Consider the following 115343-nt stretch of genomic DNA (forward strand, 5'->3'; position numbering starts at 1 on the left):
TCGGTGTGGTAAAAAACAAAATGGCTTATCAACCAGATTATCAAAAAAACTTTAAAATTTTAACCTGATTAATTTGCGTATTAACATAGAACATCTGGGCTAAAACATTCTCCGTAGCTCAATATTTGACATTCAAAAATCAATCATCAGTAGATTTCAGTGCCCATGCAATCAGCGGAGCCTGCATAAAAAGCCTTCCCAATCTTTGATTGTCCGTGTTCAGTCCAAAAGAATCCCTTCTGTTTTTGTATTGGGCAATATTCCCGGGAAAAACAGCCGCGAAAAATCCCGCAACAATTCTTCCCATATTTTTTCTGTATTTTTTAGGCGTTGCGATCATTGCCGTTCCTAAAGCGATTTCGGCAACTCCCGAATAAACAACAGTATCATCTTTATCCAGAGGAACCCATTCCGGAACCTGTGCCTGAAACTCTTTCCTTGCGAAAGTAAGATGTCCTATTCCTGCGGTAATTAAAAATGCGCCGAGTGCAATTCTTGAAATATTTTTTGCTTCCATAATATAAATATTTGTGGGGTGATGATGTAGACTATCCAAATTTCAGACCATGAAAAAATCAAAAAAACCTGAACACCGGATATATGAGAAAAATTATTAAATTTAGCCAACAGAAAAATCTAATATTTCATGATAGATAAAAGAGTAAAAAATGCAAAGGAAGCCATCGAAGGCATTAAAGACGGAATGACATTAATGTTAGGCGGATTCGGACTTTGCGGAATTCCTGAAAACTCAATTAATGCTTTGGTAGAGAGTGATGTAAAAGACTTAACCTGTATTTCAAACAACGCCGGAGTAGACGATTTCGGTTTGGGATTGCTGCTTCACAAAAGACAGATCAAAAAAATGATTTCCTCTTATGTGGGAGAAAACGCAGAATTTGAAAGACAGATGCTTTCAGGAGAACTGGAAGTGGAACTTACTCCACAGGGAACTTTGGCAGAAAAATGCAGAGCGGCACAGGCTGGAATTCCCGCTTTCTACACACCGGCTGGTTTCGGAACGGAAGTAGCGGAAGGAAAAGAAGTAAAAGATTTCAAAGGAAAACCCCACATTCTGGAATATGCTTATGAAGCGGACTTCTCAATTGTAAAAGCATGGAAAGGAGATCACGCCGGAAACCTTATATTCAAAGGATCGGCAAGAAATTTTAATCATCCGATGGCGGGAGCAGGAAAAATTACCATTGCAGAAGTAGAGGAATTGGTAGAGCCGGGAGAATTGGATCCTAACCAGATTCACATTCCGGGAATCATGATTCAGAGAATTTTTCAGGGTGAGAAATTCGAAAAAAGAATCGAGCAGAGAACCGTTAGAAAAAGAGATTAATTTTAAATTTCTTCATAAAAATAATACCCCGAAATCAACATTCGGGGTAATTTATTTTAGTTATAAAAGCCTAATTGTCATTCTGAACAAAGTGAAGAATCTCACAATCATATCAACTTCCATCTCATCTACACCAAAGTTTTTCTCTCCCCGATCTGCTGTCTCCACATGGCATAATACAAACCTTTTTCTTCAATAAGATTAAGATGAGAGCCGGTTTCTACAATTTGTCCGCGTTCTAAAACGTAAATTCTGTCGGCGTGCATAATCGTGCTTAAACGGTGTGCAATAAGAACCGTAATCTGCTCTTTTTCCTTAGAAATTTCTTTAATGGTTGTGGTAATTTCCTCTTCTGTAATACTGTCCAGTGCAGAAGTAGCTTCATCAAAGATCAGTAAATGAGGTTTTCTCAGTAACGCTCTTGCAATCGCAATTCTCTGCTTTTCACCGCCGCTTAGTTTTAGTCCGCCTTCTCCGATCACGGTATTAATCCCGTTTTCAGCACGTTCCAAAAGCGCGGTACAGCTTGATTTTTTTAAAGCCAGCTGCAAATCTTCTTCCGTCGCAGACGGATTTACAAACAAAAGATTTTCTTTAATAGTTCCTGCAAAAAGCTGAGTATCCTGCGTTACAAATCCGATCTGGTTTCTCAGTTCATCAAAATCAAATTCCTTTCCGTTGATATTGTTGTATAAAATAGAGCCTTCCTGCGGTCTGTACAATCCCACCAACAGTTTTACCAGAGTACTTTTTCCCGAACCGCTTGGTCCTACAAAAGCAATGGTCTCTCCGTTTTTTACATTAAAGGAAATAGAACTTAAAGCCTTATAATGCGCAGTCTGATGCTGAAAAGAAACTTTTTCAAACTCAAGCTCCTCAATAGCTCCGATTTTCTTTGGCGTTAAAGGTTTTGGTTCCACTTCTTTTTTCATCACCCGGTCGAAATTATTCAGCGAAGCCTGAGCTTCACGGTAAGAAATGATGATGTTTCCGATTTCCTGCATCGGTCCGAAAATAAAGAATCCGTAAAACATTAATGATAAATACTGTCCCGGAGTTACAATATTTTTAAAAATTAATAACAACAACGTAAATGTGATGATCTGCTGTAAAAAATTAACCAGAGTTCCCTGTACAAAACTCAGGGAACGGATACTTTTTACCTTTCTCAGTTCCAGATTCAGAATTTTGTAGGTATTGTTGTTCAGACGTTCAACTTCCTGATTGGTCAGTCCCAGACTTTTTACGATCTCAATATTTCTGAGACTTTCCGTGGTACTTCCCGCAAGATTTGTAGTTTCGGTAACAATATTTTTCTGAATGGTTTTTATTCTCTTGCTTAATAAATTCGTTACCACTGCAATAAAAATAATTCCGACTACATAAACCGGCATAATCGACCAGTGCAGACGAATCGCGTACACAGAAACGAAAATAATACTCACCAGAATTCCAAAAAAGACATTAATGAAATTATTGATAAACTTTACAGAATCTTCACGTACTTTCGTTAAAATGGAAAGTGTTTCACCACTTCTCTGGTCTTCAAATTCCTGAAAAGGAAGCCTCATCGAATGCTTCAGACCGTCCGTGAATATTTTAGCCCCAAATTTCTGTATAATCACATTCACCACATAATCCTGAAACGCTTTGGCGATACGGCTTATCATCGCAGTACCGATTAAAAGTCCTAAAAAGTAAAAAACTCCATGATAGATATCAGTTCCGTAAAGATAGTCTTCCATATTTCGGGGAAGAGTTTTCTCTTTATCAAAAAAATTGGGATGGGTTACAAGTTTGTCTAATATGTTTCCTGTAATCGCAGGTGCAAACAAAGAAAAAACCTGATTTACAGCCGCTAAAATAAGCGATATAATAATCAGCCATTTATAAGGTTTGAGGTAATGTAATAAAATTTTCATCGTTTAAATTAAAAGATTACAAATCTACGACAATTTGCCATTCAAAATTTATCATAGGATAAGAAAGAAAATTATTTCGTAATTCTGAAAAAATGGCTAATTTGGCGGGATAAGATTAAGCTATGCTGACTAAAGAACAAATTGCACAAAGAATTTCAAGAGAAGTAAAAGACGGATATTATGTAAATTTAGGAATCGGAATTCCCACATTGGTTGCCAACTACGTTCCGGACAATCTTTCGGTAGAGTTCCAGAGTGAGAACGGAGTTTTGGGAATGGGGCCCTTTCCTTTTGAAGGAGAAGAAGATGCAGATGTCATTAATGCAGGAAAACAGACGATCACGATTTTAGACGGAGGTTCCTTCTTCGATTCGGCGTTCAGTTTCGGGATGATCAGAGCACAGAAAGTGGATCTTACCATTTTAGGAGCCATGGAAGTTGCCGAAAACGGAGATATTGCCAACTGGAAAATTCCGGGAAAAATGGTAAAAGGAATGGGAGGTGCAATGGATTTGGTAGCTTCGGCAGAAAATATTATCGTTGCGATGATGCACGTAAACAAAGCAGGAGAAAGTAAAATACTTAAAAAATGTACCCTTCCTTTAACGGGAGTAAACTGTGTAAAAAGAGTCGTTACCGAATTAGCAGTTTTAGACGTTACTCCGGATGGTTTCAAGCTTGTTGAAAGAGCTCCGGGAGTTTCTGTGGAGCACATCATACAATCTACAGAAGCCGATCTGATTATTGAAGGAGAAATTCCTGAAATGCAGTTCTGATAAAAAACAAAAGCTGTTTCAATTGTCTGAAACAGCTTTTTTGTTAAGCATCATTTATTTCATTCAAACCTATGAGCGTGTAAAGTATCTTCAGATTTCTTTAAAATAAAAATTTAAAACCGAAAGACAGTGTAGAGATGGCATTTCCGTTAGGTCCGAATACCGCCTTATTATAATCCGGTACTACAGTGGCAACATGAGCCAGGGAAAAATCCGTTGTTTTAATATCTTTTGTTGTTCCCGGATAGTTTTTAATTGTTGTATACGAAAGATTAGCCAGATTATAAGAAAATTCTACCGTAAAATGTTTGGTGAGAACATAATCTAATCCTCCGGAAACAGCCAGCCCTATCTGATTTACCTTGATATCACTATTCGGTACAAATTGTCCGTTTGCTGTCATTTTCGTTTTTCCTGAAATAATAGGAACTGCAAGTTGCCCGAAAAAGAAAAGTCCTCCGTGTATATTCCAGTATTTTCTTGCCAGAGGTTCCACCACCAGAAGATTCGTTTTTAAAGTTACATTATCCGCAACCTGATTTTGAGATTTTACACCAATATTTCCTGCTGCAATTCCTATGGCAGTGGAAGGCCCCACAAAATAACCGGCGAGAGGAAGAATCGTAGTACTGGAAGATTTACCGGTTTCCGAACCGTCATTTGTGCTTTGATAGCCAAATTGTGCAGTTGCAAACCAAGTTCCTTTTAGACCTTCTTGCTTTTCCTGTGCGTTGCATAGCCCCATTATTATCATAGAGCCAGCTAATAACATTTTTTTCATGTTCCTAATTTTATTTATTTAACACGATCAAATTTAGGGGGGTATTCATCTTTTTTTGTGATGATTTTCGCTGATATTTGTCATTTTGATATTTATCATTTTTTCTAAAAAATATAAATTTTATTTTTAAATTTACGGTATTTTAAGTATTTTTATTATTTTATTTTTAATTAATAATTGTTTATTTTAAATTTTATATATTTAAAATATGAATCGAATTTTCAATTATTATTCATAAAATCAATATTCATTTTTTTTTATTGAAGAAGCTAACTTTTATCATACTCCGGAATTCTAAAAACAACAGTTTGTTCGCTAACTTTGAGTATACAAAATGGAGTTTAGTAAGTGATTTCTTTAAAAACAATTTAAATTTTGAATATTATGAAACAAAGAATTCCTGTATCTCAGATCATGACGAAAGACTTAATAACTCTTAATGTTTCGAATACACTGTATGATGCCGAAAAATTATTTAAGAATCACAAAATAAGACACATTCCTGTTGTGGAAGATAAAAAACTGCTGGGAGTATTAAGCTATTCCGATTTATTGAAAATCAGCTATGCAGATGTGGAGGAAGCAGAGGATGTTGAAACAGATGGCGTTTCTGCCGTAGTATATGATATTTTCAGCATTTCGCAGGTGATGACGAAAAGCCCGATGATTGTAGAACCCAATACAACCATTAAAGAAGTGGTGGAAATTTTATCTGAACAGAGCTTTCATTCTATTCCTGTAGTGGAAAATGGAGAACTGAAAGGGATTGTAACTACCACAGATATTTTAAAATATTTATTGAAACAATATTAAATTACAGATAGTACTTCTGCTTTATTTTGATATCGGATATTAAGCAGACAATTAACAGATTATCATGAATTAATCCCTTCAAAACCGGACATTTTGAAGGGATTAGATTTTAAATTATTTTCCGTCCTGCGCTCCGAAAACCTTCTGCAAAATACTTGTGGTTCTCATGGCGGGAGTATTTCGGATTCCGCTTTCTTTTTCTGCCACCATTTTGAAAACTCCGTTAATGGTTTCTGTGGTTACATATTCATTAAGATCTGTAGTTACAGCCTGTCCTGTAAAAGTATTGTATTTAGAAATAATATTGCTCCAGACTTTATCGGCTCCCACTTTTCCCAGTGAAGCTTTTACTTTTGGCTGAAACGCTGTAAATAATTGCGATTGAGTTTTAGTCTGTAAATAGTTTGTCGCTGCATTATTACTTCCCAGTAAAATATTTTTAGCATCCGTGATCGTCATTGAAGTAATCGCTTTTGTAAAGATCGGGGCAGCTTCCGTTACGGCATCTTCCGCAGCTCTGTTCAGCAATTTCACGCCCTGATCGGCAAGACTTCCCAACCCGATAGAGCGTAAAGTAGTGTCGATTTTTCTCAGTTTTTCAGGCATTAAGATTTTTACAGCTTCATTTTTCAGGAAACCGTCCGTTACACCTAATTTTTTCACGCCTTCATTCACACCCAGACTTAATGCTTCCTTTAGTCCCGAAGAAATCTGCGTTGAAGTAAGACTTCCGAGGTTGATTGGAGATGTGGTTGTAGTCGTTTTTGGAGTGGTTGCTGTTCCGCTGGTTTGAGCAGGAATTTTCGGATTGTTAAGATCAATTCCTGTCTGATCTTTCACCGTAGATTTTATGACATCTAAAATCTGTGCCTGTGCAGAAACAGAAAATAAAAGTCCGCCCGCCAATAGAAATGTTTTTCTCATCGTTTATTTTTTACAAAATTAGATGTTTTCTTGTTTAATAAGTTAAATTACGTTTAAAAATTTTCAGAAAATAAGTATATTCGCTTAATCTTAAACTCACAAAATGCAGCGTTTTTTACTGGTACTTTCTGTGCTTTTTTCAAGTCTTTTTTTTACTCAAACCAGATTAAATTTAATTCCCTATCCGCAAAAGGTTGAATTAAAAACAGGGAATTTCGAAATAAGCGGGAATACACTTTTCGTGGGAGACAAAAAATCTAATGAATACAAATATTTTATGGATAATTTTAAAAAAATCTATCCAAAAAATTCATCTGAAAACATAAAAAAAACAAAACCAAATTTTATTTCGCTACTGTTAAATAAAGATTTAAAAATTGATAATAAACGAGAGTTTAATTCAAATTACATTATAAATATCAGCAACGAAATGATTATGGTTATTGGAAAGAACCCTGAAGGTCTTTTTCAAGGCATTCAAACTCTTTTACAATTAATAAAAACTTCAGAAGACGGAAAAATTCCCGCCCTCGAAATCCTGGATTCCCCAAAATTCCAATGGAGAGGAATGCATTTGGATGTTTCCAGACATTTTTTCACGGTTGATGAAGTAAAACAGTACATTGATTATCTTGCCATGTACAAACTCAATACTTTCCACTGGCATTTAACCGACGATCAGGGTTGGAGAATTGAGATCAAAAAATATCCGAAATTAACGCAGATCGGCTCTAAACGTAAAGAATCGATGATTGGAGCGTATGTTGACAATACCTTCGACGGAAAACCTTACGGACCGTATTTTTATACGCAGGATCAGATTAAAGAAGTCGTAAAATACGCTCAGGAAAGACATATTACCGTAGTTCCCGAAATTGAAATGCCGGGTCACGCTTTAGCTGCACTTTCCGCCTATCCGGATTTAGCCTGTACAAAAGGATCTTTCGAACCGGCTACAAAATGGGGTGTTTTTGATGATGTTTTCTGTCCGAAAGACGAAACTTTTACCTTTTTAGAAAATGTTTTAGATGAGGTAATTGCTCTTTTTCCTTCACAATACATTCACATCGGAGGCGATGAATGCCCGAAAACAAGATGGAAAGAATGCGCACATTGTCAGGAATTAATCAAAAAAAATAACCTGAAAGATGAACATGGTCTGCAAAGTTATTTTATCCAACGAATTGAAAAATACGTGAATTCAAAAGGCAGAAAAATTATCGGCTGGGACGAAATTCTTGAAGGCGGACTGGCTCCGAATGCTGCAGTAATGAGCTGGACAGGAATTAAAGGCGGGGTAGAAGCTGCAAAATCCGGTCATTTTGCCGTCATGACTCCCGGTTCTTACTGTTATTTCGATCATTATCAGGGAGATCCGGCGACGGAACCCAATGCTTTCGGAGGATTTACGCCTTTGGATAAAGTCTATTCTTATAATCCGATTCCCGAAGAGCTGAATGCTGAACAGGCAAAATACATTTTAGGAGTTCAGGCAAATCTGTGGACGGAATACATTCTCGATTTCAACCACGTTCAGTATATGATTTTCCCGAGATTACTGGCACTTTCGGAAGTAGGTTGGGGAACTGCTGATCCTAAAAATTACAAGGAATTTGAAGGAAGAGTAGTAAGTGAATTCAGAAATCTGGATAAAATGGGAGTGAATTATGCGAAAAGCATTTACAATGTTTCAGGTAAAGTAATTTCTTCTGAAAATGGTGTTGCCTATGAACTTTCAACCTCACAAAATCCGGATGGAATCCGATATACAGTGGACGGAACGGATCCTTCAGCTAATTCTCAGACCTATAAAAATCCTGTTCAGATTTCAAAATCAATGACGGTTAAATCTGCCTATTTCGAAAATGGGCAGCTTAAAAGCGCTGTATCTTCCCAAAGTTTTACGATATCCAAAACAACCGGAAAAAAAATTACATTAGAAGAACAGCCAAGTGAAAATTATTCTTTCGGCGGAGCTTTTACTTTAGTCGACGGAATTACTGGAAACCAAAAGCAATTGGGAAAAACATGGCTTGGTTTTAATGGAAAAGATGTGGTGGCAACCATTGATTTTGGACAGAAAATTCAGTTTTCGGAAGTCTATTTCAATACTTTAGACAACAAAGGAAGCTGGATTCATTTCGCTAAATCCGCCCAGATTTTTGTGTCTGACAATGGAGCAGATTTTAAGTTAATCAAAGAAGTCGGAAAAGAAGAAATTCTTTCAGCAAAAGGAAAAATTAAAGTGAATGTTGGAAGTCAGAATTCAAAATATATTAAGGTTAAAATAGAAAATGTGGGCATTATTCCTGCGGGAAATCCGGGTGCGGATTCTAAAGCGTGGCTTTTTGTTGACGAAATTGGCGTAAATTAGCCTTAGAAATTTAATTATGCAGGATTCAGTGCTTTCTTCAGAATTTACTTCCTCTCCGGAACTCGTTGAAAAACTCTACCAATATGGAGTAACGAAAACGTATCAGGAAGGTGATATTATTCTCGATGAAAATTCGTCCATCCGTTCCATTCCGATTGTGATGAAAGGGATGATGAAAGTCATCCGCACCGAAGAAGACGGGAGGGAAATTCTTCTGTACTACATCAAAGCAGGAGAAAGCTGCATCATGTCTTTTCTGGGCGGAATGCATAACGAAAAAAGCATAGTAAAAGCGGAAGTAGAAGAAGATACTGAAATTCTGTTTCTGCCTGTAGACAAGGTTTCATTGTTTATTAAAGAATATCCTGAATGGCTCGATTATATTTTCAGGCTGTACCATAAACGTTTTGAAGAACTCTTGGATATCATCAATGCGATCGCTTTCAAAAAAGTAGATGAAAGACTGCTGAATCTTCTCCATAAAAAATCCGAAATTCTGAATTCCAAAACCATCATAATCACCCACGAACAGCTTGCCAATGAACTTGGAACAGCCAGAGTAGTCGTTTCCCGACTCCTGAAACAACTCGAAGACTCCGGAAAACTCCAGCTCGGACGAAATAAAATTATGATTTTAGAAGATTAGACAAATCTCTTTGCGATCTTATCTAAGTGAATAGTTTATGCTTAGCTTGTCGAAGTAGCTTCGCGAACTTAAAAACATTTAGTAGTCAAAAAAATCTTCGTGAACTTCGCGATCAAAAAATCTTACAAGTTCGCAAACTTAAAAAACACGCTATAAAAAATCCTTCTGTAACAAAAGTAGCGGTACACCTTTCCCAATATCTTCAATTTTGCATCATAAAGTTGAAAACATGGAAATTTTTGGATATCTCGCTTCTGTTTTAATAGGAATTTCGTTAGGTTTAATCGGTGGTGGCGGAAGCATTCTTACCGTTCCCGTTTTGGTTTACCTTTTCGGATTAGACGCTTTTCTGGCAACAGAATATTCCCTTTTTATTGTCGGAATCAGCAGTGTGGTCGGTTCAGTTTCCTATTTTAAAAAAGGATTGGTGAATCTCAAAACCGCACTTGTTTTCGGAATACCGTCCATTATTTCCATTTTCCTGACGCGAAATTATATTGTACCCTTAATTCCCGATGAAGTTGTTACGGTCGGCAACTTTGTGGTAACGAAAGATATTTTACTGCTTTTGATTTTTGCAGGATTAATGATTTTAGCTTCCTACAAAATGATTCAGAAAACTACAGATTGTGTTACCAAAGCATCAGATTTGCAGAAAAACAGTACCCTTTTGGCAGCAGGAGAAGGATCTGTTGTCGGAATTTTAACAGGTTTAGTCGGAGCAGGAGGCGGATTTATGATCATTCCCGCTCTTGTTAATCTGCTTAAAACTCCAATGAAAGTAGCCATCGGAACTTCACTGGTAATCATTTCGCTGAATTCGCTTATCGGATTTTTCTCATCTATGGATGCTGTGAAAATCGATTGGAAATTATTAGCCACCATTTCATCAATTGCCATTGTAGGCATCATCATCGGTTCGCAGTTATCCAAAAAAATCGACGGAAAAAAGCTCAAACCAGCTTTCGGATGGTTCATTCTTGTGATGGGAATTTACATCGTAGTTAAAGAACTTTTTTTGTAGTTTTTTCTTTATTAGGGCAGCTATTTCCGCCTGTAGTTTATCCTGAGTTTATCGAAGGGCTCCCAATCTTTTTGTTTTGTAAAAAACAAAAAGAGCTCCGCTCAGGTCGGGCTGCGAAAGATTCGGGAAAAAAAGTCAAAGTTTAAATTTCTGAATGTAGAAAATAAAATATCATAAAGTCCAATCATTTAAAAGTGTTAGCATCATTGTGATATTCAAAAAAGCATAGTAGCTAAAAAATCTTTGGTACATAGTATTTTACGTGAGTTTGATGTAAAAACAGGACAAAAGTATCAATAGGAATAGGCTTCAGCCCATTTTAATAATCAAGAAAACAATCAGCTTTAGCCAAAACTTGTACTAAATTTCGGTTAAAGTTAATTTTAATTAAAAAAAACATGAAATCCAATCTCTTATAAGCGTTAGCGGCTTTGTGAAACTCAAAAAACCATAGTAGTTAAAAAACCTTTGGGTATATAGTGTTTTAATGTGAGTTTGATGTAAAAACATTACAAAAGTATCAATAGGAATAGGCTTCAGCCCATTTTAATAATCAAGAAAACAATAGGCTTTAGCCAAAACTTATACTAAATTTCGGTTAAAGTTAATTTTAATTAAAAAAACCATGAAATCCAATCTCTTATAAGCGTTAGCGGCTTTGTGAAACGCAAAATCACAATAGTTAAAAAAAACTTCGTGGTCTTTGTGTTCAAAAAATAAATCCCTTCTGTAACAAAAGTAGCGGTACAGAAAATCCCAAACCCTGAAATTTGTATCAGAAAAAATAAGTAAAATTTAAAATCATAAAAAATGAAAATAGAACAGATTTATACAGGATGTTTAGCGCAGGGCGCTTATTACATTGTTTCTAACGGTGAAGCGGCAATCATAGATCCATTAAGAGAAACGCAGCCTTATATTGAGCGTCTTGAAAAAGATAATGTTACCCTTAAATACATTTTTGAAACCCATTTTCATGCAGATTTTGTCAGCGGACATCTCGATTTAAGCAGAAAAACAAGCGCACCCATCGTTTACGGTCCCACTGCAAAACCGGAATTTGAAGCCATCATTGCAGAAGACAATCAGGTTTTTGAGGTAGGAAATATAACCATAAAAGTTCTTCACACACCCGGTCATACCATGGAAAGTTCTTCTTTTCTTCTGATGGACGAAAATGGAAAACAAACAGCACTTTTCAGCGGAGATACTTTGTTTTTAGGCGATGTAGGCCGTCCCGATCTGGCGCAGAAAGCAGCAAATATGACTCAGGAACAATTGGCTGGTTTGCTTTATGAAAGTCTTTACAGCAAAATTTTACCTTTGAATGATGATATTACCGTTTATCCGGCACACGGAGCGGGTTCTGCGTGTGGAAAAAATATGCAGAAAGAAACGGTAGATTCACTGGGAAATCAGAAGAAAACCAATTACGCACTGAATCAGAAAGATAAGGAAAGTTTCATCAAAGCGGTTACAGACGGACTTCTTCCGCCTCCTGCGTATTTTGGAATGAATGTGGCAATGAATAAAAAAGGGTACGATAGTTTCGATGAGGTCTTGTTAAAAGGTTTACAGGCATTTTCTCCTGACGAATTTGAAGAAATGGCAGAACATTCAGATGCTTTGATTTTGGATGTAAGAAACAATGAAGATTTTGCAATAGGATTTGTTCCGCAATCCATTAATATCGGACTGAACGGAGATTTTGCACCTTGGGTAGGAGCTTTGATTGTGGATGTAAAACAGCCGATTCTGCTCATAACCAATGAAAACGAAGAACAGGAAGCTGTAACCCGATTAAGCCGTGTCGGATTTGATCATGTTCTCGGATTTTTAAAAGGCAGTTTCAAAGCATGGAAAGACAGCGGTAAAGAAATAGATTCCGTTAACAGAATTTCCGCACAGCAATTCGAACAGGAAATTAAAGAAAAAGAAGCGAAAATTATTGATGTCCGAAAAGAGAGTGAATACAATGCAGAACACGTAGATGAAGCTTTCAACAAACCTTTGGCATACATCAACGAATGGATCGGTTCAATTGATCCGGCAGAACATTTCTATCTTCACTGTGCAGGAGGTTACAGAAGTATGATGGCTGCAAGTATTCTTCAGGCAAGAGGCTACCGTAATTTTAGTGAAATTGAAGGAGGTTTCAGTTCCATTTCACAGACTGAAGTTCCGGTAAGTGATTTTGTTTGCCAGAGTAAAATTTTAAAATAGATTTAACAACGAAAGAGACAAGAAACTTTTGAAGATCCAAAATCAGTCAGAATAAAAATCTTTGTGATCTTCAATAAGTGTTAACGCCTTTGCGAACTTAAAAATCAACAGAGTTATTTTAAAAAGAAAGCTTAGCGTTCCTTAGCGTTTAAATCCAAAAAGTAGGTCAATTTCTGCTGAAGTCGATTTTATTTGCAATCTTTACATCAAACTCACGTTAAAATCATTAATCAGAATATAAAACAGTTTTAATACAAATACTTAATGTTAGAAATTATAAAAGAACCTTGGCCGTGGTACATTGCAGGACCGTTAATCGGGCTTACTGTTCCTACTTTACTGATTCTTGGAAATAAATCTTTCGGGATCAGTTCATCACTCAGACATATCTGTGCGGCCTGTATTCCTGCAAATATCGGCTTTTTTAAATACGACTGGAAAAAAGAACTCTGGAATTTATTCTTTGTGTTCGGAATTTTTTTAGGCGGAATGATTGCCGCTCAATTTTTAATGAATTCACAAGAAATTACCGTTAACCAAAATCTAAAAACAGAATTAGCAACCTACGGAATTACAGATTACAGCAATCTCGTTCCGACACAACTCATGAATTTTACCAGTCTTTTTACAGTAAGAGGATTTATTATGATGGTGGTCGGTGGCTTTTTGGTAGGTTTCGGGACACGTTACGCGGGAGGATGTACCAGCGGACACGCCATCATGGGACTTTCCAATCTTCAGGGGGCTTCTTTAATTGCAACAATCTGCTTTATGGCAGGAGGCTTTTTAATGGCAAACGTTATTCTGCCCATTATTCTTTCACTTTAAAATTTAAAATTAAAAAATGACACAGGAAAAAGATAGAAGACATCAGGACAGCATTTGTACCAACGAAAGTCAGCTCAAGCACAAATGGTATCACAATTTAAAATACATGATGGTAGGAATATTGTTCGGGATCATCTTTGTAAAGGCAGAAATTATAAGCTGGTTCAGAATTCAGGAAATGTTCCGGTTGCAGTCTTTTCACATGTACGGCGTTATCGGAAGTGCTATTTTAACGGGAATGATCTCCGTATTGATCATTAAAAAATTTAATATCAAAACCATTTATGGCGAAAAAATTTCCATTGCTCCAAAGAAATTTAATAAAGGTCAAATTTACGGCGGACTGATCTTCGGATTTGGATGGGCGATTACAGGAGCCTGTCCCGGACCGCTTTTCGCACAGATCGGAACCGGAGCCTTTGCCGTAATCATTACTTTGCTGAGTGCCATTTTCGGAACTTGGGTGTATGGATATTTCAGGGAAAAATTACCTCATTAATTTTCAATAAAACCATTTGGGCGGTAGAAAATCTACCGCTTTTTTTATTTCATCTTCATGCGAAAAATCCTTAATTTGGAGCCAAATAAATCTAAGTATGCAAAGTAGAAGAAAGTTTCTGAAAAAATCTGCCGTCGCTTCACTGGCTTTAGCGGTAAATCCGTTGGATCTGTTAGCTAAAAATCAGCCTGAAAACAACAATACAATCATTAATAAACCGATCGTTCTTTCCACATGGAATTTCGGTTTAAAAGCCAATGAAGAAGCCTGGACGATTCTCGGAAAAGGAGGAAGAGCTTTGGATGCGGTCGAAAAAGGAGTACGCCTTGTGGAAAATGATCCGGAAGAGAGAAGTGTAGGTTATGGCGGTCGTCCCGACAGAGACGGAAGAGTTACTTTGGATGCCTGTATTATGGACGAAAACTACAATATCGGATCTGTTGCGTGTCTGGAGAACATTAAAAATCCAATTTCCGTAGCAAGGGCGGTAATGGAAAAAACACCTCACGTAATGCTTGTCGGGGACGGAGCTTTGCAATTTGCCGTTTCACAAGGATTCAAAAAAGAAAATATTCTCACTCCCGAATCCGAAAAAGAATGGAAAGAATGGCTGAAAGACAGCAAATATCAGCCGATTGTAAACATTGAAAATCACGATACAATCGGAATGATTGCTCTGGATGCGAACGGAAATCTTTCAGGTGCGTGTACAACGAGCGGAATGGCTTTCAAAATGCACGGAAGAGTAGGAGACTCTCCGATTATAGGGGCGGGTTTGTTTGTGGATAATGAGGTGGGTGCAGCAACAGCAACCGGTCATGGTGAAGAAGTGATCCGAACCGTAGGAACGCATTTGGTGGTAGAATTAATGAGACAGGGAAGAACGCCGCAACAGGCTTGTAAAGAAGCTGTTGAAAGAATTGTAAAAATTACACAGCGTAGAAATAAAAATCTGAAGGATATTCAGGTGGGTTTTATTGCCCTCAATAAAAAAGGGGAATATGGCTCTTACTGCATTCAGGATGGGTTTAATTTTGCGGTGTACGACCAGAAAGGAAACCGTCTGGAAAAACCAGGTTTTGCATTAAAATAGATGTAGTCATCAATAGGAACGGGCTTTAGCCCGTTTTTCAAAATAAAAAATCCATTGGCTTTAGCCAAAACTTAAATTAAAAAGATGTCAAAAATAGAAATAGCGTGCTTCAATCCGGAATCTGCATTAATCGCTTTTGAAAACGGTGCAGACCGAATAGAATTGTGCGACGGATTAAGCGAAGGCGGAACCACGCCGGATTTTGAAACCGTACAACAGCTTAGAGAAAAAATCAATATTCCAATCTTTGTGATGGTTCGTCCTCGTGGCGGAGATTTTACTTACACTGATGAAGAATTTGAGCAGATGAAATCAGATCTGGTTCAATTAAAATCTTTAAACGTAGACGGTTTCGTGTTCGGAATTTTAGATGAAAATGATGAGGTGAATATTGAACAGAATAAAACTTTGGTTGAACTGGCAAAACCTCTTCCGTGTACTTTTCACCGTGCCTTCGACCGTGCGAAAGATTTGGAAAAATCATTGGAAAAAGTCATTGAATGCGGCTTTACAACCATCCTTACTTCCGGACAGAAACCCAATGTTTCGGAAGGAAAGGAACATCTTAAAAAATTAGTAGAGTTATCCAATGGCAGAATCGAAATTCTTGTCGGTGGCGGACTTCGGTCATCCAATATCGAAGAAATCAGGGAGTTTACCAAAGCAGGATATTTTCATTCTTCAGCGATTACGGATGGAGGAGCTTTTGCGAATGCTGAAGAGATTGTTGCTTTGAAGAATAAGTAGTAATATGAAATTTTAACTAAAAATATACGTCGAGTTTGTCATTCTGAATGAAACGGAGTGGAGTGAAGAATCTAAATATAAATGTTGAGATTCTTCCTTCGTCAGAATGACAAAGCGTTTGAATTTTACTAATAATCAATCTCTTAATGAACAAAATTTTACTTTTTACTTTCCTTTTCCTACAAATCTTGACCAACGCACAATTCTCTGAGCGCAATTTATCCTCTGAAAAATGGAAATTCAAAAATTCTAAAGAGAATAATTGGTTGACTGCTTCTGTTCCGGGAACTGTTCATTTGGATTTGATGAATAACAAGATCATTCCCGATCCTTATAAAGATGAAAATGAAAAAAAAGTACAATGGATAGAAAATGAAGACTGGGATTATCAGACTTCATTTAACATTTCTTCAAAGGATTTAGAAAATCAAAATATTGAATTGATTTTTAATGGATTGGATACGTTTTCTGAAATTTATTTAAATGGAAAATTGATTCAATCGACAGACAATATGTTCAGAAAATGGACAATTCCGGTTAGACAAAGTTTAAAGAACGGTGAAAATATTTTACAGGTAAAATTCAGATCTGCGGTTAATGTCGGAAAAGAATTAGCCCAAAAAGTTCCTTTCACCACGCCGGAATCTCCGAGAAGTTTTGTGAGAAAAGCGCAGTATCAGTTCGGTTGGGATTGGGGACCGAGATTAGTGACGGCAGGAATCTGGAAAGACGTTAAGTTAAATTTCTGGAACATTGCGAGGCTTGATCATGTAAAAATCGAACAAAAAATTTTAACAAAGCAAAAAGCGGATTTAAATATTTATGCTGAAATTTTCGCTACAGAAGAAGGGAAATACAGTTTTTCAATTAACGGAAAATCTCAAAATATTTCTTTGAAATCCGGATTGAATTTAATTTCAATTCCTTACCAGATTCAAAATCCGAAATTATGGCAACCCAACGGTTGGGGCGATCCGAACTTATACGATATCAAAGTTTCTTTACAAAAAGATTCAAAAATGATTGCTGAAAAATCTGAAAAAATCGGACTGAGAACAGTGGAATTAATTCAGGAAAAAGATGAAAAAGGAAAATCATTTTATTTCAAAGTAAACGGAAAACCAATGTATGCGAAAGGAACCAATTGGATTCCGGGCGACAGCTTTTCTCCGAGAATAACGAAAGAAAAATATCAGCAGTTGATAAAAGCCTGTAAGGATGCGAATATGAATATGATCCGTGTTTGGGGAGGTGGAATTTACGAAGATGATGAATTTTATAAAGCCTGCGACGAAAATGGAATTTTGGTGTGGCAGGATTTTATGTTTGCAGGAAGCTTTTATCCGTCCGATGAAAACTTTCAGAAAAATGTAGAATTGGAAGTGAAAGACCAGATCGAAAGGATTCAGAATCATCCTTCTCTGGCTTTGTGGTGCGGAAATAACGAAATCGATGAAGCGATTGTCAATTGGGGTTATCAGAAACAATTCAAATATTCAAAAGAAGATTCTTTGCAGGTCTGGAAAGATTACAAGAAAATTTTTCATGAAGTAATTCCGGATGCTGTTAAAAAATATGCAACAAGTGATAAGCAAATCTATTGGGAAAGCTCACCGTCAATCGGATGGGGACATAAGGAAAGCCTTATGGAAGGCGATTCCCATTATTGGGGCGTTTGGTGGGGAGAACAGCCGTTTGAAATATACAATGAAAAAGTTCCGCGTTTTGCTTCGGAATATGGTTTTCAGGGAATGCCGACGTTGGAAACCACAAAATCCATGTTTTCAGGGAATCCTGAACTGGATTTGAATAATGGAACCATCAAAGCCCATGAAAAACATTCCAGAGGTTGGGAAATTATTGAAAATTACATGAAACGTGACTATATCGTTCCGACAGATTTTGTGAAATACAATTATGTTTCGCAGTTGCTTCAGTCTCGCGGAATTCAGATTGCCATTGAAGCACACCGCAGAGCAAAACCTTATAATATGGGAACTTTATACTGGCAACTCAACGATTGTTGGCCTGTCGTTTCATGGTCTTCCATAGATTATTTAGGAAACTGGAAAGCACTGCATTATCAGGTGAAAAGGAGCTTTGAAAATCAGGTGATTTTAGTGGAAGAAAAAGAGGGAATTCTAAATTTTTACGGAATTAATGACGGATCTGATACAATTAAAGACGTAAGCTTAGAGTTTGAAGTTAATAATTTTAAAGGTGAGAATATTCTTGCTGCAGTTTCAACCCCGAAACAGAATTGGGAAGGAGCTGTAAAGTTTGATTCTTCATCTATCAATGAACTAGTCGGTGAGGCTGATAAAAATGAACTGTTTTTAAATGTAATTTTAAGAGGAAAAGGTGAAAAAATAATTGCCGAAAGCAACTATTTCTTTGCAAAGCCAAAAGATTTAAAATTAATAAAACCCAACCTCAAAATCAGGAAAATATCTGCCACTGAAATTGAAATTTCTACAGATGTTTTGGCAAAAGACGTTTATCTGATAGGAGATACCCATTTCAGCGATAATTTTTTCGATTTGCTTCCAAAAACATCCAAAAGAATTATCCTTTCAAAACCATTGGAGAAAATAGAGGTGATGAGCTTATTTGATACGATGAATTGATATTAGATTTATATAAAGCTGCTATTCTGAATATATACAGAAAGTTTACAAACGGAGTTCAGAATCGTAATTAAAAATACTTTGTAGCCAATGCAATAGATTCTTCCTTTGTCAGAATGACAAAAATAAAGTTTTTTGATAATGGGAAATAAGCGATTAAAAAGAAATCAACCGTAAATTTGCACAATAATTCAAAACTATGGTAAATTTTGTTCTGATTGCAGTGTGCATTATCGCGGGAATGGTTTTCAAGGCAACAAAATCCATCCATCCCGATGCGCATAAAGGAATCAACACCTGGATTCTTTATCTTGCACTTCCGGCGGTTTCATTCAAATATTTACCGAAAGTTCACTGGTCGGCAGAAATGCTGTTTCCGGTGGTGGCGACTTTTCTCACAGCGGTTTTCTGCTTTTTCTTTATGATGTTTTACAGCAAAAGCAAAGGCTATTCACGGCGTTCCCAAAGCACTCTGGAACTCATAAGCGGCTACAGCAATACTTCCTTTATCGGTTTTCCGCTGATCTCCGCTTTTTACGGAGAAAGTTTATTGAGTATTGCCATTATCTGCGATCAGACCATGTTTTTTGCACTTTCAACATTAGGAATTATTGCGGCTTTAAAAGGAGGAAGCAAATCCGGAAAGATCAGCGCAGCATTTATTCTGAAAAGACTCGTTACCTTTCCGCCTTTAATTGGCTGTATCGCTGCATTGATTCTGTCTCAGTTCGTTGATTTCACTCCTGCAGAACCTTTTTTCGATAAATTAGCGGCTACGGTAAGTCCTTTAGCTTTATTTTCAGTCGGATTACAACTGAAATTCAATGGCTGGAAAAAACTGATTCCCCAAATGTCGGTTTCCATGTTTTACAAACTTATTCTGGCTCCGGCAATAACGCTCGGATTAGCACTTTTACTCGGAATAAAAGGAAATATTGCCAGAATTACCATCTTCGAATCGGCAATGCCTACAGTCGTTACCTCAAGCATTATTGCGGAGCAGTACCGATTAAATACAAAACTTACCAATTTAACGATCGGCTTCAGTATTATTGCAGCTTTTTTTACTTCCGCAGTCTGGTTTTACATTATCGATTACTTTTTTAGTGGGTAAAGGAAGATTATTATTTTAACGTGAGTTCGATGTAAAAACAATGCAAAAACATCAATGGGGATTTAGCCTATTTTAATGATTAAGATAACAGTTGGCTTTAGCCAAAATGTAAACTAAATTTCGGTTAAAATCAATTTTGATTATAAATTTTCACATTGGACTAAAACTTAACTCTCTTAAACTCTCAAACGCTTCAACATTTTTTTTGGAGCTTTTTCCGGCTTTCCACTGTATCTTTTGGGTTACGGGCTCCGCTTCGCTCCGCCCGCAACCCAAAAGGATGTCGTTGCAATCCGGGCTAAATAAAAACTCATGGCGACAAGCAGCGCGACGAAACAATCTCCAATTGAACCGATAAATTTTGAAACTTTTGTATGGTTTAGATTCTTTCAGAACGAAAAATTGATGTTTGTTTAAGTAAAATAGTAGAAACTCAATAGAGTTTTATCTGTGTAGACATCATATTCGGAAGATATTCAGCGTTCCGTAGGAACGCTATCTTTAGACTATTTATCGTATTATACATATCAATCCTACGAATTGATAGATTTATTCTTATTTATACACAGATTCTGCTCCCAAAGAATCAAAACTCCTTTTGATAATAAGCTTTAAATATTTCATATCATTTGCTGAGTGAAACGCCTTAGCGAACGAAAAATATACATAATCATTTAAAGAAAATCTTAGCGGTCATTGCGCTTAAAAGTATCCCATAAAACACACCATCAAAAAAATTGCAGTTCACAAAAGAAAAAATTAATTTTACACTTTAAATTTTTCCCTTGAATTACGCCCAGATTGTTTTACCGTTAAACCTAAAAGGATCTTTCACCTATAAAGTTCCCGAAGAACTGCAAACAGGAATTCAGACAGGAATGAGGGTTTTGGTTCCTTTTGGCGGAAAAAAAATCTATACGGGAATTGTTTTTGAACTTCACAACAATGCGCCCGAAACTTTTGTGGCAAAAGAAGTTATCAGTCTTCTCGACGATCAGCCGATTGTTCCGCAGGAGCAGATTAAATTCTGGAACTGGCTTTCCGACTATTACTTGTGCGGTTTGGGAGAAATTTACCGTTTTGCGTTTCCTTCGTCTTTGAAACTTGAAAGTGAAACCTACCTCAAGCTGAAACCAAATGTGAAAGTTGACTTTGAAAACCTCGATGTTAACGAAATGTATCTAATTCAGGCTTTGGAAGTACGGCAGTTGATTAATCTAACTGATATTGAAGCATTTATTCCTAAAAAAGATATCATTAAAACCGTCAATTCTTTAATTGATTTGCAGTATATTGAAATCGATGAAAAAATTGCTGAAAAATACAGAGCTAAGGAAGTTGCCTACGTAAAAATCAACGATGAGGTTTTACAGCGTCAAAATCTTACAGAAATACTTTTATCCTTAAAAAGAGCGCAAAAGCAGAAAGATCTTTTCCTCCATATTTTAGAAAAGCAGACCGAAAATCCTGATTTGCCCATCAAAAAATCAGAACTTTTTGAAGACGGATATTTCGGAAGTTCGCACTTTAAGGCTTTGGCAGATAAAAATCTGGTCGAAGAATATTATATGCAGAAAGACCGTATCGAAAGCTATGAAGGTGAAATAGAAGAGATCGAAGAACTTTCGGAAGCCCAGAAAGAGGCGAAAAATGAAGTGGATGAAGCCTTTGAAGAAGGAAAAAATGTTCTGCTTCACGGAGTAACTTCTTCCGGAAAAACACATATTTATTTAGAAAAGATCGAAGAATGCATCAGCGAAGGAAAAAATGTACTGTTTTTACTTCCCGAAATTTCTTTAACCAAACAGATCACTCAAAGATTAGAAAAAAAATACGGAAGACAACTTGGGTTTTACCATCAGAAACTTACAGATTTTGAGAGGGTGGAAGTCTGGAGAAGAATCAGGCAGAATGATATTAAAGTTTTAATCGGAACACGGAATTCTCTGTTTTTACCTTTTCAGAATGTGGGATTGGTTATTGTGGATGAAGAACATGATTCTGCGTACCGTCCGAGAGAAGTTTCTCCTTATTTCAATGCAAAAGATGCGGCGTTGGTTTTTGGGAATTTTTATGGGGCAAAAGTCATTTTAGGCTCTGCAACACCTTCTGTGGAAAGCTATTACAACGCCAGAAAAGATAAAATGAAGTACGTTTTTCTGGAAGAGCGTTTCGGAAATGTCAATCTTCCTGAGTATGAACTGATTAATTTTAAAGAAGCCCAGGAATCCAAAAAAGTATCAGGGAATTTTTCTTTGCAGTTGATTGACGAAATAAAAAAGGTGATTGAAGAAAAAAATCAGGCAATTGTTCTTCACAACCGCCGCGGTTACGCCAATGTTGTGGAATGCGAAACCTGTGGTTACGTAAACTACTGCTCCAACTGCGATGTGGTGATGACGTATCATAAAGCTGCTAATGAAATGAAATGCCATTACTGCGGACAGAGAGCATCAAAACCCAAAGTCTGCCCGAAATGTCATTCCGAAAACCTGAACGAAAGAGGAGTAGGAGTAGAGCAGATCCATGAAGAAGTATCTAAATTATTTCCCGATCAGGAAGTGGACCGAATGGATGTGGATTCCATGAGAAAGAAATTTGCCTACGAAAAATTATACGAAAAAATTGAAAACCGAGAGACAGACATTGTTGTCGGAACACAGATGATCTCAAAAGGTCTGGATTTTGATCACATCGAGCTGGTTGCCATTCCAAAAGCCGATTCCTTGTTATATGTTCAGGATTTCAGAGCAGAAGAAAGAGCTTATCAACTCATTACTCAGGTTTCCGGAAGAGCGGGAAGAGTTTCCGGAAAAGGAAAAGTGTTAATACAGACTTTTAATCCGGATCATTCTGTTTTTCAGTTAATTAAAATGAATAGCCCGGCAAAAATTTACAAATATATTTTAACGGAACGCCAGAAATTTCATTATCCGCCTTTTACAAAGCTTATTATGATAGAACTGAAGCACAGGAGAGAGGATAAAGCCAATCGCGCTTCCCAGTTTTTAGGATCAATCCTTAGAAAATATCTTCCCGAAGATTGTGTTTTGGGTCCGGAAAAAGCTCAGATTGCGCGACTTAACAATCTCTATCAGTTCCAGATCATGCTGAAACTTCCTAAAGGGAAAAAGTATGAAGAGTATAAAAAAAGAGTTTTAGCAAGTCTGAAAGAATTTGATGAAATTACAGCGTATCACAGCATCAGAAAAGACGTTTTTGTGGATTTTTAACAATTTTTAACAAACTTTATACTCTTTTTATAATAGTCTACTGAACTGCCATACAACAATATTTTCTACATTTGATCGTTGATTATATGTTTGGTGTTTTGCATTTCAATTTAACCCGTTGATTTTGAAACCATCCAAACTATAGCAAAAGAAAAATAGATGGTAAATTTCAGAAAGTATATTTCAGGTGTTGCGGTACTGGCTTCAGGATTTTTTCTTGCACAGTCTACCGTTTCTACAGTTCTGTATTCTCCGGCTTACGACAATCAGAAGAGCAGTTTAAACTTACCTTCTCCCATCACTTCCATGGTGGAAAAAACTATTTTGTCGCCGAAAGAACTTGTAGACATTAATGTAAACACTATGATGACCGATCCTGTGCTGAAAAATGCAACTTGGGGATTCGTAGTGTACGACCCGAAAACGAAGAAAGTAATTTCTTCGTATAACGAAAATACTCCTTTAGTTCCTGCTTCTACAACGAAATTATTAACTACCGAAACGGCAATGAACATGCTGGGCGAAAGTTATCGTTGGAATACCCAATTAGAATATTCAGGAACAGTGGATGAAAACGGAGTGTTAAACGGAAATCTTTACATCGTCGGAAGCGGAGATCCTTCTTTAGGAACCAATAAAGGCGGAGCTTGGGCTTACAGAGACATTATTACAGATTTCAAAGAAGGACTTTCTCGTGAGGGAATCAAAAAGGTAAATGGGGATATTATTATCCAGACAGCGCTTTTCAAAGGCAATATTTCGAAGCTTCCGGAAAATGTTGTATGGTTGGAAAACAATAATTACTATTTGCCGGTTGGTACAACGAAAGAGATCAATCCTGCCAATGAAAAACTGATTGTAAAGAAAGGAAACAACTTTTCAACCGATAAGAAGTTTTTCTATGTTTCTCCGTACAACAATCAGATGGTTTACGCAGATAAATACGAAGGCGACGGAATTTTAACAACAAAATTACCCGATGCTCCGGCTTATCTTGCCAATTCTTTCAGAACCACTCTGGTAAAAAGCGGAATTCCGGTAACAGGGAAAGTAACTCCTAAAATGACGGATGCGAATCCCGAAGCCAGAAAATTAGTTTCCGTGTATAAATCTCCTACTTTAGCGGACATTATTTATTATACAAATCAGCACAGCGATAACGGTCTTGCTGAAGCATTGTTAAAAACGGTTGGTTTTCAGAGTCTTGGAGACCAGACCACAGAATCCGGAAGAAAAGTAGTAACGGAACATCTTAAAAATGAAGGTTTCGATATGCTTGGTTTAAATTATATCGACGGAAGCGGACTTTCGAGAAGCAATAACGTAACGCCGATTGCCCAGGCAAAATTCTTAACTTCTTTAATGGATGAAAAATATTATAAAACATATTTAAATTCATTGCCGATTGGAGGACAGTCCGGAACGTTGAAAAGAATGTTCAACGGACTTGGAAACGGACAGGTTTTTGCAAAAACAGGAACGCTGAATAAAGTAAAAACATTAGCAGGATACATGAAAACGAATACAGGAAAAACGCTGGTTTTCTCTTTAATGGTGAACAATTACGCAGGTTCTGTAGACATGGTAAAGAAAAGAATGGAAAAAATTCTTGAACCTGCTTTAGATTTATAGAATTGTTAAAATTTAACGAATAATAAAACCTTTTAATCATCGATTGGAAGGTTTTTTTATATCTTTGATATATTTTTTAAATTGAATATGAAAAAGTTTTACTTTTTAGTTTTGGGTATGCTTACTTTTCAGCAACTAAGCGCTCAGAATGAAAATATCGAAAGAAAAGCGATGATGGCGAAGGAAATGAAATCTTTCGCTCACAAAATGGCGGTCGGAAACGTCAACCCGAATACCCTGAATTACGATCTCCAGTATCAGAGGCTAGATCTTACCATTAATCCGGCGGTGTATAATGTTTCGGGTTCCGTAACTTCTCATTTTAAACCCAATCAGAGTTTAAGCTCTATTTATTTTGATCTGGATAATCAGATGACGGTTTCGGGAGTGCAGTATCACGGAACGCCGCTTACTTTTCAGCAGTTGTCTACCAAAGAACTGAAAATCAACTTCCAGTCTGCTCTTGCGGCAAATGTTTTGGATTCTTTAACGGTAACGTATTCAGGAGCGCCTGCAACAACCAATAATGCCTTTTTTAACGGAACACAGGGCGGAACCGCAGTTTTATCTACTTTAAATGAACCTTACGGAGCGCAGGACTGGTTTCCTACAAAACAGAGTCTGAACGACAAAATTGAAAGAGTAGATATAAAAGTAACCACCCCTTCACAATACAGCGTTGCTTCCAACGGAAAGCCCATGTCTGAAACCATTTTAGGCAATGGTCAGAAACTGACGTTCTGGAGAACGCAGTATCCGACTGCAGCATATCTGATCGCTCTTTCCATAACCAACTTCGTAAAATTAACGGATACGATGGGAAATCCTCCTTTTCCGTTCATTAATTATATATTTCCGGCAACGTCCACGAATACGACAAGTATGAATAACATCGACTGGACAAAAACGGTTATGAATACTTTTGAAACGTACTTCGGACCTTACCCTTTCCGAAATGAAAAATACGGACATATGGAATTTCAGGCGGGTGGCGGAATGGAACATCAGACCATGTCCTCCATGGCGGGATGGAGCAGAAGTCTCATTGCCCATGAGTTGGCTCACCAGTGGTTTGGAGACAAAGTAACCTGCGGTGCGTGGAACGACATCTGGCTGAATGAAGGTTTTGCCACGTTTGGAGAACATGTTGCGAATGAAAAATTGCTGATGACGAGCACAGACTTTTTAAATTATCTGCTGACTCAGAAAAACTTTGTTACAGGTTCGCCAACAGGAAGTGTTTATGTTGCTGATGCCAATCTTAACAGTGTAGGAACCATTTTCAACAGCAGATTGTCTTATTCAAAAGGAGCGTATGTGCTGAGAATGCTGAAATGGATTTTGGGAGATGCTGTATTTTATCAGGCAATTCAGGAATACCATTCCAGACCGAATTTGGCTTATAATTATGTGAAAACTCAGGATTTTAATGCGTCTTTATTAACGTCTACCGGAAAAGATTTTACAGAATTCTTCAACGACTGGATTTACGGACAGGGTTATCCTACGTATGACATCCGTTGGAAGCAGGTAGGAAATACGCTTACTTTTAAAGCATCTCAGACGCAAAGCAGTTCAACGGTAAGTTTCTTCGAAATGCCTTTACCGATCAAAGTAAACGGAACAGGAGGACAGGTCGCTTATTTTGCTTTGAATAATACGACCAACAACCAGTATTTTACGCAGTCGGTAACATTTCCGGTGGCAAGTGTAGAATTTAATTATGAATATCAGATTCTGGACAGAAATTCTACAGTAACTCAGGATAACACATTGGGAACTGCAGATTTAGTTAAAGAAGAATTTGCTTTATATCCGAATCCTGCTAAAAATGAACTGAATTTAAAAGGCATTACAAAGCCTACAGATTTCACCATTTACTTTACAGACGGTAAATTGGTAAGACAGGGAACGTATCAGCCTAAGAAATCAATCAATATTTCAGAACTGGTTCCGGGAACGTATATTTTTAAAATTAACGATAAGAACGTGAAGTTTTTAAAGAAATAATTTTTACAGCATAAAGTAAAAACCTTCAGATTTTCTGAAGGTTTTTTGTTTAAAAATGGTTAAATGAAATTGGATAATAGGTGTATAAAGATCTTTCTGAGGAAAATATTAAATAAAGTAGTTCCATGGTAATATATTTAAAGTTAATAATTCACTAAATCTGAAAGCTTTTTTGTCTTTTAATGGCGCGATTGGCTTTTCTTCTGGCTTTTCTTACCTTAAAATCGAACCACTTTTCTTTGAATAAATTTCGCATCACATTATCAAAATTCCGGATCAGGACTAAGTTTTTAAAGACCCGCCATTTTTCCAGCCAGCTAGAAGGCAGAGCCCTTACAGAAACAGAATATCCTTCCGTTTCATACTGAATGTAATGCCACCATCCGGAAGGAATATAAAGCGTTTCGCCGGGTTGTATAACAGCTTCATAACCGTTTATGTATTTCAGTCCCGGAAATTCTTTGAAATCTGGCTCTTTAATATTGGTGATGGAATGAAAGTTATAAGGAAGTTTATACAGCAGATCCGACTGTTCCCACGGAAAAAGCCAGATTCGTTTAATGCCTTGAAACTGAGTGATGAAAACATGGGACATATCAATATCCACATGATTTCGGGTAACCGAACCTTCACCTCCGAAAAACATAAAAGGAAGCCATTTTATAATTTTTCCTTTTGTAACATCATTGTAAATAATATCATTTTTTAATTCAGGTTTAATGCTTAATAAATTGAATAAAAAAAGACGATGTTCGGTAGGAGAGGTAGTTATGAGATCCAGATATTCTGAAAAAGTGCTCTGTCCGATTGGTTTACTGGCGATTCTGTCCAGAGATTCAATTTCACTTCCATAGATATTTACTTTATGTTCTCCTGCAATTTCTTTAAAATATTCGTAATTCCATTTTTCAAAAGCAGGACTATCCGGAGCCGCAAAATCTTTTATGATTACTGGTTTTGCAGGTTTTAGATAGGTTTTGATAAAATCCTCTGATGATATATTTTCAATTTTTTGTACTGGTGATAATCGCATTTTCTGATTTTATTCAGCAAATATAGCAATTAGTCTACTAAAATTATAGACTATTAACAAAAGTATTATGATTTTGTACAGACATTTACAATAAAAAGGAGAAATCCTGTTACTTTACCGCGATTTTATTAAATTAGCGCATCTTAAAAATTATTAGAAATGATCTCTAAAAAGTATCTTGAAAATTTACAGAACGAACTTCAGAATATTGAAAACGACGGACTTTACAAAAGAGAAAGAATCATCACTTCTCAGCAGAGTGCCGAAATAGAAGCCAACGGAAAAAAGCTGCTGAACTTCTGTGCGAACAATTATCTGGGATTATCCAACCATCCGGAAGTAATGAAAGCTTCACAGGAAATGATAGAATCTCACGGTTACGGAATGTCTTCGGTTCGTTTTATCTGCGGAACTCAGGATATCCATAAACAACTGGAGCAGAAAATTGCAGACTTTTTAGGTCTTGAAGATACCATTTTGTATGCTGCCTGTTTTGATGCGAACGGAGGAGTTTTTGAACCTTTATTTACGGAAGAGGACGCGATTATTTCAGATGAACTGAACCACGCTTCCATCATCGATGGTGTTCGTTTGTGTAAAGCAGCGAGATACCGTTACAAAAACAACAATATGGAAGATCTGGAAGCTCAGTTAATTGCAGCTTCTGAAAAAAATCACCGTTTTAAAATCATTGTTACAGACGGCGTTTTCTCAATGGACGGAATCGTTGCAGATCTGAAAGGAGTTTGTGATCTTGCCGATAAATACGATGCTTTAGTAATGGTAGATGATTCTCATGCAACAGGTTTCATCGGAAAAACAGGTCGCGGAACGCACGAAGCCAACGAAGTGATGGGTAGAGTAGACATCATTACTTCTACGCTTGGAAAAGCTTTAGGAGGGGCTTTAGGCGGATTTACTTCCGGTAAAAAAGAAATCATTGATATGCTGAGACAGCGTTCAAGACCGTATTTGTTTTCAAACTCTTTGGCTCCGGGAATCGTGGGAGCAGCTTTGAAGGTTTTGTACATGATTTCTGAAGATACTTCTCTTCGCGATAAAGTAATGGAAAATGCAGAATATTTCAGAGCGGAAATGAAATCTAAAGGTTTCGATATTCCGGATGGTGATGCTGCCATTGTTCCGGTAATGCTGTACGATGCGCCTTTGGCTCAGAAAATGGCTGAAAAGTTAATGGACGAAGGAATTTATGTCATCGGATTCTTCTATCCGGTGGTTCCGAAAGGAAAAGCGAGAATCAGAGTTCAGCTTTCAGCAGCACATACAAGAGAACATCTTGATAAAGCGATTGCTGCGTTTGAAAAAGTTGGAAAAGAATTAGGCGTAATTTCTTAAAAGTAGGCATAATACTGAAAAATACAGTTGGCAAAAACAAATTTCAGTTTTTGCCAACTTAAATTTTAACTTTTTCTGTATCCTTCTACATAGAAAACTCTTTTAAAAGGGTAAAATGTACCATAAACCGTTACAGGTAAATAAAAATTTCCAATTTCATTAATAGACATATTTACAGAAATTTTTTGTTCCTTTTTCAGTTGTAAAATACTGTCGTATTCCGGCATTTGTATGCAAGAGCATGGAGGTTTTATAAATAATGATTTTAGGATTTTGTTCCCTGTATTTTTAATTGTAAAATTTATTGTCTTATGATTTCCTTCTATTGTGTCTAAATCTATATTTGAAGGAAGTTCTATCTTCGTAAGTTCACTTGTTGGAGTCTTCCAAACTTTTGTAAAGTGAAGATCCGGGATTATGTTCTTATTTTCAGAAGTTTTATTGCAGGAAACTAAATAAAATAAAAACAAAGCGATTATTTTTTTCATTTTTGTGTTATTGTAAAATTTTTAATTCATAATAATATCCATTAAGATTAAGACTTTTCCAGCCTTCATTCGGATAATATTCCAGCAGATCACTGTCTTTATTTATTTGGAAAAAAGTACTGTCTTCCAAGGATTTTTGAAAAAATACCACAAAAAAACCTTCTTTAGGATATTTTATTGTCTTGGGCAAAACAAATTCCCACCGAACGACTTTATCTTTTTTCTTTATTTTAAGATCTGATATTTTACTTTCGAAAGCTATCAGTTCTTTATTATTGTCTGGCAATCCGTTCTTGTTACCCAAAAGTTTTATTTTTACAGTAACATTATCATTATGAGTTCTTGGGATAAAATCTGTCACAGGAAAAATACTAAAAGACTTAATATAAGTTTTTTTCTTTGTATTAATTTGTACAAATGTTGCAATCTCGTTATTCGGGAAAATTACCGCATATTCATTTTTTTTAGTGCTTTTTAAAGATTTTTCTTTTTTATTAGATGAGTTTTCATAGTTAACCCTTACTTCTTCAATAGTTTTTGTATTATCAAAGAAAATCAAAGAGTCAGGATTAGAATAAAAGTCTAAAAGTTTATTATCATAGAAAATCTTATCATTTTTTTCAAATTTAAATGACTTAAGAGCATTTGATTTTAACGATGTATTTTTCCCATCTCTTGATATCGTAACAGAATCAAATTTTTTATAGTCAGAATTTCTAAGAATAATCTGTGCCTTTCCTGAAAAAAGGATAAAAAACATAACAGAGAAAAATAATTTCTCTGTCATTGCTTTTATTTTAGCAAAAATGGTTTGCTGATGTTTCATGGAATTCATGTTCTACAGTTCCTACACCTATCCAAAACACATGGTATTCATAAGTTCCTACACAATCACATTGAAAAGTACCGTCTGCTTGTTGTTGTCCTCTTGTACAGCTGTAGCTAATCAAATCTCCTGTTCCCCAAAATGGTCTTCTGTCCGTTTCAGATGAAGAATTATCTCCTGTGTTTTGCGCAAAAGCAAATACAGGTGCTAATGCCAATGCTCCGATAATCATTTTTTGTTTCATGATTTCTAAATTTAAAGTTAATAATTTTGTTTTAGAAAACATTTGTGCACTTGTGTTTTTCTGATGTAAATATGAAATGATTTTTTCAAATAGTAAAATCATATTTCGGGTTTTTTGTGAAAAAATATTTAATTGACTTTCAGTTGATTATGCATAAATGCTCTTTTTTTGAATAGAAAAACACTAATTTTGTTACAAACCACACATTTTATGAACCAGGAAATAACAGAGAAGATAAAAAAAATAAGAATTTCTAAAGGCTATAATCATCAGGAAATGGCTGATAAACTGAACATTACCAGATCTGCTTATCAAAGGTTAGAATCTGGTGAAACGTATTCTTGGGCTAAGTATTTTGAAGAAATAATGGGTATTCTGGAGACGAATCCAAAAGAGTTTTTTTCAGATATTGGAAAGAAAATTTTTAATCAGACGAATGAAAGTGGTTCTATCGGGTATGTAGAAACTTTGCATCAAGAAAATAAAGAAATTTCAGACAAATTGCTTCAAGCAAAAGATGAGCAGATTGCATTACTGAAAGAACAGGTTGAGTTCCTAAAAAATCAGCTTTTGAAGCAGTAATAAATTAGAATAAATTTCTTAAAAATAAAAAACCTCTACAATTGTAGAATAAAAACAGAATTTCTATATTTACGGAAATTCTGTTTTTTTATGCAAAAAATATCCCTCATTTTACTGATTGTTTTATTATTGGCTTCCTGCAACACCAAGATGAATCAGTACATCAAAGACGAAAAGAATGTCAGTAAACGACACGGCAAATGGAAGGAAGAATATTCTTCGGATGAAGGAACGCTGATTGCCGTCGGAAAATATAAAAACGGTGAAAAAGTCGGGATCTGGAAAACCACATTGAATAATCAGCTTTTTCAGAAAGATAAAATAAAAAAGAACATTACAAAGACCAAAATATACCATCAGAACGGGAAGCTGATGCAAAGCGGACAGTCTAAAATGGATGTCTCTAAAAATGAACGCCACTGGTATTACTTCGGAGACTGGAAATTTTACAACGAAAAAGGAAATCTCCAATACATAAAGAAGTACGAAGATGGTAAAAAAGTAGACAGTATTTCATTCGAAAAACACTAAGCCTGAAAATCCCTCAACTTTTTAATATAAAATAATGAACATAACAGAATAAAAGCAAGATTTATTCTGTTTTCTAGTAAATATTTTTGTCATTAACATTATATTTGCCATTAATTTTTCAGAATGCTTTACACCATAATAAAAGCACTTCATATTATCTTCATGGTAAGCTATTTTGCGGGAATTTTTTATCTCGTAAGAATTTTTGTGTACTATAAAGATACCGATGAATTTGCGGAAGAAAAGAAGAAAATCCTCAGAGAACAATATACGTTTATGGCCCGAAGGCTCTGGAACATCATCACCGTTCCTGCCGGAGTAATCATGACGGTTTGCGGACTGACGATGATTTTCCTGAATTCAGGATTGATGAAAATGCCATGGTTTCATTTAAAACTAACCTTCCTGATCGGTTTGGCGGTCTATCATTACTGGTGCTGGAAAAAAGTTTTAAAACTGAAAGAGCTCAACGGAAGTACTTTAGAAACCGCCAATATAAAACTGAGACAGGCAAACGAAATCGCTACTTTCATTTTGTTCCTTGTCGTTTTTACCGTGATTTTAAAAGCTCAGGTTATTGAATACTGGTGGCAATTAATCGCCGGATTTTTCGTTCTGGTATTTTTAATCATGATGACGGTGAAGCTGGTAAATAAGAATAAGAAAAAGTGAGATAATGGTGAATTGTGAATGGTAAGTTGTGAATTTTCCAACACCTAATTCCTGACACCTATTACCTAAACCCTAAATAAAACTATGATTGCAATTTTAAAAAAAGAACTTTGGAGCTACTTCGGAAACTGGAGCGCGTGGGTAATCATCGCGGCTTTCAGTCTGATCGCGACGCTGTTTCTGTTTTTTTTCGACAACGACTCCAACATTTTTGAGATCGGAATGGCTTCACTGCAAAGTTATTTCGTCCTGGTTCCTTGGTTACTGATGTTTATTATCCCCGCACTTTCCATGAAGACTTTTGCGGAAGAGCAGCAAACCGGAACCTTAAACTGGCTGTTTTCCCAACCGCTGAAAATTTCAGATCTGGTTTTCGGTAAGTTTCTTTCAGTTTGGATCGTTGGAATTTTATGCCTGATTCCATCGTTAATTTACCTTTACACGGTTTATGTTTTGGGCGTTCCTGCCGGAAATGTAGATTTGGGAATGACGTTCGGAAGTTACATCGGATTAATTATTTTAATTGCAGCATTTTCAGGAGTGGGAATTTTGGCGTCTTCGCTTTCCCAAAACCAGATTATGGCTTATCTGTTGGGCGTTTTCATGTGTTTCATCATGTATTTCGGGATCGAACAACTGGCAAGTTATAAATTGTTGGGAGGCGCAGATTTTATTTTACAGAATGTAGGGTTTTACCAGCATTTTTTAGGCTTTACAAGAGGGCTTATTGATTTTAAAGATGTTGCTTATTTTGCTTTAATTATCGGTGTTACATTAGTTTTGTCCAATCATTTCATTAATAAAAAGAAGTAGAATGATGAAGAAGATACAGTTCAAATCTCCGTTAGGAATTTTACTTTTCGTAGTGTTGCCATTGGTTATTATTCTTGCTATTTCAGGAATAAGATTGGATTTAACCAAAGAAAAAAGATATACGCTTTCCGATAATACCGTTAAGGTTCTGGAATCTGTAAATAAACCTTTGGTAGTCGATGTTTATCTGGAAGGAGACTTTCCGGCAAGTTTCAAGCAGCTTCAGAGCGAAACGAAATTTATGCTGGAAGAATTCAGAAAAATTAATCCGAAGATCGATTTTAAATTCATTGATCCTATCAAAACCAAAATGTCTAAAGATACTTTGATGGCGATGGGAATGCAGCCTTCCATGCTTCCGGACATCAAAGACGGCAAAGTTTCTCAGATCATGCTCTTTCCTTATGCGGTTGTGAAATACGACAAAAGGGGAGTTTCCATTCCTTTGGTGGTTCAGCAGACAGGAATTGATGCCGATCAGCAGCTCACGAAATCTATTGAAAATTTAGAATACAATCTGGTTTCAAACATTAAAAATATTGCGGCGCACAAAAGAAAGAAAATCGGGATTCTGGTAAATCAGGATGAGCTGAATCCAAGAGAATTTCAGGGATTTATGCAGCTGGCAACGGAAAGTTATGATGCAGGTCCTATTATTCCTAAAAATCAGACCGAACTTACCATCGCAGATATTCCGACCTTAAAACAAATGAATGCTTTGGTTATCGCAAAACCAAGAAAAGCTTTCACAGACGGTGAAAAAGTAATTCTTGACCAATACATCATGAACGGCGGAAAAACTTTGTGGATGATTGATGCCGTAAATGCGGAAATGGATACGTTGATGAGGTCTCAAAAAGTGATGCCATTTCCTGTAGACATCAACATGACCGATTTTTTCTTCAATTATGGAATCAGGATCAATCCGGCTTTGGTAAAAGATGTGAAGAAGTTTGCGCTGTTGAGATTGGTAACGGGAGAAGTGAGCGGAAATCCACAGTACACCAGTCTTCCGTGGCCGTATTTTCCTTTGGGAATCGCAGAAAGCAACAATCCGATCACTAAAAATATCAATCCTGTAAAGTTTGAATTCCCGACTTCCATCGATACATTGGGCGGAAGAAAAAACATCAAAACGAACGTTCTCTTTGAATCGAGTGAAAGAACTTTATTAAAGCAGGTTCCAAATTATGTGGATCTTAAAGAAATTTCCAGTGTCGACAGTCTCGGACAAATGGAAAAACCAAGCACACCGAAGATTTATGCAGTATCTTTAGAAGGAAAATTCAATTCTGCATATGCTTCAAGAATCGAAAGAAAATCCTATCCGAATTTTAAAAGTTCGAGCCCTGAAAATAAAATGATTGTGATCGCCGACGGAGACGTAGGAAGAAATAAAGTTCTGAAAGGCGAACCGCTTCCTTTAGGCGTAGATTTGCTTACCAACGAACAGTTTGGAAACGAACAGTTCCTGAGAAATGCATTAGATTATCTTCTGGACGACAGCAATCTTATGGATCTCAGAAACCGAAACATCGAAGAAAGGCTTCTTGACCGACAGAGAATCACGGAAGAGAAAAATAACTGGCAATGGTTTAATTTGCTGCTTCCTTTAGTCATTATCGGTATTTTGGGAGGGTTGTTCTTCTGGCTGAGAAAGAAGAAATTTGGATAAAATGATATAGAAAAAGAGAAGCAAAAACTTCTCTTTTTCTATTTATTATTTAGTCTTAAAATATTTTATTCTTCGTCATCTGCTTGTTCAAGTAAATCTCTTTGGTATTCTTCAAAAGTTTCTTCTATAAATATTATTCCTCTGTTGATGTCTCGAGCAATAAAGTTATCTTTGATAGCATTTAATAACGCTGTTTTTCTTTGATCTGGTAATTTCGAAAATTCATTCCAGTCTTCTGATATGAAAGAAAATAAGGTACTTAACTCGTATGGTGTAATATAAAATTTTCTATCATTTCTAATTAATGCGGCGAAAAGTCTTTTTGAGTATTTTCTTCTCTTATCTCTTGTTTCACTAAATTCAACTATTCCTAATTCAGTAATAAGTTGTTGCCAATCAATATTTTTGAGTGCTATTGTTTCAATATTATCAATATTTCTAAACGATAATAAAAATTCAATAATTCCTCTGAATTGAATAGCACCTTTTGCAGTTTCTTTAAGCTCATCAGATGGAATTGTAGTTAAAATTGCAGTTTTAATATCTTCAATTTGCTTTGATAAAAAATCAAGTCTCTTTTCCTCAACAACTTTATTTCTTTGTTCAAATAGTAACCTTTGTAATAATGATGAAAACTGTTTTCTTAAATAATCTTCAATATCTGAAAATTTTGAAAAATCAATGACACTATTATTCTTGGATCTTAACCTTAGAAAATTTATAAATTCAAATATATAAATAGCTGTATCTTTTTTATCAATAGATGGAAAATCAAGTTGATCAATAATTCCTTTATTCTTATTTTTTTCATAGAAATGATGGTCGTATGAAACCCGTGAGTCTACAAATGTAAATATTGGAATATCTGACTCTATAGCATTTAGAATTTCTAATTGTGTTATTGATAATTTGTCTATTGTATCAAATATTTTTGTTCCTCTTGTTTGAGATTTTAAGCCTTCAATATCTACATTTGATGTTATTTTCGGAATTGCAGTTCCTCCAAATCTAGAACCAATAATTAAAATAATAATATCAGCATTCTTTACTTCTTGAACACAACTTTCATGTGTATGTATCCGAGGGTCAAATAAGACATCATTGTAGTCACTCATTATAGGCTCATGTCCAGAGCTTGATAGAAAAGTTCTCATTTGCCCACGAATAATATTTAAATCATAGCAAGTTGAGGAAACAAATATTTTTAATGCTGCCATCTTTAGTGGTTATTAGTTTAAGATTATTTTTATAAAAAGTTTTTATAGAATCAAATATACAAATAAGTGTTTAATCTGATTAAAAAAAGTATTAATTGAAATTCTAATTAAACGCCCTCCTAAACTCCCCCGGAGACTGATTCGTCTTCTGCTTAAATAACTTACTAAACGACTGCGGATGTTCAAAACCCAGTTCAAACGCAATTTCACTTACGGATAAATTCGTTGTACTAAGACGTTCCTTTGCGAGAGCAATCAGCTTATTCTGTATGTGTTGCTGCGTGTTCTGCTGCGTATGGATGCGTAATTAACTTCCCAGATAATTCGGTGAAATATTCAGTTGTTCGGCGATGGTTTTCACAGAAGGAATACCATGTTCTAGAAGATTTCCGCTGTTAAAATACTGCGAAAGAACTTCCTCAAATTTATCCAGCAATTCGTGACTCGATTTTTTTCTGGTCAAAAACTGTCTTTCGTAAAAACGTTCAGAATAGATTAAAAATAATTCCAGTTGCGCAAAAATAAGCTCCTGCGTGAATTTATCAATATTTGTCTGGTACTCCTTTTCAATGTTTTTAAACAGATCCACAATAATTTTTTCTTCCTTATCCGACAGAAAAAGCGCTTCATTGATCTGATAACTGAAAAATTCGTAGGATTTCATTTTTTTGATGATCGAAGTTCCCCAAAGAAAATCAGGATGAATCAGCAAAAGATATCCGGTCGGTTCAAACTCAACATCTGGCTTCATCTCAATTCTTAGAAACTGCATCGGCGAAACAAAACACAACACGCCTGAATCAAAATCATATTCCTGCTGACCGTAATTAAACTTCGCGTTTACATTCCTTTTCAGCCCCACCGAATAAAAATTCTGGGTCCATTTCAGTTCCGTATCATTTACAGGATAGCGAACCTTGCTGTAATCAATCAAGCTGATCAGCGGATGATCCGGATTAGGCAGATTACAGAAAGCATGAAAATCGGAGATCGAATGAAAACGGAAGGTCTCATTCATAATAACGAAGTTAATTGTTTTTAATGATTTTTTATGAAATATATGTTCTTTTGTCTTGAAACAAAAGAACCAAAAATTCAAGACTTGGAACCTTTCACTAAAAATTTAAATTTAATCCTAAAATTCCCAAAACTCGCGCGGATTAATATTGATGTTTCGGTTCAAAATAGTACCCGCGCTCAAACAGTGGAAATTTTTTAACGGATTAAATTTAAATTTTCTTAACGCTTCAGTTTCCTATGTCGTCAGCTAAAATGAAAATAATTAAATTCCAGTAGAATTTGCTAAAACCTCCCATTTCTTCGCTTCCCCGGTAATCGCATCTACTTTATTGGTAAGAAATTCCATAGTTCCTACGCCTAAAAGGAAATGAACCGGCGGATTTTCCTCTTTGCTCAGCTGAATCAGAACATCTGCTGCTTTTACAGGATCATTCGGCTGGTTTCCGTTGATTTCGTCAAGATGTGCCTGTTCCGAACTTCTTGCCGCTTCATACGCCTGAATAGGATTTGCCGGAGTTTTTACCGAATCTTTAGCCAAAAAATCTGTACGGAAATATCCCGGATAAACTACCGTTGCATGAATTCCGAAATCTTTCGCTTCTTCAGCCAAAGCTTCCGTAAATCCTGCCACAGCAAATTTAGTAGAGCAGTAAATTCCCCAACCCGGAAAATTTCCCGAAAAACCTCCGATGGACGAAATATTGAAAATATTTCCCGATTTCTGCTCACGAAGATAAGGCATTGCATTTCTGATGACGTTTAAAGTTCCGAAAACATTCACCGCATAATTTTCCCTTGCTTCCTCATCCGTAAGTTCTTCCAGCGTTCCGATCTGTCCGTATCCTGCATTATTAACCACAACGTTAATCTGTCCGAAATGCTCTGTGGTTTTTGCAATGGCAGATTTTACATCATTATTGTCCGTAATATTTACACTTAAGGGCAGAAAGTTTTCCGAAGCCTCTCCGAAAGCAGAAATTAAAGAATTTACAGTGCGGCTTGTTGCAGCCACCTGAAATCCTTCGGATAATAATTTTTTAACCAGTTCAAATCCTAAACCTTTTGACGCTCCCGTTACGAACCATACTTTTTTTGTTTCCATTTTTAAATGTTTTATTGTTTTTAATTGATGGTACAAAGATGGAAAGTTGTGCAGTGGGAAATGTAGCCGAATCGGGAAAGAATGTATTCAGATCGTGAATGATATAAAAACAAAAAAGAGAAACGGGAAAGTTTCTCTTTAATATACTAATCTTGAGTTCAATTAAATACGGTCTCTTCCTAAGGCGCATAGATTTTATCTGCGATAAAATTAAGCATCAATCTTTATTGAAAATCTTTGATTTTCTTGCGCCTTAAAGATTTGAGATTAATAAAAATCTTGCGTCTTTGAGTTTTCCAACAAGAATATTTTATTTTTTAAAAGTTTAAACAAATTCAATTAAAAAAAACAATTAGCTTTAGCCAAAAACTTATACTAAATTTCGGTTAAAATTAATTTTCAATCTTCTAACATCAAACTTACTTTAATTAAGATAAAATCAATCTTCCAAAACAGGAATAATATGTTCCCAATTCAGTTGTCGGGCAAAGTCCAAAGCTGTTTTTCCGGATTTTGTCTTTAAATTTTTATCACCTCCTGCTGCAAGAATCACTTCCACAGAACTTAGATTTCCGGCAATCGTTTCCGCATGAAGCATAGAATAGCCGTTAATATCCTGACCTGTAATCTCATCCGGATTTTCGCTGACGAATTTTACCAGCTCTTCCTTCATATTTCTGCTCATCGGATGCTCCACAAGATTTTCAGGATGCTCTTTCTGTTCATAAACGATTTCAATATCATTAAAATCTCCGAAATCCATTTGCCATGCATTATCGTGTGCTTTTCTTTCCGCCGGAGACATATCCGAACGCATTTTCTGGATCGTAAATCCGCCATAAGCTTTCGGAGGAAGAGACTCTGAAGAAGATGAAAACAGTTTTGAAAGTCCTTTCGTTTTTTTTGCGCGTTGCGGCATGGCAAAAAGCCAGTCGCTGATTTCGTTTACAGGAATTTCCACATAATCTCCGACTTCAACATTGGTGAGTTTATTCGGTTTGTTGATGAGGTAGCCTTTGATAAGATCGCCATCGAAATGGATGTCATTGATCCACATATGTTCTACAATAGGTGAGTCTGAAGAAGGATCTTCCTGAGAAAAAGCTACTTTCACACATGAAACACTCAGTGCCGGAATAATTCTTCTGTATTCCCAAGATTGCTCTCTCCAGAAATATTTAAAGGTTTCCTGCGCTTTTTTATAAGCTTTAGACATTTCAGGATCTGCTGCGTCTGCGAAAAATATTTTATTTTCTGACATTTTGTTTTAATTATTAGTTTTTATTTTGCTGAAAATTTATTCTGTTATTTTTATTTTGACCAAAATACAGAAAAATATAAGAACAGAAGGTTGAATTTTATACAAATCTGTTTAAACTTTTTATTTAACCGCAAAAGCCGCAAAAGATGAAGTAAACGTCTATTTAAAGTTGTGATTATAAATAAGAAGATAACAACAGTTTTTAAAAATCTTTGATTTTTATTCTTTTAAGCGCTTTGATTATTCTTGAAATTCGCTTTATCATTATCTTTTGCATTTTTTGCGGTTAATTCTGAAATTAGTTTAATCACAAGTTTAAAAATATTTAAGCGGTTTCCGATCCTGATTTGAATTAAAAATTCACGATTCATCTTCTAGACACAAAATTAAACTTGAAATCTGTTTTCAAGCTTCGAACAGCAAATTTCATTTGCCTTTGCCTTCTCAAAATTGTATTGGTAAAAATAATCTTTGCGTTTAAAAAAAATCCAAATTGAGAAAAGTCCTTAAATTTTTCTTTTGTTACCGCATTTAGGACAGAATGTAGCGGTTCCCGTTCGGTAAGGTTGGTAAGGTTTTCCGCATATAAGCTAATTTTAAATTAATACGATCTGTTTTCAAGCTTCGCGCGGCAAATTCATTTGCCTTTGCCTTCTCAAAATTATACTTATGAAAATATAATCTTTGCGTTAAAAAAATCAAATTGAATAAAATCCTTAAATTTTTCTTTTGTTACCGCATTTCGGACAGAATGTAGCGGTTTCCGTCCGGTAAGGTTTTCCGCAGTTTTCACAGTCAGGACCATACATATCAATGAAATGATGCATGATGGCATTAGGATTTGTTTCTTGAAAACGGGTTAAATTATTGTAATAATCCAGCAGTTTTTTGAAATTTTCGTTTAAAGGCGTTTTTCTGGCTGTTTTAACTTCCTGAAATCCTTCAGCTAATAATTTCGAAGCGATTTTTCCCTCTTCCTCATCAAGCATGGGAACATCCATTCTGCACCTCCAGCAATATCTTATTTTCATGATATGTTTTTTTTCTTTAGGAACTATTCACTAAACATCCTTTATAAAATCCTCATATTCATAATAAAACCGCTCGAAGCCATCCATTTTTTCAACAAAAAATTCAAAAGCTTCCCGCCATGTATTTTTATTGAAAACAGAAATACCGTGCTTTTCAACCCAGATCCGGCTGATAACTTTTCCGTTTTCCAGCGTATAAAATTCTTCCTTGTGAAAATCGCCGATAAAATCCTTCAGAATATCTTCCAGTGACCATATTTTATTGTAGTACGCGTCTCTGAAAACTTCATCCTTCATTTCGATATCCAGAGAAACTTCCGCTTTTTTCTTATCCGCATAAAATTTAAACGACATATCCTTGATTTTGGTATCGTACAAAATCCATTTTCTTGGAAAAGACTTTCCGAAAGCCGTCCAAAACTCTTTCTTTAACTGCTGTGCTTCCTGTTTACTGAACATGAGGCAAATTTAGTGATTTTGGCTGGATGATGGAAGTTAGAATAAGGAAGTTATGCGGTCCCTGAAAACTTCCAGCCTCCATCTTCTAACTTTCATTCTCAATATTATACATATCAAACAATTTTCTTATTTTTGTAGTAATGCTGTCTAAAAAATCTCAATACGCTTTCAAGGCACTGTCATATCTTGTAGAAAAGAGAAATGACGGACCGATTCTTATTTCCGAAATTGCCGAACACAAGAAAATTCCTTTAAAGTTTTTGGAAAATATACTGCTTGAGCTTAAAAAAGCGGACATTCTCGATAGCAAAAAAGGAAAAGGAGGAGGCTATTTTTTCAAAGAAAATCCGGAAAATGTAAAGCTGGCGAAAATTATTCGTCTTGTGAACGGACCCATCGCACTGCTTCCTTGTGTAAGTTTAAATTTTTACGAAAAATGCGACGACTGCAGTGAAGATCATTGCGGTCTTCACGACGTTCTGATCGAGGTTCGCGACGCTTCTTTGAATATTCTGGAGAAGAGAACGTTAATGGATTTGGTGGATTAATCAGATCCTTTTTTTAAAATAATTAGTCTACTTTTTTGGTAGGATAATAATTTTATCTGATATTTGCATTACTTCAAATGAACAAAATATGATTTCAAAAGAAGATGCAGAGTTACTGAAACAGCTTTCCGCAGAAGAGGGACTGAAATTTATTTCTTCAAAAATTTCTGAAGGGGTTGTTTTTTCCACTTCGCTCGGACAGGAAGATCAGGTAATTACAGATATGATTTTCAAAAATCATCTGCCGGTAAAAGTGTTCACGCTTGATACAGGAAGACTTTTTTACGAGCACTACGAGTTGCTTTCCCAAAATAATTCCCGATACAAAACAAAAACCGAAGTCTATTTTCCAGAAAGTTCAGACGTGGAAAAATATGTGAATGAAAAAGGAATCAACGCATTTTATCATTCCATAGAAAACAGAAAAGAATGCTGTTTTATCCGTAAGGTTAAACCTTTAAACCGCGCGTTGGAAAATGCAAAAGTCTGGATTACAGGATTGCGCTCCGAACAGTCTGAAAACAGAGAAAATATGCCGGTCATCGAATGGGATGAAGATCGGAAGTTATTCAAATACAATCCCTTAATTCACTGGAATTACCAGAATGTTTTAGATTATCTGAAAGAAAATAAAGTTCAGGAATTGTCTTTACACAAAAAAGGATTCATCAGTGTAGGTTGTCAACCCTGTACAAGAGCAATCGAAGAAGGAGAAAATCCGCGTGCCGGACGATGGTGGTGGGAAAGTTCACAGAAAGAATGCGGTCTGCATTCTCATTAATTCAAAAAAATAAAAAATGACGACACATACGTTAGATTATCTGGAGCAGTTGGAAGCAGAAAGTATCTACATTATGAGGGAAATTGCCGCTCAGTTTGAAAAACCTGCGTTGCTTTTCAGTGGCGGAAAAGATTCTATCACTTTGGTTCATCTGGCAAAAAAAGCTTTTGCTCCGATGAAAATACCTTTTCCGTTGGTTCATATCGATACAGGACATAACTTCCCTGAAGCATTGCAGTTCAGAGATTATTTAGCAGAAAATATCGGCGCGGAACTGATTGTAAGAAAAGTGGAAGATACCATTAAAGCTAAAAATTTAACCGAACCGAAAGGAAAATTTGCTTCCAGAAACTGGCTGCAAATCCACACTTTATTAGATACGATTGAAGAATTCGGATTCGATGCATGCATTGGCGGAGCGAGAAGAGACGAAGAAAAAGCCAGAGCCAAAGAACGTTTTTTCTCTGTGCGGGATGAATTCGGACAATGGGATCCGAAGCTGCAGCGTCCGGAATTGTGGAACATCTACAACGGAAGAATCAACAAAGGAGAAAATGTAAGAGTTTTCCCGATTTCGAACTGGACGGAGCTTGATGTCTGGAATTATATTAAAAAAGAAAATATCCAGTTGCCATCCATTTACTTCGCACATGAACGAGAGGTGATTGAATATGACGGACAGTTAATTGCCGTATCAGATTTTATTCAGATTGATGAAAATGATACGATTGTCAGTAAAAAAGTACGTTACAGAACCGTTGGAGACATGACCTGTACCGCCGCAGTAGAAAGTGCTGCCGAAACTTTGGATGAGGTTGTGAATGAAATCACGGCATCCAGAATTTCCGAGCGTGGCGAAACCCGAATCGACGATAAAGTGACGGAAGCCGCGATGGAAGACCGGAAGAAAGGAGGTTATTTTTAGGCTGGAAGTTGGAGGCAGGAAGATTGGAGCTAGAAGCTAGAAGATGGAAGATAGAAATTGGAGGCTGGATGTTGGAAGATGGAGGCTGGAAGCTGGACGTTTTGTAATAAGTTTTCAGTCTTAGCCTTAATCTCAACCTTTATATTTAGGCAGGAAGTTGGAAGTTGGAAGATGGAAGTCAGAAGTTTTTGTAGTAATCCTTTAGTCTTAGCCTAAACCTTAACCTCACTCTCAACCTCACTCAATTACTCATAATTAATAAAACAAACGTGGACATATTAAGATTTATAACGGCAGGAAGCGTAGACGACGGGAAAAGTACCCTGATCGGAAGACTTCTGTACGACAGTAAAAATATATTGATCGATCAGCTTGAAGCACTCGAAAAACAGTCAAAAAATAAAAACGAAAACGGAGTAGACCTTGCTATTTTAACGGACGGCTTAAGAGCAGAAAGAGAGCAGGGAATTACCATCGATGTTGCGTACCGCTACTTTTCGACGCCGAAAAGAAAGTTTATTATTGCCGATGCACCGGGACACATTCAGTATACAAGAAATATGATTACGGGAGCTTCCAATTCGCAACTTATTGTTATTCTGATTGATGCAAGACAAGGCGTGATTGAGCAAACAAGAAGACACTCCATTATTGCGTCTTTATTGAAGATGAAAAATGTGGTGGTCGCCATCAATAAAATGGATCTCGTTGAGTATTCTGAACAAGTTTTTAAAGATATAAAAGCTCAGTATGAATTGGTTGCAGAAAAAATAGGGTTAAAAAATGTAAATTATTTCCCGATTTCGGCATTTCATGGCGACAATATTGTTGAAAGATCAGAAAATATGACTTGGTATGAAGGTTATACGCTGTTGGATTTCCTCGAAACGGTTGAAATCGATTCAGATCAAAACTTTCAGAGTCCGAGATTTCAGGTTCAGTATGTCATTCGTCCGCAAACGGAGGATCTGCACGATTACAGAGGTTACGCAGGAGAAGTTCTTTCGGGAATTTACAAAAAAGGTGACGAAATTACCGTGCTTCCTCAGAATATTCAGACTAAAATTTCAAAAATAGAAACAGGGGGAAAAGAAGTGGAATTCGTTTTTGCCAATCAGCCCGCAGTTCTGCATGTTGAAGATGATATTGATATCAGCAGAGGCGATTTTTTAGTAAAAACCGAAAGCCTTCCGAAAGTTGAAAATGAAATTGAAGCCGTTGTCTGCTGGCTGGATAAAAAGGAATTAAACGAAGGAAACAAATATTTCATTCAGCACAAAAGCAAACTTTTAAAAGCGATTATCAAAGAAATCGAATATAAAATAGACGTTAATACTTTAGAAAAAACGCCGGTTTCTGAAAGCATAAAATTAAACGAAGTCGTAAAAGTCCGTCTGAAAACAGCTTCACCCCTGGTTTTCGACAGTTTTGAAGAAAGCAATGCAACAGGCAACGCCATATTGATCGACGAGACAGGCAATTCAACGGTGGGAGCTGTAATGATTTTATAAATTAAACATAATCTGAACCATTGAAGAAAAATTTAAAAAGGTAAGCTGATTTAAAGTGAGTTTTCTTAGCTGTATAAATATTTCAGAGTGGTTTAAAACGATAGAAAACAGAAAAAATGGTTATTTCAAGAAAAGTTCAGTTCAGGTTAAATGTATTTTTTGTGACGATCGCACTTCTGTTGGTTGTTGTCTTTACGATGTATGAACTGGGCTATCTGGATGAACTGTTCACTGTTTTAGCCAAAGACAATTACATTTTCTACTGGATGATGTTGGTGGGAGTTTTGGCAGAAATCGTTGCAGGATCGATGGGAATGGGATACGGCGTAATTTGTACAACCACGCTTTTGTTTCTCGGAATTCCGCCTCATGCGGTGAGCGCAAGTATTCATTCTGCGGAAAGCTTTACAACGGCAGCCGGAAGCATCAGTCATATCAGACTGAAAAACGTAAGCAAAAGTCTGGTGAAAAGACTCGCCATTCCTGCGGTTTTCGGAGCAATTATCGGGGCGGTTTCGCTCACATATCTCGGAGAATATTATTCAAAGATCACCAAAACAATTATTTCTTTCTACACATTATATCTGGGAATTCAGATTTTATCCAATGCTTTTAAAAATAAGCAGGACAAAAAATTAAAACGGAAAACAAATTTAACGCGTTTGGGAGTAGTCGGAGGTTTTATCGATTCCTTTGCCGGAGGAGGATGGGGACCGTTGGTAACGGGAACTTTAATTAAAAATTCCTTTACGCCGAGATTTGCGGTGGGAAGTTCTACGGTGGCAAAATTTATTTTAACCTTAACAGCAGCCATTACTTTTATTTTCACATTGGGAATTCAGCACTGGAATATCATTCTCGGTCTTCTGATCGGAGGAATTTTTACCGCTCCTTTTTCTGCGATGTTAACGGCAAAACTTCCTGTAAAAAGTATGTTTATCATCATCGGAACTCTGGTGATCGTGATGAGCTCGATTACCATTTACAAATCTGTTTTTTAGTGATAAAATCTGTTAAATGTGGAAAAATAAAAGCATGAAATATCTTTTCGGTTTTGAAAATATTCTACATTTACACCACTAAAAAAATGACAATGAACATAAACGTAGTTGCGCTTTTCAGATTTAATGAGAATTATCTGATGGAAGCAGTTGAACTTTTCCAGATTCTGGTAAGAGAAACCAGAAAAGAAGAGGGATGTCTGCAGTATGACCTTATTGAAGACAAAGATAACAAAGGAACTTTTTTCATGGTGGAATTATGGGAAAGTGAAGAACACCTGAACCGACACAACGGACAGGATCATTTGCTGGATTTCAGAAGAAACGTTTCTAAAATGCTGGAAAGTTCTACTCAGGTATTTAAAGGATTTAAAACTTTATAAGCTGTAAGAAGGAAGTTGTAAGTTTAAAAATAACTTCAATCTTCCTGAGGGAAGCATAAAACTAAAAGGCTGTTCACTATTGCGGACAGCCTTTTATTAGAAAAAATAGAAAGTATTATCAATAAAGCTCCTGTGAACTTTTGTGATCCTGTGAAAAGTTTATTTTTTAATGAATTTTGATTTTACGATTTCTCCATCCGCCGTTTCAATCAAAATATAATAAACTCCGGTTTTAAGCGTACTGATATCAAACGATCTTCCGGATAATTTTCCTTCGGCTGTTTTCTGACCTCCCGCCGAATAAATCTGAATTTTTTTCGGTTCTTTTTTAGCAACAAACTGCAATGTGGTATTGTCGGAATTCACTGCAAACTGTACACTTTCCTTTGATTTTGCCTGATCTGAAACCGCAAGTATCGAACTTACCGCATAAGAAATATCATCCAACTGAATCGCGGTATGATTTAGACTTCCCACAATCTTAAATGCGATGTACTGCTTATTGGATGCAGGAATCGGTACGGAATACTGCGTATCTGTTGAAGTAAGCGTAATCGTATTTCCAATCTTTGTAAAACTTGCCATATCTGCTGTTGTAACGCCGTCCACAAAGCCAACTTCAATAGTTCCGGTACTTCCCGCGGAAGATCCTGCTGTAAGGGAAGACTTGAACGTAAGTGTCTGACTTCCATTGGGTGCAACAATTTGCGGAGCAATAGCGTAACCCGGTGTATTCGTTGTAAAAAAGCTGTAATACTGGATATGTTTGTCTGCTGCATTCGAATTGTCAATATATACCCACGGTCCGGAACCACTTTGTACACGGTTCCAGTTATTTTGCGGCCACGCTGCGCCTGTTCCTGCCGTGAAAGATTCAAAATTTTCATTAATCGCTGTTACTTGTGCATTTCCCGAAATCGCTGTAAGCAGTAAACCTCCAATTAGTAGTCCTAATTTCATAACATTATTTTTATTTAGAATTATTCTACAAAATTATATAATTATTTTTAATTGTTCTAAATAAAATATTATATTTGTCAAAAATTTTTTGATCCTATGAAGAAGAAATTGCTTTCTGTTCTGGCTTTAACGATGATTTTGTGGATGGACGCGCAGAAAAAAGATTCTGTAAAGCTGGAAAAAATTGAAGAAGTTGTCCTTACCGGACAGTATACTCAGCAATCCATAAATAAATCAATTTATAAAGTGGAGGTCATCGATGCGCAGCAGATCAAAAATATGGCAGCAACCAATGTGGCAGATGTTTTAAACCAAAGTCTGAACATCCTAATTACTTCAGACCGCAATTCAGGAAATTCAACGGCGAGTTTACTGGGACTGGGTGGAGAATATACCAAAATCCTGATTGACAATATTCCTGTGGTGGGAGATGTGGGACTGGGAAACAATATAGATCTCACCAAACTCAATATCAATAATGTAGAACGTATAGAAGTGGTAAGAGGTTCAATGGGAGTGGATTACGGAAGCAATGCCGTTGCCGGAGTCATCAATATCATTACCAAAAAAAGCACTCAGAAAAAATTAACGTTAAATGCTTCGGTTCAGGAAGAAACCGTAGGAAAAGAATACAATTGGTACAAAAAAGGAGAAGGAAGACATATTCAAACGCTGAATGCAGGATATAACTTAAATGAAAACTGGTATATCGGAGCCAATATCAATCATAACGATTTTCAGGGATTCAAGGGAACGCAGGAAGGATATAAATATTTTGAACAGGACGGAAAAAGAGGATATCTGTGGCAGCCGAAAGATGTTCTGAATATCGACGGAGTAATTCGCTACAGTAAAAATAAAACGTCCGTTTTCTATAAATTCGGATTCGTTAATGAAAAACTCAATTTCTACAGCCCGATTGTTTCAGAACTTTATTTAGGAGAGGGAAACAGAACTTATACTTCTGCCGACAGAGATTACCTCACCACAAGATACGTCAATCAGTTAAATGTTCAGACCAAATTAGGCAGCATCAATTATACCGGTGATTTTTCTTATCAGACTCAGGACAGAAAATACAGAGATTTTATCTATGATATTCCGAACAGGAAAGTAATGGGAACGAAAGAAGCATATCAGTCCTATAATAAAGCAGATGTCATCTATTCGCGAGGTGTTTTCAGCAATTTTCTTGATGATAAAAAAATAGATTTCCAGTTGGGTTATGAACTCGATCATACCAAAGGATACGCAGGTTTTATAGCAGGAGATTTTGCAGGAAATAATGTAGACCGAAAAATTTTCAACTACGCCAATTTTATTTCTGCAGAATGGAATCCTACAGAATGGCTTTCATTAAGACCCGGTTACCGTTTGGCGCTGAGTGATAAATTTGATACACAGCACAATTATTCCTTAACGGTAAGAGGAAAAATAGATGATTCCAGTAATATCCGACTCGTGGCAGGAAGCGCGAACCGGTTTCCCAATTTTGATGAACTCTACACCTACTTTGTAGACAGCAACCACGACATCAGAGGAAATGAAGATTTAAAACCGGAAGAAGGAATCACGATCTCTTTAAACGGAGACAAAAAATTCACCACCAATTCAGGATGGAATGTTCAGGTAGGAGCGAGCGCAACGTACATGGATCTTAAAAACAGAATAGAAGTTCTGCAGATCAATCAGAGTCCGTTGCAGTACAAATACATCAATATCAATAAATTCAGATCATTACTTTTTGAAGCCAATTTTAAAGTTCAGAAAAACCAGTTCAGTCTTGCCGCTAATGCCTCTTATTATGGCATCGGAAAAGAGCTCTTTTCGGGAACTCTGGTTTCTCCAGATGATTTCTTTTATACATTCGAAGGAAAACTGGCTGCAAACTATACCCTCCCAAAAACCGGAACCAATGTTTCGTTGTTTTACAGACACGTCGGGAAACTTCAGATGTTTGTCTTAGACAGTCAGGATATTGCCCATCCTTTTTATTATGTGGGAGAGCGCGGCAACTTTAACATGATGGATTTCGTGGTAAGTCAGCCCTTTTTCAAAAATCATTTTGAACTCAGTGCAGGAATCAAGAACATTTTTGATGTTTCATCCGTAAGAGATACCACCGTTGCCGGAACCGCACACGGAACCACCGATCCGAACTCGAACCTTTTCTACGGCAGAAGCTACTTCACCAGACTTACCTACAACTTTTAAAAAATAATCATTGAAATGAAAAAAATACTTCTTTACCTCTTCATCGGGACATCATTCATCACCCAGTCCTGCATTAATGATAATGAAGATCCCGTTGCCATATCAAAAATTGAAGGTTCCATCGTGAATCCTACCGTTGGCGGACCTACACAGCCCAATCAGGTCTGGTTTGATCTGGGAACGGATTCTGAAGTGCTGACCAAAAGAACCGATTGGGATCTCGCTTTGTATTCAGGAAGCAATTTTAAAGTCATTCTTAATTCTTCTCTGATGATGGCAGCAGGAAAAATCCCGAATGCTACAAATATCGATCTGGTCACAGAATCTCAGGTTTCCGGTTTACAGGATCTTGTACAGGTTGCGAATTTTAACCCTTCCAACACCATTTATATTGATGATGTGAAAGGAAACTTTCCTTCAGGCTATACCGCGATTGAAGAAATTAATCCCAATGAATCTGAAAATGCAGTATACCTTCTGAACATGGGAAAAGGAATTTACACAGGAAATGTTCCTGCGGGAAGCGTTACCACAGCCGGAGAAAGCAGAGGATGGATGAAAATTCAGGTTTCGAGAACTTCAAACGGAGGATATAAAATAAAATACGCCCCATTAAATTCAACCTCTCACAAGGAATTAACCATCAATAAAAACTCCGCGTACAACTATAATTTCGTCAGCCTGAAAAATGAAAAAGAACTCTTCATTCAGCCTGAAAAAAAGAAATGGGATCTTTGCTTTTCGGTCTTTACCAATACCATTACAGGAGCAGGAAGCTATGTGTATGCAGACTTTATCACCATCAATAATGTAGGTGGAGCAGGAGCTTATGAAGTAAAAGCTTCAGGAACCACAACCGGTGTTGAAGCCTACAATAATTTTAAAGTTTCGGATATCGATCAGTCGAAATTCATCTACAACGATCAGCGCGTTATCGGAGGAAACTGGCGGGAAGTCGGACCTTCCGGATATCAGGTGAAAGGTGATGTATTTTATGTCATCAAAGATCCGGACGGATATTACTTTAAGCTGAGATTCACCAGACTTACGAGCAGCAGCGGCGAAAGAGGCTATCCGCAGTTCGAATACAAACCCTTGTTTTAAAATTTTTAAATCAAATAAAAAGATATCATGAAAAAATTCATTCTTGCCGCATCTGTATTAATGGCAGTCTATTCCTGCAAAAAAGAAGGAGCTTCTACTGAAAATAAAACAGAACAAAGCTCTGAAGTTCCCAAATCTGCTCATAAAATCGTAACGCTGAACGGCGGAATCACTGAAATAGTAGCCGCTTTGGGTCACGAAAAAGAAATCGTGGGAACCGACGTGACAAGTACTTTTCCCGAATCTCTTAAATCGACAGCTAAAGATCTGGGACACGTAAGATCAATGACCATCGAGCCGATTATGGCAGTTTCTCCCACCTTAATTTTAGCTTCAGATAAAGACATCAATCCTGAACTGATGGGGAAAATTAAATCTTCCGGCATCAAAACAGAAATTTTTAAGCAGGAATTTACCGTTGACGGAACTAAAAAACTGATCGCAGAAGTGGCGAAAGCAGTCGGAAATACAGATTATCAGAAACTGAATGATAAAATTGATGCCGATCTGAAACAGATTCAGCCGATTGCCAAAAAACCGAAAGTCCTGTTCATCTACGCAAGAGGAAATATGCTTATGGTTTCAGGAAAAAATACACCGATGGCTTCTTTAATTGAAATTGCAGGCGGACAAAATGCCGTTAATGATTTTGAAGATTTCAAACCTTTAACGCCAGAAGCGGTTGTAAAAGCAAATCCCGATGTATTATTCTTCTTCACGAGCGGACTGCAGGGAGCGGGAGGAAACGAAGGAGCGTTAAAAATGCCGGGTGTTTCCCAAACCAATGCCGGAAAAAATAAAAAAATTATTGCCATGGACGGCGGTCTTGTTTCCGGTTTCGGACCAAGATTAGGACAGGCAGCAGTAGAATTAAACCAACTTCTGATTGAAAGCACCAAGTAAATTATCCGTTTACATCATCATAAGCACCGTACTGCTTTGCATTATTGCAGTAGGGTCGCTTAACACCGGAGTTTACGATTTCGGAGGTCAGTCTGCATTCACTGTTTTACAAAAAATAATGAACGGAGATCAGTCACTCACAATGAGCGATAAATATGTAGTCTGGGACGTAAGAGCAGCCAGAATTGTGATGGCGATCCTTATCGGAAGTATGTTGGCGGTTTCGGGAACCGGTTTGCAGGGATTGTTCAGAAATCCTCTGGCAACAGGAGATTTAATCGGGCTCACTTCCGGCGCAACTTTGCTTGCAGCCATTACCATCGTTTTGGGAGGATATTTCAGAGAATTTCTTCCTGAAGCCGTACAGTTTTCATTAGTGGGGATCGCTGCTTTTATCGGGTCTTTTATTTCCATGCTTCTGGTGTACAGAATTTCAACCAGCGGCGGTAAAACCAATGTCGTGATGATGTTATTATCGGGAGTTGCCATTACAGCGATCGGATTTTCCATTACAGGTTTCCTGATTTACATCTCGAAAGATGACCAGTTAAGAGATTTAACGTTCTGGAATTTAGGAAGTTTAGCCGCTGCGACATGGACGAAGAATATTATTTTGGGAATCGTTCTGGTTATTTCATACACGGTTTTACTGCCAAAAGGCAAAGCGTTGAATGCAATGATGTTAGGCGAAAAAGATGCACAGCATTTGGGAATTAATGTAGAAAGATTAAAAAAGCAGATCATCCTTATTACGGCTTTAATGGTAGGAAGTTGTGTGGCATTTTCAGGAACCATTGGTTTTGTCGGGCTTATCGTTCCATATATTTTAAGATTTTTGTTTAAATCAGACTATGCCGTTATTTTACCGTTATCAGCAGTTTGCGGAAGCATTTTACTGTTGACGGCAGATACTTTCAGCAGAAGTATTGTGGAACCTTCGGAACTTCCGATCGGGATTTTAACCGCTTTAATGGGAGGTCCTGTTTTCATTGCGATTTTAGTTAAATTTAAAAAATCACTGTTATGATAAAAGCGCATCAGATCAGTTATCAGCATAAAACCTTTCATATTCTGGATTCGGTGGACGTTCATCTGGAATATGGCGAATTTCTGGCAATTGTCGGTCCGAATGGAGCAGGAAAATCGAGCCTTCTGAGTATTCTTGCCAATGAAATTAAATCTGAACAGCAGATTGTATTTAAAAACAGGCATATCAACGACTGGAATGTGAAAGAGCTTTCAAAACACAAAGCCAAATTTTCACAGCACAACAGCAACGATATTCCGCTGGAAGTAAAAGAGGTCGTGATGATGGGGCGTTATCCGTATTTCGATGCACAGCCCAAAACAGAAGACCATGAATCGACAAACCGAATGATGAATGAAACGGATATTCTGCATTTAAAAGAAAGAGAATACAACACTTTATCGGGAGGCGAAAAACAGCGCGTTCATCTTTCGAGGGTTTTTGCGCAGCTTCAGAACGAAATTGCCCACAAACTTGTTTTTTTAGATGAACCTTTAAATAATTTAGACATTAAACATCAGTACAAAGCATTGGAAATCATTAAAAATTTTACCAAAAAAGCCAATTCTGCGATTGTTGTTCTTCATGATCTCAATCTTGCCGCACAGTATGCCGATAAAGTTTTATTAATGAAATCAGGAAAAGTTGCCGCATACGGAACTCCGGAAGAGGTTTTCACCGCTGAAAATATCCGGGAAGCCTACAATTTTCCGTGTACAATCTGCAATCATCCGGTAACTTCGCTCCCAATGATTATTTTTGGATAATATGGATACAGAAAAACTGAAAATATTAGCACAGAATCTCGCCCATCCTCAAGGAGAAAAAGGAATCGAGATCGGCGAAATGATGAATGAAACCAACATCGGAATGACGTTGGAAAGCATACAGACCCTTTTAATAGAAGACAACGAACACATTCTGGAAATCGGTCATGGAAATGCGGGGCATGTCAGAAATATTTTAAACAAAGCCATTGATTTAAAATATACCGGAATTGATATTTCGGAAACCATGCATCATGAAGCCATAAAACTGAATAAAGATTTTGAAAATCAGGCTGAATTTGTCCTGTATGAAGGAACAGAACTGCCTTTTGAAGACAAAAAATTCGATAAAATATTTACCGTAAACACCATTTATTTCTGGGAAACACCAAAAGATTTTCTCAATGAAATTTACAGAGTTCTGAAAGACAACGGAACATTTGTACTCACTTTCGGACAGCGGGATTTCATGGAAAAACTTCCTTTTACGCAGTTCGGTTTTACGTTGTACAATACCGATGAAATGGAGGAAACCGTTTCCAAAAGTTATTTTAAAAGAATGAAAATTTCCGAACGGCAGGAAGAAGTAAAAAGCAAAACCGGAGAAGAAACCATCACAAGAAATTATACAATTTTAACCATTAAAAAATAAATAAATGAGCACATTAGTAAACGATCTGAAGGAAAAATGGGAAGCTCTTAAAGCTGAAAATCCGCATATGAGAATCCGAAATGCCGCAGCAGAACTTGGAGTAAGCGAAGCGGAACTGTTGGCAACCAGCGTAGGAGAAGGCGTAACGGTTCTGAAGCCGGAGTTTCAGAATATTTTAGCAGAAGTGGAGCAGTTAGGAAAAGTAATGGCGCTTACACGCAACGAAGAGTGCGTTCACGAAAGAAAAGGAGTGTATCTGAACGGCGATTTCAGCAGTCCTCATGCACAGCTTTTCGTGGGAGAAGATATTGATTTAAGAATTTTCCTGAATCACTGGAAATTAGCTTTCGCAGTGGTGGAAGGAGATAAAAAAAGTCTTCAGTTTTTCGGAAAAGACGGTTTGGCGCTGCATAAAATTTACCTTACCAAAGACAGCAACGAAGCTGCTTTCGATGAAATGGCAGAAAAATATAAAGCAGAAGAGCAGAACGGATCTTTCGATTTTGAAAAAGCAGCTCCGAAAGCAGAAGAAAAACCGGACACCGAAATTGATGTAGAAGGCTTCCAGAAAGCATGGACAAATCTGAAAGATACCCACGATTTCTTTATGATGACCCGAAAATTCGGAGTGAGCAGAACGCAGGCGCTGAGACTGGCTCCGAAAGGTTTTGCAAAGAAAATTGAAAGCTCAAAAGTTGTAAACGTACTGGAAGATGCATCGGAAAAAGAACTTCCGATCATGATTTTTGTCGGAAACAGAGGAATCATCCAGATTCATACGGGAAATGTGAAAAAAACACTTTGGCATCAGCAATGGTTCAACGTGATGGATCCGGATTTCAATCTACATCTGGACGTTACCAAAATTGCAGAAGCATGGATTGTGAAAAAACCGACAGAAGACGGAGAAGTGACCGCCATTGAAGTTTTCAATAAAGAAGGCGATTTTATCGTTCAGTTTTTCGGAAAAAGAAAACCCGGAATCCCGGAATTACAGGAATGGAAAGACCTCGTCGCCGATCTTGAAAAATAAATTGAAATAGTTAGATAGTTTCTTTAAGCCGTTTTGTTTTTTACAGGCGGCTTTTATCTAAACACGAATTTATTGAATGGTTTCACGAATGATACAATATTTAACGCGAAGAACGCGAAGTCTTTTTGACCTAATTGAGCATATTTTTTTGTTCGCAAGGGCACTTCGTTCAGCAAATGATAGAACTAGCCATAGCTGAGTGAATAGTTTATACTGAGCTTGTCGAAGTACCTTTGCGAACGAAAAATATCCTCAATAAACTAAAAACAAAACTTAGCGATCCATGCGTTATAAAAATCAACAACATTACATTGTGTAATTTGTGAAACCATTTGTGTGATTTGTGTTTAAAAAACAACAGAAAATTAAATAAATTTTTTTCAATTGCATTCACTCTGAAAATTTTAACGCAAAGTAGATATTTTAAGGTAAATATTTTAAAGTAAGCAAAGTTATTCAGATTTCATCTGTTATTAAGCGAACGTTTTATGATTGCATTTGGCAATGTCTTAGCTGAGTGGCTCGTTCTATCATTTGCTGAACGAAGTGCCTTTGCGAACGAAAAATATCCTCAATAAGCTAAAAACTTAGCGATCCTTGCGTGATAAAAATAAACAACGTTACATTGAGTAATTCGTGAAACCATTTGTGTCATTCGTGTTTAAAAAAACAACAGAAAATTAAATAAGATTTTTTCAATTGCATTCACTCTGAAAATTTTAACGCAAAGTAGATATTTTAAGTTAAATATTTTAAAGTAAGCAAAGTTATTCAGATTACATCTGTTATTAAGCGAACGTTTTATGATTGCATTTGGCAATGTCTTAGCTGAGTGACTCGTTCTATCATTTGCTGAACGAAGTGCCTTTGCGAACGAAATATAAAGAATTAGAAATCAAAAATATTTTGCGACCATTGCGTTATAAAATAAACAACATTACATTGTGTCATTCGTGAAACCATTTGTGTGATTAGTGTTTAAAAAAAGCTTCGCGTTAAAATAAACAATAGATCATTAAAAAATTAAATTTATATCGTGATATTCGTGAAACCATTTGTGTTATTCGTGTTTAAAAAAACAACAGAAAATTAAAATTATATCATGATATTTGTAAAGCCATTCGTGTTTAAAAAACAAATTAAAATGAAAAACCTTTTCACTGCCTTTTTTCTTACTGTTTTCTGTTCATTTCAGGCACAGCAATTTAAAGCCTATCAGTTTTACGACAAAAAAGGAAAATCAGTAAAGCCCGAAAAACTCATCAGACAACTGGCTGATTACGACGTGGTTTTCTTTGGTGAAAATCATAACAACTCCATCAACCATTGGTTACAGCTTAAAGTGACGGAAGGGTTATATGGTCAGAAAAACGGACAGCTTATTTTAGGTGCTGAAATGTTCGAAAGAGATAATCAGCCGCAATTGAATCAATATCTCAACGGGAAAATAGATGCGAAAACACTGAAAGATTCCGCAAGACTCTGGAATAATTTCACGACCGATTATAAACCTTTGGTTGATTTTGCCAAAGCAAAAAAACTAAACTTCATCGCAACCAATATTCCCAGAAAATACGCTTCCCAAACCGCCAAAGAAGGTCTGGAATCTCTGAATAATTTATCTGAAAAAGAAAAATCTTATATCGCACAGCTTCCTATAAAAGTAACACTAGAAACGCCGGGTTACCCTGAAATGAAAGCGATGATGGGCGATCACGCAGACGGAACCAAAGTGATGAATTTTATTTCCGCTCAGGCAATAAAAGATGTGACTATGGCAGAATCTATTTTAAAGAATCTGCAATCCGGAAAAACATTCATTCATTACAACGGAAACTACCACAGCAAGGAATTTGGCGGGATTTACTGGTACATTAAACAAAAAAATCCGAACCTGAAAATGGCGGTCATTTCTGTTTTTGAATCGGATAATCCTGAATTAAAAGTTCCTGAGAAAGATTACATTCCCACCGATTTTAATCTGATCATTCCCAGTGATATGACGAAAACGTATTGAGAAAGAGCCAGGTAAAAAGTTAAAAGCTATGTTTTCATTTAGATTAAAAGTGTGTGAGAATTTAAACAGATTCTTCCTTCGTCAGAATGACAATGATTCGTTTAAAAGACAATAAGGTCTGCATATTTTTCATTGCTTTTCACCAAAAAATTAATTGGGTTTTAACCAAAAAATACAAAACTTAGTCTGCAATATTTATCTTTGCAAAACATTCAGAAAAATGAAAAAAATATCCCTTCTTTTCATCCTTTTCATCGGTTTGATGAACGCTCAAAAACTGACACCAAACGAAATTTCCATGATCAATCAGGGAGATAAAAATTCTGCGTTGCCGATTTATCAGACCACAGACGAAAATCAGCACAAGACGTTATTAAGCCTTTCCGCAGAAATCGATCCGCTGGATAAAAACACGGCAGTTTTGGTCAGCAGAATGAAAGAATCTTTACTTTCCACCGATGGCGGAGTGGGAATTGCCGCACCACAGGTCGGAATCAACAGAAAAGTAATTTGGGTTCAGCGTTTTGATAAAAAAGGTGAACCGTTGGAATATTTTATCAATCCTGTCATTGTCTGGAGATCAGAATTACAGAATTTAGGTCCCGAAGGCGATCTTTCGATTCCCGATTTCAGAGATCAGTTTTACAGAAGCAAAGTCATTCAGCTTGAATATGTCGATTTAAAAGGTCAGAAATATTCAGAAATTGTGGAAGGTTTTACAGCCGTTATTTTCCAGCACGAAATCGATCATCTTTTCGGAATTTTAATTTCAGACAAAAAAGAAAAAGAGAAAAACGATTCTTATCAGAAAGTGGATGCTTTTAAGAAGAGCGATTCAGGGATGAGGTAATTCAGATATTCTGTGGAGTCCACATTTTCAGAAATTTAAATTTTTTCGGATATTCCTCTCTCGGACAAAATGCCAAAGCGACTTCTCTGTTGTCTAGTGAAGATTCCGTCAGTAAAACATAATCTGTCTCATTTTTAAAACTGTTAAATTCGGTTTCGTTTACGACACAAACTACTTTTTTGAATATTCCGCTGATCCATTGAATCATATTTTCGTTGTCCTCAAATTTTTTGTAGCAGGCTAAAGAAGCGTGTGCAGTAATAACAGGAACTAATTTGTCAGGAACAGTATTAAAAACGATGATGTACATTTTCATATAGTAACTTTTTATAATTTGAAAGATACAATAAGTTGTTTCAACTTTTATTGAACCAGAAAAGATGAGAGGAATTTTTATTGTTTTGAGAACTTCGAATATCCTTATAAACACTCTAATTTTCTTTGTCTCTTTTTAGGTTAAAATCGAAATTACCTAAAAAAATACAATTAATATCTTCTGATCTGTACATTCGAAACATTTCTGATCTTAATTTTTCTTCCGGCTTTTTTCAGCAAACCGGTTTCAGGATTTCTTTTAAAAACCGTAACATTATTTGTTGCCGTATTGGTGGTGATTAAAAATTGTCCGCTTGGATCGAGATTGAATGTTCTCGGATGTTTCCCTTTTACAGACTGATAACCGATTGTTTTCAGGCTTCCATCATCCTGAATCGAAAAAATAGCAATATTATTTTCTTTTCCGCGGTTGGAAGCGTACAAAAACTTTCCGTCCGGCGAAAGATGAACATCAGAACTTTCAAAATCTCCTTTACAGGTTTCGGGATGGGTAAAAATCCTCTGAAGCGGTTTCAGGTTTCCGTTTTCGTAAGCATAAACACTGACTGCACCGCCCATTTCTTCAATACAGTACGCGAATTTTCCATTCGGATAAAAGGTAAAATGCCTCGGTCCCGCTCCCAAAGTTGTTTTTACAAACGGAATTTCAGCTTCCTGCAAAGGTGTATTTTTTTCATTGTTAAAACGATAGGCGCGAATTTTATCCGCTCCGAGATCAGGCAGAAATAGATAATCAGAATCCGGAGAAAAAACGGTGGAATGGATGTGCGCACGATCCTGTCTTTCGGGATTTATACTTCCTTCCGAAAATTGTATATTCTGCACAAAAGGTTCAAGAGTTCCGTTACCTGAAATCGGGTAAACAGAAACGCTTCCTTCCGTATAATTTCCATTAACGAGCCATTTTCCGCCTGGATGAACCGTAAGATAAACCGGATTTTCACCACCGCTGATTTGTTTACTGATGAACTGTAAAGATTTTTTATCAGCATTAAATTCAAAACTGCTTACACTTCCGCCGTTCTTTGTTTTACTTTCCGTACACGCAAAAAGATATTTTCCGTCCGGTGACAAAGTGAGAAAAGAAGGATTTGAAATCCCCGAAACAGAAGCAATTTTCGATAATTTTCCGTTTTGCGTGTTCAATTCATACACATAAATTCCCTCCGTTTCTTTTTCCCAGTTAAAAGAACCGAAAAAAACATACGTATGTTGAGCATACAACTGAAGACAGCTAAAAATTGTGATGAATAAGGTGAAAAGCTTTTTCAAATGATGATGGTTTTTAAAGAAATTCTGTTTAAACTTTTTTACCGCAAAAGATGCAAAAGATTGTAACACTTTAGTAGTTTAAGTTTACTACTCAAATGGGGAAAAAGAGCACATAAGTTTAAAAAAAATCAAAGATTTTTTCTCTTTGCAGACTTTTGAAATACCTTGAATAAATCCAATAAGTACCTTTTGCGGTTAAATTTAAAATGAGTTTACAACAAACATATAAACGTTTTTCGGATGAAACAAATTTCTGTTTAAAGTTTCTTATCCTACTAAACAAAAAAATCTGCTTCCAAAGAAACAGATTCTGATATTTATACCGTAAAACGCTGAATTAGTTATTTGTAACCGAAAGTTTTACTTCGATATTATTTCTTGTTGCATTAGAGTATGGACAGATTTGGTGCGCTTTTTCTGTTAAAGCCTGTGCTTCCTCAATAGAAACTTCCGGAATATTTACATCAAGCTGAACCGCCAATCCGAAACCGCCGTTTTCCAATTGTCCGATGCTTACTTCCGCCGTTACTGTAGTTTCTCCGGTTTTTGTTTTAGACAAAGAAATTACTCTGTTCAGTGCGCTGTCGAAACATGCAGAATATCCTGCTGCGAAAAGCATTTCGGGGTTGGTAAAATCGTCATTGGCTCCGCCTAAAGCTTTAGGCATTTTTACGTCCAGATCAAGAACTCCGTTTTCGCTTTTTACGTGTCCGTTTCTTCCTCCTGTTGCAGTTACTTTTGTTGTATACAAAGTTTTCATTTATTTTTCTATTTTCGTTAATATTTTTTGAACATTTTCTTTCAGAGCCTTCCAATCTTCAGGCGATGCTCCGATTTTCTGAAATAATTTTTCCGGAATTCCACAGGCTTTTTCCTGTAAATTTCTGCCGGATTCTGTGATGAAAACTTCCACCACACGTTCATCTTCTTTTTTCCTTTTTCTTTCGATAAATCCTTTATTTTCAAGTCTTTTAAGAAGCGGTGTAAGCGTTCCGCTGTCCAGATACAGCTTTTCGCCGATGCTGTTCACCGGAAGTCCGTCATGTTCCCAAAGCACCATCATCACAAGATACTGCGGATAAGTAATATCCAGCTCATCGAGAAAAGGACGGTAAAGCCCCGTAATTTCTTTCGCAATCACATATAAAGGAAAGCAGAGCTGGTTTTCTAATTTTAAAAATTCGGGATTTTCCATGATTTCTGAAAAATGAAGAGGTGTTATTTTTTGATGATGAATTCTTCCATCGGAATTCTTACTTTTTTCATGTGCGACAGCCAGTCGTTTTTCTCGTCTCTGTATCCTAAATACAGTAAGCTCACACTCTTTAAGCCTAAAGCTCTCAAGCCCAAAATTTCGTCCACCACTTCATTGCTGAAACCTTCTGCAGGAGTGCTGTCTACTTTAAGTTCCGCAGCCTGAGCCATGGCAAGTCCTAAAGCAATATACGTTTGTCTTGCAGTATGCGCGAAATGTTCTTCAGGAGTCTGCGCACCATAGATTTCTTTAATTTTATCGGTGTAGCTGGAAAATCTTCCTCTCGGCAAATCTCTTACATCGGTGTGATGATCGTACACTTTATCGATTTTCTCATCGGAGTAGCTGTCCCATGCCGCGAAAACCAAAACATGAGAAGAATCTCTCATCACTTCAGGATTCAACGCACCCTGAACCATTTTTTCTTTTAATTCCTGATTTTCCACTACGATCACACGGAAAGGCTGTAATCCTGAAGAAGTAGGAGCGAGTCTTGCGGCTTCTAAAATTTTATTTAAATCTTCTTCTGATACTTTTTTTGTTGGATCATATGCTTTTACAGCATGTCTCCAGTTTAAATCTTCTATTAATGACATTTTGTTAATTTTTTAATTTGAATACTATGATACAAAAATATTGCCAAATTAAATTGTGTGCAATTTAATTTTGTTAAATTTAATTTAAAAAATTTTAAAACCTTCTTAAAACATCGCAGGAATCGGATTTTTTCTGAAGACTGAACTTTCCATTTTTGCTGAAGAATTTTAAACCAAAAAACAATGCAGAGATTTAAAAACAAAACCGCTCTTATCACAGGCGGAACCAACGGAATGGGATTCGCAACAGCGCAACAGTTTATACAGGAAGGCGGAAAGGCAATCATCACCGGAAGAAGTGAAGAGAATGTAAAAAATGCCATAAATAAGCTAGGCGAAAATGCTTTCGGAATTGTTTCGGATGCCGGAAAAATAAGCGATCTGATGAATCTTAGAAATGAAGCTGAAAAATTAACGGAACATATCGATCTGGTATTTGCAAATGCAGGATACGGAAGATTTGCTTCGATTGGAAATGTGGATGAACATCATTTTGATGAGCTTTTCAATATGCTGGTAAAAGGCAGCTTTTTTACAGTTCAGCAGATGCTTCCTTTAATGAAAGAGGGGAGCTCGGTTGTGTTTAATACTTCTTTTGTCACAGAATTCGGGATGTCCAATTTTTCGGTGTATTCTGCAGCAAAAGCGGCAGTTCAGTCTTTTATTAAAACTTTCGCAACTGAATTGACGACTAAAGGAATCCGAGTGAATGGAATTAGTCCGGGACATATCAAAACCAATATTTTTAATAATACGGGCTTAAATTCAGAACAGATTGATGAAGCGGTACAGCATATTATTCCTACCATTCCTTTTAAAAGACAGGGAGAACCTTCGGAAATTGCAAAGGCGGTACTTTTTCTTGCTTCTGATGAAGCATCTTACATATACGGAGCGGAATTGAGAATTGATGCCGGAATATCTGTAATTAAATGATAATGTGATGAAAAGATTATTTTACGTCTTTGATCTGTCTGATAATATTGGTTTTATTTTCAATGCCAATATCATATTTTTTGTTTGTCTTAAGACTTAAAGTTGCCTTTTCGATAAGATGAGTATAATCCTGAGATTTTTTTGAAAGATAGAAAACCTGCGCGCTGATTCCTATGGAAACACGGGCAAATTCCTGCGGCCGATCCGGATCATCTGTAATATCACTAATCACCGAATTGTTGTACCATGTAAGGTTTTGTGAACTTTGATTGCCGGAGCAGGAAATGACCATCATTATTATGAAGAGGATATAGGTTGAGAATTTCATGAAAATATAATTTAAAAAGCTCCTGCAAAATAACAAATAATTGCAGGAGCTATATAAAAGATTTGTTAGAATCCACAGCTTGCTACACTTGGAGCCGGAACTGGAGAGCATCCGGATAATGTAGAAAATGTTGTCAGTACACAATTCGTGTTTATATAATTGTTGTCATAAAGCAGCGAACCGGACGGACTTCTGTAATATACATTTCCTGCCGTATTGGCGTAAGAAGAAGCAGAGGCGGAACCACAGCTTGTATTTACGCACGCATTTCTCCATGCAGTATCAGTTACCGGTCCGGAGGTGAAAAGAGAAGGATCTATAATTCTTTTTTCAACCACACCGGAAGCATTTTTAAAGCTTACTAAAATAGCTACGTGATATCCCCACGAAACACAGCACGTTCCTGTAGAAGCTTTCAGGTTTCCGTAGACGAATTGTTTTTCGCAGTCATAACCTGCATTCAGAAGGATCTGTCTCATTTTATGAGCTCTTGCATAACATCCGTCCACTGCATATCTGAACGTGATACATGGTGAAGAAGCTGTAGAAGTTCCGCACGACTGATTTTTGATCTGTATGAAAAGATTGTTCAGAGTCGCCAGATTCGGAATTACACTTACTGCTTTGCTCGTTTCGCTTTGAGTTTCTTTGGTGAAGATGGATTTGAAGTAAGTAACATCTTCATCTGTTGCTTTTTCAACTTTGGCAATTTCGTTGGAATTTTTTTTCAGGAAAACATGAACCGGAGTTTCATTTTCTATTGCTGATTTAATCATTGAGATGAAGGCTTCATTTTCTTTACTGTCTTTAATTTCATAGAACTGCGCAGAAATGATGAAAGAAACTTTCAGGACATTGCCTTCTTTTTGAATCCCTACCGGAATAGTGCTGCCAAAGTCTCTCATGGCATTTTCATTGTTTTCTTTTACAACAAGATTCGGATCCTGATTGGCACTGGAATCTGAACAGGCATTGGAGGAAAGTACCATCACAAATGCCATTGCGGATAGCAGAAATTTTTTCATAGTTTTAATTTTTGTGGTTAATGAGGTGCAGTTTTTATCGATAGTTCACTGCGTTGTGATTTTAAAAGTAATAAAAAATTGAATATAAATTCAAAATTTTTAAGAAATTTTATCAGGCATTCAGATTACCGATGAATACTGGAAAAATTAAATTGGGCAAATGTATTTAACGTGAGTTCGATGAAATTAATGGGTTATAAATTGATCATGTTTTATCACTCTTACCGAACTTCAGTCTGATGTGAAGATTACAGTCAAGGTTAAGTTGGGCAAAATTGATGATAAGCTTTGGCTGAAGCCTGTTTGTTTTTCTGATTAAGTTGTTTATAGTAAAAATCTTTGCTCCTTTAGGAGCAGAATCTGTGTAGAAATAATAATCAGTTCATCAATCAATCCGTAGGATTGATATCTGTAATTCTCAATGAATTTTCTAAAGATAGCGTTCCTACGGAACGCCGAACGTACGTCTAATATTGATTTTTTAATTAAAAATCCCTGCACATCGCAATATGCAGGGAAATGTTATTTAGTAAAAATTACTTAGCAATAAGTTCCGCTTCGAAAACCTCCGTAAAATGCTTTCTTATTTTAGCCTTAATATCTTCCATTTCTTCAGGAGTGAGTTCTCTTTCCAGTTCTCTTTTTAAGGAAGTTACCTGTTTGTCTTTAATGCCGCACGGAATGATGTATTCAAAATAACGCATATCCGTATTTACATTTAAGGCAAATCCGTGTAAAGTTACCCAGCGGGAAGCTTTTACGCCCATTGCACAGATCTTTCTCGCGTAAGGTTTTCCCACATCCAGCCAGACTCCGGTTTCTCCGGGAGAACGTTCGCCTTTCAATCCATATTCGGCAATGGTTCTGATTATCACTTCTTCCAGATTTCTCATATATTTATGAATATCCGTGAAGAAATTTTCAAGGTCTAAAATAGGATAGCCTACAATCTGTCCGTAACCGTGATACGTAATATCTCCTCCGCGGTTTACCTTTACGAAAGTGGCATCAATCTCTTTCAGTTTATCAATTCCGGCAAGCATATTTTCTTCATGTCCGCTTTTTCCCAGCGTATACACATGAGGATGTTCCACGAGAAGAAAATGATTGGGCGTTTTGCTGTGCTGTTCCGCAGGAAGATCGCGGTTTTTAATTTTCAGATCTATGATGTTTTTCATCAGAGATTCCTGATAATCCCACGCCGACTGATATTCCCGCGTTCCTAAGTCTTCAAATTCTACTACTTTATTCTGAATTGTATTCATATCATTTTTTGAATACACAAATTTAGTGATTTTTAGGCTTTAATGGAATGGATGAAATCTATAGCTTTGGTCTTCCAGTCTCTATTTTGAAGTAAAATGTTGACGAAAGCGGTTCCGATGATTCCGCCGTCGGCTTTTTCGGTTACATTTTCGAAGTCTTCTTTTGATTTGATTCCGAAACCGATCATCACCGGATTTTGTAAAGGAAGTGAAGCTAATCTTGAAAGATATTCTTCGTTTTTGAGAACAGCCTGATCGTTTCCGGTGGTTGAAGATGAACTTACTGCATACAAAAATCCGGAGCTTAAGGAATCGAGGTATAAAATTCTTTCGTCCGAAGTTTCGGGAGTCACCAGAAAGGTGAAATTCAGATGGTATTTTGCTAAAACTTTCTGATAATTTTTCTCAAATTCGATGGGAGGGAGATCTGGAATAATTAATCCTGAAACTCCGCTTTCCGAACATGCTGCACAGAATTCTTCAAATCCGAAACGCAGCACGGGATTGATGTAGCCCATTAAAATTAAAGGAACTTTTATTTCGTTTTTAATGGATTTCAGTTGTGAGAAAAGTTTTTCGATCGTCATTCCGTTTTTCAGGGCTAATTCATGAGCCTGCTGAATAACGGGACCGTCTGCAACAGGATCTGAATAAGGCATCCCGATTTCGATCATCTCTGCGCCGGAATCCTGAATTAATTGTATGATTTCAGCAGTATTTTCCAGCTCGGGAATTCCTGCGGTGAAGTATATATTTAGTTTTTTCATTTAAAAATGCTTTTTAATGATGTCATTTCGTAAAGATCTGCTTAAATGGTTTTTTAGTTTAGCCGCAAAAGGTGCAAAAGATATTTATAAAGATAAGGTTGATAACATTCGCTTTCAAAAGTGTAAAAATCAAAGATTTTTTGAAAGCTGTTGTGATCTTTTTATTGATAAACACTAATCATTTAGTTTATCTTTTATGACTTTTATGGTTAAATAAAGTGTAAGTTCATCAGTTCTTCGTATGACAAAAATTATTTTTGATGTAGACGATGCGATCCGGCTTGAACGGAGCTCTTTTTGTGCAGCAAAGCGGAACAAAAAAGCGGGAGTGGAAGACGGAAATTATCGCCCGAATTATTTTACAAATGTTTCAGATAGGTTTCCATGTCTTTATCTCCGCGACCGCTGAGACAAATGACTACAATATCGTCTTCGTTAAATTTCTTTTTGTCGAAAACCGCGAGCGCATGAGAACTTTCCAGAGCGGGAATAATGCCTTCGAGTTTGGTGAGCTCAAACGCTGATTTCAAAGCTTCATCGTCGTTGATGCTGAAAAATTCTGCTCTTTGTTCTCTGAATAAATTCGCGTGAAAAGGTCCGATTCCGGGGTAATCCAGCCCTGCGGAAATGGAGTGGGGCTCGATAACCTGTCCGTCATTGGTCTGCATCACAAGGCTTTTGCTTCCGTGAAGAATGCCTAAAGTTCCCAGAAAAGTCGTTGCGGCAGATTTTCCGGATTCTACACCGAAACCTCCTGCTTCAGCAGCGATAATTTTCACGTCTTTTTCGTTTACAAAATGGTAAAAAGCGCCTGCTGCATTGCTTCCGCCACCAACACAGGCAATAATATAATCAGGATTTTCTCTTCCTGTCTGTTCCAGAAGCTGTTCTTTTATCTCTTTTGAAATTACACTCTGAAATCTCGCCACAAGATCCGGAAAAGGATGCGGACCGACTACACTTCCGATCACGTAATGAGTGGTCACGGGGTTGTTGATCCAGTCTCTTAAGGCTTCATTTACAGCGTCTTTCAGGGTTTTGGAACCTGAAGTTGCAGGAACGACTTTTGCGCCGAGCATTTTCATTCTTGCGACGTTGGGAGCCTGTCTCTGGATATCGACTTCGCCCATGTAAACGATGCATTCCAGTCCCAGAAGCGCGCAGGCTGTAGCAGTGGCAACGCCGTGCTGTCCGGCTCCGGTTTCGGCAATGATTCTGTTTTTTCCGAGACGTTTTGCCAACAAAACCTGTCCTAAAGCGTTATTGATTTTGTGCGCTCCGGTGTGGTTGAGATCTTCTCTTTTTAAGTAAATTTTGGTATTGTATTTCCGGCTTAAATTTTTCGCAAAATACAGTGGCGTTGCACGTCCTACGTAATTTTTTAACAAATCCTGATATTCCTGTTGAAAATCTTCAGATTCAATAATATCAAGATAGTTTTTTTGCAGTTCCTCTACGTTCGGGTAGAGCATTTCCGGGATGAAAGCGCCTCCGAATTCTCCATAATATCCGTGTTCGTCGGGGTTTCTATAATTCATTTTGTAATGTATTTATCAGTGAAAGGTTATAATCAAACTGCTGTTTGCTGATCTGTCTGTTTTGGTGCAGCAGATGCAGTTTTGCAGTTAAATCTATTAAAATATCTAAATCTAATTTCGAGTTGTACATGGTAATCGCAATTTCAAGATTATCAACAAGATAATAAGAGTCGAATTTCTCATACAGGCAGAAAATTTTACAGTAAACGATTCCGAAATCATATTTCACACTGGCTTTTACGTTGCTGTCGAGTAATTTATCGGCAATCACCACCAAATGATAGCTGTCCCAGAAATGAATGGTTTTAAAGAAATATTCGACATCTTCTTTGTGGAAATTTTTAATGATTTCGATGAAATCACTTAATAATCCTCCGATGTACCAATATTCTGTATTGCTGTCATTTTCAGAGACAAAATCATGCAGTCTTTCTACTTTTTCATTTTCAAATTTTTGAGAAAACAGGACTCTGTGAACGGATTTTCCGATCTCTTCAAGATTTAATTTCTTAAATTTTAAAAGCTTCAGTTTTCTCGAATAATATTTTTTCAATGTTTTTTGTTTTTTTATTATTGATTATCCGTTATTGATCATAATGCTTAATTTTAACGCAAAGAATCGCTAAGATTCTTTTATATACCAACTGTTTTTAAGTTCGCAAAGGCGTTTCACTCAGCAAAGAACTCAAAGGTTTTCTAATTATGACAAATTACGGACAATCATTTTTATTGTGTTTTAATTTATGATCAGATCAGTTTTTCTTTAAATATTTTTATCCGGCTGATGTTTTTAACTCCGGGTTCTGTTTCGAACCTCGAATTGATGTCCAGAGCAAAAGGCTTTTGTTTTAAAATGCTTATGTTTTCTGTATTTTCTTCTGAAATTCCGCCACTTAAAAAATAGGGAAGAGGAATTTCAATGTCGTTTAACAGATTCCAGTCGAAGGTTTTTCCTGTTCCTCCAAATGATTTTGAATCGGTGTCGAAAAGAATATAATCGTTTGTTTGCCCATATTGATTGATTGTTTTTTGAAGTTCCTCTGAGTTTTGGTTTCCAATTCGGATTACTTTGATGATTTTGATTTCAGAATTTAATTTTTTTCTTAATTCTGTAATAAAATTTTCATCTTCATCGCCGTGAAGCTGTATGAAATTCAGTTTTGCTTTTTCTGCCGTTTCAACTATTTTTTCTAAGTTTTCATTTACGAAAACGCCGACTTTTCCAGAATGTTCAATTGCTGAAATCTGTGCCGGATTCAAATGTTTCAAAACATACCTGAGCGATTTTTCATAAAAGATAAAACCGAGAAAATCTGTCTGTAAAGATATTAACTTCTGAATCTGATCAGATTGGGTTAATCCACAAACTTTTAGCTTCGGAGCATTTTTATTCGTCAATAGATTGTTGTCTGGTGATTTCATACCTGATTTTTAAATTCCTGTATTCGAAATAAATTCAGCCAACTTTTTTCCGGGATTTTCATGTTTCATAAAATATTCGCCCATCAGAAATCCGTCGAAACCTTCATTTTTTAAATATCTGAAATCTTCTTCGTTGTAAATTCCGCTTTCGGCAACAGACAGAATGTCTTTCGGAAGCTGATTTTTCAAATTAACCGAATGTTGCAGATCCACTTTGAAATCTTTCAGGTTCCTGTTGTTAATTCCCACAAGATCAATGTTTTTATTAATATGTTTCAGCTCTTCTTCGGTATGGATTTCCAGTAAAACTTCCAATCCCAACTCGTGAGAAAGTTCTGTAAATTCTGAAACCTGCTGCGGTGAAAGACAGGCTGCAATCAATAAAATAACATCTGCACCGATGCTTTTGGCTTCATAAAACTGATATTCATCGATCATGAAATCTTTTCGCAGAATCGGAATATTTACAGAATTTCTTACATTCAGAATATCCTCAGAACTTCCTCCGAAAAAATCACGATCCGTTAAAACAGAAATTCCGCTCGCCCCGAATTTTTCATATGCGGAAACCACTTTTAAAGGTGAAACTGTATCATTAATAATTCCTTTTGAGGGAGATTGTCTTTTGAATTCGGCAATGATTCCGCTTCTCTTTTTTAAGCTTTCTTTCAGTGAAAAATTTTCTCTTCCGAAAAATTCAGATTCCTTCAATGCTGAGACTGAAGTATTCGATTTGGAGAAGGAAACCTCTTCTTTTTTTCTTTGTATGATTTTATCTAAAATATTCATAATCAATTTCATTATTCCAAAAGAAGTTCCAGACTTCTTAATGCTTTTCCTCCATGTAAACTTTCTTTCGCCATCAAAAGGCAATCTTCATAGCTTCCGAATTTATCGGTGTGATAAAGGGCAACCGCTGCATTTGCCAATACAACGGCATTCTGTTGTTCCGTTCCTTTTCCCTGAAGAATATTTCTGAAAATTTTTGCCGTTTCCTGAGGGGTTTCGCCCGCTTTTATGCTTTCATGCGTAATAGAATCAAAGCCAAGATCTTCCGTGGAATAGACTTCTTCTCCTTTTTTGGTAATAATTTTACTGTCGTGGGTAAGGCTGATCTCGTCGTAGCCGTCCATCCCATGAACAAGGATAAAATCACGGTTGTCCTTCTGCAAAAGATACTGGTAAATTCTTGCAATTTCCAGATTGTAAACGCCGATCATGGAAAACTGAGGTTTTGCAGGATTCACAAGCGGACCGAGAAGATTGAAAAAAGTTCTGAGACCTAAAGCTCTTCGCAGCGCACCAACCGATTGCAGTGCCGGATGAAAATAGGGGGCATGTAAAAAACAGATGTTGGCTTTTTCAAGATCTTCCTGAAGTTTTTCCGAACTGTTTTTGAATTCGTAGCCCAGTTCTTCCAGTACATTGGAAGATCCGGTGATGGTGGAAGCTCCGTAATTTCCGTGTTTTGTTACTTTCTGTCCCGCTCCTGCAACTACAAAACTTGATAAAGTTGAAATATTGATAGTGTTTTTTCCGTCACCGCCCGTTCCTACAATATCGATGGCATCTCCGGAATCTATGTTTACGGGAACTGCCATTTGCAGAAGGGCTTCACGAAAGCCTTCCAGCTCTTTAAGTGTGATATTTCGCATCAGGAAAACACTTATAAAAGCCGTAACTTCGGTTGCATTGAATTTATTCTGGGCAATCTCAATCATAATCGCCTTTGCCTCAGATTTGGACAAGGTATGATGATTAAAAAGGTATTGCAGGATCTCTTTCATTTGTGGAGGTTTTATGGTTGAGGGAATCTGTGTTGTTTTCAATTGAGTAGAAAATTTTTAATGATGATTTCTCCCTGCGGAGTAAGAATGCTTTCCGGATGAAACTGTACGCCATGAACATCATATTTTTTGTGCTGTAACGCCATAATCATTCCATCTTTGTCTACTGCGGTAATTTCCAGTTCTTCCGGTAAATCTTCGCGGTTAACAACCCAACTGTGGTATCTTCCGACTTCAATTCCGCTGGATAAATTTTTAAAAATTTTGGTGTCTTCTTTTACGAAATCTGCGGAAGTTGCCACTCCATGAAAAATTTCGGAAAGATTGGTTAAACTTCCTCCAAAAGCTTCTGCAATCGCCTGCTGACCGAGACATACGCCTAAAATGCTTTTGGTAGGAGCGTATTCCTTAATCAGATCCAGTAAAATTCCGGCTTCTTCCGGAATTCCGGGACCGGGTGAAAGTACTATTTTATCGTACTGATCGATTTCTTCCAGACTGATCTGGTCATTCTTTACCACATCTACTTTGGTATCCAAAACTCTCTCGATAATCTGAACCAGATTGTAGGTAAAGCTGTCGTAGTTATCGAATACAAGAACTTTAGCTGATGGCTTTTGGTTGTTTGTTGATGGTTCTGTATTATTCATTTTTATTTTTTTCTGTAATAATTAATAAATCCGTTTAGCAATTTTTTGCAAAGGATTAAAACTTCTTCTTTTAGACAATTTTAAGTTGGATCATAAATTAAATTTGATAGTTTTCTGGATTCAGTCCAGACATCTAAATTCTGTCAACTAGACTCAATCAACTATTCACTAATTTCTCCGCTTTTTCCACTGCTTTTTTCAGGGCATTCAGTTTATTGTTTACTTCCTGAAGCTCACTTTCGGGGTTGGATTTTGCTACAAGTCCGGCTCCTGCCTGATAATACAGCGTATTGTTTTTGCTTAAAAAAGTCCGGATCATAATTGCCTGATTGCAGTCTCCGTTCAGACCAATCATTCCGATGCAACCGCCATAATATCCTCTGGAATCTTTTTCATACTGGTTAATTAACTGCAACGCTCTGTGTTTCGGGGCTCCGCTTAAAGTTCCCTGCGGAAAAGTTGTTGCCACCATTTCGAAAGGATTTACATTTTCCTGCAGATCCGCTGTCACTTCGCTTACCATGTGGATAACGTGAGAGAAAAGCTGTATTTCCTTTAATTTGGTTACCGTTACATTTTTTCCGAGCTTTCCAAGATCATTCCTTGCAAGATCAACAAGCATCGTGTGTTCTGCATTTTCTTTTTCATCGTTTTTTAAATTTTCGATAGACTGGAGATCGGTTTCAAAATGTCCTGTTCTTTTGAATGTTCCGGCAATCGGATGAATAACGGCTTTGTTGTTTTTGATGATTAACTGGCTTTCAGGGCTTGAACCGAAGAGTTTGTAATTGCCATAATCGAAGAAAAATAAATAAGGGGAAGGATTGATGTTTCTTAATGCACGGTAGACATTGAATTCATCTCCTTTAAATTTCTGCTGAAATCTTCTGCTGAGTACCAATTGAAAGACATCGCCTCTCATGCAGTGTTTCTGGGCTGTTTTTACGAGTTCAATATATTCTTCATCCGTAATATTAGAAGTTTCTGCTCCTTCTTTTTCGAAAGGATAAATTACGGAATTCAGATTCTTGATTAAGCTTTCAAGAAGGTAAAATTCAGATTTTACACCTTCCATCTGATTTTCAATAATATGCATTTCATCATTGTAATGATTGATGGCAATAACATATTGATATAATCGGTAACGAAGAATCGGGATTTCAACTTCGGGACTTTGCGCTTTGAACTGAATATTTTCAAAAAACTGAACCGCCTCGAAACTGGTATATCCGAAAAGACTTTGTGCCGTCTGTTCTATAGGATCTGCCGTTTTTTCGCATTCGAAAAGATCTGAGAAATTCTGAAAAACATCTTCAATTTTATTTTCAATGATAAATTGTTTTACAGGTTCCTGTCCCGGAAGCTTTATTTCAAAATCATTTAAATTTTTAATTTCAATTCCTGCAATCGCATTGATGGCAATGAAGGAGAAGTTATTATCGATATTTTTAGAATCTGAGCTTTCCAGAAGAATAGTATCTCTGAATTTGTCGCGAATCTGCAGATAGATATTCATCGGAGTCTGAAGATCTCCGAGTGTTTTTTTGGAAACGGTTTTTATTTTTATCTTTTTACTGAACATTGCAGTTGAATTTTAAAATGGATGAAACAAAAAAAGACTTCAACGGATTACGTCAAAGTCTTTATTATTTGTTATAAATTATTTCTGTTGGTTGTTTAGCATTAACAACATGACAATAACATCAGACCCGACGAAGAGTTTGAATGCCACCACCACATATTTTTGTTGTTAACCATAGTACAAATGTATATAATTTTTTTAATATGAAAACAAAAAAATTATGAAATTAAAAAAAACTTTTATGGTTGTCCGCAATTTGTCATCATTAAAAAACCTTTGAGTTCTTTGCTGAGTGAAACGCCTTTGCGAACCCAAAAACAGTTGGCATATAAAAGAATCTTAGCGAAATCTTTGCGTTAAAAAGCAATATGATTAATAACAGATCATCAAAAAACTTAATCTGAAAACTGATGACTTTCACTAATCAGAAAAATCTTTTAGCAGAAAAAAATTAATGAAATATCTTTAAAAATGGAGGTTTATCATAAGTTTGAAACTTTATTTTTTATATTTTTGTCTAAATTTTATAGAAAAAATAATGAAAAAAGTATTAGCAATCGCGTTTATCGGTGGTTTATTGGCAGCTAGCTGCTCTAAAAAGCCAAATCATGACTTACAGGACAGCAACACGATGTTGCCAGAGCCGGATGCTCCAACTGTGGTGGATTCTACTGCCAAAAAAACTGAAGCAGCAAAAGTAAATGCCGCAGAATCTCTTCCTGCAGCTGAAGCTAAAGCAGATACTCTTACAAAAAAATAATGAAAAATCTGTTTTTGACAGGATGTCTGGCAATGCTGATGTTTTCCTGTTCCAAAAAAGAAAATACACCTGTTGATGCGGCTTCCCCTGAAGCTACATCAATGAATGAACCGGCGAAAAGTAATCTTTCCGGCGACAAAATTATTGAAACGCTGGACTGTTCCGGATGTCATGCGGTGAATGAAAGAATGATAGGACCTTCTTATCAGGAAATAGCGGATAAGTATTCTGAAAAGGATGCAGAAATGCTCGCTTCCAAGATTATAGAAGGCGGAAGCGGAGTTTGGGGAGGCGTTCCGATGTCTCCACATCCACAGGTATCGAAAGAAGATGCCAAAAAAATGGTACAGTATATTTTAAGTCTGAAAAAATAATTGATGACTGAAAAGTCTGCTTTACATCCAAGAAATTTGCATCGTGATCCTTATGATTTCGAACAGCTTATTTCCTGTGTACCGGAATTAAAACATTATGTTTTTGTGAACGCTTATCAAAGTGTAACAATAAATTTCAGTCTTCCGAAGGCTGTAAAATTGCTGAACAAAGCTTTGTTGTTACACTTTTATAAGGTTCAGGATTGGGATATTCCCGAGGGTAATCTCTGTCCTCCGATTCCCGGAAGGGCAGATTACATTCACTATATTGCCGATTTAATCGGTGAAAAAAATCCTCAGAATTCTGATATTAAAGGACTGGATATCGGGACAGGAGCAAATCTTGTCTATCCTTTAATTGCCCACCGTTCTTACGGATGGAAAATGACGGGAACTGATATTAATGACAATTCCTTGAAAAATGCAGAATATATTTTAAGTCAGAATCCGGATTTATTACCTTTTATACATCTGAAAAAACAGCCGGAACCTGAACATATTTTCAAAAATATTATTGATAAAGAAGATCGTTTTGTATTTTCGATGTGCAATCCGCCTTTTCATGATTCCGAAGAATCTGCCATGAAAGGGAATTTCAGAAAGACAAAAAATCTTAAAAAATCTACGGTTAAAAAACCATTGCTGAACTTTGGAGGACAACAGTCGGAATTATGGTGTGAAGGCGGAGAACTGGCATTCATTACAAATATGATTCGCGAAAGTGCTCTGTATTCATCTCAGGTTTTATGGTTTACCTGTCTTGTTTCCAAAAAAGAGAACCTCAGTAAATTAACATTCCTTTTAAAGAAAATAAAAGCAGTCGATTTCAGGATTATCGAAATGTCTCAGGGACAGAAAATCAGCCGTATACTGGCTTGGACCTTTGTTGATCTTAATAAGCATAAAGACTGGTTTTTGAAGTCAAAAATATAAATGTCCTACATTATATTTGTAAAGCGTTTTAATATTGTGTTTTTAGAACAAATTTCTTTACAATATCTGCGGTTGAGTATTCTGTCCATGCAAAATATCAAGCCTGTTGTTTTCGGTAGATAAACTTGGTATCGGTTTGACGCTGTCTGCTAATTTAGCAGCCGAATTGATCTGTGACTGTATATAATAATGTATTACAGTATAAAATATTTGCTTCAACTTTAAAGCAGAATTTTATAAATAATCACTAAATTTGTACGCTTTTAGAAAAATAAGAAATGCAATTATCAGAACAAGAAATCATTAGAAGAGAAAAGCTGAATAAGCTTGTTGAAATGGGGATTAATGCATTCCCGGCGGATGAATACATCATTACAGATACTACAGAGTCTATAAAACAGGATTTCGCAGAAAGTAAACAGGTGAAGATCGCGGGAAGACTGATGTCGCGAAGAATTCAGGGAAAAGCTTCTTTTGCTGAGTTGCAGGATTCTACTGGAAGAATTCAGGTGTATTTTAACAGGGATGAGATCTGTACAGGAGAAGATAAAACGTTATATAATGAAGTGTACAAACATCTTTTGGATATCGGAGACATTATCGGAATTGAAGGTGAACTGTTTACAACACAGGTAGGAGAGAAGACGGTTTTGGTGAAAAATTTCACCCTGTTAACGAAATCTCTAAGACCGCTTCCACAGGCAAAAACCGATGAAAACGGTGTTGTTCACGATGCATTTAATGATCCGGAACTAAGATACAGACAGCGTTATGTAGATTTAACCGTAAATCCTCAAATTAAGGAAGTTTTCGTAAAAAGAACAAAACTGTTCAATGCGATGAGAACATTCTTCAATGATGCAGGATATTTTGAGGTTGAAACTCCGATCTTGCAGGCAATTCCGGGAGGAGCTGCTGCAAGACCTTTCATTACGCATCACAATGCTTTGGATATTCCTTTATATTTAAGAATTGCCAACGAATTGTATCTGAAAAGATTGATCGTGGGTGGTTTTGACGGGGTTTACGAATTCTCCAAAAACTTCAGAAATGAAGGAATGGACAGAACCCATAATCCGGAATTTACCGCAATGGAAATTTATGTAGCGTACAAAGACTACAACTGGATGATGGATTTCACGGAGAAGTTATTAGAGTTCTGTGCTATTCAGGTAAACGGAACAACAAAAGCTACTTTCGGGGAATATGAAGTGGATTTCAAAGCGCCTTACCAGAGAATTTCTATGACGGATGCGATCCTGAAATTTACAGGATTCGATATCACCGGAAAAACAGAACAGGAATTATTCGATTTTGCGAAATCTATCGGAATTGATGTGAATGAAACGATGGGGAAAGGAAAATTAATTGATGAAATTTTTGGTGAAAAATGCGAAGGAAACTTTATTCAGCCAACTTTCATTACAGATTATCCGATCGAAATGTCACCGCTTACGAAAAAACACAGAAGCAAAGAAGGTTTAACCGAGCGTTTTGAACTGATGGTTTGCGGAAAAGAAATCGCCAATGCGTATTCTGAGCTTAATGATCCGATTGACCAGAGAGAGCGTTTTGAAGAGCAGTTAAAATTATCCGAAAAAGGAGATGATGAGGCAGGACAGTTTATTGATGAAGATTTCTTAAGAGCGCTGGAATACGGAATGCCGCCAACTTCCGGTTTAGGAATCGGAATGGACAGATTAATTATGTTCCTTACGAATAACGCATCCATTCAGGAAGTTTTATTCTTCCCTCAGATGAGACCTGAAAAAGCAGTTCCTCAAATTGAACTGGGTGAAGATGAAAAAGTAATTCTTGAAATCTTAAAATCAGGAGAACAGATTGCTTTGGCAGAAGTGAAAGAGCAATCTCAACTTTCAGGAAAGAAATGGGACAAAGCTTCCAAAACTTTAACGAAAAATAACCTCGTGAAAGTAGATAAAATTGATGAGGTTCTTTTGATGAAACTGGTTTAAGATTTTACCGTTTAAAATAATATAAGGTCGTCTCAGGACGATCTTTTTTATTATATTCAAAAACTTTTTAAAAAATTAAAACTAATGATTAAAAAAATTAAAGTTAATCAGACGATTCCTATATATTCTAGCCATGATGAAAACTCAAAAACCGAAAGTTTTTTGCAAGAGGGAGATATTGTTGAATTTAATCGCGAAAAAAGAAGGGACGGTATTGATTGGTTTGAGATTATTTTGAACAGAAAAAATTACTTTATAAAAAAAGATTCTTCAAAGTTTTCTTTATTAAAAAGAGTCAAACTTATTGATGATGCTTGTACCATTGTATTCTTTGAATCTAAAGCCGGAGAAAAATATACTTTTGGTGAAGTATTTACGGTTCATTCGCTTGAAGGTATGAATCAGGGGTGTATTAAAGTGAAAAGAATTTTTGATCATGCGCAACAAGAGAAATACATTAATCTGTATTATGATATAAACAAGGTTAATATTTCTAAAAGGATTTTTGCAAAAGGAGAAGAAATCATAATTACCAATAAGATAGGAATGTTTACTGAGGTTTTATATGGCAAAAAGACAGGATATATTTTGTCTGATATTGCTTATTATGAACCGAAAAATTGGTGGATGGTAGCCGTTGTTTCTGTAGTTGGTTTATTTATGATGGTTGGCTTAATATATGGTGCTATATCTTCAGGCTGGGTTGTGAAAGGGTCTTTCTTAGCCATTCCGGTAATCATTGTATCTGCAATCATTATTGTTTTTATAAAAGGGATTTTGACAATTATTAATCTTGTTGTTGAAAATATTAGAAAAAGATTGTAATTTTTTACTGTAAAAACTATTTCTGTACAATTTCCGTTATTAATAAAAACTAAATGAGATGAGAATTCTTATCGTCCTTATTTTTCTGTTCGTCAATGTGAAAGCTCAGATGCTTAGTTCTGTTTATTTCGAGTACAATAGTTCTAAACTGACGAAAGAATCGCAGAAAAAGCTTGACAGTCTGGCGCAGTTGAGAAGCAATCTGAAATTCAGAATTTTTGGAAATTGTGATATTTCCGGAACTTCGGAATACAATAAAAAGCTGTCTGAAAATCGCGCTAATGCGGTTAATCAATATTTACAGTCAAAAGTCGGAAATAATATCAAACTGGAAAGTGTAGTAGGATTGGGAAAAGAAAAACCCATCAATGACAACAGTACCGAAGAATTGCGCGGTAAAAACAGAAGGGTAGATGTATTTATTGATCGGGTGATGATTGCCGGAGAAATACATTCGGGGAAAACCTTTGAGAGCTTTTTCAGCAAAAAAGTTTCAGAAATGAAAATCGGAGAAACTTTTTCTTTGCCGAATGTTAATTTTATCGGAGGTCGCCACGTATGGCTGCCAAAAGGAAATAGTGTATTGATGCAGTTAGCGGAAATTTTAAAAAATAATCCGACAATCGAAGTAGAATTGCAGGGACATATCTGCTGTGATTATGACAATTTCGACGGTGAAGATTTAGATTTGAAAACATTTAACCTATCTTGGACGAGAGCCAATGCCATCAAAGAATTTCTGGAAAAACAGGGAATTGCTTCCACGCGCATCAAAGCAACCGGAATGGGACATCTCAATCCTGTTGTTTATCCCGAAAGAAAGGAAGAGGATTTCATGAAGAACAGGAGGGTGGAAATTGTTTTACTTAAAAAATAGATTACAAGGTTTCGGCGCAGCTTTGCTGCGCCGAAACTATTATACCTTATAAAATTATCTTCTCAGTTTACTGAATGAAGCCATCAGATAAAACAAAAACGGAAGGATGAAAACAGAGCCGAGCATTAACGCCCATCCCAAAGCGGAAATTGTTTTTGGTGCGGCAACATTGTCTAATAAAGAAAGATGCTGTCCGTTTGCAAGCAAAATAATATTCGGATTGTGCTGATAAGTAGCGGCAACCAGAATCATAATCACCTGAAATCCGGCTAAAGCTCTTACTGGCAAAAGCTTACGGCGATTCATTGCTCTCAGAATCAAAAAGAGACAAATTGTGGCAAAAACCGTTGCCATAATTCCCAAAGGTTTTGAGAAAACCCACATCAGTAAAGGAATATCGGAAAAATAAGCCGTGATGAAAACCAGAAGTCCTGCGATAACAACAAAGACCATGGTCTGTTTGGATTTTCTAATCATCATACCCAGTTCAAAACGGTCAGATGTTTCTCTCAAAGCAAAAACGGAAGCAAGATAAGCACAGATGGAAACGGTAAATAAACCCACTGCTACCCCAAACCAGTTCAGCCAACTGAAAATATACAAATCTAAAAAGTTGGTCGCCTCCGGATTAATGGAATGGGAGATCGTTGCTGCTGCCGTTAATCCCAGAAAAAAAGGAGTCAGTAAACTCGCAAAGTAAAAAATCTGTGTGTAAATGCGTTGCCAACTGTCTTCTACTGCATCATAATGTCGAAAAGTAAAGGCTGTACCGCGTGCAATAATCCCCACCAGCATTAAAACCAAAGGAATATGAAGGTACGTGGAAAGCGTAGTGTAAATCTCCGGAAAGCCAACAAAAAGAATAACAATCGCAATAATCAGCCACATATGATTGGCTTCCCAAACCGGAGCAATGGAAGTATACATCAAAGTCTGCGTTTTGGGTCTGTTCTTTTTTCTGGTGAACTGTTCCACAATTCCCGCTCCGAAATCAGCTCCGCCTAAAATAACATACAGACAGATCGATAGCCAGAGAAATCCTATAACAACGTAAATCATGACTTCTTATTTTTAGAGTTAAACTGAGGATCGGTAGGATCGTATAATTTGGGAACCATTTTAATCTGTCTTGTTAAAAGGAAAATAATAACCAAAGAGAGTGACGCGAAAATCGCAGTAAAAAAGTAAAAAGAATACTGAATTCCCGGCATTGGTGTCACGGCATCGGCTGTTTTCATAATTCCGTAGATAATCCACGGCTGTCTTCCCACTTCAGTTACCGTCCATCCCGCTTCCAGAGCAATATATCCGAAAGGAGTTGCATATAAAAATGTTTTCAGAAGCCAGTTTTTGGAAAGCCATTCTTTCCTGAAAAATGTTGCATACAGAAAAACACTTCCAATAATAATCATCACAACACCAAAGAAAATCATGATCTGAAAAGCATAATGCACAACCGCAATCGGAGGCCATTTATCTTTTGGAAAATCTTTCAGTCCTTTTACTTCCGCGTTAAAATCATTAGCCACTAAAAAACTCAGAACTTTCGGGATTTTTACGGCATATTTTATCTCTTCTTTTTTCTCATCCGGAATTCCGCCAATCACAAATGAAGCCCCTTTCTCGGTTTCAAAATGGGCTTCCATGGCAGCTAATTTTATCGGCTGTCTTTCTGCAACAGATTTTGCGGCAACATCACCACTTAAGGGAGCTCCGAATGCTCCGATCAGAGCAAATCCTGCTGCAATTCTGAAGGCTTTGGTATGAAATTCAACATTTTTTTTCTTTAGAATCAAGAAAGCATGAACTCCGGCAACGGCAAATCCGGTTGCACAAAACGCTGCAACCGTCATGTGTAAAGCCTGAGGAAACCACGCGTCATTAAACATGGCTTTAATAGGATCTATATTTAAATATTGTCCGTTCACATAATCGAATCCTGCCGGAGAATTCATCCACGCATTTGCGGCAACCACTAAAATTCCCGAAGCTAAACCGCTTAATCCTACCAAAAATCCGCAGAACCAATGAAACCATTTATTAAATCTGTCCCATCCGTAAAGAAAAAATCCGATTGCGATGGCTTCAATAAAAAATGCAGTTCCTTCCAGTGAAAAAGGCATTCCGAAGATGGGTCCTGCGTGTTTAATAAATTCAGGCCACAGAAGTCCCAGTTCAAAGGAAAGCATCGTTCCGGAAACAGCTCCGGTTGCAAAAAGGATTGCTACACCTTTGCTCCATGCTTTTGTGAGACCTTTATAAACTTCGTTTTTTGTTTTTAAGTATTTCCAGTGCGCAAAAGCCATAAGGAAAGGCATTACCATACCTACACAAGAGAAAATAATGTGAAAGCCGAGTGACATTGCCATCTGTGCACGAGCTGCAAGAAAGTCGTCCATAAACCATTCATTTTGAGTAAATAAATTTACGGATAAATTATAGATCGTCATTATGATTTACAACAGCATTTGTTTGAGAAATAGGTTTTAACTTTGGTATTTTTTAAGAGAAAATAATCTTTGCTTTTTGTGGAAAAATCAATACTTTTTTGACACTTTTTAACTTTCGTACCTCGAAAAAAATCACGATATTTGTAAGTCTTTGCATTTAGCAGGATTTTTTAATATTTATATGAGTCAGAAACAATATACAGCTAGTAGTATTCAGGCATTGGAAGGAATGGAACACGTGCGTATGCGTCCTTCAATGTACATTGGTGATGTGGGAGTAAGAGGTCTCCATCATTTGGTTTATGAAGTAGTAGATAACTCTATCGATGAAGCTTTAGCAGGGTACTGCGATACGATCTTTGTCAGCATTAAAGAAGGAAACGGGATCGAGGTTAGCGATAACGGTAGAGGTATTCCTGTGGATTTCCATGAAAAAGAACAGAAATCCGCTCTTGAGGTGGTAATGACGAAAATCGGGGCAGGAGGTAAGTTTGATAAAGATTCTTATAAAGTTTCCGGAGGTCTTCACGGAGTTGGGGTATCGTGTGTAAACGCACTTTCCAACGAAATGGTGACGACAGTTTACAGAGACGGAAACGTTTATCAGCAGATATATTCAAGAGGTAAAGCTCAGACGGGTGTTGAGGAAATCGGGCACAGTGATCAGAGAGGAACCAAGCAGTTCTTCCAGCCGGATGATTCTATCTTTACAGAACTGGTGTATAACTATGATACATTAGCAAGCCGCTTAAGAGAGCTTTCTTATTTAAATAAAGGAATTACCATTACGCTTACCGACGAAAGAGAAAAACTGGAAGACGGTTCTTTCAGATCAGAAGTTTTCCATTCTGAAGGAGGTTTAAAGGAGTTCGTTGCCTTTATTGACGGAAACCGTGAGTCGATCATGGAAAATGTAATTTTCATGGAAGGTGAAAGAGATGATATTCCTGTGGAGGTTGCGATGCGTTACAACACATCATTCAACGAAAATCTTCACTCTTACGTAAATAATATCAATACTCACGAAGGAGGAACTCACTTGGCAGGTTTCAGACGTGCTTTGACAAGAACTTTGAAGAAATATGCAGATGATTTAGGAATTCCTGCCAAAGAAAAAGTAGAAATTACAGGGGATGACTTCCGTGAAGGACTTACCGCTGTAATTTCCGTAAAAGTAATGGAACCTCAGTTTGAAGGACAGACCAAAACAAAATTAGGAAACTCCGAAGTTTCGGGTGCTGTTGATAAAATTGTTGGGGAAATGCTGACTAACTTTTTAGAAGAAAATCCCAACGAAGCAAAAATTATCGTTCAGAAAGTGGTGTTGGCTGCAAAAGCCAGACAGGCTGCGAAAAAAGCCCGTGAAATGGTTCAGAGAAAATCTCCGATGGGAGGTTCCGGACTTCCGGGGAAATTATCCGACTGTTCTTCAAAAGATCCTGCAGAATCAGAAATTTTCTTGGTTGAGGGAGATTCCGCAGGTGGAACGGCAAAACAAGGGCGTGACAGATTCTTTCAGGCAATTCTTCCGTTAAGAGGTAAAATTCTGAACGTTGAGAAATCAATGCTTCATAAAGTATATGATAATGAGGAGATCAAAAATATTTATACCGCTCTTGGGGTTTCTGTAGGTACTGAAGAAGATTCTAAAGCGTTGAATATGGCGAAATTAAGATATCACAAAATCGTAATTATGACCGATGCGGATATTGACGGGTCTCACATCTCAACCTTAATCTTAACCTTCTTCTTCAGATATATGAAAGAATTGATTGAGAACGGTTATATTTATATCGCTCAGCCTCCTTTATATTTATTAAAAAGAGGGAACAAAAAAGTTTATGCTTACAACGAAAAAGAGCGTGAAGAATTCACTTTAGAGATGTCTCCGGATGGGAAAGGTGTTGAAGTTCAGCGTTATAAAGGTCTTGGAGAGATGAATCCTGAACAGCTTTGGGAAACCACTCTGAATCCTGAACACAGAATTCTGAAGCAGGTAACCATCGACAATGCAGTGGAAGCAGACAGTGTATTTTCTATGTTGATGGGAGACGAGGTTCCGCCAAGAAGAGAATTTATTGAAAAGAATGCCAAATATGCGAAAATTGATGCATAATTGAATTCAAAAAATACGATTATAAAAGGCTTCAGCAATGAAGCCTTTTTTCTTTTTTCAATATGAACCCTTCAATACAATAAAAAAAGTTTTCACAGTTATAAGATTTCATTATTTTTGCTAAATTTTAATAACCATGATGAAAATACTTTGTATTGGAGCACTTTCGATGGCTTCTTTTTACTACTCACAAAATTTTCCGGTTTCTGCCATTCCTGAGAATCTGAAGAAAAATGCCAGCGTAGTTATCAGAAAAGAAAATGATATTGCCGAAATCAATAAGATAGATGATATTACTTACAAAAGATCTTCTGTAATTACGGTATTAAATAAAGATGCTATTCCTTATGCTATACCCAGAATTTCTTATCAAAAAGGAGATAATATTTCAGAGGTAAAGGTAATAGTTTATGATGAGAAAGGGAATAAACTAAAGAGTTACTCTAAAAGTGATTTTACAGATATTGCAGCTAATCCTCAAGGAACCTTCTATTCAGATAGCAGAATGTTAATTCTTCCTTTTACCGCATCAAGTTTTCCTTATACGGTAGAATTTAGCTATGAACTGGACGATGAAAATACTGTTTTTATTCCAGATTTTGTACCATTTTATGATTATAACGTTTCTTTAGAAGAAAGTACATTTAACATAATTAATAAATCAGGAATAAATCTTCGCTCTAAGTTCTATGAATCTCCTTTTAATTATACATCTGTAGATATTAAATCAAATGGAGAAAATAAACTGTACACTTATAAGAATGTTCCGGCTATAGACAATGGACAATTGGTTCCAAGTCCGCAAAAACTTCTTCCAAAAGTTAGTTTTTCTCTTGATAAATTTAATCTTGAAGGAAAACAGGGAAGTATTGCATCCTGGAAAGATTTTGGAACTTGGTATTATCAAAACTTATTAACTCCTGTTTCTGTTTCTACACCTGAGATTAAGGCAGAAATAGCTTCTTTAAACTTATCCGGAACAACTGAAGAAAGAGTAAAGAAGATCTATCAGTATATGCAAAATAAAACCAGATATATTTTTGTTGCTTTAGGAATTGGCGGTTGGCAACCCATGATGCCTGATGAAGTTCAGAAAAAAGGATATGGAGATTGTAAGGGGCTTACCAATTACATGAGAACGCTTTTGAACGAAGCAGGAATAAAATCATATTACTCTATTATAAATTCAAATCCGTCATCCATAAGTTTTGATAAAGATTTTCCAAAAATGGCGGGAAATCATGTGATACTTACAATTCCTACAGAAAAAGGAAATATCTGGCTGGAAAATACTTCACAACAGACGGCATTCAACCATCTAAGTTTTAGTACTACAGACAGAAATGTTCTCATGGTAAAGCCAGATGGAATCGATATTGTGCAGACCCCCAGTTTGTCGGCTGAGCAAAATAAAGAAAAGCAGACGCTCTATATTCAATTAAATTCAGACAAATCTATTAGCGGAAAAGGTAAGTTCTCGTATTCAGGAGCTCAGTATGATTTTAATCTGATGTATCTGTTAATTCCTGAAAAAGACAAAACTGAATTCATGAAAAAGTCTTATTCTACATTGGATTTTGAGAATATTGAAATGAAAGACTTTAACAATGATAAAAATGATGCAATTGTAAATTTTGATTTAAATTTTAGAGCATTAAACTATTCAAAATTAGTTGGAAGCAGTTACATTTTTAGATCCGTTCCTATTTACAAAGAAGCAATCTATCAGGAAGATCTTGCGAGAGAATTACCGTTTGAGAGCAGATTAGCTTATCAGGATGACGCAGAAATCATTTATGAATTGCCTCAAGGCTACTTTATAGAAGAACTTCCTCAAAATACAAACCTTACTTCAGAATTTGGTTCATACAAAATAACATTTGAAAAAGAAGAAAATAAACTCATTGTAAAACGTACAGTTAATATCAAAAAAGGTCTTTATTCAAAAGAAAAATTTACTGATTATACAAGTTTTCGTAAGAAAATTTTAAATTCAGATAATTCTAAAATCTTAATTTCTAAAAAAAACTAATACCATTTTAATGAAAATAATTAAAAAATTAAATCTGCTTTATATTTTTATTACAGCTATTTGCTTTGCTCAGGAACATAAATTTCTTAATTATCCTAAATTTGACGAGGCAGACTTAAAAAAAACACAATCAGCCATAGAAAAAGACGCTCCTGCGGAGATTCTTTACAATAGTATGAGTTATAGTGTAGCTCCTTCAGGATGGTATTTGGTAACAAAAAAATTCTTTTCCAAAGTAAAAATATATAATAAAAAAAATGCAGAAGGATGGCTGAATATTCAAATTCCGATTACTGATGATGAAAGCTTAGCAGAATTTCAGCTTACAGTTTATAATCTTCAGAATGGAAAAGTAGAGAAAACATTGATTAATAAGAGAGATCAGCTAAAAGAAAATTTAGTAAAAGGATTAAAAGTATTTAAGTTAGCTATTCCAAATATATTAGATGGTTCAGTAATTGAATACAGTTATAAATTAGAAAGTAATAATCTTTTTAATTTAGCATATGATTTACAATATGACATTCCTATTGTATATCAGGAATACAATTTTGAACATCCAGTTTCAATGAGTTATAGTTTCAACAGTACTGGTAATATTATCAAACCTAAATACAACTTCAGTACTACTGAGCAACAAACAGGAGGTAGTTTTCAAGTATACAATTTTGGGTATGAAAACATGATGTCAATTCCAAAAGAATTATTTGTTAAAGACAACTATAGATATATAGCACGTATAAGACCAGAATTAACTAAATATACAACAAAATACTTTTCTTATAATATTGCAGAAAGCTGGAATAAAGTTTCCGAAAATTTAAATAATAGTGATCTATTCGGAGGCTATTTAAAAAGTAATGGGATAAGAGATGCCCTGCCTGAAAATATTAAAAATATTTATAATCCTCTTGAAAAAGCAAATAAAATTTTTGATTTTGTCAAAAACAATTACAAGTGGAACAAAAAAGATGGAATTTTTGCTAGTCAAAATTTAAGACAGGTAATTAAATTAAAATCAGGAAATTCGGCGGATATCAATCTTTTATTAATTGCTCTTTTAAGGGATGTTGGTTTAGATGCAAATCCGCTTTTAATTTCTACTGTTGATAATGGAATCCTGAATATTTTTTCGGCAAATTTGAGTAATTTGAATCATGTCTTAGTATCACTTAAGATTAATGATCAGATGTATTTTTATGATGCAACTTCTTTTGCCTCTAAAGTTAATATTTTACCTTTAAAAGACTGGAATGATTTTGGAATTTTAATAGAAGATGGAAAAGGTACAGATTTATCTTTTTCAAATACAAATATAAGTAAAAAGAATTTGATAATTAAAGCAAATTTAAATCTTGAAAAATCTGAAATTACTGGGACTTTTACACAAAAAGAAAGTGGACTTTATGCTATTGAATCTTATGACGAATTTGATACAAATAAGGATAAATATAATGAATCTTTTAAAACAAAATTCAATACAAATATCAAGGATGTTGAAACAAAGCTTTTGGAAGATGGGGATTTTGAATCCAAATTGAATTTTTCAAGTGCCAACCTAATGGATGTTGTAGGGAGTAAAATTATTTTAAATCCATTATTATTTTTAAATGTAGGTAATGAAAATTTTGATCAAAAAGAAGAAAGAAAAAATCAGATAGATTTTATTTCTGCATTTTCAAGGGAAAAGAGGGTTGAAATAGACATTCCTAACGGATACAAAGTTGCAGATCTTCCAAAGCCTAAGAAAATTTCAACAGATGGTAAGGAAATATTATTTAGCTACAATATTGAAATTATAAATGATAAACTTATTGTTACTTCTAAAGTAAATGTTGCAAGTCAGAACTATCCTAAAGAATACTATGAGCTTTTCAAACAAATTTGGAAAATTATTTCAGATAGCGAAAATCAGGTAATCAGTTTGATTAAAAACTAACGAAAAGACTTCAGTAATGAAGTCTTTTCCATTTTTACTACAGAGCTTTTAATACAATAAAAAAAAGTTTTCACAGTTATAAGATTTCATTATTTTTGCTAAATTTTAATAACCATGATGAAAATACTTTGTATTGGAGCGCTTTCGATGGCTTCTTTTTACTACTCACAAAATTTTCCGGTTTCAGCTATTCCTGAGAATCTGAAGAAAAATGCAGATGCGGTGATCAGGAAAGATCTTACGACGATTCAGGTTAATAAAATTGATGATATCAGATATCAGTATTATACGGTGACCACTGTTTTGAATAAAGACGGCGATTCCGATGCGCAGATTTATATTCCTTATGAAAAAGGCAATAGTATTTCAGACATCAAGGTAAATATTTACGATGAATCCGGAAAGAAAATAAAGTCATTTTCCAAATCAGATTTTGGGGATTTTGCCAATAATAATCAGGGAACTTTCTATTCGGATAACCGAGTGATGGCTTTGTCTTATACGCCTACGCAATATCCTTACACCGTGGAATTTTCTTATCAGATCGCAGATGAAAACACGGTTTTCCTGCCGGATTTTATTCCATTCAGATCAACCAATATTTCATTGGAAGAAGCTCAGATGAAGATCATCAACAAATCAGGCATCGAGCTTAAAACAAAAACATATCCTTCGGCTTATAACTATACTTCAGTTACAGAAAGCGATAATGCAGGAGAAAAAATATATTCTTATAAAAATGTTCCGGCTATTGATGATGCTTTTTTGCTTCCCCAACCGATAAAAATTTTGCCAAAAGTAAGTTTTGCGTTAACAAAATTCAATCTTGAAGGAAAACAGGGGAGTATAAACAACTGGGGTGAGTTCGGATCTTGGTATTACAACAGCATTTTACAGCCGGTTTCTTTATCAACGCCTGCAATTAAAGCGGAAGTCGCAGCATTGAATTTACAGGGAACAACCGAAGAAAAGGTAAAAAAACTGTATCAGTATATGCAGAGCAAGACAAGGTATATTTTTGTAGCCTTGGGAATCGGCGGTTGGCAGCCGATGCTTCCGGATGAGGTTCAGAAAAAAGGATATGGTGACTGCAAAGGATTAACGAATTACATGAAAACTTTACTGGATGAAGCCGGAATTCCGTCTTATTATTCGGTGATCAATTCCGGCTCCTCTCCGGTTTCGTTTGATAAAGATTTTCCCAAAATGGGAGGAAACCATGTTATTCTGATGGTTCCTGCAGAAAAAGGAAATATCTGGCTGGAAAATACATCTCAACAAATAGCTTTTAACCACCTAAGTTACGGAACCACAGAAAGAAATGTGCTTTCCATCAGAAAAAACGGAATTGAATTAATTGATACTCCGGTTTATGCAGCAGACCAAAGCAAAGAAAAACAGCTTTTAAAAATAAAGCTTAATGAAGACAACAGTATTTCCGGCGAAGGTAATTTTGCGTACACGGGAATTCAGTATGATAACAATCTCGTTCTGGCAACGATGTCACCAAAAGAAAGAAACGAAGCCATAAAAAATCTTCTGGATGTTCTTCATTTTGAAAAGATTGAAATGAAAAACTTCCTGAACGATAAAGACAATGCCGTTGCAAAATTTGATCTTGATTTTAAAGCCAATAATTATTCTAAAAACGCAGGAAGCAGCATCATTTTCAGAGCAGTACCTATTTATTCAAACAATGTTTACAAAACAGACGAAAACAGGGAATTGCCTTTTGAATTAAGACAGTCTTTTCAGGATGAATATGAAATCAACTTTGCGCTTCCTAAAAACTATAAAATAGAGGAACTTCCCGAGAATGTGACCTTAAATTCAGAATTCGGAACCTATCAGTTAAGTTTTGTAAAAAATGGCGAAGAACTGAAAGTCAGCCGAACCATAAGAATCAATAAAGGACTTTATCCTAAAGAAAAATATAACGATTACGTTAATTTCAGAAAAAAAACCATTAACATCGACAACTCAAAAATTTTAATTTCTAAAATTTAACATGAAAAAAATATTTCTAGTGGCTTTCTGTTCAATGAATTTGATATTTATTGAAGCTCAGAAGCATGAATTTCTTAATTATCCTAAATTTAATGATGCAGATCTTTCAAAGCAGAAATCAGCGCTGGATGAAAATGCACCTGCCGAAATTTTATTCAAATCGCTGCATTTCAGCATTGATAATAATACCGGAAATCTTGTGAAAAAAACTTTTTATAGGGTGAAAATTTATGATAAGGACAAAGCAGAAGACTGGTTGAATCTTGAAATTCCGTTATACCAAAGCGGAAGCGATCAGGAGACCATTTCTAAGGTAAAAGCTTTCACGTACAATCTGGAAAACGGTACTTCCGTAGCTACAAAAGTTGATAAAAGTTCAAAATATAAAAGTAAAGAGAGCAAATATGTCTCCATCACAAAATTTGCATTCCCGAATGTAAAAAACGGCTCTGTTATCGAATACCAGTATGAAGTGACTTCTCCGTTTCTCTATGTGGTTCCGGAAATCATGATTGAAACAGATACACCGTCGTTATACACGGAATATGTTTTAGACAGCCCTTCAAATATTGCCTATAATGTGAATTACACAGGTTTTCTTACTCCTAAATATAGAGAAGTCGATGAAAGAATGATGTACGGAATGAATTACAGAACGTACCGCTTCGGATTTGAAAACGTAAAAGGATTTAAAACAGAAAAATTTGTAAATAACGACCGAAATTACAGAACCAAAATTGGTGCAGAGCTTCATTCTACAAACTTCAGAGAACTTAAATTGTATTCTTCGTCGTGGGAACAGATTAAGCAGAGGTTGTATGAAAATGAAGATTTCGGAGGAGAATTAAAGAAAACAAGACTGGCAAAAGACAATATGCCTGCAAATATTTCAGGAATTTCAGGAGAGATAGAAAAAGCCAATGCTGTTTTTGATTATGTAAAAAATACCTTTACATGGAACAAAGACAGAGGAATTTATACAGAAGACGGTATCAAAAAAATGCTGGAAACAAAAACCGGAAATGCGGCAGAAATCAACCTTTTTCTAGTCATGATGCTTCGTGAAGCCGGAATTAAAGCAGATCCGCTTACGATTTCTACGGTGAGCAACGGTTTTATTAACATCGCTTCACCCAATGTTTCCAACATGAATTTTGTAATTGCTGCTGTTCAGACAAAAGATGGCTTTCATTTGTATGATGCGACTTCAAAGCAGTCTTCGATCGATCAGTTACCGCCAAGAGACTGGAACCAGTTCGGAATTTTGATGAATAAAGACAAAGTTCAGCAATTATCCATGATCAATGCAAAAACAAGTTTTACCTATCTTACGGCGGAGGCAAAAATTAATGCAGACGGAAGCATTTCGGGAACCTATTCCGATAAAGACACAGGAACGTATGCTATTTTTGCAAAAGAGAGCTATGACGATAATGCAGAGAAATACAAAAAGCAGTATAAAGATAATTTTGCGATAGACTTTACCAATATCGATTCAAAAGTACATGAAAACGGTGATTTTGAAAGCACCATGAAGTTTTCTTCCGAAAATTTAATCGACAGGATCGGAAAGAAAATGATTATCAATCCGATGTTGTTTTTAAATAAAAACTCAAATGAATTCGATCAGACAGAAGAAAGAAAATACCTTATCGATTTTACTTCGCCGTTCACAAGAATTAAGAAAATAGTCTTGGAAATTCCGGAAGGATATGCCATTGAAGAAATGCCGAAAAACAAAAAAATCGTAACCGACGATAAAGAAATCGAATACAGTTATATTGCTGAGCAAAAAGGAAACAAGATCGAAGTAATTTCCACCACCAAAGTTAAGAGTCCGAATTATGAGAAAGAATATTATCCGGCTTTTAAACAGATTTGGGGAGTGGCTTCCAAACAGGAAAATCAGGTCATCAGTCTTGTAAAAAAACAGTAATTAAATTTTTTTTCAAAAATAATCTCAAACCATTCATTATTTGAATGGTTTTTGCATTGAAGAAGGAAAATCAGAATTATGAAAAATACCATTGCGGTCTTAGCACTTTCAACTTTCTTTGTCTTTTCTGCCTGTAAAAAGACGGAAAGCAATAATATAAATGAAACAGAAGTTGCAGCTCCCGAAAAGTTTACAGTAGATTCCGTGAAAATCAGCGATTCGACTAAGCTTAGCGATTCTTTAACCGTTAAATATACTTCCAAAATGTTGCTGTTCCCGACCGTAAAGGATAAAAAATTATTAGACAGCATTTATTTTACAGAAAAAAATATTGGCGATTTTTCCAGAGAAGGATTGCTGAATTACCTTCAGAAAAGCAAAAACGAATATTTTAATAACATCAGAAAAGATTCAAAAGACTGGATTTCAGATATTTCATTTTCTCAGGAATGGTATTCGGATACGGGAATGAAAGTAAAATCCAATATCAACGATTATCTGCAGATAGAATACTTTTGGGCTTCATATGAAGGCGGAGCGCACGATAATTATGGTTATTCCGAAAGAGTTTTTGATCTTCAAAACAATAAAAAATTAGAATTAAAAGACATCACTTCCATGCCGAAAGAAAAACTGGAAGCCCTTTTAATGAAAAATATCAACAAAACCAACAGCGGAACAACAGATGATAAAGGAGAAGTTAATAATTCTGAAATGCTTTTGGTAGACAAAATTCCGGCAACGGAAAATTTTTATTTCGATGACAAAAACCTGTATTTCCATTACAGTCCGTACGAAATTACAGCTTTTGCAGCAGGAGATATTATAATCCCTGTTTCCTGGACAGAGCTTAAAGGAACTCTTACTCCAGAATTTATGAAAAGAATGAAAATTAAATAACAATCATGCTTCCACATCGGGAGCATTTTTTATTTTTGCACTAATGGAAAAAGTCGCTTTCATCATCAATCCTTTTTCGGCGAAAAAAAATTATCAGCCGTTTCTTAACGAACTGAAAGCAAAGGTGAAAGATCCTTTGTATTACATCTCGGAATCCATTCCCGGAACCGATCAGTTTATTCAGGATCATTTTAATGATGTTGATATTTTTGTAGCCATTGGAGGCGACGGAACCATTTCTACCGTAGCCAGAAATCTCATCAACACAGAAAAAATTCTGGCGATTTTTCCGGCAGGTTCCGGAAACGGATTTTCCAACGAAACCCAGTTCAGCAAAAATCTGGACGAACTGCTGGAAAAGATCAGAACCAAAAATTCCAGAAAAATTGATACGTTCACAGTAAATGAAAGACTTTCCATTAATGTTTCCGGAACCGGATTCGACGGTAAAGTCGTAAAGGAATTTGAAAAAACAACGCGGGGATTTAAAAACTACATCAAAGTTTCCTTTAAAACTTTTTTCAGCTACAAGCCAATCAAACTGAAGTTTTTTGACGAAAAATACAAGCAGTACAACGGGAAATATTTAATGGTGAACATCGCCAACACACGACAGTTTGGAAACAACGCCTACATCGCACCTCATGCAAGTAAAAGTGACGGTTTGGTAGATATGGTTCTGGTCAAAAAATTTCCTTTCTTCTATTCCATGCTTTTTGCGTTCAGAATGTTTACCAAAAAACTGAAACAGGACGATTACATTACTTATTTGCCTGTTTCCGAAATAGAATTTAAGGTGAATACCAAAAACTGGCATCTCGACGGAGAATTCAACAAAATAAAATCTCCGGTTCATGTAAAAGTTAAGCCATCAAGCTTAAGAATTTTAATCTAAAAACCGTCATTCCGGTAAAAAAGGAATTGTTATCTATTTAATTTTAGGAGCTGTTTCGCGCTTTCGCTACTCGCTTTTTTTGGATTCGGCGGCTGCGAAGCAGCCGCCGAATCCAAAAAAGAGCTCAGACACGCCGCTCAATCGCGGCTAAAATGGCAGTCATTGTAAAACTAAATCTGTTTCAGATTAAACAATGTCAGGCTAAACTTCCAGCTTTTTTTCCACTTCATTCGGATGATCCAGACAATAGTGCAGTTGCTCTTTATCCAGTTGCTTTTCCCAGTTGGCAACCACTACCGTTGCAACAGAATTTCCGATTACGTTGGTTAAAGCACGGCATTCACTCATAAACTTATCGATTCCCAAAATCAGCGTCATTCCGGCAATCGGAATTTCAGGAACCACCGCTAATGTTGCTGCTAAAGTCACAAATCCCGCTCCCGTAACTCCGGCTGCACCTTTAGAACTCAGCATGGCAACCAAAAGAAGAATGATCTGTTTTTCAATTGGAAGATGGATGTTCAGAGCCTGGGCAATAAAAAGCGAAGCCAGCGTCATATAAATATTGGTTCCGTCGAGATTGAAAGAATATCCTGTAGGAACCACCAAACCGACAATCGCTCTTGAACAGCCTGCTTTTTCAAGCTTTTCCATAATTCCGGGAAGTGCAGATTCTGAAGAACTCGTTCCTAAAACCAGCAAAAGCTCCTCCTTCAGATAATACATCAGCTTAAAAATATTAAAACCGTTGTACCAGGCGACAGCGCCTAAAACCAAAACCACAAACAATGCAGAAGTTATATAAAACGTTCCCACCAAAAAAATCAGATTCAAAACCGAATGAAGTCCGTATTTTCCAATGGTAAAAGCCATCGCTCCAAAAGCTCCGATCGGCGCCAGTTTCATCAGCATATGCACAATTTTAAAGACCGGAGTAGAAAGATCCTGTAAAAAATCCGTTACTTTCTGGCTTTTTTCTTTCGTTAAAACCAAAGCTACGCCCATTAAAATAGCAACAAGAAGAACCTGCAGAATATTATCTCCAACCAACGGACTGAACAGCGTTTCCGGAATAATATTCATAATAAAACCCGTTAAAGTCGTTTCATGAGCTTTTTGCTGATACTGAGAAACATCACCCGAAAGGGTAGAAGGATCAATATTAAGACCATGACCCGGCTGTAAGATATTTCCTACCACCAAACCGATAACCAATGCCAACGTTGAAAACGTAAAGAAATAAATCATCGCTTTAACCGCAATTCTGCCCACTTTTTTAAGGTCAGTCATGTGCGCGATTCCTAATGTGAGGGTAATGAAAATCACCGGAGCAATAATCATTTTCACGAGTTTGATGAATCCGTCGCCCAAAGGTTTCATTTTTTCACCAAGTTCAGGATAAAATCTTCCTAAAAGAATTCCTGCAACAATCGCAATAATAACCTGAAAATAAAGCTGGTGGTAAATCTTTTTTGCTTTCACAAGAATATTGATTTTAAAAGCCGAAAATTAGTGAAATTTGCTCTAAAATAATGACAAATGTCATGAATAGTTTCGGCTCGGGCGAAGCCCGAGCCGAAACCAAAATTATTTTAAATTTTTATATAATTTTAATGAAGCAAGAATCTCAAAAAACGGTCTCAAAATTCAGATTATTTTTACTCTTGCCATTCTGACGAAGGAAGAATCTCAAATAATCAGTCAATTAAGATGTTTTAAGTCAGCTTTTTTAGCTTAACTACAAAAACTTCACCTATTCCACTGCAACAGAATCGTCACCACGACCATCTGCAACTGCATGAATATTTCCGTTGTCATCAATCAGAATCATTTCTGTTCTTCCGATCTGGTTCCATTTTTCAGACTTATACCCTAATTTTTCCAGATCCTTAATCGTGGTTTCAGGGAAATTCTTTTCAAAAGCAACCGTTTCAGGAAGCCACTGATGATGAAATTTCGGAGCATTGACAGAAATATTAGCATTCTGCTTAAAATCGATCACATCAACAATAGCCTGATAAACAGAAGTCGGAATCGTCGTTCCTCCCGGAGTTCCGACTACCATGTAAGGTTTTCCGTTTTTCAGAACAATCGTTGGAGTCATCGAAGAAAGCATCCTTTTATTCGGCTGAATGGAATTTGCCTCTCCGCCAACCGCTCCAAACATATTCGGGACACCCGGTTTAATGGAAAAATCGTCCATTTCATTATTTAAGAAAAATCCCGCACCCGAAACGACAACCTTACTTCCGTAATAACCATTCAAAGTAGTGGTTACCGCTGCTGCATTTCCATCCTTATCAATAACGGAAATATGAGTAGTCTCTGTAGATTCTTTCGGTTGTTTTGTTATTTTTCCTACTTCTGCACTCGGTGTTGCTTTGCTGAAACTGAAGCTTTTCCAGCGGTTTTTCAGATATTCGTCAGATATCAGATAAGAAGTTTTATCCTGAATAAAATCCGGATCGCCCATATATTCCGCTCTGTCTGCATAGGCTCTTCTTTCGGCTTCCACCATCACCTGAACAGCCTGTGTAGAGTTTTGCTGATATTTTTCCAGATTTTCATAAGCTGCCATTTTCAGCATTTGCGCAAGAAGAAGTCCGCCGCTTGAAGGCAAAGGCATAGAAACCACCTGATTTCCTTTGTAATCAAATTCAAGTGCTTTTCTTTCGGCAACTTTATAATTTTTAAGATCTTCAGAAGTAATAATTCCGTTTCCTTTTTTCATTTCAGAAACCAGAAGTTCAGCTGTTTTTCCTTCGTAAAAGCCTTTTAGACCTTGTTTCTGAATCAACTTTAACGTTTCAGCCAAATCCTTCTGAACTAAAAGATCTCCGGCTTTCCAGGGAATATCTTTAACAAAAACAATGGAAGACTGATTGTGCTTCTGGAAATTTTGTTTGTTGTTATTCAGTAAGTTAGCTTCCTGTTCGGTAATCGCAAAGCCTTTTTCAGCAAGATCAATGGCGGGCTGAATTAATTTGCCCATCGGAAGTTTACAGTATTTTAAAGTAGCAAAAAAACCTGCCACACTTCCCGGAACACCAACCGCTAATCTCCCGTTTTGGGAAAGATCGGTATTGGCTTTACCGTTTTTGTCGACGTACATATCGCGGCTTGCTTTTTTAGGCGCCGTTTCACGGTAATCGATTGTGAATTTTTCGCCATTGTTTTTTACGCCAACTAAAAATCCGCCTCCGCCGATGTTTCCTGCCTGCGGATAAACAACGGCAAGTGCATATTGTGTGGCAACAATAGCATCATAAGCATTTCCCCCCATTTTCATCACTTTTGCTCCTGCTTCGCTCGCCAACGGATGCGCAGAAACAACCACTCCTTTATTTTTAACTTTCACCTCCTTCACAATAGTAATATCTGTGTATTGTGCTGAAATTGTGGTAGAAAATAAAATAAGTGAAACAATAATCTTTTTCATTTACAAAATTTATATTCGAATTTACGATTTTGTTTTAAGATAGGGTCTAAAATATTTACTTTTGCTTTCGATCAACAAATAAAAGTTAAAAATGAAATCCCACACGGAAAGAATACTTATTACAGGTGCTTTAGGACAGATCGGCACCGAGCTTACAAACAGACTTGTTGAAATTCACGGAGCAGAAAATGTAGTTGCTTCGGGGCTCGACAGATGGCAAAAAGGAATTACCGCGGCAGGTCATTATGAAAGAATGGATGTTACCAATACCCAATTGGTAAGACAGGTGATCAAAGACTACGATATTACTACCGTTTATCATTTGGCTTCATTATTGTCGGGTACATCAGAAAAGCAACCGATTTTTGCATGGAAACTAAATCTGGAGCCTTTGCTTCATTTTTGTGAAATGGCAAAAGAAGGACTTATCCAAAAGATTTTCTGGCCGAGTTCCATTGCGGTTTTTGGAAAAGGAATTCCTAAAGAAAATGTGGAGCAGGATGTGGTTCTAAATCCTACAACGGTTTACGGAATTTCTAAAATGGCGGGTGAGAAATGGTGCGAGTATTATTTTGATAAGCATGGAGTAGATGTAAGAAGCATCCGTTATCCGGGATTGATTTCATGGAAAACTCCTGCAGGTGGTGGAACTACAGATTATGCTGTTGAGATTTTTTATGAAGCCATCGAAGAAGGAAAATACACAAGTTTTATTTCCGAAAACACAGGAATGCCGATGTTGTATATGGATGATGCCATTAACGCAACCCTGAAATTAATGGATGCTCCAAAAGAAAATCTTACCGTAAGATCTTCTTATAATTTGGGCGGAATGTCTTTCACTCCAAAAGAACTGGCGGAAGAAATTAAGAAAGAAATTCCGGAATTCGAGATCGATTATAAACCGGATTTCAGACAGGCAATCGCAGATTCATGGCCAGCTTCAATTGATGACTCCGTAGCGAAAAAAGACTGGGGATTAAGCTATGATTTCGGGATTTCTGAGATGACTAAAGACATGATTAAAAATTTGAAAATCAAATTAGCTAAAAATTAATTTACTTCAAGTTTTAATTTAAATAAGAATTATTTTAACATCTGATTTTTAATTTATTATAAAAATTATCTAAAATTTAGTTTAAATGATATTGTTCACATTTAACATTCTGAATATTGAAGCTGACTGCAAAAAACAGCAGTTTGTTTCCGATGAAGAGAGGCTGAAAATTTCAGAGGATAATACAAAAGCAATACTTAGAATTTTAGACATTCATGATGTTAAAGCAAGTTTCTTTGTAGAGATTTCTATCGCTCAAAAACTTCAGAATTTAATAAAAGCAATTTCATTCCAAAGGCATGAAATTGCTTTTTATAATAAAAATTCTACCCTTCAGGAAATTGAAAATGCTAAAAAATTTACTCAGGAATTTTTAGAAAAACAGATTCGCGGAATTCGTCAGAAAGACATCAAAGTTCCTCAGGAAGATTTAAAGTTGCTGGAATTTAATTACGTTTCCAATATAGATAATGCCAACATTCTTTTTCCTTTCAAACGTCTGAAAAGAGATACGCAGATTAATGAGGAAGACGGATTGAGTATTGTTCCGGAAAGTATTTCTCCTTACAGTCAGCTTCCGTATAACGATTTTGTATTTCAGATGCTTCCGATGGAGTATTACCAGAGTATGGTTTTCGAAACCCTGAAAAAGGATGATTTCGTTCTGATCTATCTTAATTCATGGCAGTTTACAGATTTTCAGAAATATCCGTTTGATATTCCCTTTTACAGAAGGCTGAATTCAGGCAAAAAAATGGAGGACAAATTAGATGCCCTCCTGAGTTGGATCAACGAGAAAGAAATGGCTACTTCCCGTATGAAAGATTATATTTTTTAGCTTGCAGGAATTAGGTTGTACAGTTTACTAAAAACCTTAAACCAAAAACGCTAAACTTTAATTTTTTAAGCCAGTTCAAAAAGCGTAATCTCCGGTAAAACGCCGACTCTTCCGGGATATCCCAAAACTCCGAAACCTCTGTTTACATACAGCATTTTTCCTTCGCTTTCATATAAATCTGCCCATTTTGGATATTTATACTGAACAGGAGACCATTTTACGTTTTTCAGATCCAAACCAAACTGCATTCCGTGGGTATGTCCTGAAAGCGTTAAATGAACATTTGCAGGGTGTTTTTTCACCACATAATCAAAATGGGTAGGATCGTGGCTCATTAAGATTTTAACGGCAGATTCCGGAACACCTTTTAAGGCATCATCTAATCTTCCAAATTGCGGAAAAGGTTTCAGTCCCCAGTTTTCAACTCCTAAAATGTATATTTTTTCTCCGTTTTTTTCAATAATTCTGTGTTCGTTCCGAAGCATATCAAAACCGGCCTGTCTTTCGTAATCAATTAAGGTATCAAGATTTTTCTTTTTGGCTTCCGGAGAATCCCAGCTCACATAATCTGCGTAATCGTGGTTTCCGAGAACGGCAAATTTTCCGTCTTTTGCTTTGATTTTTGAAAACAGGGGAATGAAGGGTTTGAATTCTTCGGCTACATTATTCACCATGTCTCCCGTAAAAAGAACCAGATCGGGATTCTGTTCGTTGATTAAGTCAATCGCATGCTGAAGCTTTCCCGGATCCGCAAAACTTCCACTGTGAACGTCTGAAATCTGTACGATTTTATATCCTTTAAAGCTTTTGGGAAGATTCGCAAAATTCATTCTTACCCTTCTTACTTTGTGGCGGTATTTTCCAAATGTAATTCCATCGATAAAGAGAGCTGAAAGAACGCCTCCCAAACCTAATCCCATGATGCTTAAAAACTTTCTTCTTTCCGGGAAAAAGTTCTCCGATGGTCGGGTAAGTCCGATAAGATAACTTCCGGTTCTGAAAATATCATCGATTAATAAAAACAAAACAATGAAAATTTTAGGCAAGATAAAAACCAGAAATAGCGAAATCATAATCTGTGCGCGCATCATGCTTCGGTCGGCTCTGCTGAAGTGAGAAACTTCGTAAGCGAAAAAGCCGTAAACCGCCAAAGAAATGATACAATAGCCTATTTTGATCCAGTTATTGTCTGTTAAGGTTCTGATCGCCTGGTAAATATAAATTTCCAGAAAAAGAAAAACTGCCGCAATGATAAAAAAGTTTCTTTGCATAACTAAGTTTAAAAAAAGCACAAAGAATTAATTTCCCTGTGCTTTCTTATATTTTAAATTAAATATTGTTAAGGAAATCTGTAAACGATAGCATTGATGTTCATTCCGGCACCTACCGAAGTCATGACAATGTTACCTTTTTCTTTAAACGATTGACCCTCCATTTTTCCTTTAATTATTAAATCAAACATGGTAGGAATTGTGGCTACGGAAGAATTTCCGAAATCCTGAATCGTCATTGGAGAGATAGAATGATCGTAATCTTTCACATTATAAAGCTTGTGAAGTCTTTCGATCATCGCATAATCCATTTTTGCATTTGCCTGATGGATTAATATTTTGTTGATATCTTCAATAGACAGACCTGCGTCTTCAATGGTTTCTTTTATTGCAGCAGGAACGTTTTTCAATGCGTATTCGTAGATTTTTCTACCCTGCATTCTTACGAAAATACGGGTCTGGTCAGAATCTTTGTTGATGGATGGTCCGTTGGCAAGATAATCCAGTTCCACACCGTTATCGCAGATTGTATTGTGAGCAATAATTCCTACATTTTCCTGATCTGTAGCCTGTACCACAACAGCACCGGCTCCGTCTGCGAAGATCATTCTGTTTCTGTCATGCGGATCTGTTACTCTGCTTAACGTTTCAGCGCCGATTACCAAAATAGTTTTAGCCACTTTAGCTTTAATTAAATTATCTGCTAAAATCATTGCTTCCACCCATCCCGGACATCCGAAAAGCATGTCGTAAGTAACACATTTTCTGTTCTTAATGCCCAGTTTGTTTTTTACTCTCGCTGCCATTGTCGGCATGAAATCTGCGTATCCGTTTACGGTAACTTCTCCAAAATTACTCGCGTAAATGATATAATCCAGTTCCTCCTGATCTATTTTTGCATCTGCAATAGCAATTTTTGCAGCTTCGTAACCGATTTTTGAGTTGGAAAGATCATCTTCTATGAATCTTCTGTTTTCTATCTCTGTAATTTCTACAAATTTTGAGATCGTTTCCTCAGCAGGCTTGTCAATCTTCACCCCGTCTTCTGAATAAAACTCTGAATCTAGAAAAAAGTCTCTTCCGATAATTCTGCTGGGAAGATAAGATCCAGAACCAATAATGATCGTATTCGGCATTCGTTTATATGATTTTTTTTAAAGATGCAAAGTTAATAATTAATATTAATAACAGAGAATTAAAAATATTACTAAATTTGCAAAAATTGTACTTTACAATCTTATGAAAAACAATCCTTCTTTAAAAGGCTTACTTATTGCAGTTGTGGCGTTTATCGTAGCTTTTGGGATTTATTTCCTTTTTTTAGCCAAAAAAAATTACTACGTAGTAGACAATCCTACGCCATATACATTTTACTACAAAATCAATAACGGTTCGGAAGGTGTAATCGCCGGAGGACAGACGGTTTCTGTAGACCTTAATCAGGGGAAAAATTCTATAAAAGTCTTCGACAGAAATAAAAAACTGTTGTTTGATTCAGCTTTTGAAGTAAAGAAAATAAGAGGTCTTATTAATATTGCTCATCAGGATTATTACATTAATGATCAGTATTATGGGTATAATCTTAAAAAAGATTCATTACTTTTGGCATTGGATAAAACGATCATCGACGGAAAACCTTACTTTGGAGGCGCAAGACGTTTCAGTAAGCTGTTTACCGATGATTTTTATTATAATGTAGACGAAGATTATGATAAGATTATCAAAAATATCCAGAAGGTAGAATCGAGATCGAAGATCTTCAGAAAGCAGGATTACCTTAATTATTATAACGAATATTACAAGTTTTAAGTTTTGACAAAAGATATTACCAAAATTACGCCTTACAATACCGACGCTACTAAAAAGAGTCAGGTAGAAGATATGTTCGACAATATTGCACCGAAGTATGATCTTCTGAATCGTGTTTTATCCATGAAAATTGATGTGATGTGGAGAAATACACTGGTGAAATGGATGAAAAAAGACAATCCGCAGGAAGTGCTGGATGTGGCTACAGGAACAGGCGATCTGGCGATTGCTGTGGAAAAAGGAACCGGCTCTAAAGTAATTGGTTTAGATTTATCGCAACAAATGTTAAATGTTGGCGTTATTAAAATAAAAAAACTTAAATTAGACGGCAAAATTTCCATGCAAAAAGGAGATGCGGAGAAGTTACTCTATGAAGATAACAGATTCGACGCAGTTTCCGTTGCATTCGGAGTAAGGAATTTTGAAAACCTTACCAAAGGTTTGGCAGAATTAAGAAGAGTAGTTAAAGATAACAAGAGTGTTTATATACTGGAGTTTTCAAAGGTTGAAGGGTTTATGGGACCATTGTATATGTTTTACTTTAAAAACATTTTACCTGCAATTGGCAGACTGGTTTCCAAAGATAACAGGGCGTATACATACCTTCCGGATTCTGTAAATGCTTTTCCTTACGGGGAAAAGATGAGACAAATTCTTTTAGATACAGGATTTAAAAAAGTTGAATATAAAAAACTAAGTTTAGGTATAGCCACAATTTATAAAGCAACAAAGTAACCTATGAATAAATTTTTATCAAGAGCACTGGTTTTAGCCTCAGTAAATGTTGCAGTTTTAGCAAACGCGCAATTCAGAACCCGAAACAGAATGGATAAGTTGGAAGACTTTGACGAGCAGAAATTCAGTTGGGGTTTTTATCTAAGTGGTAACAGACTAGACTACCGTATTGTTCTCAATCCAAGATATGGGATGTATAACAATCAGAATCTTGTTACATCTAAAGAAAGCTACAGTTTCGGTGCAGGTTTAATCGCAAAATGGAGGCTGAATGACTTCCTGGATGTAAGATTGGAACCGGGGTTACAATTTGGGCAGAGACAGCTTACTTTTAATACGCAGACCAACGACCAGTATGCTGCAGGTACTTTGACGAACGATCCTTTTATCCCGATGAAATTAACGGATAAAGACAGAATAAGAGATATTAAAACTACTTTAATAGACATTCCTGTATTATTGGAATTCCACGGAAACAGATGGTACAACTCCAGACCTTATGTTGCAACCGGGGTAAACTATATCGTAAACCTTCAGTCTAATGCAACTTCTACAGACGACAATATGCAGCAGGTTTTCAGATCTACTACGCATAACTTTGCATGGTCTGCAGAAATGGGAATTCAGTTTTATTTCAATAAATTTAAACTGACTCCTGCCGTAAGAGGAACTTTCATCATGAACAACGAGATTGTGGCAGATAACGCAACAACACCGCCTTACTGGACTTCTGCAATGTCTACTTTACAGACAAGAGCAATCTTCTTTGTACTGAAATTCGAATAAAAATTTACTATAAAATAGATCAGGGAGATGCATTTTGTGTCTCCTTTTTTGTTTCAGGGCAAAATATAGACCGTTTTATTTTTGTTAGTATTAATATTTTGTTATTTTTGCTAATAGTTAGAATATACAAAACCTGAAATGCTTCAAGATTTAGAAAACAATTTTTCAGAATTAGAAAAAAAGATTTTGCAGTTACAGAAAAATTACAAAAATCTTAGTGAAAGATTCTCGGAATTAAATGTTGAGCATGACGAACTGAAGAAGAAATATGATGAAGAAAGAAGAAAAAATCAGGTATTAGCAGAAGAACAAAAAAATATAAAACTTTATTCGGCAATATCAGGAAATCCTGAACATAACCGACTGATGAAAAACCACATCAACAGGTTGGTAAAAGAAATAGATTTCTGCATTGCGCAGCTTCAAAACAGTGGATTATAATGGAAGTAAGAAGAATAACCATTAATATAGCCGGAAGAGTATATCCGCTGAATGTACCGGCAGCAGAGGAAGAAACCCTGCGTAAAGTCGGGAAGCAGATAGAGAATATGATTAAAGATTTTGAACAGAATTTCGATGTGAGAGACAAACAGGATGCTTTGGCGATGTGCGCCCTGAAATTGGGAACCAATGCCGAAGTAGTGTCTGCGAACTACGATAAAACAATACAATCTACCAACGAAAGATTAGCGAAAATTAATCAGTCGTTGAATAATGAAACAGGGAAATAGATTTTTTTCCCGAAAAAGCTGCCTACAATAATTCTAACACATTAAAGGTAAACTCAACGCTAAACAATTACCGAACAAATGTCCATTGAATGGCGTGCCGGTTCTCCGGATTACAGACAGTGGAAATCAGTTCAAATCGTGTTGATTAGGAGTTTACTCTCAATCTCTGGATTATTGTGGGCTTTTTTTATGTAAAATAATTAAAAGAATATGAATACAATTAAAACTCAATATAAATTATGATAGAAGTTATAATCGGCGTTGTTTGTTTATTAATCGGTGCGGTTGCAGGGATATTTTTCTCCAAAAGCTCATTGAATACCAAAGCAAAATTTATTATAGATGATGCACAGAAAAATGCCGAAAACCTTATAGAAAAAGCCAATGTACAGGCTGAATCCATAAAGAAAGAAAAGAACCTTCAGGCGAAAGAAAAATTTCTTGAACTGAAATCTCAGCACGATGCAGACATTCAGGCAAGAGAAAAGAAAATGCAGGAAGTAGAAAAAAGAATCAAGGATAAGGAGCACAAGCTGAATGATGAGCTTAGCAAAACCGGAAAACTTGAGAAAGATTTGGATAAGCAAATCGCTGATTATGCTAAAAAAACAGAAATCTTAGAAAGAAAACAGCATGAACTGGACGTTGCAACCGCTAAAAAAGTTGAAATTTTAGAAAAAATTGCCAACTACACCGCTGAAGAAGCAAAAGCAGAATTGGTGGAAACCATGAAAGCGGAAGCGAAAACTAGAGCTCAGGCGCACGTTCAGAGCATCATGGAAGAAGCGCAGCTTAATGCAAAAAGCGAAGCAAGAAAAATCGTTATCCAGACCATTCAGAGAATCGGAACAGAACAGGCAATCGAAAATTCAGTTTCTGTATTCAACATCGAATCGGATGAGGTAAAAGGAAGAATCATCGGTAGAGAAGGTAGAAATATCCGCGCTCTGGAAGCCGTTACAGGAGTGGAAATTATTGTAGACGATACTCCGGAAGCAATTCTTCTTTCATGCTTCGATCCGGTAAGAAGAGAAATCGCAAGATTATCCCTTCACAGATTGGTAACAGACGGAAGAATTCACCCTGCAAGAATCGAAGAAGTTGTAGAAAAAACAAGAAAACAGATCGAAGAAGAGATCATTGAAGTAGGAAAAAGAACGATCATCGATTTAGGAATCCACGGATTACACCCTGAATTAATTAAAATCGTAGGTAGAATGAAATACCGTTCTTCTTACGGACAAAATCTATTACAGCACTCAAGAGAAGTGGCAAATATCGCGGCGACAATGGCGGCTGAATTAGGCTTAAATGTAAAATTAGCAAAAAGAGCAGGTCTGTTACACGATATCGGTAAAGTTCCGGAGCAGGAATCTGAACTTCCTCACGCTTTATTAGGTATGCAATGGGCAGAAAAATACGGTGAAAATGCAGAAGTTGTAAATGCCATCGGAGCACACCACGATGAAGTGGAAATGACTTCACTATTGTCTCCGATCATTCAGGTTGCTGATGCAATCTCAGGAGCAAGACCGGGAGCAAGAAGACAGGTTCTTGAATCATATATCCAAAGACTGAAAGACCTTGAATCTGCAGCATTAAGTTTCGATGGAGTTTCTTCGGCTTATGCAATTCAGGCAGGGAGAGAGTTAAGAGTAATGGTAGAAAGCGGAAAAGTAAATGATGAAGTAGCTTCTCAGTTATCGTACGACATCTCAGAAAAAATTCAGAACGAACTTACTTATCCGGGACAGGTAAAAGTAACGGTAATCAGAGAAACGAGAGCTGTGAATATTGCGAGATAAGAATCAGAAAAAGATAATTCATAAAAACCTTTCAAGAAATTGGAAGGTTTTTTATTTTTAGCAAAATTTAAAACTCCAAAATGCAAGAACTTTCCACATCTTCAAAACTGAAGTACATTTTTTCCATTCCTGTTATCATTTCTGCGTTAGGCTACTTTGTAGATATCTACGACTTACTTTTATTCGGGATCGTAAGAATTCCAAGTTTAAAAGCTTTAGGGCTGAATCCCGATGTCGACGGAACGTTTATTCTTAATGCACAGATGATTGGTTTACTCTTGGGCGGAATTTTCTGGGGAATTTTCGGAGACAAAAAAGGAAGACTTTCCGTTTTATTCGGTTCTATTTTAGTCTATTCTTTGGCGAATATTGCATGTGGATTTTTACCGTACTTCCCCAAAGAACATTTGCTGTATCAATATGCGGGATTAAGATTTATCGCAGGGATTGGACTCGCCGGAGAACTCGGAGCAGGAATTACCCTTGTTTCTGAAAGCCTGCCGAAGAATTTAAGAGCGATCGGAACGTCCGTTGTCGCCGGTTTCGGACTAATGGGAGCCGTTGTAGCCCAGTTAACGGTAGAATTAGCAGGAGGATGGAATATTTCTTACATCATCGGTGGAATTCTCGGAATTTTACTTTTATTTCTCAGAATCAGCGTTTCCGAATCCGGAATTTACAAAACTATAGAACACCAATCTGTCTCCAAAGGAAATTTCCTGTCGTTTTTCACCAATAAAGACCGTTTAATACGATATTTAAAATGCATTGCAATAGGATTACCAACCTGGTTTTGCATCGGCATTCTGGCGGTTTTAGCCAACCAGTTTGCTCCGGAACTGGGAATTGAAAATCTTAACCCCGGAAAAGCCATCATGTGGGCGTATGTCGGGATCTCTGCCGGAGATTTGGCGAGCGGATTCATCTCACACCTTTTAAAATCCAGAAAAAAGGCAATTTTTTATATGTTGGTTTTTACCGTCATTGGCGTTGCCATCATGCTTTTCGGAAATACGAATACCGAAACGAAATACTATATTTTCTGTGTCTGGCTCGGACTCGGAACAGGATATTGGGCAATGTTTGTCACTTTAGCTGCAGAACAGTTCGGAACCAACATCAGAAATACGGCAACCACCACCGTTCCGAATATGGTGCGCGGATTGGTTCCTGTAATGATCTTTGGTTTCGATTTTTTCAAGAAAGATTTTTCAGTTATTGTAAGTGCTGCAATAGTCGGAATCATTGTTTTCGGGCTGGCTTTCTATTCTTCCTTAACGGTTTCGGAAACCCACGACAGAGATCTGGATTTCACAGAATAAATAATAGCTGTTTAAGAAATAATACAGTCGTTTTTTCGTTACTAACTTTAATAAGGCTAACAAAATAAATAAATTATCAAAATTAGTATTAAATTATGCTTTGAATAATGAATATTTGTTTAACTTTGAAAAGTAACTAAAATTGTATAATCTCAAAACCAAATCACTATGCAAAATTTTTTGAAAAATGCAACAAAACTAAAAAAAGCCGATCTTAAAAACATCACTGGAGGCGTAAGCGGAAAACCGGATCTGTCAAAATGCGGATGCAGTTGTTCAGGATCTGTAACAGGACCGTTCTATTGCGTTCAGTACATCGCTTGTCCGCAGGTTTATACCTGCAACGAAGCTATATAAGAAATTATTTCAACTGAAATAAACATTTCCACATTTAATACGCAAAAGCCTTTTGGGACCTTCCAGAAGGTTTTTGTATTGATGGAAGTTATTAAAATTAAATATAAAATTTCAGGAGCTTTTTCTCGCTTTCCGCACTCGCTATTTTTGAGATTTGGCTGCGGCAGCGAAGCTGCCGCAGCCAAATCTCAAAAATGAGCTCAGACAATTGCTCCAATCGAGGCTAGGATATCAGGATTTCTTACAAATATCAGTCAAAATTCAAAATATACAGCAGACTTTCGGTACTGATGAAAATCCATAGAAAAACAGCCAAAGCAAGAGGTTTAAAACCAATGGTCTTCAAAGTTTGTACAGAAAGCGTAGAGCCGATAAAAAACAACGTTAAGTTTAATCCAGCCTTCGCTCCAACTGTAATTCCGGAACTTAGCTGACTGAAAAAAGGAAAATACGTATTCAGCAAAATAGCCACAATAAAATAACCGATAAACCATGGAACTTTCACTTTAGATTCCTTGCTTTTAAAAATAAACATCGTGATCACAGAAACCGGAATAATCCACAATGCTCTGGCTAACTTTACCGTAGTAGCGATTTTAAGCGCTTCATTTCCGTATTTTCCTGCCGCTCCTACTACAGAACTCGTATCGTGAATTCCGATGGCGCACCATAACCCGAACTGTTCCTGTGTGAGATTCAGCAAATGACCGATGGGCGGATAAATAAACAGAGCAACAGAATTCAGCGTAAAAACAATAGCCAGAGCCAGTGAAATCTGTTTTGTGTTAGGTTTAATGATGGGAGAAGTTGCAGCAATGGCACTTCCGCCACAAATGGCGGTTCCCACAGAAATAAGATACGACAAAGGTCTTTCAAGCTTAAGGAATTTTCCGGCAAAATACCCCAGAATCATCACTGTAAAAATACTGATTACCGTTAGAATCAACCCCGATTTTCCCGCTTCAAGAGCCTCATCAAGCTTTAACCCGAATCCAAGACCTACAATAGAAATCTGCAACAATAGATGAATATACCGGTGCAGACTCTTTTCAAAAGGATTTCCGAGAAAAACCGCCAGTACAAATCCCAAAAGCAATGCAACAGGCGAAGAAACAATAGGAGTGAGGCATACAACTGCCAGTAATATGAAGATTATTTTCTTTGATCTTTCATTGGAGATAAAGCTTTTCATTGATGGGAATTTTAAATTGATGGTTCAAAATTCCGACAATTATCATTACAAAGTAAATTGCATTTTGTTATAGCGCATAACTTTAAGTTATAATGTTTGTTCAAACTAATTTTGAATTTAACCGCAAGAGGTACAAAATGCTGTAGGGGGATATTTTAAGTATTTCAAAATCTGCAAAGAAAAAAATCAAAGCTTTTTTTAACTTATGTGTTCTTTTTTCATTAAGTATTAAACTTAAATGACTAAAGTGTTAAAATCTTTTGCGGTAAAAAAGTGTAAACAGTTTTATAATTGTAAGCCGTTTAAATCTGATGGGTAAATTTTAAAAACAGGCGGATCAGTTCAGATTGTTCACCTTTTGGAAGAATAAAATGAAAATTTCTTTCAATACTGAAATTTTTAATATCAATAATCGTTAATTGATTGTTTTCCAATTCATTTAAAACAGTGCTAATCGAAAGGAAAGCCAAAGCATCTGAATGCAAAAGATATTGTTTAATACTTTCGCTGCTTCCCAACTGCATTACAACATTCAGATTTTCAATAACAATTCCTTTTTCCTTCAATCTGTTTTGGATAAACTCCAGAGAACCGGAACCCTGTTCTCTTAAAATCAATTCCAGTTCGTACAGATCTTTAACATTCAGCGTTTTATTGGCTAAAGGATGATTCGTTTTTGCAACCAGAACAATTTCATCGGCTTTAAACTTCTGATAATCAAAATAATTAGACTGAGATTCCCCTTCAATAATTCCGAGATCAATTTTCCCGTCTTTCAGCAGTTCGGAAATCATTTCCGTGTTGTGCGTAATCAGTTCAATTTTAATGTCTTTATAATAAGATTTGAATTTGGCTAAAATCTCCGGTAAAATATATTGGGCAATGGTTGTACTCGCTCCGATAATCAGTTTTCCCTGATGTTTCTGATTGATCTGATGGATTTCAAACTCCAGATCGCGGTAAATATTTCTGATCTTTTCGGCATATTCAAACAGAATTCTCCCGCTTTGCGTCAGTTGAATAGAAGTCCCTTTTCTGTCAAATAGTTTGGTATTTAATTGATTTTCAATTTCTTTAATGTGCTTTGTAACGGCTGGTTGGGAAATATTCAGTTCTTCCGAAGCTTTGGTAAAGCTTGATCTTGATGCTACGGTATGAAAAACTTTTAATCTGTAATCAAACATTGTGATTGTTGGCTTTTAGTTGACGGTTGATCGCTTTTTAATTATAATAAAATTACAGCATTAATAGCTGACAAATATCAACTATAAACGACTCTACAAATCCGAGAAATTTTTATCCTCAAGATGCTCAAATCTGCTGTTTTTGGCTTCACCGATCTTTTGTTTTGTATAAATACTGTTATTCCCTGAAAATAAATAAGATACAATGCATGAAATCGCAACATAGATTCCGCATTCTGCTCCAAACAATTCAATTCCCATGAGCATACATGCAAGCGGAGTGTTGGTTGCGCCTGCAAAAACAGCCACAAATCCCATTCCGGCGAGCAAACCAAACGGAAGCGGAATAAATAATGACAATGCACTTCCCAATGTCGCTCCGATAAAGAAAAGAGGAGTCACTTCACCGCCTTTAAATCCTGCTGAAAGCGTAACGATGGTAAAAATCATTTTGAAGGCAAAATCATAAAGCGGAAGCTGTTTTTCGAAAGATTCTACAATGGTCGGAATTCCCAATCCGATGTATCTTGTAGTTCCCATTGCGAAAACGGCAACAGCAACAATAATTCCGCCGACAACCGGACGAAGCGGAGGATATTTTATTTTAGATTTGAAGACAAAACCCGTAAAATGAATCATCCTGCTGAAAGCTGCCGCACAGATTCCAAAAATGATTCCTGCCAAAACACTATACAAAACAGGCAGAAACTCAAGTTTTGGAATAAGATCGATATGATAATGCGTATGTTTTGCTTTCCATAAATTGGTGACAAGATCAGCCAAAACAGCCGAAGTGAAAGCCGGAAAAATAGCATTGTATCGAATTCTCCCGATCAGAAAAACTTCAAGCCCGAAAACCGCTCCGGCTAAAGGCGTACCGAAAACAGAACCAAAACCCGCGGCAATAGCCGAGATCAGCAAAATTTTTCTGTCATTTTTATCAAGTTTCAGGATTTTTGTCAGTTGATCGGAAATCGCTCCCGCCATTTGAAGAGCAGTTCCTTCACGACCTGCAGAACCTCCGAAAAAATGCGTGACCATTGTTCCTAAATAGACAAAAGGCGCCATTTTAAAAGGAATAATTTCTTTTGGCTCCAGAATATTTTCCAACAGCAAATTGTTTCCCGCTTCCACATCTTTTCCGAAATAATGATACAAAAGTCCCGTTAAAAATCCTCCAACAGGCAAAAATGCAATCAGCCAGAGATGATTTTCCCTGAAATCGGTTGCCCATTGCAGTGATTTTAAAAATCCGGCGGAAGCAGTTCCGACTAAAATCCCGATAATAAGACTGATGAAAAGCCATTTCAGAATGTAAGGGAGAGCCGGATATTTTCTGAAGAAAAAACCTGTGTAAAATTTTATTGTACGGTTTAAAGTTCGTTGATGTTGAGACATAATTTTCCTGATCAATTACTGTTAATAATCTTTTAATCAGGCGTCATCAGCTTTTGAAAAGCGGTTGGGTAAGGAAGAACACCATTTCCTTTTGTACTGCAAAGATAAAAATTATTTTAAAAAGAAATCATTTTTCAGCATGTAATTTCGGCTTATCGTGATGCTTTCAAACATATTTTTATCGCTGGAATCCTGTTCCAGAAACCAGTGTTGAAGTCCTGCTTTTTCTCGGGCACCGAAAATTCTTTTAAAATCAATAATTCCGTTTCCGATTTCTGCAAAATCCTTTGTTCCGGCTTTCATATCTTTTACGTGCCACAATGGAAATCTTTTGGGATACTTTTCAAAATAAAGTAACGGATCGATACCTGCTTTTGAAATCCAGTATAGATCCAGCTCCATTTTTACCAGATCGGATGAAGAATTTTCCAGAATAAAATCGTAAACAGTTCCGGTTCCATCAAATTTTTCAAATTCAAAATCATGATTGTGATAAGCAAACTGGATTCCTGCCTTTTTTGTTATTTCTCCTGATTTGTTAAGCAGTTCCGGTAGTTTTTTATAGTTTTCCAGGGTTCTTTCTTCAGGAAAAAGGTAAGAACAGACCATATATTCTGAACCAATAAGATGTAAATCTTCAACGGTCTGTTCCCAATTGTTGGTTAATGTTCCTTTCTCATGATGAAGAATTCCCGTTGTGTGATGTGAACTGATTACTTTTAAACCGACATTTTTTAAGATGCTCTGAAATTCATTCCTGCTTTTTCCGAAAAAAGTTCCGTTGTAGCCGTAGATTTCAAGCTCTTTAAAGCCTAATATTGCCAGTTTTTCCAAAGCTTTTTCGAGGTTTTCTGAAACAGAATCACGAATTGTATAAAGCTGAATTGCCAAAGGTTTTCTGTTGCTTTTAAAGTTAGAAATTCCGCAGGAATATAATCCTAAAAATCCCAACGAGGAAATCTTTATAAAATCTTTTCTCTGCATTTTACAGGAAAGGTTTCATTTCGTTTTCTATCTGTGTTCTCAGTTCCATGAGACGTTTTGCATACTGTTCCTGCTGTTTTTCCTCTTCCGTTTCAGGAATCCATTTGGGAACCGGAAGTTTTTTCCCGTTTTCGTCTACGGCAACAAATACAATGATGCAGTGTGTTTTCTTATCAAAATTTGGCTGTTTCAGGTTTCTGGAAAATACGTTGATGGAAATATGCATACTTGATGATCCTGTGTAAATTACCTGAGCTTCCACTTTTACGATTTCCCCGATTTTAATAGGATCATAGAAACGGATTCCTCCTACATATACCGTTACTGAATAATTTCCGCTCCACGTTGTTGCGCAGGCGTACCCTGCCTGATCGATCCATTTCATCACGCTTCCTCCATGTACATTTCCGCCGTAGTTGACATCTGAAGGTTCTGAAATAAACTGAAAAGTGATCGGTTTGTTGTCCATTTTGATAAAATTTCAATAAAGGTATTCAATAATTTTCAAAACGGTAGATTAAATGCTACTTTTGATAACGGTAAACTTATAAAGTTTCCATTTAACATTAGAAAAAACTTAGAACTCTAAATGAAAAAAGTATTTTATCTTAATACATGCGATACGTGCAGAAAAATTTTAGGACAATTCAATCTTAAGGACTGGGAACTTCGCGAAATTAAAAAACAACCGATTACCCAGGATGAATTGGAAGAAATGCACAAACATGCAGGATCTTACGAAGCTTTGTTCAGCAAAAAATCTACTCAGATCAAATTAAGGGAACTGGATCTGAAATCTTTGGGAGAAGAAGAGTTTAAAGAACTATTGCTGGATCATTACACCTTTTTGAAACGTCCGGTTTTTCTTACGGACAAAGAAATTTTTATAGGAAACGATAAAAAGAATTTGGAAGCATTAAGGGGATTTTTTAATTAAAGTAAGTCGCCTTAAATCAAAGTTTTTAAGAAAAGGGAGATCATTTTACATGAAAAAGCTGAATTCCGGTAATTACAACGGCTATTTTAAATGCTTTTATATTAATCGGGGCAGGACATGGCTTAGGGATTCTGCTCATTTATGAAATTTTAAGTCCGCAATTTATTTTGTCGGATGCGAATGCTTTTAACTTAGATCATTACGATGGAAGATTAGTACCTGCAGCATTTTTGTCTCTCATTTTTCAGGTATTACTTTTAATTAGTTTAAAGATTAAAAGATGGCGATTACAGAAAATCCTGATTAATACTTTTTGTGTAATTCTGATGTTGGTATTCTTTGTATTGGTTAAAGACTTTTCAAAGTCTAATGTCGACCAGATGTCTTTAATAAGTGGAATCCCATTTTTAATATCCTCTCTGTTTCTATTATTGAAAGTTAATTTCTAATAAAGCTTCAAAATCTATAAGCAAATAGGCTCAAACCTAACAGGTTTTCAAAACCTGTTAGGTTTTTATAATAACCAAACAATTTTGACGGAAGTCCCAAGCATTTTATATCATTTTAGAAATAAATTCCTTTTTTTCAGGCCATGATTGTTCGTTATTTGTAATTCAGAGTTTTGATGAAACGGAAGTTTGTCGGAAAGCTGTTCCGTAAATTTTTCAATTCCTTTACAGTATTCGTCTAGAAATTCATACTTTTTATCGACTGTAATTAATTCAATGCCGGATTGAGTTTCTCTATACAAAAAACGAATGGTGAAGTAATTAACTTCCAAAATGTCTGAATATTTAATGTATTGCTTCGGTTCTGATTCTTTTTTGAAATAAAAACCTTCTGCGTTATAACTGAAAATTCCGTCTTCTGAATAAAGTCTGTTCATCTCTTTTTCTGTTGATTCATAATCTGTTGGAAAATTTCCCGTCATTATTTTTGCAATGGTAAAACAGAGCGTTGCAAAACAGCAGAAAATAATGAGATAAGAAATTCCTTCACTTTCAAAAACAGGATAGAAAATGTAAACTGCAATAAGTATGATGATACAGAGGAATACCATTTTTTTCATCAGAAAAAATTTTTGTAATAGTACGAAAAAATGTATTGCAATATAATTATTTTAGCCCGGATAGAAACGGCATCCTTTAGTTTTTTGCCGGAGCGAAGCTCCGGCAAAAAACTAAAGATAGAGTGGATAGCCGGAAACAGCTCCAAAAAATAACCGCCTCACAAATTCTGCAAGGCGGTTTTTTATAGTTGTTAAAAAAAAAATCAATTATACAAAAGGAGCTTTCACCACTTTTGCAGGAATGTTTTTATTTCTTACCTGAATGAAGATTTCAGAACCTAATTTAAAGTGAGGTTTGTCCACATAAGCAAGACCTAAACCTACTTTTTTCATCGGCGACTGCGTTCCCGAAGTTACTTTTCCGATAACGTTTCCTTCTGCATCTACAACAGGGTAGTCGTGTCTTGGAACCCCTTTGTCCGTTAATTCGAAACCTACTAATTTTCTGGTAACGCCTTCTTCTTTTTGCTTGGCAAATGTCTCTTTAGACACAAAATCTTTATCAAATTTTGTGATCCATCCCAAACCTGCCTCAATAGGAGAAGTGGTATCATCGATATCGTTTCCGTAAAGGCAGAACCCTTTTTCCAGTCTCAAAGTATCTCTTGCAGCCAGTCCGCAGGGAACAATTCCTTCTTCTGCACCTGCTTCAATAATGGCATCCCAAAGTTTTTCGGCAGATTCATTTTTAAAATAGATCTCAAAACCTCCGCTTCCGGTGTAGCCTGTATTGGAGATGATCACCTCATTTACTCCTGCAACAGAACCTACCGTAAAATGATAGTAAGGAATTTCTGAAAGATTGGTTTCGGTTAATTTCTGAAGAATTTCAGTCGCTTTCGGTCCCTGAACTGCCAATAAAGACATTTCATCCGAAGCGTTCGTCATTTGAGCTCCGAAAGTATTGTATTTCGAGATATGATCCCAGTCTTTATCAATGTTTGAAGCATTTACAACTACGAAATATTTGTCGTCTTCCATTTTGTAAACGATAAGATCATCTACAATTCCTCCGTTTTCGTTAGGAAGACAAGAGTACTGTGCTTTTCCATTTTCCAGAGCGTCTACATTGTTGGTGGTTACATACTGCAAAAGCTCTTTGGAACCCACCCCTTCAATGAAAAACTGTCCCATGTGAGACACATCAAACAAACCTGCCTTTTCTCTTACGGCAAAGTGTTCTTCAGTAACTCCCGAATATTGTACAGGCATTTCAAAACCTGCGAAAGGTACGATTTTAGCTCCCAAAGAAACGTGTTTGTCGTACAATGCTGTTTTCTTCATAGTTAATTTTTATTTCTATTTCTTTATTTTAAAACTGTCGAAAGCCTCGTTGAAAAGCTTCATATAATTTCCGTTCCAGTACTTTTGTGTACAGTTGATGGTCACCAGAAACAAATCTTTGTCTTTCTGAAAAACTTTGGTGATCCAGTGCAGTTTTTCATGGTCATCATCATATTCGTAAAAATATTCTGTGTATCCTTTTTTTCCGCTTTTGCTTTTTATTTTCTTCTCGTCATCCGAAGATTTGTAAAGCGCGAGAATAAATTTTTTGGTTTCCGTTTTTGGAAGATTAAGATCGTGATATTCTGAAATCGTAATAGCTCCAATCTCATTGCCCGGAAAAATATTGATGATATCGCTGTCGTTGGTTACTTTCCAGCCTTCCGGAAGCGTGATGGAATAATTGTCGTTTTCATACACTTTCGTCGGAACAGACTGTGCGAAAAGTAAAGATCCGGTTACCAATGAGATGATAAGAAGAAACTTTTTCATGAATGTAGATGATGTTTATATTCTTCAAGAATGATTTTAAACCACTCTGTGAAATGGTCTGGAATTTCAGAAATTTCCTTATTGAGATTTTCAAGAGAAATATAGCGTACTTCTTCCACTTCATCTTTATTTAAATAGAATTCGCCTTCGAAAGTTCCTGTAAAAACGTGATCAAGTTCGTGTTCCCAGAGTCCGTTTCCGACATCGGCTTTATAAATGAAATTAAATTTTTCCGAAAGCTCAACATCAATTCCCAATTCTTCCTTTACTCTTC

At 36.3% G+C, this 115343-nt stretch carries 107 protein-coding genes, 1 pseudogene and 1 riboswitch (1 of these 109 running past the window's edge); of the genes and pseudogenes, 62 read left to right on the forward strand and 46 right to left on the reverse strand.

Annotated features, from left to right (window positions below; translation table 11 throughout):
* Window positions 1-139 precede the first annotated feature (139 nt).
* Window positions 140-517, reverse strand: coding sequence for a DoxX family protein (locus tag BW951_RS12150; RefSeq protein WP_076393154.1), 378 nt, complete (start codon window positions 515-517; stop codon window positions 140-142).
* Window positions 518-646: 129 nt separating this feature from the next.
* On the opposite strand from BW951_RS12150, the gene BW951_RS12155 reads away from it, so the two are divergent.
* Window positions 647-1348 (forward strand): CoA transferase subunit A, encoded by a 702-nt coding sequence (locus BW951_RS12155; RefSeq protein WP_029297233.1) that lies wholly within the window; start codon window positions 647-649, stop codon window positions 1346-1348.
* Between the two features lie 128 nt (window positions 1349-1476).
* Here the strand turns inward: BW951_RS12155 and BW951_RS12160 are convergent, their stop codons facing one another.
* Window positions 1477-3270, reverse strand: coding sequence for an ABC transporter ATP-binding protein (locus BW951_RS12160; protein ID WP_076393156.1), 1794 nt, complete (start codon window positions 3268-3270; stop codon window positions 1477-1479).
* A gap of 122 nt (window positions 3271-3392) precedes the next feature.
* Here BW951_RS12160 and BW951_RS12165 point away from each other — a divergent pair, with 122 nt between their 5' ends.
* Window positions 3393-4046 (forward strand): CoA transferase subunit B, encoded by a 654-nt coding sequence (locus BW951_RS12165; RefSeq protein WP_076393158.1) that lies wholly within the window; start codon window positions 3393-3395, stop codon window positions 4044-4046.
* A 100-nt stretch (window positions 4047-4146) separates the two neighbouring features.
* On the opposite strand, the gene BW951_RS12170 is transcribed toward BW951_RS12165, so the two are convergent.
* Window positions 4147-4827, reverse strand: coding sequence for an outer membrane beta-barrel protein (locus BW951_RS12170; protein ID WP_076393160.1), 681 nt, complete (start codon window positions 4825-4827; stop codon window positions 4147-4149).
* A 384-nt stretch (window positions 4828-5211) separates the two neighbouring features.
* Between BW951_RS12170 and BW951_RS12175 the strand changes: the two genes are divergently transcribed.
* Complete coding sequence (locus tag BW951_RS12175) at window positions 5212-5640, forward strand: CBS domain-containing protein (protein WP_076393162.1); 429 nt, start codon at window positions 5212-5214, stop codon at window positions 5638-5640.
* A gap of 114 nt (window positions 5641-5754) precedes the next feature.
* Here BW951_RS12175 and BW951_RS12180 read toward each other — a convergent pair whose 3' ends face one another.
* Window positions 5755-6564: a DUF4197 domain-containing protein gene (locus tag BW951_RS12180; protein ID WP_076393164.1), complete on the reverse strand. Its 810-nt coding sequence runs from the start codon at window positions 6562-6564 to the stop codon at window positions 5755-5757.
* Window positions 6565-6667: 103 nt separating this feature from the next.
* Here BW951_RS12180 and BW951_RS12185 point away from each other — a divergent pair, with 103 nt between their 5' ends.
* The 13 genes from BW951_RS12185 to BW951_RS12245 all read left to right on the forward strand — a co-directional run bounded on the left by BW951_RS12185 (window position 6668) and on the right by BW951_RS12245 (window position 26614).
* A complete protein-coding gene (locus BW951_RS12185; RefSeq protein ID WP_076393166.1) occupies window positions 6668-8938 on the forward strand; it encodes a beta-N-acetylhexosaminidase in 2271 nt (756 codons plus the stop codon).
* 16 nt (window positions 8939-8954) lie between these two features.
* Window positions 8955-9584, forward strand: coding sequence for a Crp/Fnr family transcriptional regulator (locus BW951_RS12190; protein ID WP_076393168.1), 630 nt, complete (start codon window positions 8955-8957; stop codon window positions 9582-9584).
* Between the two features lie 229 nt (window positions 9585-9813).
* Complete coding sequence (locus BW951_RS12195; RefSeq protein WP_076393170.1) at window positions 9814-10608, forward strand: sulfite exporter TauE/SafE family protein; 795 nt, start codon at window positions 9814-9816, stop codon at window positions 10606-10608.
* Between the two features lie 810 nt (window positions 10609-11418).
* Window positions 11419-12831 carry an MBL fold metallo-hydrolase gene (locus BW951_RS12200; protein ID WP_076393172.1) on the forward strand — a complete coding sequence of 471 codons (1413 nt, stop codon included), beginning with the start codon at window positions 11419-11421 and terminating at the stop codon, window positions 12829-12831.
* Window positions 12832-13095: 264 nt separating this feature from the next.
* Window positions 13096-13659, forward strand: a complete 564-nt coding sequence (locus BW951_RS12205) for a YeeE/YedE family protein (RefSeq protein WP_076393174.1) — start codon at window positions 13096-13098, stop codon at window positions 13657-13659.
* Between the two features lie 16 nt (window positions 13660-13675).
* Window positions 13676-14158, forward strand: a complete 483-nt coding sequence (locus BW951_RS12210; RefSeq protein WP_076393176.1) for a DUF6691 family protein — start codon at window positions 13676-13678, stop codon at window positions 14156-14158.
* 97 nt (window positions 14159-14255) lie between these two features.
* Window positions 14256-15251 (forward strand): isoaspartyl peptidase/L-asparaginase family protein, encoded by a 996-nt coding sequence (locus tag BW951_RS12215; protein WP_076393178.1) that lies wholly within the window; start codon window positions 14256-14258, stop codon window positions 15249-15251.
* 84 nt (window positions 15252-15335) lie between these two features.
* Window positions 15336-15998: a copper homeostasis protein CutC gene (locus BW951_RS12220; RefSeq protein ID WP_076393180.1), complete on the forward strand. Its 663-nt coding sequence runs from the start codon at window positions 15336-15338 to the stop codon at window positions 15996-15998.
* Window positions 15999-16144: 146 nt separating this feature from the next.
* Window positions 16145-18625 carry a beta-mannosidase gene (locus tag BW951_RS12225; protein WP_076393182.1) on the forward strand — a complete coding sequence of 827 codons (2481 nt, stop codon included), beginning with the start codon at window positions 16145-16147 and terminating at the stop codon, window positions 18623-18625.
* A 199-nt stretch (window positions 18626-18824) separates the two neighbouring features.
* Entirely contained in the window at window positions 18825-19739 is a 915-nt protein-coding gene (locus BW951_RS12230; RefSeq protein WP_076393184.1) for an AEC family transporter, read from the forward strand.
* 785 nt (window positions 19740-20524) lie between these two features.
* Window positions 20525-22972 (forward strand): replication restart helicase PriA, encoded by a 2448-nt coding sequence (gene priA / locus BW951_RS12235; RefSeq protein WP_076393186.1) that lies wholly within the window; start codon window positions 20525-20527, stop codon window positions 22970-22972.
* Between the two features lie 159 nt (window positions 22973-23131).
* Complete coding sequence (dacB, locus tag BW951_RS12240; RefSeq protein WP_084196427.1) at window positions 23132-24604, forward strand: D-alanyl-D-alanine carboxypeptidase/D-alanyl-D-alanine endopeptidase; 1473 nt, start codon at window positions 23132-23134, stop codon at window positions 24602-24604.
* 87 nt (window positions 24605-24691) lie between these two features.
* Window positions 24692-26614, forward strand: coding sequence for a M1 family metallopeptidase (locus BW951_RS12245; RefSeq protein ID WP_076393188.1), 1923 nt, complete (start codon window positions 24692-24694; stop codon window positions 26612-26614).
* Window positions 26615-26768: 154 nt separating this feature from the next.
* Here the strand turns inward: BW951_RS12245 and BW951_RS12250 are convergent, their stop codons facing one another.
* A complete protein-coding gene (locus BW951_RS12250) occupies window positions 26769-27647 on the reverse strand; it encodes a cupin-like domain-containing protein (RefSeq protein WP_076393190.1) in 879 nt (292 codons plus the stop codon).
* Window positions 27648-27806: 159 nt separating this feature from the next.
* On the opposite strand from BW951_RS12250, the gene kbl reads away from it, so the two are divergent.
* The gene (gene kbl, locus BW951_RS12255; protein ID WP_076393192.1) at window positions 27807-29003 is read left to right on the forward strand and encodes a glycine C-acetyltransferase; all 1197 of its coding nucleotides are present in this window, start codon (window positions 27807-27809) and stop codon (window positions 29001-29003) included.
* Between the two features lie 65 nt (window positions 29004-29068).
* Here the strand turns inward: kbl and BW951_RS12260 are convergent, their stop codons facing one another.
* The 3 genes from BW951_RS12260 to BW951_RS12270 are packed head-to-tail and all read right to left on the reverse strand — an operon-like array spanning window position 29069 to window position 30663.
* Complete coding sequence (locus tag BW951_RS12260; protein WP_076393194.1) at window positions 29069-29491, reverse strand: DUF1573 domain-containing protein; 423 nt, start codon at window positions 29489-29491, stop codon at window positions 29069-29071.
* 7 nt (window positions 29492-29498) lie between these two features.
* Window positions 29499-30317 (reverse strand): hypothetical protein, encoded by an 819-nt coding sequence (locus BW951_RS12265; protein ID WP_076393196.1) that lies wholly within the window; start codon window positions 30315-30317, stop codon window positions 29499-29501.
* On the reverse strand, window positions 30289-30663 hold the full coding sequence (locus BW951_RS12270; protein ID WP_076393198.1) for a hypothetical protein: 375 nt from the start codon (window positions 30661-30663) through the stop codon (window positions 30289-30291). Before BW951_RS12270 ends, BW951_RS12265 begins: the two co-directional genes overlap by 29 nt.
* A 108-nt stretch (window positions 30664-30771) precedes the next feature.
* Here BW951_RS12270 and BW951_RS12275 point away from each other — a divergent pair, with 108 nt between their 5' ends.
* The 5 genes from BW951_RS12275 (at window position 30772) to gldG (ending at window position 34834) form a co-directional block, all read left to right on the forward strand.
* Window positions 30772-31143 (forward strand): helix-turn-helix domain-containing protein, encoded by a 372-nt coding sequence (locus BW951_RS12275; protein ID WP_076393200.1) that lies wholly within the window; start codon window positions 30772-30774, stop codon window positions 31141-31143.
* A gap of 90 nt (window positions 31144-31233) precedes the next feature.
* Window positions 31234-31674: a hypothetical protein gene (locus tag BW951_RS12280; RefSeq protein WP_084196428.1), complete on the forward strand. Its 441-nt coding sequence runs from the start codon at window positions 31234-31236 to the stop codon at window positions 31672-31674.
* 123 nt (window positions 31675-31797) lie between these two features.
* Window positions 31798-32346, forward strand: coding sequence for a CopD family protein (locus BW951_RS12285; RefSeq protein WP_076393202.1), 549 nt, complete (start codon window positions 31798-31800; stop codon window positions 32344-32346).
* Window positions 32347-32430: 84 nt separating this feature from the next.
* Window positions 32431-33159 carry an ABC transporter permease gene (locus tag BW951_RS12290; RefSeq protein WP_076393204.1) on the forward strand — a complete coding sequence of 243 codons (729 nt, stop codon included), beginning with the start codon at window positions 32431-32433 and terminating at the stop codon, window positions 33157-33159.
* A gap of 4 nt (window positions 33160-33163) precedes the next feature.
* The gene (gene gldG / locus BW951_RS12295; protein ID WP_076393665.1) at window positions 33164-34834 is read left to right on the forward strand and encodes a gliding motility-associated ABC transporter substrate-binding protein GldG; all 1671 of its coding nucleotides are present in this window, start codon (window positions 33164-33166) and stop codon (window positions 34832-34834) included.
* Between the two features lie 65 nt (window positions 34835-34899).
* On the opposite strand, the gene BW951_RS12300 is transcribed toward gldG, so the two are convergent.
* From BW951_RS12300 to BW951_RS12325, 6 genes and pseudogenes are all read right to left on the reverse strand, one after another.
* Window positions 34900-36051: a DUF4062 domain-containing protein gene (locus BW951_RS12300; RefSeq protein ID WP_076393206.1), complete on the reverse strand. Its 1152-nt coding sequence runs from the start codon at window positions 36049-36051 to the stop codon at window positions 34900-34902.
* A gap of 103 nt (window positions 36052-36154) precedes the next feature.
* Window positions 36155-37069, reverse strand: a pseudogene (locus BW951_RS12305) (helix-turn-helix domain-containing protein).
* A 264-nt stretch (window positions 37070-37333) separates the two neighbouring features.
* Window positions 37334-38173, reverse strand: coding sequence for an SDR family oxidoreductase (locus tag BW951_RS12310; RefSeq protein WP_076393208.1), 840 nt, complete (start codon window positions 38171-38173; stop codon window positions 37334-37336).
* Between the two features lie 439 nt (window positions 38174-38612).
* Complete coding sequence (locus BW951_RS12315) at window positions 38613-39434, reverse strand: DUF2314 domain-containing protein (protein WP_076393210.1); 822 nt, start codon at window positions 39432-39434, stop codon at window positions 38613-38615.
* A 716-nt stretch (window positions 39435-40150) separates the two neighbouring features.
* Complete coding sequence (locus BW951_RS12320; protein WP_076393212.1) at window positions 40151-40465, reverse strand: hypothetical protein; 315 nt, start codon at window positions 40463-40465, stop codon at window positions 40151-40153.
* Between the two features lie 30 nt (window positions 40466-40495).
* Window positions 40496-40924 carry a DUF4268 domain-containing protein gene (locus BW951_RS12325; RefSeq protein WP_076393214.1) on the reverse strand — a complete coding sequence of 143 codons (429 nt, stop codon included), beginning with the start codon at window positions 40922-40924 and terminating at the stop codon, window positions 40496-40498.
* A 140-nt stretch (window positions 40925-41064) separates the two neighbouring features.
* Here BW951_RS12325 and BW951_RS12330 point away from each other — a divergent pair, with 140 nt between their 5' ends.
* From BW951_RS12330 to BW951_RS12355, 6 genes are all read left to right on the forward strand, one after another.
* Complete coding sequence (locus tag BW951_RS12330) at window positions 41065-41472, forward strand: RrF2 family transcriptional regulator (RefSeq protein WP_076393217.1); 408 nt, start codon at window positions 41065-41067, stop codon at window positions 41470-41472.
* Between the two features lie 88 nt (window positions 41473-41560).
* Entirely contained in the window at window positions 41561-42253 is a 693-nt protein-coding gene (locus BW951_RS12335; protein ID WP_076393219.1) for a phosphoadenylyl-sulfate reductase, read from the forward strand.
* Window positions 42254-42269: 16 nt separating this feature from the next.
* A complete protein-coding gene (cysD, locus tag BW951_RS12340) occupies window positions 42270-43178 on the forward strand; it encodes a sulfate adenylyltransferase subunit CysD (RefSeq protein WP_076393220.1) in 909 nt (302 codons plus the stop codon).
* Between the two features lie 269 nt (window positions 43179-43447).
* The gene (locus BW951_RS12345; protein WP_076393222.1) at window positions 43448-44689 is read left to right on the forward strand and encodes a sulfate adenylyltransferase subunit 1; all 1242 of its coding nucleotides are present in this window, start codon (window positions 43448-43450) and stop codon (window positions 44687-44689) included.
* 116 nt (window positions 44690-44805) lie between these two features.
* The gene (locus tag BW951_RS12350) at window positions 44806-45690 is read left to right on the forward strand and encodes a sulfite exporter TauE/SafE family protein (protein ID WP_076393224.1); all 885 of its coding nucleotides are present in this window, start codon (window positions 44806-44808) and stop codon (window positions 45688-45690) included.
* A 92-nt stretch (window positions 45691-45782) separates the two neighbouring features.
* Complete coding sequence (locus BW951_RS12355) at window positions 45783-46073, forward strand: putative quinol monooxygenase (RefSeq protein ID WP_076393667.1); 291 nt, start codon at window positions 45783-45785, stop codon at window positions 46071-46073.
* A 159-nt stretch (window positions 46074-46232) separates the two neighbouring features.
* Here the strand turns inward: BW951_RS12355 and BW951_RS12360 are convergent, their stop codons facing one another.
* Window positions 46233-47033 carry a T9SS type A sorting domain-containing protein gene (locus BW951_RS12360; RefSeq protein WP_076393226.1) on the reverse strand — a complete coding sequence of 267 codons (801 nt, stop codon included), beginning with the start codon at window positions 47031-47033 and terminating at the stop codon, window positions 46233-46235.
* Window positions 47034-47129: 96 nt separating this feature from the next.
* Here BW951_RS12360 and BW951_RS12365 point away from each other — a divergent pair, with 96 nt between their 5' ends.
* The 9 genes from BW951_RS12365 (at window position 47130) to BW951_RS12405 (ending at window position 57600) form a co-directional block, all read left to right on the forward strand.
* Entirely contained in the window at window positions 47130-49247 is a 2118-nt protein-coding gene (locus tag BW951_RS12365) for a TonB-dependent receptor plug domain-containing protein (RefSeq protein WP_076393228.1), read from the forward strand.
* Window positions 49248-49262: 15 nt separating this feature from the next.
* Window positions 49263-50351: an HmuY family protein gene (locus BW951_RS12370; protein ID WP_076393230.1), complete on the forward strand. Its 1089-nt coding sequence runs from the start codon at window positions 49263-49265 to the stop codon at window positions 50349-50351.
* A gap of 27 nt (window positions 50352-50378) precedes the next feature.
* Window positions 50379-51254 (forward strand): heme/hemin ABC transporter substrate-binding protein, encoded by an 876-nt coding sequence (locus BW951_RS12375; RefSeq protein WP_076393232.1) that lies wholly within the window; start codon window positions 50379-50381, stop codon window positions 51252-51254.
* Window positions 51238-52281 carry a FecCD family ABC transporter permease gene (locus tag BW951_RS12380; protein WP_076393234.1) on the forward strand — a complete coding sequence of 348 codons (1044 nt, stop codon included), beginning with the start codon at window positions 51238-51240 and terminating at the stop codon, window positions 52279-52281. The genes BW951_RS12375 and BW951_RS12380 overlap by 17 nt, the downstream gene beginning before the upstream one ends.
* The gene (locus BW951_RS12385; RefSeq protein WP_076393236.1) at window positions 52278-53048 is read left to right on the forward strand and encodes a heme ABC transporter ATP-binding protein; all 771 of its coding nucleotides are present in this window, start codon (window positions 52278-52280) and stop codon (window positions 53046-53048) included. The genes BW951_RS12380 and BW951_RS12385 overlap by 4 nt, the downstream gene beginning before the upstream one ends.
* A 1-nt stretch (window position 53049) precedes the next feature.
* Complete coding sequence (locus BW951_RS12390) at window positions 53050-53700, forward strand: class I SAM-dependent methyltransferase (RefSeq protein WP_076393238.1); 651 nt, start codon at window positions 53050-53052, stop codon at window positions 53698-53700.
* Window positions 53701-53704: 4 nt separating this feature from the next.
* Window positions 53705-54733 (forward strand): hemin-degrading factor, encoded by a 1029-nt coding sequence (locus BW951_RS12395; protein ID WP_076393240.1) that lies wholly within the window; start codon window positions 53705-53707, stop codon window positions 54731-54733.
* 1144 nt (window positions 54734-55877) lie between these two features.
* Window positions 55878-56750, forward strand: a complete 873-nt coding sequence (locus BW951_RS12400; RefSeq protein ID WP_076393242.1) for a ChaN family lipoprotein — start codon at window positions 55878-55880, stop codon at window positions 56748-56750.
* A gap of 220 nt (window positions 56751-56970) precedes the next feature.
* Window positions 56971-57600: a peptide deformylase gene (locus BW951_RS12405; protein WP_076393244.1), complete on the forward strand. Its 630-nt coding sequence runs from the start codon at window positions 56971-56973 to the stop codon at window positions 57598-57600.
* A 1-nt stretch (window position 57601) separates the two neighbouring features.
* Here BW951_RS12405 and BW951_RS12410 read toward each other — a convergent pair whose 3' ends face one another.
* The 5 genes from BW951_RS12410 to BW951_RS12430 form a co-directional block, all read right to left on the reverse strand.
* Window positions 57602-57916, reverse strand: coding sequence for an aminoacyl-tRNA hydrolase (locus BW951_RS12410; RefSeq protein WP_076393246.1), 315 nt, complete (start codon window positions 57914-57916; stop codon window positions 57602-57604).
* 170 nt (window positions 57917-58086) lie between these two features.
* On the reverse strand, window positions 58087-59208 hold the full coding sequence (locus BW951_RS12415) for a lactonase family protein (protein WP_076393669.1): 1122 nt from the start codon (window positions 59206-59208) through the stop codon (window positions 58087-58089).
* Between the two features lie 337 nt (window positions 59209-59545).
* A complete protein-coding gene (locus BW951_RS12420) occupies window positions 59546-59968 on the reverse strand; it encodes an organic hydroperoxide resistance protein (protein ID WP_076393248.1) in 423 nt (140 codons plus the stop codon).
* The gene (locus tag BW951_RS12425) at window positions 59969-60403 is read right to left on the reverse strand and encodes a MarR family winged helix-turn-helix transcriptional regulator (RefSeq protein ID WP_076393251.1); all 435 of its coding nucleotides are present in this window, start codon (window positions 60401-60403) and stop codon (window positions 59969-59971) included. It lies immediately after the preceding gene.
* Between the two features lie 23 nt (window positions 60404-60426).
* Window positions 60427-61059, reverse strand: coding sequence for an NAD(P)H-dependent oxidoreductase (locus tag BW951_RS12430; RefSeq protein WP_076393253.1), 633 nt, complete (start codon window positions 61057-61059; stop codon window positions 60427-60429).
* 183 nt (window positions 61060-61242) lie between these two features.
* Here BW951_RS12430 and BW951_RS12435 point away from each other — a divergent pair, with 183 nt between their 5' ends.
* Window positions 61243-61995, forward strand: coding sequence for an SDR family oxidoreductase (locus BW951_RS12435; protein WP_076393255.1), 753 nt, complete (start codon window positions 61243-61245; stop codon window positions 61993-61995).
* 16 nt (window positions 61996-62011) lie between these two features.
* On the opposite strand, the gene BW951_RS12440 is transcribed toward BW951_RS12435, so the two are convergent.
* From BW951_RS12440 to BW951_RS12490, 11 genes are all read right to left on the reverse strand, one after another.
* Window positions 62012-62323, reverse strand: coding sequence for a hypothetical protein (locus BW951_RS12440; protein WP_139326155.1), 312 nt, complete (start codon window positions 62321-62323; stop codon window positions 62012-62014).
* Window positions 62324-62388: 65 nt separating this feature from the next.
* On the reverse strand, window positions 62389-63348 hold the full coding sequence (locus tag BW951_RS12445; protein ID WP_076393259.1) for a protein-glutamine glutaminase: 960 nt from the start codon (window positions 63346-63348) through the stop codon (window positions 62389-62391).
* A gap of 536 nt (window positions 63349-63884) precedes the next feature.
* Entirely contained in the window at window positions 63885-64613 is a 729-nt protein-coding gene (gene lipB, locus BW951_RS12450; RefSeq protein ID WP_076393261.1) for a lipoyl(octanoyl) transferase LipB, read from the reverse strand.
* Between the two features lie 32 nt (window positions 64614-64645).
* On the reverse strand, window positions 64646-65380 hold the full coding sequence (trpA, locus tag BW951_RS12455; RefSeq protein WP_076393263.1) for a tryptophan synthase subunit alpha: 735 nt from the start codon (window positions 65378-65380) through the stop codon (window positions 64646-64648).
* A gap of 359 nt (window positions 65381-65739) precedes the next feature.
* Window positions 65740-66918, reverse strand: a complete 1179-nt coding sequence (trpB, locus tag BW951_RS12460) for a tryptophan synthase subunit beta (RefSeq protein WP_076393265.1) — start codon at window positions 66916-66918, stop codon at window positions 65740-65742.
* Window positions 66908-67471: a hypothetical protein gene (locus BW951_RS12465; protein ID WP_076393267.1), complete on the reverse strand. Its 564-nt coding sequence runs from the start codon at window positions 67469-67471 to the stop codon at window positions 66908-66910. The genes trpB and BW951_RS12465 overlap by 11 nt, the downstream gene beginning before the upstream one ends.
* Before the next feature lie 194 nt (window positions 67472-67665).
* The gene (locus BW951_RS12470) at window positions 67666-68340 is read right to left on the reverse strand and encodes a phosphoribosylanthranilate isomerase (protein WP_076393269.1); all 675 of its coding nucleotides are present in this window, start codon (window positions 68338-68340) and stop codon (window positions 67666-67668) included.
* Between the two features lie 9 nt (window positions 68341-68349).
* Complete coding sequence (gene trpC, locus BW951_RS12475; RefSeq protein WP_076393671.1) at window positions 68350-69129, reverse strand: indole-3-glycerol phosphate synthase TrpC; 780 nt, start codon at window positions 69127-69129, stop codon at window positions 68350-68352.
* Between the two features lie 11 nt (window positions 69130-69140).
* Window positions 69141-70127, reverse strand: a complete 987-nt coding sequence (gene trpD, locus BW951_RS12480; RefSeq protein WP_076393673.1) for an anthranilate phosphoribosyltransferase — start codon at window positions 70125-70127, stop codon at window positions 69141-69143.
* A 38-nt stretch (window positions 70128-70165) separates the two neighbouring features.
* Window positions 70166-70777, reverse strand: coding sequence for an anthranilate synthase component II (locus BW951_RS12485; RefSeq protein WP_076393270.1), 612 nt, complete (start codon window positions 70775-70777; stop codon window positions 70166-70168).
* A 157-nt stretch (window positions 70778-70934) separates the two neighbouring features.
* On the reverse strand, window positions 70935-72359 hold the full coding sequence (locus BW951_RS12490; protein WP_076393271.1) for an anthranilate synthase component I family protein: 1425 nt from the start codon (window positions 72357-72359) through the stop codon (window positions 70935-70937).
* Window positions 72360-72897: 538 nt separating this feature from the next.
* Between BW951_RS12490 and BW951_RS12495 the strand changes: the two genes are divergently transcribed.
* The 6 genes from BW951_RS12495 (at window position 72898) to BW951_RS12520 (ending at window position 78104) form a co-directional block, all read left to right on the forward strand.
* A complete protein-coding gene (locus tag BW951_RS12495) occupies window positions 72898-73119 on the forward strand; it encodes a hypothetical protein (protein WP_076393272.1) in 222 nt (73 codons plus the stop codon).
* Window positions 73119-73493, forward strand: a complete 375-nt coding sequence (locus BW951_RS22555; RefSeq protein WP_076393273.1) for a c-type cytochrome — start codon at window positions 73119-73121, stop codon at window positions 73491-73493. The genes BW951_RS12495 and BW951_RS22555 overlap by 1 nt, the downstream gene beginning before the upstream one ends.
* A gap of 3 nt (window positions 73494-73496) precedes the next feature.
* A complete protein-coding gene (gene rlmF, locus BW951_RS12505; protein ID WP_076393274.1) occupies window positions 73497-74426 on the forward strand; it encodes a 23S rRNA (adenine(1618)-N(6))-methyltransferase RlmF in 930 nt (309 codons plus the stop codon).
* Window positions 74427-74704: 278 nt separating this feature from the next.
* Complete coding sequence (gene lysS / locus BW951_RS12510; RefSeq protein ID WP_076393275.1) at window positions 74705-76402, forward strand: lysine--tRNA ligase; 1698 nt, start codon at window positions 74705-74707, stop codon at window positions 76400-76402.
* An 84-nt stretch (window positions 76403-76486) separates the two neighbouring features.
* The gene (locus tag BW951_RS12515; protein ID WP_076393276.1) at window positions 76487-77227 is read left to right on the forward strand and encodes a hypothetical protein; all 741 of its coding nucleotides are present in this window, start codon (window positions 76487-76489) and stop codon (window positions 77225-77227) included.
* 58 nt (window positions 77228-77285) lie between these two features.
* The gene (locus BW951_RS12520) at window positions 77286-78104 is read left to right on the forward strand and encodes an OmpA family protein (protein ID WP_076393278.1); all 819 of its coding nucleotides are present in this window, start codon (window positions 77286-77288) and stop codon (window positions 78102-78104) included.
* Between the two features lie 54 nt (window positions 78105-78158).
* On the opposite strand, the gene BW951_RS12525 is transcribed toward BW951_RS12520, so the two are convergent.
* Complete coding sequence (locus tag BW951_RS12525) at window positions 78159-79163, reverse strand: cytochrome d ubiquinol oxidase subunit II (protein ID WP_076393280.1); 1005 nt, start codon at window positions 79161-79163, stop codon at window positions 78159-78161.
* Window positions 79160-80503: a cytochrome ubiquinol oxidase subunit I gene (locus BW951_RS12530; protein ID WP_076393675.1), complete on the reverse strand. Its 1344-nt coding sequence runs from the start codon at window positions 80501-80503 to the stop codon at window positions 79160-79162. Before BW951_RS12530 ends, BW951_RS12525 begins: the two co-directional genes overlap by 4 nt.
* A 232-nt stretch (window positions 80504-80735) precedes the next feature.
* On the opposite strand from BW951_RS12530, the gene gyrB reads away from it, so the two are divergent.
* From gyrB to BW951_RS12565, 7 genes are all read left to right on the forward strand, one after another.
* Window positions 80736-82670, forward strand: a complete 1935-nt coding sequence (gyrB, locus tag BW951_RS12535) for a DNA topoisomerase (ATP-hydrolyzing) subunit B (protein WP_076393282.1) — start codon at window positions 80736-80738, stop codon at window positions 82668-82670.
* A gap of 136 nt (window positions 82671-82806) precedes the next feature.
* The gene (locus tag BW951_RS12540) at window positions 82807-84702 is read left to right on the forward strand and encodes a DUF3857 domain-containing protein (RefSeq protein WP_076393284.1); all 1896 of its coding nucleotides are present in this window, start codon (window positions 82807-82809) and stop codon (window positions 84700-84702) included.
* A 10-nt stretch (window positions 84703-84712) separates the two neighbouring features.
* Complete coding sequence (locus BW951_RS12545) at window positions 84713-86641, forward strand: transglutaminase family protein (protein ID WP_084196429.1); 1929 nt, start codon at window positions 84713-84715, stop codon at window positions 86639-86641.
* 114 nt (window positions 86642-86755) lie between these two features.
* Window positions 86756-88648: a DUF3857 domain-containing protein gene (locus BW951_RS12550; RefSeq protein ID WP_076393286.1), complete on the forward strand. Its 1893-nt coding sequence runs from the start codon at window positions 86756-86758 to the stop codon at window positions 88646-88648.
* A 1-nt stretch (window position 88649) separates the two neighbouring features.
* Window positions 88650-90584 (forward strand): transglutaminase-like domain-containing protein, encoded by a 1935-nt coding sequence (locus tag BW951_RS12555; RefSeq protein WP_076393288.1) that lies wholly within the window; start codon window positions 88650-88652, stop codon window positions 90582-90584.
* Window positions 90585-90662: 78 nt separating this feature from the next.
* Window positions 90663-91484 carry an RsiV family protein gene (locus BW951_RS12560; protein WP_076393290.1) on the forward strand — a complete coding sequence of 274 codons (822 nt, stop codon included), beginning with the start codon at window positions 90663-90665 and terminating at the stop codon, window positions 91482-91484.
* Window positions 91485-91527: 43 nt separating this feature from the next.
* Entirely contained in the window at window positions 91528-92379 is an 852-nt protein-coding gene (locus BW951_RS12565) for a diacylglycerol/lipid kinase family protein (RefSeq protein WP_076393292.1), read from the forward strand.
* A 201-nt stretch (window positions 92380-92580) separates the two neighbouring features.
* Here BW951_RS12565 and BW951_RS12570 read toward each other — a convergent pair whose 3' ends face one another.
* Complete coding sequence (locus tag BW951_RS12570; RefSeq protein WP_076393294.1) at window positions 92581-93861, reverse strand: dicarboxylate/amino acid:cation symporter; 1281 nt, start codon at window positions 93859-93861, stop codon at window positions 92581-92583.
* 271 nt (window positions 93862-94132) lie between these two features.
* Window positions 94133-95818, reverse strand: coding sequence for a gamma-glutamyltransferase (ggt, locus tag BW951_RS12575; protein WP_076393296.1), 1686 nt, complete (start codon window positions 95816-95818; stop codon window positions 94133-94135).
* A gap of 91 nt (window positions 95819-95909) precedes the next feature.
* Between ggt and BW951_RS12580 the strand changes: the two genes are divergently transcribed.
* Window positions 95910-96875 carry an NAD-dependent epimerase/dehydratase family protein gene (locus BW951_RS12580; protein WP_076393298.1) on the forward strand — a complete coding sequence of 322 codons (966 nt, stop codon included), beginning with the start codon at window positions 95910-95912 and terminating at the stop codon, window positions 96873-96875.
* An 85-nt stretch (window positions 96876-96960) separates the two neighbouring features.
* On the forward strand, window positions 96961-97713 hold the full coding sequence (locus BW951_RS12585; protein WP_076393300.1) for a polysaccharide deacetylase family protein: 753 nt from the start codon (window positions 96961-96963) through the stop codon (window positions 97711-97713).
* 65 nt (window positions 97714-97778) lie between these two features.
* Here BW951_RS12585 and BW951_RS12590 read toward each other — a convergent pair whose 3' ends face one another.
* Entirely contained in the window at window positions 97779-98984 is a 1206-nt protein-coding gene (locus BW951_RS12590) for a metallophosphoesterase (protein WP_076393302.1), read from the reverse strand.
* 68 nt (window positions 98985-99052) lie between these two features.
* The gene (locus tag BW951_RS12595) at window positions 99053-100120 is read right to left on the reverse strand and encodes a 3-oxoacyl-ACP synthase III family protein (protein ID WP_076393304.1); all 1068 of its coding nucleotides are present in this window, start codon (window positions 100118-100120) and stop codon (window positions 99053-99055) included.
* A 103-nt stretch (window positions 100121-100223) separates the two neighbouring features.
* Here BW951_RS12595 and BW951_RS12600 point away from each other — a divergent pair, with 103 nt between their 5' ends.
* The 8 genes from BW951_RS12600 to BW951_RS12635 all read left to right on the forward strand — a co-directional run bounded on the left by BW951_RS12600 (window position 100224) and on the right by BW951_RS12635 (window position 106529).
* Window positions 100224-100793: a hypothetical protein gene (locus tag BW951_RS12600; protein ID WP_076393306.1), complete on the forward strand. Its 570-nt coding sequence runs from the start codon at window positions 100224-100226 to the stop codon at window positions 100791-100793.
* 3 nt (window positions 100794-100796) lie between these two features.
* Window positions 100797-101528, forward strand: a complete 732-nt coding sequence (ubiE, locus tag BW951_RS12605) for a bifunctional demethylmenaquinone methyltransferase/2-methoxy-6-polyprenyl-1,4-benzoquinol methylase UbiE (RefSeq protein ID WP_076393308.1) — start codon at window positions 100797-100799, stop codon at window positions 101526-101528.
* Between the two features lie 3 nt (window positions 101529-101531).
* Complete coding sequence (gene porT, locus BW951_RS12610) at window positions 101532-102314, forward strand: type IX secretion/gliding motility protein PorT/SprT (protein ID WP_076393318.1); 783 nt, start codon at window positions 101532-101534, stop codon at window positions 102312-102314.
* Window positions 102315-102452: 138 nt separating this feature from the next.
* Window positions 102453-102755 (forward strand): hypothetical protein, encoded by a 303-nt coding sequence (locus tag BW951_RS12615; protein ID WP_076393320.1) that lies wholly within the window; start codon window positions 102453-102455, stop codon window positions 102753-102755.
* Window positions 102755-103045, forward strand: coding sequence for a cell division protein ZapA (locus BW951_RS12620; RefSeq protein ID WP_076393322.1), 291 nt, complete (start codon window positions 102755-102757; stop codon window positions 103043-103045). Before BW951_RS12615 ends, BW951_RS12620 begins: the two co-directional genes overlap by 1 nt.
* 239 nt (window positions 103046-103284) lie before the next feature.
* A complete protein-coding gene (gene rny / locus BW951_RS12625; protein WP_076393324.1) occupies window positions 103285-104850 on the forward strand; it encodes a ribonuclease Y in 1566 nt (521 codons plus the stop codon).
* A gap of 80 nt (window positions 104851-104930) precedes the next feature.
* A complete protein-coding gene (locus BW951_RS12630; protein ID WP_076393326.1) occupies window positions 104931-106172 on the forward strand; it encodes an MFS transporter in 1242 nt (413 codons plus the stop codon).
* A gap of 168 nt (window positions 106173-106340) precedes the next feature.
* Entirely contained in the window at window positions 106341-106529 is a 189-nt protein-coding gene (locus BW951_RS12635; RefSeq protein ID WP_076393328.1) for a hypothetical protein, read from the forward strand.
* A 250-nt stretch (window positions 106530-106779) separates the two neighbouring features.
* On the opposite strand, the gene BW951_RS12640 is transcribed toward BW951_RS12635, so the two are convergent.
* From BW951_RS12640 to BW951_RS12660, 5 genes are all read right to left on the reverse strand, one after another.
* Window positions 106780-107721: a YeiH family protein gene (locus BW951_RS12640; protein ID WP_076393330.1), complete on the reverse strand. Its 942-nt coding sequence runs from the start codon at window positions 107719-107721 to the stop codon at window positions 106780-106782.
* A gap of 302 nt (window positions 107722-108023) precedes the next feature.
* On the reverse strand, window positions 108024-108905 hold the full coding sequence (locus tag BW951_RS12645) for a LysR family transcriptional regulator (protein WP_076393332.1): 882 nt from the start codon (window positions 108903-108905) through the stop codon (window positions 108024-108026).
* A gap of 93 nt (window positions 108906-108998) precedes the next feature.
* The gene (locus tag BW951_RS12650; RefSeq protein ID WP_084196430.1) at window positions 108999-110303 is read right to left on the reverse strand and encodes a voltage-gated chloride channel family protein; all 1305 of its coding nucleotides are present in this window, start codon (window positions 110301-110303) and stop codon (window positions 108999-109001) included.
* A 30-nt stretch (window positions 110304-110333) separates the two neighbouring features.
* Window positions 110334-110401: riboswitch (Fluoride riboswitch) on the reverse strand.
* Between the two features lie 13 nt (window positions 110402-110414).
* A complete protein-coding gene (locus BW951_RS12655; RefSeq protein WP_076393334.1) occupies window positions 110415-111287 on the reverse strand; it encodes a sugar phosphate isomerase/epimerase family protein in 873 nt (290 codons plus the stop codon).
* Between the two features lies 1 nt (window position 111288).
* Entirely contained in the window at window positions 111289-111756 is a 468-nt protein-coding gene (locus BW951_RS12660; RefSeq protein WP_076393336.1) for an acyl-CoA thioesterase, read from the reverse strand.
* Between the two features lie 120 nt (window positions 111757-111876).
* On the opposite strand from BW951_RS12660, the gene BW951_RS12665 reads away from it, so the two are divergent.
* On the forward strand, window positions 111877-112224 hold the full coding sequence (locus BW951_RS12665; protein WP_076393338.1) for an arsenate reductase family protein: 348 nt from the start codon (window positions 111877-111879) through the stop codon (window positions 112222-112224).
* Window positions 112225-112783: 559 nt separating this feature from the next.
* Here BW951_RS12665 and BW951_RS12670 read toward each other — a convergent pair.
* The 4 genes from BW951_RS12670 to idi form a co-directional block, all read right to left on the reverse strand.
* Window positions 112784-113293, reverse strand: a complete 510-nt coding sequence (locus BW951_RS12670; protein WP_076393340.1) for a hypothetical protein — start codon at window positions 113291-113293, stop codon at window positions 112784-112786.
* Between the two features lie 207 nt (window positions 113294-113500).
* Window positions 113501-114577 (reverse strand): glycine cleavage system aminomethyltransferase GcvT, encoded by a 1077-nt coding sequence (gene gcvT, locus BW951_RS12675; protein ID WP_076393342.1) that lies wholly within the window; start codon window positions 114575-114577, stop codon window positions 113501-113503.
* A gap of 15 nt (window positions 114578-114592) precedes the next feature.
* Window positions 114593-115069 carry a hypothetical protein gene (locus BW951_RS12680; protein WP_076393344.1) on the reverse strand — a complete coding sequence of 159 codons (477 nt, stop codon included), beginning with the start codon at window positions 115067-115069 and terminating at the stop codon, window positions 114593-114595.
* Window positions 115066-115343, reverse strand: the 3' portion of a protein-coding gene (idi, locus tag BW951_RS12685) for an isopentenyl-diphosphate Delta-isomerase (protein ID WP_076393346.1). 238 nt of this gene lie beyond the right edge of the window; the window shows 278 of its 516 coding nt (coding positions 239-516); its start codon lies beyond the right edge, outside the window; the stop codon is at window positions 115066-115068. Before idi ends, BW951_RS12680 begins: the two co-directional genes overlap by 4 nt.

Source organism: Chryseobacterium gambrini (assembly GCF_900156825.1).
Classification (GTDB): Bacteria; Bacteroidota; Bacteroidia; order Flavobacteriales; family Weeksellaceae; genus Chryseobacterium; species Chryseobacterium gambrini.

Bases quoted from the DNA above. Each gene is read 5' to 3' on its own strand.
- BW951_RS12150 (WP_076393154.1), bottom strand. From the start codon at position 517: ATGGAAGCAAAAAATATTTCAAGAATTGCACTCGGCGCATTTTTAATT.
- BW951_RS12155 (WP_029297233.1), top strand. From the start codon at position 647: ATGATAGATAAAAGAGTAAAAAATGCAAAGGAAGCCATCGAAGGCATT.
- BW951_RS12160 (WP_076393156.1), bottom strand. From the start codon at position 3,270: ATGAAAATTTTATTACATTACCTCAAACCTTATAAATGGCTGATTATT.
- BW951_RS12165 (WP_076393158.1), top strand. From the start codon at position 3,393: ATGCTGACTAAAGAACAAATTGCACAAAGAATTTCAAGAGAAGTAAAA.
- BW951_RS12170 (WP_076393160.1), bottom strand. From the start codon at position 4,827: ATGAAAAAAATGTTATTAGCTGGCTCTATGATAATAATGGGGCTATGC.
- BW951_RS12175 (WP_076393162.1), top strand. From the start codon at position 5,212: ATGAAACAAAGAATTCCTGTATCTCAGATCATGACGAAAGACTTAATA.
- BW951_RS12180 (WP_076393164.1), bottom strand. From the start codon at position 6,564: ATGAGAAAAACATTTCTATTGGCGGGCGGACTTTTATTTTCTGTTTCT.
- BW951_RS12185 (WP_076393166.1), top strand. From the start codon at position 6,668: ATGCAGCGTTTTTTACTGGTACTTTCTGTGCTTTTTTCAAGTCTTTTT.
- BW951_RS12190 (WP_076393168.1), top strand. From the start codon at position 8,955: ATGCAGGATTCAGTGCTTTCTTCAGAATTTACTTCCTCTCCGGAACTC.
- BW951_RS12195 (WP_076393170.1), top strand. From the start codon at position 9,814: ATGGAAATTTTTGGATATCTCGCTTCTGTTTTAATAGGAATTTCGTTA.
- BW951_RS12200 (WP_076393172.1), top strand. From the start codon at position 11,419: ATGAAAATAGAACAGATTTATACAGGATGTTTAGCGCAGGGCGCTTAT.
- BW951_RS12205 (WP_076393174.1), top strand. From the start codon at position 13,096: ATGTTAGAAATTATAAAAGAACCTTGGCCGTGGTACATTGCAGGACCG.
- BW951_RS12210 (WP_076393176.1), top strand. From the start codon at position 13,676: ATGACACAGGAAAAAGATAGAAGACATCAGGACAGCATTTGTACCAAC.
- BW951_RS12215 (WP_076393178.1), top strand. From the start codon at position 14,256: ATGCAAAGTAGAAGAAAGTTTCTGAAAAAATCTGCCGTCGCTTCACTG.
- BW951_RS12220 (WP_076393180.1), top strand. From the start codon at position 15,336: ATGTCAAAAATAGAAATAGCGTGCTTCAATCCGGAATCTGCATTAATC.
- BW951_RS12225 (WP_076393182.1), top strand. From the start codon at position 16,145: ATGAACAAAATTTTACTTTTTACTTTCCTTTTCCTACAAATCTTGACC.
- BW951_RS12230 (WP_076393184.1), top strand. From the start codon at position 18,825: ATGGTAAATTTTGTTCTGATTGCAGTGTGCATTATCGCGGGAATGGTT.
- dacB (WP_084196427.1), top strand. From the start codon at position 23,132: ATGGTAAATTTCAGAAAGTATATTTCAGGTGTTGCGGTACTGGCTTCA.
- BW951_RS12245 (WP_076393188.1), top strand. From the start codon at position 24,692: ATGAAAAAGTTTTACTTTTTAGTTTTGGGTATGCTTACTTTTCAGCAA.
- BW951_RS12250 (WP_076393190.1), bottom strand. From the start codon at position 27,647: ATGCGATTATCACCAGTACAAAAAATTGAAAATATATCATCAGAGGAT.
- kbl (WP_076393192.1), top strand. From the start codon at position 27,807: ATGATCTCTAAAAAGTATCTTGAAAATTTACAGAACGAACTTCAGAAT.
- BW951_RS12260 (WP_076393194.1), bottom strand. From the start codon at position 29,491: ATGAAAAAAATAATCGCTTTGTTTTTATTTTATTTAGTTTCCTGCAAT.
- BW951_RS12265 (WP_076393196.1), bottom strand. From the start codon at position 30,317: ATGAAACATCAGCAAACCATTTTTGCTAAAATAAAAGCAATGACAGAG.
- BW951_RS12270 (WP_076393198.1), bottom strand. From the start codon at position 30,663: ATGATTTTACTATTTGAAAAAATCATTTCATATTTACATCAGAAAAAC.
- BW951_RS12275 (WP_076393200.1), top strand. From the start codon at position 30,772: ATGAACCAGGAAATAACAGAGAAGATAAAAAAAATAAGAATTTCTAAA.
- BW951_RS12280 (WP_084196428.1), top strand. From the start codon at position 31,234: ATGCAAAAAATATCCCTCATTTTACTGATTGTTTTATTATTGGCTTCC.
- BW951_RS12285 (WP_076393202.1), top strand. From the start codon at position 31,798: ATGCTTTACACCATAATAAAAGCACTTCATATTATCTTCATGGTAAGC.
- BW951_RS12290 (WP_076393204.1), top strand. From the start codon at position 32,431: ATGATTGCAATTTTAAAAAAAGAACTTTGGAGCTACTTCGGAAACTGG.
- gldG (WP_076393665.1), top strand. From the start codon at position 33,164: ATGAAGAAGATACAGTTCAAATCTCCGTTAGGAATTTTACTTTTCGTA.
- BW951_RS12300 (WP_076393206.1), bottom strand. From the start codon at position 36,051: ATGGCAGCATTAAAAATATTTGTTTCCTCAACTTGCTATGATTTAAAT.
- BW951_RS12310 (WP_076393208.1), bottom strand. From the start codon at position 38,173: ATGGAAACAAAAAAAGTATGGTTCGTAACGGGAGCGTCAAAAGGTTTA.
- BW951_RS12315 (WP_076393210.1), bottom strand. From the start codon at position 39,434: ATGTCAGAAAATAAAATATTTTTCGCAGACGCAGCAGATCCTGAAATG.
- BW951_RS12320 (WP_076393212.1), bottom strand. From the start codon at position 40,465: ATGAAAATAAGATATTGCTGGAGGTGCAGAATGGATGTTCCCATGCTT.
- BW951_RS12325 (WP_076393214.1), bottom strand. From the start codon at position 40,924: ATGTTCAGTAAACAGGAAGCACAGCAGTTAAAGAAAGAGTTTTGGACG.
- BW951_RS12330 (WP_076393217.1), top strand. From the start codon at position 41,065: ATGCTGTCTAAAAAATCTCAATACGCTTTCAAGGCACTGTCATATCTT.
- BW951_RS12335 (WP_076393219.1), top strand. From the start codon at position 41,561: ATGATTTCAAAAGAAGATGCAGAGTTACTGAAACAGCTTTCCGCAGAA.
- cysD (WP_076393220.1), top strand. From the start codon at position 42,270: ATGACGACACATACGTTAGATTATCTGGAGCAGTTGGAAGCAGAAAGT.
- BW951_RS12350 (WP_076393224.1), top strand. From the start codon at position 44,806: ATGGTTATTTCAAGAAAAGTTCAGTTCAGGTTAAATGTATTTTTTGTG.
- BW951_RS12355 (WP_076393667.1), top strand. From the start codon at position 45,783: ATGAACATAAACGTAGTTGCGCTTTTCAGATTTAATGAGAATTATCTG.
- BW951_RS12360 (WP_076393226.1), bottom strand. From the start codon at position 47,033: ATGAAATTAGGACTACTAATTGGAGGTTTACTGCTTACAGCGATTTCG.
- BW951_RS12365 (WP_076393228.1), top strand. From the start codon at position 47,130: ATGAAGAAGAAATTGCTTTCTGTTCTGGCTTTAACGATGATTTTGTGG.
- BW951_RS12370 (WP_076393230.1), top strand. From the start codon at position 49,263: ATGAAAAAAATACTTCTTTACCTCTTCATCGGGACATCATTCATCACC.
- BW951_RS12375 (WP_076393232.1), top strand. From the start codon at position 50,379: ATGAAAAAATTCATTCTTGCCGCATCTGTATTAATGGCAGTCTATTCC.
- BW951_RS12385 (WP_076393236.1), top strand. From the start codon at position 52,278: ATGATAAAAGCGCATCAGATCAGTTATCAGCATAAAACCTTTCATATT.
- BW951_RS12390 (WP_076393238.1), top strand. From the start codon at position 53,050: ATGGATACAGAAAAACTGAAAATATTAGCACAGAATCTCGCCCATCCT.
- BW951_RS12395 (WP_076393240.1), top strand. From the start codon at position 53,705: ATGAGCACATTAGTAAACGATCTGAAGGAAAAATGGGAAGCTCTTAAA.
- BW951_RS12400 (WP_076393242.1), top strand. From the start codon at position 55,878: ATGAAAAACCTTTTCACTGCCTTTTTTCTTACTGTTTTCTGTTCATTT.
- BW951_RS12405 (WP_076393244.1), top strand. From the start codon at position 56,971: ATGAAAAAAATATCCCTTCTTTTCATCCTTTTCATCGGTTTGATGAAC.
- BW951_RS12410 (WP_076393246.1), bottom strand. From the start codon at position 57,916: ATGAAAATGTACATCATCGTTTTTAATACTGTTCCTGACAAATTAGTT.
- BW951_RS12420 (WP_076393248.1), bottom strand. From the start codon at position 59,968: ATGAAAACTTTGTATACAACAAAAGTAACTGCAACAGGAGGAAGAAAC.
- BW951_RS12425 (WP_076393251.1), bottom strand. From the start codon at position 60,403: ATGGAAAATCCCGAATTTTTAAAATTAGAAAACCAGCTCTGCTTTCCT.
- BW951_RS12430 (WP_076393253.1), bottom strand. From the start codon at position 61,059: ATGTCATTAATAGAAGATTTAAACTGGAGACATGCTGTAAAAGCATAT.
- BW951_RS12435 (WP_076393255.1), top strand. From the start codon at position 61,243: ATGCAGAGATTTAAAAACAAAACCGCTCTTATCACAGGCGGAACCAAC.
- BW951_RS12440 (WP_139326155.1), bottom strand. From the start codon at position 62,323: ATGAAATTCTCAACCTATATCCTCTTCATAATAATGATGGTCATTTCC.
- BW951_RS12445 (WP_076393259.1), bottom strand. From the start codon at position 63,348: ATGAAAAAATTTCTGCTATCCGCAATGGCATTTGTGATGGTACTTTCC.
- lipB (WP_076393261.1), bottom strand. From the start codon at position 64,613: ATGAATACAATTCAGAATAAAGTAGTAGAATTTGAAGACTTAGGAACG.
- trpA (WP_076393263.1), bottom strand. From the start codon at position 65,380: ATGAAAAAACTAAATATATACTTCACCGCAGGAATTCCCGAGCTGGAA.
- trpB (WP_076393265.1), bottom strand. From the start codon at position 66,918: ATGAATTATAGAAACCCCGACGAACACGGATATTATGGAGAATTCGGA.
- BW951_RS12470 (WP_076393269.1), bottom strand. From the start codon at position 68,340: ATGAAATCACCAGACAACAATCTATTGACGAATAAAAATGCTCCGAAG.
- trpC (WP_076393671.1), bottom strand. From the start codon at position 69,129: ATGAATATTTTAGATAAAATCATACAAAGAAAAAAAGAAGAGGTTTCC.
- trpD (WP_076393673.1), bottom strand. From the start codon at position 70,127: ATGAAAGAGATCCTGCAATACCTTTTTAATCATCATACCTTGTCCAAA.
- BW951_RS12485 (WP_076393270.1), bottom strand. From the start codon at position 70,777: ATGAATAATACAGAACCATCAACAAACAACCAAAAGCCATCAGCTAAA.
- BW951_RS12490 (WP_076393271.1), bottom strand. From the start codon at position 72,359: ATGTTCAGTAAAAAGATAAAAATAAAAACCGTTTCCAAAAAAACACTC.
- BW951_RS12495 (WP_076393272.1), top strand. From the start codon at position 72,898: ATGAAAAAAGTATTAGCAATCGCGTTTATCGGTGGTTTATTGGCAGCT.
- BW951_RS22555 (WP_076393273.1), top strand. From the start codon at position 73,119: ATGAAAAATCTGTTTTTGACAGGATGTCTGGCAATGCTGATGTTTTCC.
- rlmF (WP_076393274.1), top strand. From the start codon at position 73,497: ATGACTGAAAAGTCTGCTTTACATCCAAGAAATTTGCATCGTGATCCT.
- lysS (WP_076393275.1), top strand. From the start codon at position 74,705: ATGCAATTATCAGAACAAGAAATCATTAGAAGAGAAAAGCTGAATAAG.
- BW951_RS12515 (WP_076393276.1), top strand. From the start codon at position 76,487: ATGATTAAAAAAATTAAAGTTAATCAGACGATTCCTATATATTCTAGC.
- BW951_RS12520 (WP_076393278.1), top strand. From the start codon at position 77,286: ATGAGAATTCTTATCGTCCTTATTTTTCTGTTCGTCAATGTGAAAGCT.
- BW951_RS12525 (WP_076393280.1), bottom strand. From the start codon at position 79,163: ATGATTTACGTTGTTATAGGATTTCTCTGGCTATCGATCTGTCTGTAT.
- BW951_RS12530 (WP_076393675.1), bottom strand. From the start codon at position 80,503: ATGGACGACTTTCTTGCAGCTCGTGCACAGATGGCAATGTCACTCGGC.
- gyrB (WP_076393282.1), top strand. From the start codon at position 80,736: ATGAGTCAGAAACAATATACAGCTAGTAGTATTCAGGCATTGGAAGGA.
- BW951_RS12540 (WP_076393284.1), top strand. From the start codon at position 82,807: ATGATGAAAATACTTTGTATTGGAGCACTTTCGATGGCTTCTTTTTAC.
- BW951_RS12545 (WP_084196429.1), top strand. From the start codon at position 84,713: ATGAAAATAATTAAAAAATTAAATCTGCTTTATATTTTTATTACAGCT.
- BW951_RS12550 (WP_076393286.1), top strand. From the start codon at position 86,756: ATGATGAAAATACTTTGTATTGGAGCGCTTTCGATGGCTTCTTTTTAC.
- BW951_RS12555 (WP_076393288.1), top strand. From the start codon at position 88,650: ATGAAAAAAATATTTCTAGTGGCTTTCTGTTCAATGAATTTGATATTT.
- BW951_RS12560 (WP_076393290.1), top strand. From the start codon at position 90,663: ATGAAAAATACCATTGCGGTCTTAGCACTTTCAACTTTCTTTGTCTTT.
- BW951_RS12565 (WP_076393292.1), top strand. From the start codon at position 91,528: ATGGAAAAAGTCGCTTTCATCATCAATCCTTTTTCGGCGAAAAAAAAT.
- ggt (WP_076393296.1), bottom strand. From the start codon at position 95,818: ATGAAAAAGATTATTGTTTCACTTATTTTATTTTCTACCACAATTTCA.
- BW951_RS12580 (WP_076393298.1), top strand. From the start codon at position 95,910: ATGAAATCCCACACGGAAAGAATACTTATTACAGGTGCTTTAGGACAG.
- BW951_RS12585 (WP_076393300.1), top strand. From the start codon at position 96,961: ATGATATTGTTCACATTTAACATTCTGAATATTGAAGCTGACTGCAAA.
- BW951_RS12590 (WP_076393302.1), bottom strand. From the start codon at position 98,984: ATGCAAAGAAACTTTTTTATCATTGCGGCAGTTTTTCTTTTTCTGGAA.
- BW951_RS12595 (WP_076393304.1), bottom strand. From the start codon at position 100,120: ATGCCGAATACGATCATTATTGGTTCTGGATCTTATCTTCCCAGCAGA.
- BW951_RS12600 (WP_076393306.1), top strand. From the start codon at position 100,224: ATGAAAAACAATCCTTCTTTAAAAGGCTTACTTATTGCAGTTGTGGCG.
- porT (WP_076393318.1), top strand. From the start codon at position 101,532: ATGAATAAATTTTTATCAAGAGCACTGGTTTTAGCCTCAGTAAATGTT.
- BW951_RS12615 (WP_076393320.1), top strand. From the start codon at position 102,453: ATGCTTCAAGATTTAGAAAACAATTTTTCAGAATTAGAAAAAAAGATT.
- BW951_RS12620 (WP_076393322.1), top strand. From the start codon at position 102,755: ATGGAAGTAAGAAGAATAACCATTAATATAGCCGGAAGAGTATATCCG.
- rny (WP_076393324.1), top strand. From the start codon at position 103,285: ATGATAGAAGTTATAATCGGCGTTGTTTGTTTATTAATCGGTGCGGTT.
- BW951_RS12630 (WP_076393326.1), top strand. From the start codon at position 104,931: ATGCAAGAACTTTCCACATCTTCAAAACTGAAGTACATTTTTTCCATT.
- BW951_RS12635 (WP_076393328.1), top strand. From the start codon at position 106,341: ATGCAAAATTTTTTGAAAAATGCAACAAAACTAAAAAAAGCCGATCTT.
- BW951_RS12640 (WP_076393330.1), bottom strand. From the start codon at position 107,721: ATGAAAAGCTTTATCTCCAATGAAAGATCAAAGAAAATAATCTTCATA.
- BW951_RS12645 (WP_076393332.1), bottom strand. From the start codon at position 108,905: ATGTTTGATTACAGATTAAAAGTTTTTCATACCGTAGCATCAAGATCA.
- BW951_RS12650 (WP_084196430.1), bottom strand. From the start codon at position 110,303: ATGTCTCAACATCAACGAACTTTAAACCGTACAATAAAATTTTACACA.
- BW951_RS12655 (WP_076393334.1), bottom strand. From the start codon at position 111,287: ATGCAGAGAAAAGATTTTATAAAGATTTCCTCGTTGGGATTTTTAGGA.
- BW951_RS12660 (WP_076393336.1), bottom strand. From the start codon at position 111,756: ATGGACAACAAACCGATCACTTTTCAGTTTATTTCAGAACCTTCAGAT.
- BW951_RS12665 (WP_076393338.1), top strand. From the start codon at position 111,877: ATGAAAAAAGTATTTTATCTTAATACATGCGATACGTGCAGAAAAATT.
- BW951_RS12670 (WP_076393340.1), bottom strand. From the start codon at position 113,293: ATGAAAAAAATGGTATTCCTCTGTATCATCATACTTATTGCAGTTTAC.
- gcvT (WP_076393342.1), bottom strand. From the start codon at position 114,577: ATGAAGAAAACAGCATTGTACGACAAACACGTTTCTTTGGGAGCTAAA.
- BW951_RS12680 (WP_076393344.1), bottom strand. From the start codon at position 115,069: ATGAAAAAGTTTCTTCTTATCATCTCATTGGTAACCGGATCTTTACTT.